Genomic DNA, 115,343 nt, shown 5'->3' with positions numbered 1-115,343 from the left:
CCAGGCGGCGGGGGAAGGCAATTTCGTAGCCGCCGCTCGAAAGGCCCTTTGCGACGCGCTCCGCCGCCTCGCTTGCCGTTAGAAGCGCTGGTTTGCGGAACGGTGTCTTCTCGGTGAGCGGCGTTGCCACAAATCCCGGATTGATGATCTGGCAGCGAATATTGATCTTCTCGAGATCGAAGCGCAGCCCTTCCACCAGATTGTTGAGCGCAGCCTTGGTGGAGCCATAGGCGGCTGCTGAAGGCATGCCAAAAAAGGCAGTAACCGATCCCATGACGGCGATATGCCCGAAGCCGCGCTCGCGCATCCGGTCGGAAACCGGGATGAGGCCGTTCAGCGTGCCGAATACATTGACATCGTAGCTGCGACGGAAGTTCGCGGTTTCCATACGATCACCGCGTACGGGAAGGTAAAGCCCGGCATTGAAGACGGCGAGGGCAATTGGGCCGAGCGTCTTCTCGATGAGGGCTACGGTTTTCTCCATTCCCGCTTCATTCATCACATCGCAGGGAAAGGTGAAAATGCGGCCCTTCAGGTCGCCTGCTTCCTCGGTGATCGAGGCGAGATTGTCTTCCGCCCGAGCGGTTGCCGCCACGGTGTAGCCCTTTCGGGCGAGATCAAGGGCAAGCGCCCGTCCGATACCGGAGCTGGCGCCGGTGATCCAGGCAATTCCATCTTTCGGATCGGCTCGGTAGAGCGCCATCATTCCCCCTTGTCGTCCGGCAGACTTAACCTTCGCCGCAGGAGTTGAAAAGGCGGTGGGGTTCACTTCGCACGGGAAAAGACGTGGGGCCATGGGAAATTCCCCCGGGGCGAAAATGCGCTGGAAACGGGTTGCCTGAAAATTTGCTTGCCGGGCCTGTCTCTTGGAGGCACTGGCTTTGCGCGTTGGAGCCATGTGGCGCAAAATCCCACCTTGCCAGTTCCGGGCGAGCTTCTTACCCTCCGTCAAAATCATATGAGGTCGCCATGAAGAACTCCGTCGTAGATGCCATCGGAAACACGCCGCTGATCCGCCTGAGGCGGGCATCCGAGGAGACGGGATGCGAGATCTTCGGCAAGGCCGAATTCATGAATCCCGGTCAATCGGTGAAGGACCGGGCGGGGCTCTTCATCATTCGCGATGCGGAAAAGCGTGGTCTTCTGCGTCCTGGTGGGGTCATCGTGGAGGGGACGGCAGGCAATACCGGCATCGGGCTGACGCTCGTTGCCAAGGCCCTCGGATACCGTACGGTCATCGTCATCCCCGAAACCCAGAGCCAGGAGAAGAAGGATGCCCTTCGCCTCCTGGGAGCGGAGCTGATCGAAGTGCCGGCTGTGCCTTACAAGAACCCGAACAATTATGTGAAAGTGTCGGGACGACTGGCCGAACAGCTGGCCCGGACCGAACCGAACGGCGCGATCTGGGCCAACCAGTTCGACAATGTCGCCAACCGCAACGGTCATGTGAACACGACGGCAGCCGAAATCTTCGATCAGACGGATGGCAAGGTGGATGGCTTTGTCTCGGCCGTCGGCACGGGAGGCACGCTTGCGGGCGTTGCCGAGGGCTTGCGCAGCCGCACCAGCGGCGTGAAGATCGCTCTTGCCGACCCGATGGGGGCTGCCCTTTACAGCTATTATACGAGCGGCGAGCTCAAATCGGAGGGCAGCTCGATCACCGAAGGCATCGGGCAGGGCCGTATTACCGCCAATCTCGATGGTTTCACGCCTGATTTCTCCTATCAGATACCCGATGAGGAGGCGCTGCCGATCATCTTCGATCTGGTGCAGGAGGAGGGGCTCTGCCTTGGCGGTTCCACCGGCATAAACATTGCGGGCGCCATCCGCCTGGCCCGTGAACTGGGGCCGGGGCACCGCATCGTCACAGTGCTTTGCGACCATGGCACGCGCTATCAGTCGAAGCTCTTCAACCCCGCGTTTCTGCGTGACAAGAGCCTGCCGACACCGGTCTGGCTCGAACAGACGCCGCAGATCGATGTTCCCTTCGAAGAGGTTGCATGATGGGCGACAGGACCGAGGCGCTTTTTCGCGAGGATGCCTATTTACGAGAGGCAGAAGCAACCGTCGCAGGCATCAATGACCGGGGCGGCATAGTGCTTGATCGCACGATCTTCTATGCGACGTCGGGTGGCCAGCCGGGCGATACCGGGCGTCTGATTCGCCCTGACGGTGCTGTCGTGGAAATCGCGGCGACAGTCACCGGTGAGACCAAGGACGAGATCATCCATGTTCCTGCCGCCGGACAGGCGCTGCCGGAAGCCGGTGAGACGGTGCGTCTTGCAATCGACTGGGAGCGGCGGCTGAAACTCATGCGCATGCATACGGCCTGTCATCTCCTGAGCGTGATCTGTTCTTACCCCATTACCGGTGCTTCGGTGGGGGAAGAGGATTCCCGCGTGGATTTCGACCTGCCGGATGCCGGTTTCACAAAGGAAGACGTCACCGCGAAGCTGATGGAGCTGGTGGAAGCCGACCATCCCATTTTCATTCGCTGGATCAGCGAAGAGGAACTCGCGGCCAATCCGGGGCTGGTCAAGTCCAAGAACGTGCGCCCACCGGCAGGAGCCGGCAAAATCCGCCTTGTGTGCATTGGGGACGATGATAGCGTCGACAGTCAGCCCTGCGGCGGCACCCATGTGGCGCGCACCGGCGAGGTGGGAGAGATCCACATCGGGAAGATCGAGAAGAAGGGGCGCGAAAACCGCCGTTTCCGCATTCGTTTCGGGCCCATGCCGGCCGCTTGAGAGGGACCATGAGCGAGACAAGCCGCTTTACCGTTTCCGCCGACTGGCTGGAAAAGCATCTGGGGGAGCCGGGCCTGTGCGTGGTCGATGCTTCCTGGTACCTGCCGGCGCAGGGACGCAATGCGCGCGCTGAATACGAGGCCGGACATATCCCGCGCGCCGTGTTCTTCGATCAGGACGCGGTGGTGGCACCGAATGCGATGCTACCGCATACATTGCCCGATGCGCGCACCTTCGAACGGCATGCAAGCGCAATGGGAATTACGCGGGACGATACGATTGTCGTCTATGACGGGCCGGGCTTCTTTTCGGCGCCGCGCGTATGGTGGATGTTTCGTATCATGGGCGCGCAAAAGGTCTATGTGCTGGAAGGCGGCATCGACGGATGGCGGGCCGAAGGGCGTGCCGTGACCAGCGAACAGACGAGGATCGCAGCAAGCGTCTTCGACGCCAGGCTTGATCGTGATCGCGTGGTCGATCTGGAAAAGATGCGGAGCGTGGTGGCGGACGGCGACATGCAGGTGGCCGACGCCCGCTCGCCAGGGCGCTTTTGTGGCGCAGAGCCGGAGCCGCGGGAGGGTATCCGCTCGGGCCACATGCCGGGTGCGCGCAATGTTCCTGCTTCCATCCTGTCGCGCGATGGAAAGCTTCTGCCGCCGGCGGAACTGCGTGCGGTTTTCGAGAAAGCCGGTGTCGATCTCGGCAAGCCAGTGGTCACGTCCTGTGGGTCCGGGGTAACAGCGGCGGTCATCACGCTCGCCCTGGAAACGCTCGGCCACACCGACAACCGCCTTTACGACGGTTCCTGGACGGAATGGGGCGGACATGCCGATACGCCCGTCGAGAAGGATGTCTGAACAAGCTGAAGATCAGGCAACAAGCTGTTCATCGGCAATTCAGGGCGTGCGAGGAAATATGCCGGCATATTTGTTTTGTCCTGAAAGGAACATTCGATGCTGAACCGCCGTCAGATGCTTGGTGCCGCTATTGCTGCCTGTCTCATGCCAGGCGCGGCCATGGCGCAGTCCTCAATGCCTTCCGCTTCCCAGATCCAGCGCCGGCTGGAAGTGGCGCCTGCCCAGAGGGTCCGCCCGCAGGACCGCGTTACGGTTCAGGAACTCAAGCGCAGGCCTGATTTGCGCCGCCGCGCTCCTTCTATTGATATCCAGGCGATCAATTTCGAGTTCGATTCCGCGGAGGTGCCGCGTTCGCAGTACCGCAAGGTCGCCCAGATTGCCGACGCCTTGAAGCAGCTGCGTCGCCGCCGGCCGGGCACTGTGGTGCTGCTTGAAGGCCACACCGACGCGGTCGGTTCCTTCGGCTATAACCAGCGCCTGTCCGAACAACGCGCCGCCTCGCTCAGGCGAACCCTGGTGCGCCAGTTCGGCGTTCCGGCACGCATGATGGAGACGGTCGGGTATGGCGAGGAGTTTTTGCTCGTGCCGACCCAGAACGAAAACTGGCGTAACCGCCGCGTGACCTTGCGCCGGATCGACGATTTCATTCGTTAGAGCTTTTGCAGTCAGGTGGAATTACCTGACACGCGCATAAATGCGGAAGAACCAAATGTTTGAACGCCGTGCCTCCGAAAGGACGCACGGCGTTTTCGCGTGTCTATCCGGGGAAGACGTTCAGCTTCCTCGGAACGAAAAATGCCCGCCGTTTCCGGCGGGCAAATTCGGGAGGAAAGGGAGGGTGATCCGCTCTATCCTTTTGTTTTTCCCTATTTTTACGGAGGTCAGATGACGCCATCTGACTGCAAAATACGCTAAGCGGCGATGACAGCCTGCGGCTCAGCCATCTCGTAGCCCAGGGCCTCAGCTACGGCGCGGTTGGTGATCCGCCCCTTGTGGACGTTGAGGCCATTGCGCAGATTGGCGTCGTCGATCAGCGCTTTCAGGCCCTGGTCGGCGAGCTGAAGACCGTGATGCAGCGTTGCGTTGTTCAGCGCGTGCGCCGAGGTCACCGGAACCGCGCCTGGCATATTCGCGACGCAATAATGGATGATGCCATCGACCTCATAGGTCGGACCCGAATGGGTCGTGGCGTGGGAGGTCTCGAAACAGCCGCCCTGATCGATGGCAACATCGACCAGGACCGAACCCTGCTTCATGCCGGAGAGCATTTCGCGGGTTACGAGTTTCGGCGCAGCCGCGCCCGGTATAAGCACGGCACCCACCACCACGTCGGCGGAGAAACACTCTTCTTCCAGCGCTTCCACTGTGGAATAGCGGGTATGGATGCGGCCGTTGAAGATGTCGTCGAGCTGGCGCAGACGCGGAATGGAGCGGTCAAGGATCGTAACGTCGGCGCCAAGGCCCACGGCCATTTTGGCTGCGTTGAGGCCCACCACACCGCCGCCGATCACCGTTACCTTGCCGGGAAGAACGCCGGGCACGCCCCCCAGAAGAACGCCGCGGCCACCATTGGCCTTCTGGAGCGCGGTGGCGCCTGCCTGAATGGCAAGGCGGCCGGCCACTTCCGACATGGGGGCAAGGAGAGGCAGGCCGCCGCGCCCGTCCGTGACGGTTTCATAGGCGATGGCAGTCACGCCCGAATCGATCAGGCCGCGCGTCTGGTCAGGATCCGGAGCGAGATGGAGGTAGGTATAGAGAATCTGGCCTTCGCGAAGCTGAACCCACTCGGAGGGCTGGGGCTCCTTGACCTTCACGATCATGTCGGACCTGGCAAAAACCTCGGCTGCGGTCTTCGCGATGCTCGCGCCGGCAGCGCGGTAGGCATTGTCGTCTGCACCGATGCCTGCTCCTGCGCCGGTCTCCACCAGAACGTCGTGGCCATGGGCCACATATTCACGAACAGCGCCGGGGGTAAGGCCGACGCGATATTCATGGTTTTTGATTTCTTTCGGGCAACCGACGCGCATTGTGTTTCTCCTCCGGGGATCGTGTGGCCGTTGATCTGGCATAAGTCATGAGACCACAAAAAGCGCCGAAGGTCCTTGCGAACACATTTGCAGAGTGGGACAAAATTCGATAGTTTTTGCAAATTCACGAAATTTTTCAGGAGGAAATTCGAACAATGGCCCTGGATAGGATTGATATCGCCATTCTGGATGCCCTCCAGCAGGATGGACGCATGTCCAATTCGACCCTGGCCGAAAAGGTCGGTCTGTCGCAATCGGCCTGTTCGCGCCGGCTCGACAATCTCGAAAAGAGTGGCGTGATCAAAGGTTATCATGCCGAGCTTTCCAATGTCGCCCTCGGTCATTCGATGACTGTGATTGTGCACATTTCGCTGTCAGGACAGTTCGAGCGGACCTTGAGCGAGTTCGAAGCGGCGGTGAAACGCTGCCCCAATGTGCTTTCCTGCCATCTCATGTCGGGCGAGTATGATTATATATTGCGGATCGCCGCGAAAGATCTCCAGGATTACGAACGCATCCACAAGGAGTGGCTGACGGGCATGCCCCATGTGATCCGTATCAATTCTGCTTTCGCGCTGCGCGAGGTGATCGATCGTACGGCGGTGGGACTGAGGCCGGATCTCGGTTGAAAGCGGGCGCGGTTGAAAACGTCATCGGACCGTCATCAGATTCTGCTGGAAGTCGGGGCGCAACAGCGTAATCATCCGGTTTTGCCACAGGAGAGACGGCATGGATCACGGGCTTTCAAGCATGTCGAGGCGTTCCTTTCTGACAAAATCGGCCTTTCTGGCGGGATCGGCGGCGGCCGGGTCTCTGGTGCTGATGCACCCTTTTTCGGCAAGAGCTGCCGGTAACCAGGCGCATCTGCGGATCATGGAGACCACCGATCTCCATGTCCATGTGTTCCCCTATGATTATTATGCGGACAAGCCCAACGACACGATGGGGCTTGCCCGAACCGCTTCTATCATCGATGCGATCCGCGCGGAGGCCACGAATTCCATCCTGGTCGACAATGGCGACTTCCTGCAGGGCAACCCGATGGGCGACTATATCGCCTATGAGCGGGGCATGCGGGAAGGGGACATGCATCCGGTCATCAAGGGCATGAATGTGCTCGGTTATGATTGCTCGACGCTGGGGAACCACGAATTCAACTACGGGCTGGATTTCCTGTTCAAGGTTATGTCGGGCGCGAATTTCCCATTTGTCTGCGCCAACCTGACCAAGGGAATGCTGGCGGCAAACGGCCGTGACGACGACCTTTTCCTGAAGCCCTATGTGATCCTCGACCGGAAGGTGAAGGATGGCAGCGGCCAGGAACACCCCTTGCGCATCGGGTTGATCGGTTTCGTGCCGCCGCAGGTCATGAACTGGGATTCAAAGCACCTGGCCGGCAAGGCCATGACGCGCGACATCGTGCGGGCAGCGCAGGCCTGGGTACCGCAAATGAAGGAAGAGGGGGCGGAGCTGATCGTTGCGCTTTCCCATTCGGGCATGGGGCCGATGCAATATGCCGAAAACCTGGAAAACGCCTCGCTGCTTCTGGCCGGCGTGGACGGCATCGACGCGATCGTCACCGGTCACAGCCATCTGGATTTTCCGGGACCGAAATTCGACGGGCTTGAAGGTCTCGACAATGCGAATGGCACCATCAACGGCAAGCCGGGCGTAATGGGCGGTTTCTGGGGCTCGCATCTCGGCCTGATCGACCTTCTTCTGGAACGCGAAGGCAATAGCTGGCGGATCGTGAGCTCCACTTCGCAGGCGCGGCCGATCTTCAAGCGGGTGGAACGCAAGACTGAACCGCTGGTTCAAAGCAAGGCGGAGGTGGAAGATGCCGTCCGCGAAGATCATGAGGCGACGCTCAAATATGTACGCACCGCCGTGGGCAAGACCTCGGCGCCGCTCTATTCCTATTTCGCTCTGGTGGCAGACGATCCGTCGGTCCAGATCGTGAGCCAGGCGCAGACCTGGTACATCACGGATATGCTGAAGGACGGCGAATACAAAGGCCTGCCTGTTCTTTCAGCGGCGGCGCCCTTCAAGGCGGGCGGCCGGGGCGGGCCTGACTATTATACCGATGTCGCTGCCGGCGATGTGGCGATTAAGAATGTCGCCGATCTTTATCTCTATCCCAACACGGTCCAGGCGGTGCTCGTGACCGGGGCTGATGTGAAGGAATGGCTGGAGATGTCGGCGGGCATCTTCAACAAGGTGGAGCCGGGCAAGGCCGACCAGACCCTGCTCGACGCGTCTTTCCCATCCTACAATTTCGATGTGATCGACGGGGTGACATATGCGATCGATCTTTCGCAGCCCGCCAAATATTCACCGAAGGGCGAGCTGCTTCATGCGGATGCAAGCCGCATCGTCGATCTCGCCTTCAACGGCGGCCCCATTGATCCTGCGCAGAAATTTGTGGTGGCCACCAACAATTACCGTGGTGGCGGTGGCGGGAATTTCCCGGGCATCGGGCCGGATAAGGTGATCTTTGCCGCACCGGACACAAATCGCGACGTGATCGTGCGCTACATTGTCGAACAGGGAACCATCAACGCATCGGCGGATGCCAACTGGCGTTTCAAGCCGCTGGCGGGAACGTCGGTACTGTTCGAGACCGGGCCGAAGGCGGCGCGCTTCGCGAAGGATGTGAAAGGCGTCTCCATCGAGCCCGCAGGTGAGGGGCAGGAGGGCTTCGCGCTCTATCGCATCACCCTTTGAGAATGCCATCCCTGACCAAGAGGCCGGATTGAGTGCCCGGCCTTTTTCTTTTGGAAACAATTGAGTATGGAGGATTGCGGATATTTTGAATCTGCGGCGCGACGGTGGGGCGCATTGACATTGCAGGCATCGGGGAGCGATTTGCCGATGCTCATATTCGGAGACTTGCCATGATTCGCCACATCGTTTTCTTCAGCGCCAAGGATAAAACCGATGTCGAGCGCATCGCTGAAAAGCTCGGCAAGCTTGGCGAAATTCCCCATTCCGATTTTTTCGAGATCGGCATCAACACGAAGGTCGACCAGATCGGGACCGAAGTGGATGTAATCGTTTATGGCGAGTTCCGCGACGAGACGGCACTGGCCGCCTACAAGGCGCATCCCACCTACGACGCCTGCACGGCCGAGGTTCGGCCCCTGCGCGAGATGCGCTACGCCGCAGACTTCGTGTCGCGGGCCTGATAGGTATTTCTCACTCTGATTTCAGGGATTTGTAATCCGACAGGGCGTGTTCCCTTGCCGTCGCGTGGTCGACCATGGGTTCGGGATAGGTCTTGCCGAGGGTTATGCCAGCCTTTTTCAAGGCTTCGCCTTTTGCCTTCCAGGGCTTGTGGATGCCCTTGGAGGGGAGGTTTTCGAGTTCCGGCACGTAACGCCGGATATAGTCGCCCCCTGAATCGAATTTCTCGCCCTGGAGTACAGGGTTGAAGATGCGGAAATAGGGAGCGGCATCGGCGCCCGAACCTGCCACCCATTGCCAGTTGGCGGGGTTGCTCGCAGGGTCCGCATCGACCAGCGTGTCCCAGAACCATTGCTCGCCCTCGCGCCAATCCAGTCTCAGATCCTTCACGAGAAAGGACGCGACGATCATGCGGGCGCGGTTGTGCATCCAGCCGGTTTGCCAAAGCTGGCGCATGGCCGCATCGACGACCGGGTAGCCGGTCCTTCCCCGCTGCCATGCTTGTAAGGCGCCATCGTCCCTGTTCCAGGGGAAGGCATCGAAATCGCTGTTGAAGTTCTTCGCTGCGAGCTGCGGATTGTGAAACAGGAGATGCCAGCAGAATTCGCGCCAGCCAAGCTCCTTGCGGAAGGTCTGCAGGTCGCCCGGCGTCAGGTCGTTGCGGTGCTCGAGATGCTGCCAGATCTGATAGGGGGTGATTTCGCCATGGGAAAGATGCGGCGAAAGGCTTGATGTCGCCTCGCTCGCCATTCTGTCACGCAGCGTTTCATAGCCCTTGCCGCCGCCATCGAGAAATGCCTCCAGCCGTTTGTGCGCGCCGGTTTCGCCGGGCGTCCAGGCCTTGCGCAAACCGCCAGCCCAATCCGGTCTGGTTGGCAAAAGCTGCCAGTCATCAAGCCTGTCGCTCTCAACATCGCCCTTGAAGACAGAAAGCTTTTCGGGAGCATCGGCCGGTTCGCGCGGGACAAACCCTTCGGACAAGGTTCGCCAGAAGGGCGTGAAGACGCGATAAAATCCGCCCGAACCGGTCTTGATGCGCCAGGGTTCGTGCAGGAGCTGGCCGGTAAAGCTCTCGGCTGCAATGCCATTCTCCCTGAGCGCCGCTTTCATTTTCTTGTCGGCATGGATTGCGGCTGGCTCGTAGCGTCGGTTCCAGAAGACCGTCGCCGCACCCGTTTCGCGCGCGAGAGCCACCGTCGTTTCCGCCATCCTGCCCCGCCGCAGGACAAGCTCTGCACCCAGATCCGACAGGCGACCCGCAAGGGCGCATAGGGAATGATGAAGCCACCAGCGGCGCGCACCGCCAAGGGGGCGCATGCCTTCGCTTTCCTCATCGAGGATAAAGGCGGCGACGACGGGTCGGCCACAATCCGCTGCTGCAGACAGGGCAAGATTGTCGGCGAGCCTCAGATCGTGACGGAACAGCACGAGTGTCGGCGCATCGTCAGGCGCGGCTTTCGCCGTATCTTTGTCGTTTGTCATGCAGGGGTGCCGGTGTGGGCGTTCAATCGTCGTTGGCGGCGTTGAGTTCCTCGGGGCGCCGGCCTTCGTCGCCATCATCCTGTGGCTGGGCGAAACCTCGTTCGATCAACCAGCTGCGTAAGATGCCTTCTGTGGCCTCTGCGCGCGACTGGCCATGCCCTTCGCTCGCGATGAAGCGGTCAAGGGCGGTGACGATGCCCGATTTCACCGTCAGGATGATCTCCTGTTCGCCGGCGTCGATCTTGTCGCTCATGGTTCCTGCCTTTTTTAAACAGCTTACAGCCGTTGAGTTGCTCGGCAAAGCCGGTGACTTTCAGGCAGGTTCCACCACAGGGGTTAGATCAGCTGCCGTTCGAAAATCCTGCGCCGCATGGCGTAATAGGGAACGGGGCTGCCGGGCGTTAGTTCCGGGTCCTCACGCAGCCTTTTTTCGAGATCATCCAGAATGGTGCGGGTAATGAGCGGAACCTCGGTTTCCTTTGCATCGGCAACGGGAAGCCAGACGAGCTCTTCAAGCTCGTTGGTAGGGCCGCCCTCCGGCAGTTCCAGCGCCACCTGGTCGCGCCAGATGGCGAGGAAACGCGTGTCGAAGCGGCGGATTCGGCCGGGCGGGGTGACTGCACGGGCGATGAAGCGAAGATTGGCAAGGGAAGGCCGGATGCCGTGTTCGGCAAAGCCCTGCCAGTCTTTCGAACTGGTGGAGAAGGGGCTTTTCTCGCCGATCAGCAGGCCAGCCTCCTCATAAGTCTCACGGACCGCCGACATGGCAATGGCGCGGGCACGCGCGGCACTTGCCCGCGCGCCGTTGCCGATCAGTCTCTTTTCCTCGTCGGGATGCAGTCCCTGGGCGACGGGGATACGGGCATCGGCGGCATCCGTGCGGCCTCCGGGGAAAACGAAGCGGCCCGGCATGAATGCATGTTTGCTGTGCCGCCGACCCATCAGAACGCGCACCACGTCGCCAGAACGGTCGAGCAGCATCAGGGTAGCCGAATCGCGCGGGCGCATCGGCTTGCCGCCAAGGGCGAAATCCTTAGCTTCAGCCTTGTCGAGCGCGGCCCTGTCGAGGCCATCCATTCGCGTGGGGGTGTCCGACACGGGCGCTCTCCGGCCTAGAGCTGTTCGGGATGTGTTTCGAAACTATCCGTCTCACCGCCGAAACCGTGCATGTAATATGCCCACTGCAGACCGACGATAGAGCCTTTGATCGGGCCGATCAGGGCCAGTGACATGATCAGCGTGATGGGCACCCAGATCGACAGGTGCACCCAGCCCGGCCAGTCGGTCACCGCTTCCATGCCCATGAATGCGCCGACCACGATGTGGCCGACGATGAAAATAACGAGATAGGCGGGCAGATCGTCGGCGCGATGATGATGCAGTTCTTCACCGCAAACCGCGCAACGATCCTCCACCTTCAGGTAGGAGCGGAAGAGCTTTCCTTCGCCGCAATGGGGGCATCGCCCGAAAAATCCCCGCTTCATGGCCTCATAGGCCGAGCGCGCGGGCTTCTTCTTGACGTTCGCGCCGCCGAAAAGCTGTTCTTCCGCCATTATCGTCTCCTGCGCTGTGACGCACGGTTGCGCGCGCTCTTGCCGCGGTCGCGTCCGCCCTTTGCCTTGTGGAACGACTTCATGGTGCCGGGAAGCCGCTCGGGTTCGCTCAACATTTCAAAGCGCATGGCTCCTGCCAGGGGCGCAACCTCCACCAGCCGCACGGATACCGTATCCCCCAGCTGGAAGCCTTTTCCGCTCCGCTCGCCGATCAGAGCATGCCGAGCCTCGTCGTAGATATAATAATCATCTCCGACCGTGGAAACCGGGATAAAGCCATCGGCGCCGTAATCGGGCAATTGGACAAAAAGACCCGCCCGGGCGACGCCGGAAATGCTGGCCTCGAATTCCTCGCCGATGCGGCTCGACAGGTGTTCGGCGATGAGCCGGTCGACCGTGTCGCGCTCAGCGGCCATGGCCCGGCGCTCCGTCGTCGAGATAAGGGCGGCCACTTCTTCGAGGCGGGCTTCTTCGTCAGGCGTGATGCCGTCCTTGCCGAAACCGAGCGCGGATATGAGTGCCCGGTGTACGATCAGGTCCGCATAGCGGCGGATCGGCGAGGTGAAATGGGCGTAGCGCCGAAGATTGAGACCGAAGTGCCCAAGATTTTCGGGTGCGTAGACGGCCTGGCTCTGCGAGCGCAGCACGACCTCGTTTACCAGCTGCTCGTGCTCGGTGCCACGCACACGGGCAAGAATGGTATTGAACTGGGCGGGGCGAAGCTGGGCGCCGCGGGCAAGCGAAATCTCGAAAGTGCGCAGGAATTCGCGTAGCGCTTCCTGCTTGGCCAGAGAGGGTGCATCGTGCACCCGGTAGACCAGCGGCTGGCGCTTTGCCTCCAGGGTTTCAGCCGCGGCCACATTGGCCTGCACCATGAATTCCTCGATCAGCTTGTGGGCGTCCAGGCGCGGGGGAACGACCACGCGGTCGACCGTACCGTCGTCCTTGAGCAGAATCTTGCGCTCGGGCAGGTCGAGCTCCAGCGGCTGGCGGGCGTTGCGGCCACGTTTCAGCGCCTCATAGGCCGCCCAGAGCGGGCGCAGTACCGGATCGAGCAGCGGGCCGGTCTTGTCGTCGGGCTCGCCGTCGATGGCTGCCTGTGTCTGCTGGTAGGACAGTTTCGCCGCCGAGCGGATCATGACCCGGTGGAAACTGTGGCCGAGCTTGCGACCGTCCGCAGTGAAACGCATGCGCACGGCAAGGGCGGGGCGGGCCTCGCCTTCGCGTAGCGAACACAAATCGTTGGAGATGCGCTCCGGCAGCATCGGCACCACGCGGTCCGGGAAATAGACCGAATTGCCGCGCTTGAGAGCCTCGCGGTCGAGCGCTGAACCCGGCCGCACATAATTCGCCACATCGGCGATGGCGACTGTCGCAATGAAACCGCCGGGGTTCTTTTCGTCGGTGTCCGGTTCGGCCATCACCGCGTCGTCATGATCCTTGGCGTCGGCGGGATCGATGGTAATGAGCGGCAGGTCGCGCCAATCCTCGCGTCCCGACATGTCGGCGGGACGGGCTGCTTCCGCCTCCTCGATAACGCCTGAGGGGAAGATGTAGGGAATTTCATGGGCGTGAATGGCGATCATGGAGACCGCCTTTTCGCTCGACAGGGAGCCGATGACCGACAGGACCTTGCCGTGAGCTGCCCCGTAGCGGCCGACCGAAACGGGCTCGACTTCGACAAGGTCGCCTTCCTCGGCATCCCCGCGGAAGGCGTCGTCGATCACCAGTTTGCGCTGGGTACGCTCTACCGGCTCGATGCGCAAACCGCCGTCCTTCGTCTTGCGCAGCACGCCGAGCACGCTCTGCCGGCGCTTCTCGAACACCTTCATGACCCGGCCCGTATAGGCGGGGCCGCTGTCATTGTCCGTAGGGAAGACGCGTGCCAGAACGCGGTCGCCAATGCCTGCGGCGCGGCCTGTCTTCTGGGCCCTGATCTCGACCAGGGGCAGGGGGCCGGCGCCCTCGTCCTGATCGTCGCGTTCGGCAGGCCGGGCGATAAGGGCGCCGCCCGCATCCCGCGAAAAGATATCGAGAACCACGACATGCGGCAGTGCGCCGGGTTTCATCAGGCGCTTGCGGCTCTTTTTCAGGAGCCCTTCATCCTGTAGTTCGCGCAGGATGTCCTTCAGCCACACACGGTCGCCGCCCTTGAGATTAAACGCCTTCGCTATGTCGCGCTTGGCCGTGCGATCGGGATTGTCGGTGATGAAACGCAAAACCTCTTCCCTGCTTGGCAGGTGAGGGTTTGTGGAACCTTTCGCGCCGGACTGTTTGGCGGAGCGGGGGGATTTGCTGCCGGATATCCTGCGCGCCAAGGCGTTATTCCTTTTTCTTGGTCGCGGTTTTCTTGCTTGCCGTTTTCGCGGCAGCCGTCTTCTTCGCTGGCGCCTTCTTGGCCGCAGGCTTCTTCGCCGTCTTGCCGCCCTTGCCAGCCTTGGCCGCGATCAGTTCCAACGCCTCGTCGAGCGTGATCTGCATCGGGTCCTTGCCCTTCGGCAATGTGGCGTTGACCTTGCCGTAGTTGACATAGGGGCCGTAGCGGCCGTCGCGCACGGTGACCTTGCCGCCATCGGGATGATCACCGAGTTCCTTGAGGGCGGCAGGTGCGGCGCGTCCACGCCCGGCTGCGCCGCGAGATTTCTTTTCCGCGATCACGGTGACGGCCCGGTTGAGACCGATGGAGAAGACATCTTCCACCGATTCCAGATTGGCATAACCGCCGTCATGCAGCAGGAAGGGACCGTAGCGGCCGATCCCCGCAGAAATCATCTTGCCGCTTTCGGGATGCTTGCCAATGTCACGCGGCAGGGCGAGAAGAGCGAGCGCCTTCTCAAGATCGATGCTGGCAGGCGCCCAGCCCTTGGGCAGGCTGGCGCGCTTGGCCTCCTTGCCTTCGCCACGCTGCACATAAGGGCCGAAGCGACCCGAGCGCAGGGTGATCTCTTCCTCGGTGTGCGGGTCCTTGCCCAGCACCTTGTCGCCGTCGGCGCCGTTTTCCCCATCCTCGCCATTGCCTTCGCCGAACTGGCGTGTGTAGCCGCATTCGGGATAGTTGGAGCAGCCGACAAACGCGCCGTGGCGACCGAGCTTCAGCGAAAGCTGGCCAGAGCCGCATCGCGGGCAGGCGCGCGGATCACCACCGTCCTCGCGGGCGGGGAAGACCAGAGGCGCGAGTTCGTCATTGAGCGCATTCAAAACATCCGTGACGCGCAATTCCTTGGTGCCATCGACATGGCTGGAAAAGTCGGTCCAGAAATCGCGCAGCACTTCCTTCCAGGAAAGCTGCCCGTCCGAAATCTTGTCGAGCTTCTCTTCCAGGTCCGCCGTGAAATCGTATTCCACATAGCGTTCGAAGAAATTTTCGAGGAAGGCGGTAACGAGACGACCCTTCGCCTGAGGGATCAGGCGGCGCTTGTCGATGGTTACGTAGTCGCGGTCCTCAAGCGTCTTCAGCGTTGCCGCATAGGTGGAGGGACGGCCTATGCCGAGCTCTTCCATCTTCTTGATGAGGGAGGCTTCCGAATAGCGCGGCGGCGGCTCGGTGGAGTGCTGGGTCGCGTCGATCTCGCGGCAGGCTTGCGTTTCGCCTTCGCGGATTTCGGGTAGGCGGCGGCTTTCCTCGTCGTCGCTGTTTTCTTCTTCCTTGTCGACACCATAGGCGGCAAGGAAGCCCTCGAAACGGATAACGGAGCCGATCGCCCGCAGATTGGCCTTGCGGTCGCCATTGACAGCTTCGATCTCGACCGTGGTGCGTTCGATCTCTGCGGCTTCCATCTGACTGGCGATGGCGCGTTTCCAGATCATCTCATAAAGACGAGCCTGGTCGGCATCGAGATATTTGCGCATTGCGGCAGGCGTGCGCGAGAAATCCGTCGGGCGGATCGCTTCGTGCGCTTCCTGTGCATTCTTGGCCTTTGCCGAATAGAAGCGAGGCTTTTCGGGCAGGAACTTGTCGCCGAATTCTTTGCCGATGGCCGCACGGGCCTGATCCAGCGCTTCCGGGGCCATCTGGACGCCATCGGTACGCATATAGGTGATGAGACCGGCCGTCTCGCCGCCAATGTCGATGCCCTCATAAAGGCGCTGGGCGATCTGCATGGTGCGGCTGGCGCCGAAACTGAGGCGCGAGGAAGCGGCCTGCTGCAATGTCGAGGTGGTGAAGGGCGGGGCGGGATTACGCCGCGTCGGCTTGGCCTCGACGGAGAGGGCGCGGAAACTGGCACCCTGAAGCATCGCCTTGATGCCGTCGGCCTGTTCCTTGTTCTTGATATCGAGTTTCTGGAGCTTCTTGCCGTCGAGCGCGGTCAGGCGGGCCTCGAACAGATCGTCGCGCGGCGTCGCTAGCTTTGCGGCGATCTGCCAATATTCCTCGCGCACGAAGCGCTCGATCTCGGCTTCGCGGTCGCAGACAAGGCGCAGCGCCACCGACTGCACGCGCCCGGCAGAGCGGGCACCCGGCAATTTGCGCCAAAGAACCGGCGAAAGCGTGAAGCCCACCAGATAGTCGAGCGCACGGCGGGCAAGATAGGCATCGACAAGCGGCACGTCGACATCGCGCGGGTGCGCCATCGCGTCGAGCACGGCTTTCTTGGTGATGGCGTTGAAGACGACGCGGCGGACGGATTTATCCTTCAGGGCTTTCTTCTGCCGCAACACTTCCAGAACATGCCAGGAAATGGCCTCGCCTTCGCGATCCGGGTCGGTTGCCAGAAACAGGGTATCGGCATCCTTCACCGCCTTGGTGATATCGCTCAACCGTTTTGAGGAAGCGCTGTCGACAGCCCAGGACATCGCGAAGTCTTCGTCGGGAAGAACCGAGCCATCCTTGGCCGGAAGATCGCGCACATGGCCGAACGAGGCCAGAACCTTATAGTTCGAGCCCAGATATTTGTTGATGGTTTTCGCCTTGGCGGGCGACTCGACGATGACGAGATCCATAAGCTTTAAAATGTCCCAGCGGTCTTTGCGGATTGCCCGATGCCGCGATGTTTGACGAATCCAGCCTCGTCAAATGGCTGTGCTTTCCCGTGCGGTCAAGGGGGCGGGGGGAAATTCACCTTGCGGAAGGCGAGGGGCGAACAGTTTTTCGTTTATGGTAAAATTTTCGTTTATTTGTTTATAATGCTGTGTATACTTCTATTGGGTCCTTAATGGAGACTACTGGGGAACAGGCAACAGGCTGGGGTTTACCGCGCGCTGAAGGGAGTGCCGGCGGATGGGCGAGCATTATGGCAGGAGGCGGATCGAGACGCTTGATTATCTTCAGGCCATGCTCGGTCAATTGCGAACGATGGCGCTTGCCGAGAGGTGCGACATGCTCGCCTATATGATCGAGATGGCTTATCTCGAGGCAAGCGACATCATTCGCGGTCAAAGGCCGTTTCAGCTGGACGAGGAGCGGCTGGCCTCAGAGGTCGGCAACAAGGGAAACCGTGCCTCCTGAGTGACGTTCCAGCCGTCCGGCAAGATCGAGTTCGAGAAGAACGGTGAACACCTGGGCCGGATGCAGTCCCGTGTGGCGGATCAGTTCGTCCACGCCGACGGGAGCGGGCCCGAGCGCCTCGATGATCCTGTCGCGGTCGCTGTCGCTTGGCGGCGGAGCCGCGGTGTAAATTTCCGGCTCCTCCAGGCGCTCGATTCCAGGTAGCGGTGCACCGATGAGCGGCGCGATTTCCATCAGCACATCCGCCGTTTCCGTTACCAGGGTGACACCCTGCTTCAGTAGCTGATTTGTGCCGGCTGCGCGTGGATCGAGCGGCGATCCGGGTACGGCGAAAACGAGCCTGCCCATATCGGCGGCAAGCCTTGCACTGATGAGCGAGCCCGAGCGATGTGCCGCCTCCACGACGATCAGGCCATAGGAGAGCCCCGCCACGATCCGGTTGCGACGGGGGAAATCGCGCGCGCGGGGCGACCAGCCGAAGGGCATTTCGCTCAAAACAACTCCCTTTTGAACGATTTCCGCATAGAGCGCATCGTTCTCCGGTGGGTAGGGACGGTCGAGTCCTCCGGCCAGAACGGCTATGGTGCCGTTGTTGAGAGAAGCCTTGTGGGCAGCCGCATCGATGCCGCGCGCCAGACCGGAGGCCACGGCATAGCCGGCCTCACCCAATTCGCGCGCCAGTGTCTGCGCCATTTTGATGCCGGCGAGCGAAGCGTTGCGTGCGCCGACGATGGCGATGGTCGGACGTTGGGCTATGTCCGGCCGCCCCTTCACGGCGATCAGGGGCGGAGGTTGCTCCATGCGTCGCATGAGCGGCGGATAAGCCGGTTCTCCCACGGCGATGAACTCGGCGCCGAAACGCGCGGCGAGGGTGATCTCGCGTTCGGCATCGTCGGAAGATGCAACGACGATGCGTTTACGCGCGCCGCCGCGGGCTGCAAGTTCCGGCAGCATTTCGAGCGCGGCTTCTGCCGAACCGAAACGGTTTATCAGTTCGCGGAATGTGGCTGGGCCGACATTTTCGCTGCGCAGAAGCCGTAGCCAGGCGAGGCGCTGACGGTCGTTCAACCGCCGCTCGCCGGGCAGGGGCCCTGTCACCCCTTGCTCCCGATGCGGGTTTCGGTGCCTGCCAGAAGCCGCGCTATATTGGCGCGATGCTTGATGAAGACGATGATGCTCAACAGAATGAACAGTTCAGCCGTCTGCACATAGCCCAGATAATAGAGGCCGATCGGGACGACCACCGCGGCCACGAGCGCCGAAAGCGATGAGTAGCGGGTGATGAAGGCAACGGCCAGCCAAACGGCTGCGAAGATCAGGGCGCCGGGCCAGGAAAGCCCGATCAGGATGCCGAGATAGGTCGCGACACCCTTGCCCCCCTTGAAGCCAAGCCAGACCGGAAAGAGATGGCCGAGAAACGCGCCAAGACCGGCAGCGATCGCCTGATCGGGCCCGTATAGCCCGGCAATCAGCACGGCTGCGGTTCCTTTCAGCGCGTCCAGCAAAAGGGTGAGGGCTGCAAGTTTCTTGTTGCCGGTGCGCAGCACATTGGTGGCGCCAATATTACCCGATCCGATCTTGCGCACATCGCCAAGACCTGCGGTGCGCGTTATCAGGAGACCGAAGGGGATCGACCCCAGAAGATATCCGAAAATCAGCGCGGCGATGAGATAGGGCAGCGCAAGCTGCCAACTGATCGGATCCGGCATATGGCTGTCCTCGCTCCCCGCGTGTCAGGCGGTAAATACTTTGCGGCCCGCAACCATGGTTTGCAAGACCCGACCCTGCATGCGTGCGCCTTCGAAACATGTGTTTTTCGATAGCGAGCGAATGTCGGCCTCCCGCACCAGCCACGGAGCGTCAAGATCCACCAGGACCAGATCGGCAGGGGCGCCGGGCTTCAGCGTGCCGCCGGGAAGGCCGAGCAGGCGAGCCGGGGCCGTGGAGAGGCATTCGACCAGCCGCAGCAGCGGCACGTCACCATTGTGATAGAGACGCAGGCTCGCCGAAAGAAGGGTTTCAAGCCCGATGGCACCGGCTTCAGCCTCTGCAAACGGCAGGCGTTTTGTATCGACGTCCTGCGGATCGTGCGACGAGATGATGATGTCGATGGCGCCGGTGCGGATCGCCTCCACCATCGCCAGCCGGTCTTCCTCGGCGCGCAGAGGCGGCGACAGGCGGAAGAAGGTGCGGTAATCGCCGATATCGTTCTCGTTCAGCGCCAGGTGATTGATCGAGACGCCGGCACTGACGTTGACGCCCTCATTCTTGGCGCGCGCCATCGCTTCGGCGGACATGGCGGTGGAGATTTTTGCAGCGTGATAGCGCCCGCGCGTCAGACGCGCCAGCATCAGGTCGCGCATCAGCGGGATGGCTTCCGCCTCGCGCGGAATGCCGGCAAGGCCGAGCCAGCTCGCAAACAGGCCCTCATTCATGACGCCGGACGAGGCCAGTTCGGGATCCTGCGTTTCATGGGCAATGACAATATCGAGATCGCGCGCATAAGTGAGGGCACGCCGCATGGTGAGCGGGCTTGCAATCGTTTTGTGGCCCTCCGTCAGCATGACGGCGCCGGCCTCCTTGAGCAGTCCGAACTCGCACAGTTCCCGTCCGGCAAATCCCTTGGTGATCGCAGCGGAGGGAAAGACATTGATGCTCGCAGTCTCGCGTGCGGTGCGCAGAACGAACTCCACCAGCGCGACATCGTCGATCACCGGGTTGGTGTCGGGCATCATCACGATGGAGGTCACGCCGCCGGCGGCAGCCGCCCGGCTTGCCGATGCAATCGTTTCTCGGTGTTCCGCTCCCGGTTCTCCGATGAACACGCGGGCATCGATCAGTCCCGGCAGAACCGCGTGGCCAAGGCAATCGACAATTTCGGCCTCTTCAGGCGCTCCCTGGTTGGCGGCATCGGTGCCCGAAGCAAGAATTCGGCCGTCTTTAACGATGACAGTGCCGTTTTCATCCAGGCCGCGCGAGGGATCGACGATGCGCGCATTGGTGTAGACGACAGCGCTCATGCCGGTTCTCCCCCGATGGTTTCTCCCTCGGCATTGCGACGCGGATCGAGCAGAGCCTCCATCACCGCCATGCGAACGGCCACGCCCATCTCCACCTGTTCCTGGATCAGGCTTTGCGGGCCATCGGCGATCTCGGAGGCAATCTCCACGCCGCGATTCATCGGGCCGGGATGCATGACGAGCACGTCGTCCCTTGCGATCTTCAGCTTCTCAGCGTCGAGGCCATAGAGGCGGAAATATTCGCGCACCGAAGGCACGAGGGACCCTGCCATGCGCTCGCGCTGAAGGCGCAGCATCATGACGATATCGGCACCCTTCAGCCCTTCTTCCATGCGCGTGAAGACTTCCACGCCCATCTGGTCGATACCCGAAGGCAGAAGCGTGGATGGGGCCACGACACGGACGCTGGCGCCGAGCGCGTTCAAGAGCACGATGTTGGACCGGGCGACGCGCGAATGCAGAATGTCGCCGCAGATCGCCACGGTGAGCCCGCCGATGCGGCCCTTGGCGCGGCGAATGGTGAGGGCGTCGAGCAGGGCCTGGGTCGGGTGTTCATGGGCGCCGTCTCCCGCATTGACGACAGAACAGGAGACCTTTTGCGCCAGAAGAGCCGCTGCACCCGCCGCCGAATGGCGGATCACCAGAATGTCCGGCCGCATGGCGTTGAGCGTGATCGCGGTGTCGAGAAGTGTTTCGCCCTTCTTCGTGGAAGAGGAGGCGACCGACATGTTCATCACATCGGCCCCGAGACGCTTTCCGGCAAGCTCGAAGGAAGATTGCGTGCGGGTCGAGGCTTCGTAGAAAAGATTGATCTGTGTGCGACCGCGCAGCGTGGCGGTCTTCTTTTCCTTCTGCCGCGATATGGCGACGGCAGCGTCGGCGCGGTCAAGAAGGGTTTCGATGTCCAAGGGCGAAAGGCCCTTGATGCCAAGCAGGTGGCGGTGCGGGAAAAGCGGAAAGGGCGCGTTTGTCATAGCAAGTCGCTGCTATAGGCCCGGCCAGGGCAGGCCGCAAGAGCGCATTCGCGACAGGCGTATTCATCCCCTGAAATTCACTGGATTTTCTTCTTTATGGATTGGCAACGCATGGCTTGGCACTATGGCAGCGGAAGCAACGTCGATTCGCGACGCTTTCAGCCATGTGGCCCCGGATCGAGTAATAGAGTGAAGCCGTGACGCACGAAGTGATCAATCAGCCGCCGCCTCTTGCCGGAACCAATGCCTGGCGCAGCGATCCGTTGCTGATGCAGGCGGGCGACCGCTTCTCGGAGCCGGTGCGCAAGGAAATGGAATCGCTCGGGCGATTTGTGCGCACGCAGGAAGCCCTCGATCTGGCACGGCTTGCCAACACCGAGACGCCGCAGCTGAAGACCCATGACCGCTACGGACGGCGGGCGGATTTTGTGGAGTATCATCCGGCTTATCACGCGCTGATGCGCCGTTCGGTGGCCAACGGGCTTCATTCCTCGATCTGGGAAAACACCGAAACCGAAAGCGGGATGCGCCATCAGGTGCGCGCTGCACGGTTCTTCCTCACCGCGCAGCTTGAAAGCGGTCATCTTTGCCCGCTGACGATGACGAGCGCTTCGCTTGCAGCACTCATGTCCGATAGCCCGATGTTCCGGCGTTGGGCGCCACGGGTGGCGGTTCGCAAGTACGATCATTCCAGCAAGCCGGTGGCCCAGAAGACGGGCATCACCATCGGCATGGGCATGACCGAAAAGCAGGGCGGTACCGATGTGCGGGCCAACACGACGCGGGCTGAACGCGTCGAGGGCAGCATTTACCGGATCACCGGCCACAAATGGTTCATGTCCGCGCCCATGTCGGACGCTTTTCTGCTTCTGGCGCAGACCGAGGAGGGGCTTTCCTGTTTCCTCGTTCCAAGGCTTCTGGAGGACGAGCGCCACAATGGAATGCAGTTCCAGCGCCTGAAGGACAAGCTCGGCAATCGCTCCAATGCTTCTTCGGAAGTCGAATTGCATGGAACCATGGGGGAGCTTGTGGGCGAACCCGGCTCGGGCGTTCGCACCATCATGGACATGGTCACCCTGACGCGGCTCGATTGCGCGCTGGGCTCCGTCGGTCTCATGCGGGCAAGTCTTGCGGAAGCCGTGCACCATGCGCGTTACCGGCAGGTTTTCGGGAAGTCGCTTTTCGATCAGCCGCTCATGCTGCGCGTCCTTGCCGACATGGCGCTCGATGTGGCGGCTGCTACAGCGCTTTCCCTGCGGCTTGCCCGTGCCTTCGACGAGGCGGCCGACAGCCGGGCAGAGGCCGCTTTTGCTCGTGTCATGACGCCGGTCGTCAAATACTGGGTCTGCAAGCTTGGGCCTGCCATCACCTATGAGGCGATGGAATGTCTCGGCGGGAACGGCTATGTCGAGGAAGCGCCGATGGCACGCTACTATCGCGAAGCCCCGGTCAATGCGATCTGGGAAGGTTCTGGCAATGTCATGGCGCTCGACGTGCTGCGCGTGCTCGGGCGCAATTCCAGCCTCTTCAACGACGTCCTTGGCCTGATCGGCAACGATCTTGGCGAAAAGGGCAATGCAACGCTGGAGGTCCTGGCGGCTGCGGCGCGCGTGTGCGAGAGCGACGAAGGTTCCGCACGCATTCTCACCGAGCAGCTGGCGCTGGCCGCTGCTGCCGGCGAATTGCGGCGCATGGGGGCAGGGCGTGTTGCCGATGCCTTCATTGAAACCCGGCTGGCCGGTCAATGGCGCAGCACCTATGGCATGCTCGATGCACGCCATGATGCGGCGGCCATACTGGATGTGCTCTATCCCGAAGCGACCTGACCGACCACCATCATCACGAGCGGTATCGTGAAGAAGGCGAGGATGGTCTGCATGGTCACGGTCGACGCGTAAAGCGGCGCGTCGCCGCCGATCTGACGCGCCAGCAGATAACCGTTCATGGCTGTCGGCACGGCCGCGCAAAGCGCCAGGTAGTTGAGGGCAGGTCCCGAAATGCCGAAAGCGACCGACACGCCGATCAGGAGAACCGGGAAGGCGATCAGCTTCATCAGAACGGCGATCCAGAGCGCAGCATTCGCGCTGACGAGGTCGCCCGGTCGCAAGCCTGCGCCGATCACCAGAAGGCCCATGCCGAGGGCGGCTCTGCCCACGAGATCCAGCGTCATGGAAAGGGGCGGATAAAGCCCGATGGGCAGGAAGCGGTAGAGCACGGCAACGATGCCCGAGACGATCAAAGGGTTTTTCGCCATGGCCATGAAAACCTTGGACCAGGAGGCGCCCTGGTCGGCAAAGCGCGTGACGATGAACACGCAGGCGATGTTCACCGGCACCATGATGACCGCCATGACAAGTGCCACGACGGCGCTGCCTTCGGGCGGGAACATGTTCTGGGCGACGGCCAGCGCCATGAAGCCGTTCCAGCGTATCGCGGTCTGGAACACCGAAGAATACTGGCTATGGCGGATGATGCCGGTGTTTTTCAGAAGCGGCCAGAGGGCGAGGAGCAAACCGATCATCAGGGCGAGCGCGATGGCAATCGCGCTCAGCATCGTATCGAGCGCGAGGCCTGAGAAATCGGCGTTGACGATGGTGGTGAACTGGAGGGCCGGGTAGAGGAACCAGAAACAGAGCTGTTCCAGACCGGGCCAGGCCTCATCGCGGATGACGGGTGTCCTGCGCAGGACATTGCCTGCGACGATCAGCAGAAAGATCGGGATGATGTTCTCGAAAATGACAAGCATTGCAGGAACCGTATGGGAAGGGCTCCTTTTGGGTAGAACCCGGCGACCTGTCTGTAAAGGTCAGAAGCCCTTATAACGGTTTTGAAAATTAACCTTAACAATTGGTAAGCGTTGCAGCGCGAATTGGGCCGGTCCACTTTAGGCGGCAGGAGATTCCCGATGCGCCGCTTTCTCACCGTACTCTTGTCATTCTACTGGATCGCCTTCTTCTCGCTTGCCGCGTGGGCCGGATTGCTGTCAGGCGCGCTGCCATCCGTGAACGGAGGGATTTTGAACATGGCCGGTGGATTTGCTCCCGTGATCGCCAATTCGCTGATTGCGGTGCTGTTCCTGTGGACAGCGCTTTCGGCGGCGCTTGATGGAGCGGAAAGCGGCCAGCAAACCGAAGAGATCGCGCGGCTTGCCTGTGCCGGCGGTGTGGGGCTGATGTTCATGTCGTTCCTGAATGGGGCGACGATGAGTTCTACGATGCTGCCGGGGCCTGGGGAAACCAGTGTTCTCCTGGCGCTTCTCGTCAGCTACGTGGTGATCCGCATCGAGCGGCGGGAGGCGCCGCAGCGCGAAGACAAGCTGGCGGTAGCGACACCGGTTTCCATCGCGCGGCTCAATGCGCTCGGTGCAGCCCATGGCTCGCTTCTCGATCGCATTCCCATGCCGAGCGTGACAGCCTCGGTCATTCCTTTTGACGATATGAAGGGCAACTGATGCGCTATCTCCTGCTCTTCTGGGCTTTGCCTCTCGGTCTTTTCTGGGGTTGGTACTGGGTTTCCTACCACGATCTCAACCTTGGTTTCGCGTTTCTCAGCAGGCAGGCAAACGACCTCGTCTTCGGGATTTACGGGAATGTTCTGGGCATTGATCCGGCAACCATTCCGGGCCTCGTGGGACGCGCGACGGTGTTCGATTCCTTCCTGCTTTTCGGTATTCTTGCCTTCCGGCGGCGCAAGGCCATCCTTGCATGGTTGCGTGAGCGGAAAGAGGCGCATCAGGCGGCAGGAAGCGAGAAACCTGCCGCGTCGGCCTGAAATTCCAGAGACTGATTTTTATTTTCCGGCTTCCAGATGCCGGCGTTTCTTCAGTGATTGGTTCAAGTCCGGTGCGGCGTTGACCAGTGCGCGGGCTGCTTCGGTCCTTGGCGCGTCGAGCACCGCATGTGTCGGCCCACGCTCCATGATCTGCCCCTCATGCATAACCATGACTTCGTCGGTGATGGCGCGCGCGACCGTCAGATCGTGGGTGATGAAGAGATAGGTGAGGCCCAGCCGGTGGTTCAAATCGGCAAACAGGTCGAGGACCTGTGCGCGGATGGAAACGTCGAGGGCTGAAACCGGCTCGTCCGCCACAATCAGCTTCGGACGGGTGATGATGGCGCGCGCGATGGAAATGCGCTGGCGCTGGCCGCCTGAGAATTCATGTGGGAATTTCTCCATGTCGGCGGGGGAGAGGCCGACAAGATGCAGCGCTTCGGCCACACGCTCGCGGCGATTTTGCGCGGACGGCTTCTCATCGAGAAGATGCAGCGGCTCCGCCACCAGGCGCTCCACCCGGTGGCGCGGATTGAAGGAACCGTAGGGATCCTGAAACACGACCTGCATGTCGCGTCGCGCATGGCGCAGTTCCCTTTGGCTCTTGCCAGCAAGATTTTCACCGGCGAGGCGTATTTCACCGGCTGTGGGAGTGTCCAGCGCGAGGATCATGCGGGCCAATGTCGATTTTCCGCAGCCCGAACGGCCGACCAGCGCCACTGCGTGGCCCGTATCCAGGGAGAAACTCACATCGTCTACCGCGCGAAAAGGTTTTGCGCGGGAGAAAAGGCCTTTTCGTGCGCCGGGATAATCCTTGACGATGTTGCTCACTTCCAGAAGGCGGGTCGGCTCGGTGTTGGGGGATGCCGGCGTGTGCGGCCTTGCGGGAACGTGAGTGGAGGCTTCCGCGAGCCGGCGCGTATAGGGATGACGCTGTTCGGTGAGCACTGACGCCGTCGGTCCGCTCTCCATCACCTCGCCGTGCCTCAGGATTGTCACACGGTCGGCCATATCGGCGACCACCGCCAGATCGTGGGAGATCAACAAGAGGCCCATGCGGTTCTCGACAACCAGCTCGCGCAGCAATTCGAGAATCTGCGCCTGCAGAACCACGTCCAGCGCCGTGGTAGGCTCGTCGGCGATCAGGAGCTTGGGGTTCAGAGCGCAGGCGATTGCGATGACGACACGCTGACGCTGGCCGCCCGAAAGCTGGTGCGGAAAGCGCGAAAGGGGAAATTTCGCTTCGGGCAATCCAACGCGGTCGAGCATGGCGCGGGCGCGGTCTTCCGCGTTGGCGCGGCTCGCGCCCGTATGCCAGCGAATGCCTTCGGCCACCTGTTCGCCGATCGTCTTGACCGGATTGAGCGCGGTCATGGGCTCCTGGAACACCATGCCGAGATCGTCGCCGCGCAGGCGGCACATGGCTTCTTCAGGCGCCTTCAGAATATCGATGCCGTTGAAGGTGACCTGTCCCCGCGCGCGTGCTGCTTCCGGCAGAAGTTGCATCACCGTAAGCGCGGTCATAGACTTTCCCGAACCGGATTCTCCCACCAGGCCAAGGACCTCGCCGGGCTCGATGGTGAGGTCGACATCCTTCAGGATCGGAGTGCCGGCAATGTCGAGCGACAGGTTTTCAATCGATAAGAGGCTCATCTTTCGCGCCTCAGCCGCGGGTCCAGCAGATCGCGCAGACCATCGCCCAGAAGGTTGAGGCCGAGCACCGTCACGACAATCGCCAGACCGGGAAAGAGGGCCAGATGCGGCGCGACGATCATGCGGGTCTGTGCCTCGAAGAGCATGCGCCCCCAGGAGGGCATGGGCGGTTGCGCGCCGAGACCGAGATAGGAAAGGCCGGCTTCGGCGAGGATACCGAGCGCGAACTGGATGGTCCCTTGCACGAGAAGGAGGGCCACGATGTTCGGCAGGATGTGCTCGACGCTGATGAGGAACTTGCCCTTGCCGGCGGCGCGTGCCGCCAGAATGAATTCGCGCGGCCATACGGACAGGGCGCCGGCACGCGCGACCCGCGCGAAGACCGGTACGTTGAAAATGCCTATGGCAATGATCGCGTTGACGGCGCCGGGACCGAAGATGGCGGTGATCATGATCGCCGATAACAGGGCCGGAAAGGCGAAGACCAGATCGTTGAAGCGCATCAGCACCTCGTCGACGAGGCCGCCACGCGCGGCCGCCCAGCAGCCGAGCGGCACGCCGACACCCATGCCGATCCCCACCGCAACGATGGCGACGGCAATGGAATTGCGCGCGCCGATCATGATCATGGACAGGATGTCGCGCCCCAGATGATCGGTTCCGAAGGGATGGGCCAGCGACAGGCCCTGAAGCTTGTCGGCGACGGTCAGGACGGTGATGTCGTAGGGCGTCCACAGGAAGGACAGAAGCGCCATGGCGGCGATCAGGAGCGTGATGCACGAACCGATGGCGAAGGAACGGTCGGTGAGCGCGGTTTTGAGGAAATGCGGCTCGTCCGGGTTCTCATGCAGCGTTGGATCGATGCTCATTGGCGTGTCCTCAAACGCGGATCGACGATGGCGTAGCCGATATCGACCAGGATGTTGACGAGGACGACACTGGCGACCAGAAGCATGACGACGCCTTCCACCACGATCAGATCGCGCTGAGTGATGGCCTGAAATACAAGGCGGCCGAGGCCGGGAAGATAGAAGACGTTCTCGATGATGATGGTGCCGGCGAGGAGGAACGCGAACTGCAGGCCGAGAATGGTGAGGACGGGTATCAGCGCATTGCGCAATGCGTGGTGCCAGAGCACCACCCGGCGTGGCATGCCCTTGGCGCGGGCCGTGCGGATATAGTCCTCGCCCAGAACTTCCAGCATGGCGGATCGGGTGACACGGGCAAGGATCGCGGCCTGTGGCAAGGCAAGTGCTATGGCGGGTAGGATCAATGCCTTGACGCCCGGCCAAAGACCGGCGTTCCAGCCGGGAAAGCCGCCGGCCGGCACAAGCCGCAGCCAGACGGCGAACAGATAGATGAGAAGGAGCGCGAACCAGAAATTTGGAATGGCCACGCCCACCTGTGCCACGCCCATGCTGATCGTGTCGGCGGGGCGACCGCGCCGGGAGGCAGCGAAAATGCCGACGGGCAGGGCGATCACCGTCGACAGGACCAGCGAAAGCAGCGCGAGCGGCAATGAGACGGCGGCACGTTCGCCGATCAGTTCGATAACCGGCGAGGAATAGGTGTAGGAGCGCCCGAAATCGCCGACGATCATGCCCGACGCCCAGTCCAGATAACGCATCAGCAGTGGCTGGTTAAGGCCCATCTGCTCGCGCAGGGTGGCGAGTGCCTCCGGTTCGGCGTTCATTCCCAGCATAATGAGAGCAGGGTCGCCTGGCACCACCTCGAGAACCGCGAACACCACCATCGAGGCCACGACGAGCGTTGCGAGGCCTATGAGAAGACGCTTTGCGAGATAGGCGGTCACAGGCAGGGCTCCGCCCGGCATTGGAGGCGGCGGCCCATCAGGGCCGCTCGCTTGCCGGGCACGGGCCTAATCGGTCCATTTCACCTCGGTCAGGTCGTTCGCCTGAATGGGGGAATTTTCCCACAGACCTTGGAGCTTCGCGTCCCACACGCCGATCTTGGGAAGCTGGAACAGGAAGCCGTTGACGGCGTCTTCCGCGATGATCTTCTGCGCAGTCTTATAAAGATCGGCACGCCGTTCCGGGTCCGAGGTCACATCCAGCGTGTTGATGACTTCCTTGAAGGCCGGGTTGGAATAGTTGAAGTAGTAATCGTCACGGGCGTAGATGTTGATGTCGTTCGGCTCGGTGTGCGAGACGATGCTCAGATCGTAATCCTTGTTCTTGAACACCTGTTCAAGCCATTGGGCCCATTCGACCGGGATGATCTGCAGGTCGATGCCGATCTGGCGCAATTGCGAAGCCACCACTTCGCCGCCCTGGCGGGCATAGGGCGGGGGCGGCAGTTTCAGCGTCGCCTTGAAGCCGTCCGGGTAACCCGCTTCGGCAAGCAGCTCCTTGGCGTTGGCCGGGTCGTAGGGATAGGTGCCCGTCAGGTCCACATAGGCGGAGTTTGCCGGCGAGAAATGCGAGCCGATCTCGGGGGCTTCACTGTATCCGGCGCCGGCAATGATTTCGGGCCGGTTGAGCGCGTGGGCAATCGCCTGGCGCACCTTCAGATTGTTGAAGGGTTCCTTGCCGTTGTTCATGGCGAGGATGGTCTCACCCTCCGTTGCGCCGATCTTGACGACAAAGCGCGGGTCGCTCTCGATCTGTGAAAGAGCGTCCCCGACGGGCATTTGCGGGAACGCCTGGACGTCGCCCGATAAGAGGGCGGGGATTGCTGCGGCGGCGTCCGGAACGATGCGGAATTCCGCCTTCTCCAGCGCCACCGGATCGCCCCAGTAGTCGGGATTGCGCACCAGGCGAACCGCCGAGCCCTTGGCCCAGCTGTCGAATTTGAAGGGGCCGGTGCCGATGGGCTTTTCCTTGTTGCCGTCGGCGGATTCAGGCGCGACGATCACGGCATCGCCCCAGCCCATATTGTAGAGGAAGGCGCCCTGCGGTGTCTTGAGGGTGACCTTAACCGTCTGTGGATCGACTGCTTCGACCGTATCGATGGCGGCGAAGAGCTGCTTCTGGGCGTTGGTCGAATCCTCGGCGCGTGCGCGGTCGAGCGTGAATTTCACGTCCTCGGCGTCGAAATCCGTACCGTCATGAAACTTGACGCCCGTATGGAGTTTGAACGTATAGACCTTGCCGTCTTCCGAAACGTCCCAGCTCTCAGCCAGCGAGGGCTCCACCGCGCCATTGCGGCCGACACGGGTCAGGCCCTGGAAGAGATTGGCATAGACGATCTCATCGATCGCGGCAGCCGCACTGGCTGTCGGATCAAGGTGGGGCGGTTCGAGAACGACGCCCACGACGAGATCGGTGCGTGCGGCGAGCGCCGCGGTGCCCGCTGCCAATAACAGCGCAGCGCCACCGATGATGGACTTGATCGTTTTCATGTTTCTCTCCCGGGAAGCCTCCGAATTGCGGAGGATTGAAGCGCGATTTCGCGCGCGAGTAAATCGTCTGGACACGCCTGTCCTCAACCTGGAGCGCGCGCGCCCCGCAGAAGCACGTCGAGGCTCATGGCCATGACGGTGGCCGACTGCACCATGTCCTCGATGCCGACCCATTCGTCGGGCTGGTGGGCAAGGTCGAGTATGCCTGGACCATAGGCCACGCAATCGTGCAGATGGCCGATGCGCGAAATATGCTTCTGGTCATAGGTTCCCGGCGAAATGACATATTCCGGCTCCTTGCCGAACACTTCGCGGATACCAGCCGCGATGGCGCTCGGTACGGGAGCGTCGCGCTCGGTCATCAAGGGAAGAACCTCCATGAGGTCTCGAATGGCGTAATCGAATTTGGGCCGTTCCCGCTTCAGCTTTTCGAGGATCGATATGACCTCGCCCTTCACTTCGGCGATGTTTTCCTCGATCAGGAAGCGGCGGTCGAGCACGAGGCGGCAGGAATCGGCGACGTTCGGCGCAGGAAGTCCGGGAAAGAAATCTTCCGTCTGCCCACCATGAACCGAGTTCAGGTTGAGGGTGGAACGGCGCGCGCCCTCCGGAACGACGGGCATGCGTGTCTCCTTGCGGTCGAGGGCGGGGAACAGCTCCTCCTCGAAAGCATGCAGCACCGCTCCCATGTGGCGGATCGCCGAATCGCCGAGAAACGGCATGGCTCCATGTGCAATCGCACCATGAGTCTCGATCTCAGCCCACCAGACGCCGCGGTGGCCAAGGCAGATACGGTCCTTGTTGAGCGGCTCGGGGATAATCACGTGATCGACGCGCGGTTTCGAGAAGAAGCCCTCGCGGGCAAGATATGCGACGCCACCGAAGCCGCCCGATTCTTCGTCCGCGGTGCCGGAAATCTCGATCGCGCCGGGAAAATCGGGATAGACGGCCATGAAAGCCTCGGCCGCGACGATGGAAGCCGCAAGACCGCCCTTCATGTCGCAGGCGCCGCGCCCATAGACGCGCCCGTCTCGGACCTTGCCGGCGAAGGGATCCACGCTCCACCCGTCGCCGGCCTCCACCACGTCGATATGTGAATTGAAATGCACGGTCACGCCCGGCGCGCGCCCTTCGCGGCGGGCGATGACATTGGTGCGCGGATAGCGGTCGCTGTCTCCCGGCGCTCCTTCGCCGCGCACATACCGGATGGCAAAGCCGCTGCGGGCAAGACGGCGGCCGATATACTCGGCACAGGGTGTGTAAGCCTCTCCCGGCGGATTGACCGTCGGGAAACGGATCAGGTCGGTTGTCAGGGCAACCAGGTCATCGGTGCGGCCGCGAACGGCAAGGGCGAGCTGTTCGTTCATGGCGGCAGTAGAGCTTTCCCCGAGGGGCTTTGCAAGGCGGTCTACACGCGATTGTGACAGGAGCCTGCTTGCGCGCTCAGCGCGAATGGGAGCATCTATAGGTGTATTTTAAAGTTTGTAACCATTTCAAAATAGAATGTGATTTCGCAAAGGATGAAAGAGGGAAAAACTGGGGGCGGATATGAAGAGCTTCTTCTATGCTTTGGCAGTGTCCGGGCTTATTTTGGTCGGGGGTGCCGCTGAAGGTCTTGCGGCCAATCTCGTGGCCCGCGTGAGCCTTTCCAAACAGGAAATGACGGTTACGCAAGGGGGGCGTGTGCTCCACCGCTGGCGGGTGTCCACTGCGCGCAAGGGCTATGTGACGCCGCGCGGGCAATGGAAACCCAAACGCATGCACAAGATGTGGCATTCGCGCAAATACGACATGTCGCCGATGCCTTACTCGATCTTCTATCATGGTGGTTATGCGATCCATGGCACCAATGCCGTCTCGCGTCTTGGGCGACCCGCTTCGCACGGCTGCGTGCGCCTTCATACGGCGAACGCCGCACGGCTCTATTCCCTGGTTCAAAGAGCGGGACCGGGAAATACGCGCATCGTCGTTACGGATTGACGTGAAGCAAACCGTATTGCGGCAGGAACAACCTGCCGACATGGTGCCTACATGGCCCAGCGCTTGTGGAACCACATCCACTGGCCTGGGTCTTCGCGTACCCACCGCTCGACCGTGTCATTGAGAAGCTGGGCGCTGGCCGCAATATCGATGACGCCGTCCTTGTCGCGCGGCAGGCTGACCTTGTCTTCCACCACGAGCCGGTAGCGGCCGCCGGGAAGTCGGATGCAGCGGGCAGGGTAGACGTCGCAATCATATTGCCGTGCAAGCTTGGGCAGAAGCGGGTTGGTCAGGCATTCCCTCCCGAAGAAGCGCGTGCGCACGCCCTTCTGGAATTTCTGATCCACCAGAACGCCTATATTGCCGCCTTCGTCGAGAACACGGGCAAGCTGTAGTGCCGCGCCGGCCTGAGAGGGCACAAGGCCGCCCATGGCGCTCTGCCGGGTCTTGAGGATGTAGTCCGCAACATAGGTGTTGTTCGGCGGTCGGAAGAGCGATGTCGCGGCAAGCCCGAATTTGGCGGCGGCAATCGGCAGAAACTCGAAATTTCCGAGGTGACCGGTGAAGAAGATATGCGGCTTGCCGGCTTCCTCGCGCAGCTTGACGAAGACATCGATGCCGTTGACCTCAACGCGGCCCGGCGTTTCGGCTTCCGGATCGAAATCGAAGAGCTTGTCGAGAAAAACATATTCGACTGCGAGGCGGGCCATGTTGCCCCACATGTCGAGGGCGATGGCCTCGATTTCTTCCGCGCTCTTTTCGGGATAGGCGTGACGGAGATTGTCGAGCGCCAGCCGGTGGCGGCCGACAAACGGCCCAAGGCGCCGGGCGATGCGGTCGGCGAGATTGAGAGCACGCTCGGGCGGCAGCATGCGCAGCAGCGTGAGGACGGCGATGATGAGCTTGGCCGTCAGCCAGTACTCGACCTTTTTCAGCCTTTTGCCGAGGAGAAAGAGAAAGCGCTTCATCCCTGGTGTCAGTCGACCCGCAGGATGATCTTGCCGAAGACGTCGCGGCCTTCCATGCGTTCGAGCGCCACGCCGATGTCGTCGAAGCCGACCTCGGTGTCGATGACCGGGGAGACGATGCCGGCGGCCATCTTCTGCATGGCGTCCGCCATGTTCTCCATGCGGCAGCCGAAGGAGCCGAACAGCTTGAGCTGTTGCTGGAAGAGCTGCATCAGGTTCATGCTGGTGGAGACGCCGGAGGTTGAACCGCAGGTGACGAGACGTCCGCCGCGCTTCAACGAAAGCAGCGAGCCTGCCCAGGTGTCGGCGCCCACATGTTCGAAGACCACGTCGACGCCGCGCTTCTTCGTGATCTTTCGTACCACGCCCTCGAAACGGTCCTCGCGGTAGTTGATCACGTGATCGGCGCCGAGCGCCTTGGCCTTCTCGATCTTGTCGTTCGAGCCCACCGTGGTGATGACGGTGCAGCCCATGCGCTTGGCAAGCTGGATGGCCGCGCTGCCGATGCCCGAACCGCCGGCCTGAACCAGAATCGTCTCGCCCGGCTCAAGCTTTGCATTGTCGAACAGCATGTGCTCGACCGTCCCGAAGGTAACCGGCGCAACGGCCGCACCGACCGCATCGACGCCGGGAGGAGCCGGCACCAGAAGGCGTGCCGGCAGGTTGATCTTCTCCTGCGCGAAGCCATCGAGGTGAAAGCCATGAACGCCGGAGACATGTTCGCACAGGTTATCGCGGCCTTCACGGCAGGGGCGGCAAAGCCCGCAGGTGCGCGCGCCATAGATGGAAACGAGCTGGCCGGGCAGGAGATTGCCGACACCCGGACCGACCGCTTCCACCACGCCGGAAGCTTCCGCACCCACCACGAGTGGCATCTTGCGCTTGGCAAACGCCATGCCGCGCCAACCCCAGACATCGATATGGTTCAGAGCGACCGCGCTGATCTTCAGCGTCACTTCGCCCTGGCCAGGGGCCGGAGGCGGCGGGAGGTCGACGGTTTCGAGCTTGCGATCCGCGACGAGTTGCAATGCGCGCATGAAATCTTCCGCTGGTTCCTGCCGTCCGGAAGGCGTTCGCAAGGCCATGCGTCCAGACGGGCGCCAAAGCGACGCTTATCTTGTTGTCCTTTGCCGCGCTTTGCGGCGCTTGGGAGCGATGTCCCGATTGCGAAGTGCTCTAGACCGGTTCACGCGCCATGACAAGGCAGGTGTTCTGGCCTCCGAACCCGAAGGAGTTGGACAGGACGGTCGAGACCTGTGCTTCGCGCTTGCGGTTGGGCACCACATCAAGCTCGATGGCCGGGTCCGGCGTGTCGTAGTTGATGGTCGGGGGAATGACGCCCTCTCGCATGGTCATCAGCGAGAACACGGCCTCCACGGCGCCGGCCGCCGAAAGAGTGTGACCGATCATAGACTTGTTGGAGGAGATCGGCAGGTTCTTGATACGCTCGCCGAAGACGGTGGACAGCGAGAGATGCTCCATCTTGTCGTTCTCAGGCGTCGAGGTGCCGTGAGCGTTGACATATTCCACCTCGTCCTCCGACATGCCCGCATCCGAGAGTGCGGCACGGACAGCACCGATGGCCGGCGAGCCGTCCGGCTTGGAACGGGTCCGATGGAAGTCGTCTGCCTTTTCACCGCAGCCGCGCATGATGCCGAGGATTTCGGCACCGCGCGCCCTGGCGCTTTCGAGCGATTCGAGCACCAGCGCGCCCGCGCCCTCTGCCAGCACAAAGCCACTTCGGTCCTTGGAGAAGGGACGCGAGGCCTTTTCAGGGAACTCGTTTTGCGTGGTCAGCGCCGAAAGGAGCGAGAAGCGGATCAGCGCCTCCGCGGTGGCCGATCCATCGGCGCCGATTGCCAGCGCGCGGTCGCATTCGCCACGGCGGATCGCCTCGATGCCGAGCTGGATGGCGGTGGCCCCGGAAGCACAGGCGGTCGAAAGCGTGATCGGAAGGCCGCGCGTGCCGAACGTCTCGGCCAGCCGGTCGGCGATGGTGGCGAACTGGCTTTCTTCGAAGAACTCGAGAGCGTGGGCGGTGCGTGCCGCCTCGATCAGGTCCTTGTTGCCGTGATGCTTCTGCGCGCCGGCATAGAGGGAAAGCCGGTGATGCCAGTCAAGTTCGACCGGCGGGGCTGCAAGGAAAAGCGGTCCGGCAAAATCGCTGTCGGGAAAGCCCGACTGGCCGACGGCTTCCGCCGCTGCCAGATGGGCGAGCTCGAAGGTGAGGGCGCTTGCGCCGCGATTGCTGGCCGGCAGGAAATCCACGGTTCCGGCGATTGTCGTCGCCAGATGATCGACGGGGAAACGCGTGATGGGGTGAATGCCAGAGCGGCCGCTGATGAGTGCGTTCCAGTTGTCTTCGCGGCCCTGGCCGAGCGACGTCACCACGCCCATGCCGGTAACGGCAACCACGGGCCTTCCAAAACTATCGGTCGTTTTCACCTGATCGCTCTCTTTCTTGCCGGGAAACCGAGATGGAAACCGGGGTCAGGCCCTGGTAACCACTCCCATTCCCTCAAAGCAATGATAGCCCACCGCTGTTGCCAGAACCGCCTCCGGCTTGCCATCAAAGGCGGCTTCCTTTTCCGGGTCGAAGGCCGGAAACGCCTTGCCGTGGTGCACGGCCAGTGCAGCCAGTGCCACCGCGAAGGGAAATTGCGCTTCCTTCAGATGACCCGTGAGTGAAGAGAAAGCGCGCGGAACGATATTACCTTTGGCGGCCATCGCTTCGGCTTCAGCCACGGTCGCTTCATGGGCGCCCGAAGCACCTGAAATCGACATCAAGGGTCCTTCGGGAAGAGACAGCGCCTCAAGCATTGCCGAAAGGTCGCCGGCAAGAGGCGCGGCCTTGCGACGGCTGCGGCGGGAGACCACCGGGCCTATCGCCGCATAGGCCTCGCGGCCGCGTCTTTCGGCATGCTCACGCGATTCCAGAACCAGGAAGGCAGCACCCGAGCCTGTAATGACGCCGCCGCCCTGCGCGCCTTCGCGCTGCCAGACGGGCTTCCAATTCTCGCGATGCAGGAAGCCGGCGAGCTCATAGGCCAGGAGCATGTCGGAATGCTCGGTCTGGAAGGCGGCACCAACCAGAAGATGCGAGGACTGACCAGACCGGATGCGCGCGGCTGCCGTCTCTATCGCTGAAACGCCCGCACCTTCCTCGCCCATGAAGGTGCGGGACGAACCGGTCACCTTGTGGACGATGGAGATGTTGCCGGCGAGCAGGTTCGAAAGCTGGGCCAGAAAGAGTGTCGGGCGCAGTTCGGTGGTCAGCTTCTCGTTGAGGAGAACGTCATGGTCGTTTCGCGACAGGGAGGCGTTGAGGATTGCTTCGTCCACGGTCTCGTCGCGCTCGCCGCCACCGGCGGCGACCACCATGTCCATGGAGGAGCACAGCGCCTCGTCATCCTTCAAGCCGGCATCGTCGAGCGCCAGACCTGCCGCATAGGTGCCCAAGCGTTGCCAGGTTTCCATCTGACGCTGATCACCGCGCCGCGGAATCTGCTGGCTCCAGTCGATCTCGGGCAGCGGATGGATCGTGTAGGGCGCAAAGCGCTCGGGATCCACGACAGGGGCGGGCTTTGCCGCCGTCAGGGCCTTCCAGTGCGCATCCACCCCTTCGCCAAGCGAGGAGACGATGCCCATGCCGGTGATGACAACGTCGCGCGGGCTCATTCCATCCTCTCAAGACATGCTTCTAGATACTGCTTTGCCGAAAAACGGGCAATAAACCGGTGATCAGGCGGCCTTGGCGGCGACCAGCTCGTCGATCTTGGCGCACAGGTTCTTCATGACGAAATACTCTTCCGTCGAAACCTTGCCGTCATTGACTTCCTGGGTCCACTTCTCGAGCGGAACTTTGATACCGAATTCCTTGTCGATGGCGAATACGATGTCGAGGAAGTCCAGGCTGTCGATGCCCAGGTCGTCGATCGTGTGGCTCTCCGGCGTAATCTTGTCGCGATCGATCTCGCTCGTTTCGGCGATGATGTCGGCAACCTTGTCGAATGTCGTCACTGCGTGGCCCTCGGTCTGGGGAGATTCTTATTCATGAGATTGATCGTGGGGTCTCTAATCGGTTTTTGCCGGCAGGAAAAGGGTATTCCTTGCGCACTTAACCAGCGATCAGTTGAATGTGATGCGTGCTGCGGCGTGGAGGTTGTCGCCTCCTCGTGACAAAATAATGGCCTCTCCCTCGCGGGCTCGTCCGCCGATCAGGGCGTCGATGATCTCAAGATGCGTGACCATGACGAGATTGCCCGATCCGGTGAAGTTTGCGATTCGCTCCAGAATTTCGGCTTTCTGCGCTGCAAGTGCGGCTTCGTCCGGCGCTATGTCAAGCGCGGCGAAAATCTCCGTCTCATCGGCCCCGAAGGCCAGAACCGCCGTGTCGCGGGCGCGGCAATAGCGACTCGTCAGGACACGTTCGATGGGGGCTGCGCGGGCCTGAAAAAGTGCGCCGATGCGCCTTGCCTGCTGGCGCCCCCGGTCGGATAGATTGCGTTGCGTGCCGCATTTCTCGATATCGAAATTGGCCGGATCGCCGTTGCCGGGCGCGTTTGCGTGACGCATCAGAACAACCTGACCGCCATTGCGCAGAAGGGCCCAACCGGCTTCTGTCGCTTGCGCGGCAAGGGGAAAGGCAAACAACGCCATGGCGAGGACAATGCGAAACATAAGGCAATTCCTGTAGAAGTATCGCCTACCATATAGGGATAGAGACCTCTCATGAAAGGTGCCTGGCGCCACGCAGTATGCCGCAGTGCCGCAAGTCTGTGCGCAAATACCGGTAACGGGCTTCATTTGCCTGACGATTGATTATAAGTCAGAGCCATGTCGCCTCTCGTCGAAACCGTCGCCTTCGTCTTCGGACTTGTTGCCTTTGGCTATGCTTCGGGATGGGGCGGGCTTCTCAAGGATGATGTCGGTGATGCACTGTCGGCCTTTGCCGTGTCGGTCGCGGTGCCGCTTCTTCTCTTTCGTACCATGGCCAGCGCCGATTTCGCCCACGGAGCGCCTTGGGCACTGTGGATCACCTATTTTACGGCTGTCGGCGTTGCCTGGATCGCCGGGCAATTCACCATCACGCGCGTTTTCGGGCGCGATGAGCGGGCCGGCGTCGTGGCCGGTCTTTCGACGAGTTTCTCCAATCTTGTCCTGCTCGGCATTCCCTTCATGCTTGGAATCTTCGGCCAGCAGGGCTTCGAGACGCTGTCGCTGATTATTTCCATCCATCTGCCGATCATGATGGGTCTGTCGATCCTGCTGTTTGCTCTTCTGGGACGCAACTCCGGCGGCGGTTTGTTCGGCGTGGTGCGGGAGTTCCTGACCAGTCTTCTGTCGAACCCGCTCATCATTGGCATCATTGCCGGACTTCTCTGGCGCGCTTCCGGTCTTGAAATGCCGGCGCTGGGGACGCGCTTCGTGGATGCGCTTGCGAATGTGGCCGGAACGGTGGCCTTGTTCGCCATGGGGCTTGGCCTGCGCAAGTTCGGCATTTCAGGCGATGTGCGTCCGGCGATGACCATTGCTGCGCTGAAACTTTTTCTGATGCCGGCAGTTGCCCTCGCAATGGCCAAGCTCATCGGGCTGCCCTTTGCCAGTGCGCAGATCGCCGTGGCCGCGGCTTCGCTGCCTTCCGGCGTCAACCCATATCTCATCGCCTCGCGCTTCGGCACAGGGCAGGGGCTGGCCAGCAACTCGATGACCATTGCGACGCTCGCGGCGGTCCTGACCACGGCGTTCTGGCTTTCGGTGGTCGGCTGGGCCTATCAATAGGTCCAGACAGTCCCTAGCGCCTTTGCCCAAAACCGGGATTGGTGCGCGGCGACCGGAGGAACGGGATGCCCGGAGGGCAGGCATCCGGCTGAATCAATTGCGCGGTTGACGCGCCAACAGAAGGGAGAAGGACATGCTCCAGAAAACAAGCCATTTCTTGCGCGAGGCAAACTACATCAATGGCGAATGGGTCGGCGCTGACTCAGGCAAGACCGTCGATGTGAACAATCCCGCAACGGGACTGAAGATCGGAACCGTGCCGCGTTGCGGCGCGTCCGAGACCAGGCGCGCCATCGAGGCGGCGGAAGCAGCGTTCCACTCCTGGAAGAAAACCTCTGCCGATCATCGCGCCAAGATGCTGCGCAAGCTGCACGACGCGATCATGGACAATCAGGACGCGCTGGCCGAACTGCTCGTCATGGAACAGGGCAAGCCCTTCGCCGAAGCCAAGGGCGAGGTCGGCATGTCGGCAGCCTATGTGCTCTGGTATGCGGAGGAGGGGCGCCGGATCTACGGCGACATCGTGCCTTCGCCCTGGGCGGACCGGCGCATTCTCGTGACAAAGGAGCCGGTCGGCGTCATTGGCGCAGTCACGCCGTGGAACTTCCCGTCGTCCATGCTGGCCCGCAAGATCGGTCCGGCGCTCGCCTCCGGCTGTACGGCTGTCGCCAAGCCCGCTTCGCAGACGCCCTATTCGGGGCTTGCCTGGGGCGTGCTCTGCGAGGATGTGGGCTTCCCGAAGGGCGTGGTGAACATCGTTACGGGAGCGGCTTCGGAGATCGGCGACGAACTGTGCCTCAATCCGCTGGTTCGCAAGATCACCTTTACCGGTTCGACGGAAGTCGGCAAGGCGCTGATCGAGAAGACGGCGGGAACGGTGAAGAAGGTGTCGATGGAGCTTGGCGGCAACGCGCCGTTCCTCGTTTTCGACGATGCCGATCTCGACCGCGCGGTCGAGGGCGCCATGGCCGCAAAATATCGCAATTCCGGGCAGACCTGCGTGTGCACCAACCGCTTCTTCGTGCAGGCGGGCATCTATGACAGGTTCGTCGAGAAGCTCGCGGCGGCGGCCGACAAGCTGAAAGTCGGACCGGGCCTTGACGAGGGAACCCAGCAGGGGCCGCTGATCGACGATAAGGCGGTCGAGAAAGTCAAGGAACTGATCGCCGATGCCGAAGACAAGGGCGGCAAGATTGCCGCTGGTGGCGCGACACATGCTCTTGGCGGCACGTTCTTCCAGCCGACCGTCATTTCCGGCGCCACCCCCGATATGCGCTTCATGCAGGAAGAGATTTTCGGGCCCGTGGCCCCGGTCTTCAAGTTCGAGACGGAAGAGGATGCAATCCGGCTCGCCAACGATACGGTTTTCGGCCTTGCCTGTTATTTCTACACCGGCGATCTGGGCCGTGCCTTCCGGGTCATGGAAGGACTGAAATACGGTCTCGTAGGTGTGAACGAAGGCGTGATCACGACTGTCGAAGCGCCTTTCGGCGGGTTGAAGGAATCGGGCCTCGGCAAGGAAGGCGGGCATCAGGGCATCGAGGATTATCTCGACACCAAATATGTCTGCATCGGCGGGCTCGGCCTGTAACCGGAATTTCGGATCTTTGGAAAAAGCCGGCCCTGCGCCGGCTTTTTTCGTTTTGGGGAGCCGTCTTCATTGTGCAGCCGCAGCATTCCTATGGCCGGGCTGATGCGCCTGCGCTACAAGAAGTCACGACAAGGAGGGACGGAATGACAACGCAGAAACGAAGCGGCGGCAAAGGCCTCGTCCTTGCCGTGATCGGGCTTTTGGTTGCCGCGCTTGCGGTCTATGCGGGTTACAGGCTCTTTGCGCCACCGCCGGCCACGGTCGACATGACCTATAACACGGTCAGTTCCGACGGGCTTTATCAGGTGATGTTCGAGACCGACACGCTGCCCATTCCGCTCAACGAAACGCATTCCTGGGTGCTGATCGTGACGACGCCCGAGGGGGAACCGGTGAACGATGCGGAAATCGGTATTGACGGCGGCATGCCCGCTCATGGGCATGGTCTGCCGACAGAACCGAAGGTGACTGAGGGCCTGGGCGAAGGGCGCTATCAGGTGGAAGGCATGCGTTTCAACATGGGCGGCCACTGGGAAATCCGGGTCGGTATCAATGCGGCGCAGGGAACGGACGAGGCAACCTTCAATCTCGATCTGTAGGGCAGGCGGCGCGATGAGGGCATTGCTTCGCGGGCTCCGGTTCCGGCGGCCGATCCGCTCCAGTCTCGCCGTGGCTTTTCTCGCAGTGCTTTGTGCCTGCGGTTCGGAGGACTTCAGCGAAGCGGAAAAGAAGGCGATCGGGTCGCTTTCCCTCGATGCCTTGAGCGACCTACCGCTGGATGAGGGCAACCGGTATTCGGGCAATCGGGCGGCGGCGGCCTTTGGCGCAGTGCTTTTCAATGACGAGGGCCTGAGTGGGGCCGGCACTGTCAGCTGCGCCACCTGCCACAAGGCCGAACGTCAGTTTCAGGACGACCTTCCGCGGGGTGTGGGTGTTGCCGAGACCGACCGGCGCACCATGCCGCTTGCCGGTGTTGCCTTTAGCCCTTGGCAATTCTGGGATGGGCGGCGTGACAGCCTTTGGGCGCAGGCGCTGGTGCCGCTCGAGGATGCACGCGAGCATGCGGGAAATCGCACGGCCTATGCCCGCTATGTGAAAGCCCGCCACGGCGAAGCCTATGAAGCGCTGTTCGGCCCGCTGCCGGCGCTCGATCATCTGCCTTCGAATGCGAGCCCGAGAGGGGACGCGGCCGAACGGGCGGCCTGGGAGCGGATGACATTGCGGGAGCGCGATGCGGTCAACCGGGTCTTTGCCAATATCGGCAAGGCGCTTGCAGCTTTCGAGGAAACGCTGACGCCGCGCGAAGCACGGTTTGACCGGTTCGCGAAAGCCGTCATGGAAGGGCGCGAACCGGAAGAGGACGCTGTTTTCTCTGCGCTCGAGCGGGAAGGTTTGCGGCTCTTCATCGGCAAGGCGAATTGTCTGGAGTGCCACAACGGTCCCCGCTTCACCGACGATCATTTCCACAATACCGGCGTTCCACCAGTGCCTGGCCTCGCGGAAGACCGCGGAAGGGCTGCTGTTCTGGATGAGGTGCAGGACGATCCATTCAACTGCCTTGGACCCTATGGCGATGCGGCGCCCGATGCGTGTTCCGCCCTGCGCTTCATGCAGAAGGATGCAGCCCTGTTCGAGCGCGCATACAAGACACCGTCCTTGCGCGGTGTCGCCAACCGGCCACCTTATATGCATGCGGGGCAGTTCGACAGGCTGGAGGTTGTGATCGACCATTATAGCAACGCGCCTGCCGCCGTTTCCGGCACGAGCGAGATCCGCGGTGTGGTCTTCACCGAGCGCGGGCGTAAGGCGTTGATCGCCTTCCTGAAGACGCTGGACGGGGAACCTTAAGGGCGCGCGTGAAGAGGCTTGTTATATCTTCTTTCGGGTATCTGAGTGTGCGCGGTACTGTTGCCACCGGAGTGCTCGACCTTGTTTGGTGAGCGGATACAAGCTGGCGGCGAGACGCTTCAGTGATCCTTCACGGTCTCCATGCTGACGAAGGTGGAAGTGCGGGCGACATGGGGCAGGGCGGAAATCTTCTCGCCAAGCACCTTGCGGTAAGTGGCGATGTCGCGCGTGCGCACTTTCAGAAGATAGTCGAAGCCTGCCGCCGTCATGTGGCATTGCTCGATCTCCGGAACGCCGAGCACGGCCTTGTTGAAGGCCGCGAGCGCGGAGGATCGTGTGTCGGACAATTCCACCTGCACGAAGGCGATATGCCCTTCGCCGATGCGCGCCCGGTCGATGATGGCGGCATAACCGCGAATGAACCCTTCCTTCTCAAGCCGGCGCAGCCGCGCCTGCACGGGTGTCTTGGACAGGCCGACCTGGCGAGCCAGTTCGGCTATGGAAAGCCGTCCATCCTGGGTCAGGGCGTTCAGGATATTGCGATCGATCCTGTCTATTCGTTCTGTCGACATGCTCTTTTATAGTCTGATTGGGATTTATCGATGGCTATCATGGTTTCATGCGTCTGCAAAGCACCTGCAAATGGCCCAAAAAGCCATAATAGCTGTGTTATGGTGCTTCAAATCCGGTTGTTTGCCGGTGCGCAAAGCCATTTTTGTCGAGGACATCATGTCGAAGAATGCGACTGCATCGCTGAGAAGCGAGATTCGTGCCCATTACCTGGCTGACGAAGGGGACGTTTTGAAGCGGCTCATCGTTCAGGCGGGGCTTTCCGACGAGGATCGGCGGAAGATCTCGACCGATGCCGCGGGGCTGGTGAATGCGGTCCGTTCATCCTCCGACACGCATTTGATGGAGGCGTTTCTGTCCGAATACGGGCTGTCGACGCGCGAGGGCGTAGCGCTGATGTGCCTTGCCGAAGCGCTTCTGCGCGTGCCGGATGCGGAGACCATGGACGATCTGATCCGTGACAAGATCGCCCCGCATGACTGGTCCGCGCATTCGGGCGAATCCGCCTCGATCTTCGTGAATGCCTCTACCTGGGCGCTGATGTTGACCGGTCGCGTGCTCGATGACGAGGGTGAGGGCGTGGAGGCGACCTTGCGCGGGCTGGTGCGGCGGCTCGGCGAACCGGTGATCCGCAAGGCGGTGTCGAAGGCCATGCGCGAGATGGGAGAGCAGTTCGTGCTCGGGCGCACCATTGACGAGGCCATGAAGCGCGGCCAGTCCATGGTGTCGAAGGGATATTCCTATTCCTTCGACATGCTGGGCGAGGCCGCCCGCACGGAAGCCGACGCATTGCGCTATCACAAGGCGTATGCGGACGCTATCGCTGCATTGAAGCGGGGCGCCAATCGCGACGATATCCGGGCCAATCCAGGCATTTCGGTCAAGCTCTCAGCGCTTCACCCGCGTTATGAGGAGGCCCAGAAGGAGACGATGCTGCCGGTTATGATCGAGCGGCTGACGAGCCTTGCCATCGCCGCACGCGATGCCCGCATGGGTTTGAATGTCGACGCGGAGGAAGCCGACCGGCTTGATCTTTCGCTCGACGTGATCGAGGCGGTTCTGGCCGATCCGCAACTCGAGGGCTGGGATGGTTTTGGCGTGGTGGTGCAGGCCTATGGGCTGCGCGCTTCCTTCGTTCTGGACTGGCTCTACGATCTGGCCACCCGCCTTGACCGGCGCATCATGGTGCGTCTTGTGAAAGGTGCCTACTGGGATACCGAGATCAAGCGCGGGCAGGTGATGGGGCTTTCCGGCTTCCCGGTCTTCACGCGCAAGGTCAATACGGATGTGAGCTATATTGCCAATGCCCGCAAGCTGCTTGGCATGACAGACCGCATCTACCCGCAATTTGCCACGCATAATGCGCACACGGCAGCCGCCATCCTTGCCATGGCGCCGGATCGCGGTGACTTCGAGTTCCAGCGTCTGCACGGCATGGGCGAGGCCTTGCACGAGGTGGTGCGCAAGCGCGAAGGAACGCGCTGCCGTATCTATGCCCCGGTCGGTGCGCATCAGGACCTGCTTGCCTATCTGGTGCGCCGTCTGCTCGAAAACGGAGCCAACTCCTCCTTCGTGCATCAGATCGTCGACACCGATGTCAGCGCGGAAACGATTGCGGCAGATCCCTTCGCGGCGGCAGAGGCAGAGCGCTCCGCCTTCAACACCGCGATCCAGCGGCCGAGCGAGATTTTCGGCGAGGGTCGCGTGAATTCCAAGGGCTGGGATATTACGGACCCCATAACATTCGCTGAACTGGAAAAGGCCCGCACGCCCTTTGCCGCTCCACATAAGTGGACGGCGGGGCCAGCGACGCGTGCCAAGGGCAAGGGAGAAAGCCACGATGTTTTCAACCCTGCCGATCTTTCCGAGGTCGTCGGCACCGTGACGGATGCGACCGCCAAGCAGGTGGACGAAGCCGTGGGGCTCGCCCTCAAGGCGCAACCCGCATGGGCCGCGACCCCTGCAGCGGAACGGGGTGCCATTCTGCGCCGCATTGCTGACCTCTATGAGGCGCATGCGGCGGAGTTCTTCGCCCTTGCCACCCGCGAGGCGGGCAAGACGCTGCTCGACGGCATCGCCGAGGTGCGCGAGGCAGTCGATTTCCTGCGCTATTACGCCAAGGAAGCGCCGCAGGCCGAAAAAGGCACCGATGCGCGCGGTGTCATAGTCTGCATCTCGCCTTGGAATTTCCCGCTTGCCATTTTCACGGGACAGATCGCTGCCGGGCTCGCCACGGGCAATGCCGTCGTTGCGAAGCCGGCCGAAAACACGTCGCTCATTGCCGCCCGTGCGGTGGAGTTGATGCATGAAGGCGGCATTCCGCAGGATGTGATCCAGCTTCTGACGGGGAGTGGTTCCAAGATCGGCGGACCTCTGACGGCGGATCCGCGCATCGCGGGCGTGTGCTTCACCGGTTCGACGGAAGTTGCCCGCCTTATCGAGCGCCAGCTCGCCGCCAACGCTGGGCCCGACGCCATGCTGATTGCGGAGACGGGTGGTCTCAACGCAATGATCGTCGATTCCACGGCTCTGCCTGAACAGGCGGTGCGCGACATTGTCGCTTCCGCCTTCCAGAGCGCTGGCCAGCGCTGCTCGGCCCTGCGGATGCTGTATGTCCAGAAGGATGTGGAAGGCCGTATCGTCGAAATGCTCGAAGGCGCGATGAAGGCTCTCAAGCTCGGCAATCCATGGCAGATTTCCACCGATGTCGGCCCCGTTATCGACGATGAGGCGCTGCAATCCATTTCCACCTATAGCGAGGAACTGTCGGGGCAGGGCCGGCTGATCGCGGCGCTTGAAGCTCCTGCCGGCGGGCGCCATGTCGCGCCGGCGGCCTTCCGCGTGTCGGGCATCGGTGAACTGGAGCGGGAAGTGTTCGGTCCGATCCTGCATGTGGCCACTTTCGAGGCCGATGCCATCGATAAGGTCATTTCGGACGTGAATGCAAAGGGTTATGGCCTTACCTTCGGGCTGCACACCCGTATCGATGCCCGCGCCCAGCACGTGATCGACCGCGTCCACGCAGGCAATATCTACGTCAACCGCAATCAGATCGGCGCCGTGGTTGGTTCGCAGCCCTTCGGCGGCGAGGGGCTTTCGGGCACCGGGCCGAAAGCGGGCGGCCCGCACTATCTGCGCCGCTTCCGGCGCCTCGCGGCCCCTGCCGAATCTGTGGAAACAAGCGGCAATGCGGTGGAGGGTGCAGCGCTTCTACGCCTCATGCCGGCTCTCGATCCGGCGTGGTCGGCTTCGGGCGACCGGTTTGCGGTGCTGCGAAAACTGCTGCGCGGCAAAGGTGCCGACGCGATGGCTGCTGCTGCCGCACTCGATCAGGGGCCGGTTGACCTGCCAGGGCCAACGGGAGAGGCGAACACGCTCATGCTGACGCCCCGTGGCCGCGTTCTTTGCCTTGGCGCCAGCGAGGATGCGCTGCTTGCCCAGGCGATCCAGGCACTTGCAACAGGCAATGCCGTTCTTGCCGTTCATCCTGCCGCCTCGCGCGTTTTGAAGCCGCTCACCGGCCAGGGGCTTCCCCTGTCTGCTGTTGACGGAACCGTATCGCCCGAAGCGCTCAGCACAGTACCCGATATCGATCTCGTTGCCGCTTCCGGCGTGGAGAGCTGGTTGAAGGCATTGAGGGGAGCTCTTGCCGGCCGGAAAGGGGCTATCGTTCCGTTGGTTACGGAAGCGCTTTATCCGGCAGCCTATGCGCATGAGAGGGCGATTTGCGTGGATACGACCGCTGCTGGCGGTAATGCAAGCCTGCTTGCCGCCGTCTGAGCTGATCGAAGCCAGAGAGTTCGACAACGCGCCCGGAGGGCGAACCGGATTTGAGGCAGGATTGAAGGAAAGAAGGGCGAGCCTGGCGGCTTGCCCTTTTGTTTATCGCGTTGAGAAATCGATGGGCACGGTAAAGGGCCAGGAGGCCCGGCCCGCGCCATCTGGAATTGGAGGGAAGGGAGCGGCGCGGCGAACCGTTTCGAGCGCAGCGCGATCCAGAATTGACGAGCCAGAACTGCGGCTGACGCGCAGGCCGCTTACTCCGCCATTGCTGGTGACGGTGAAGCTGACGCGCACCTGGCCGCGCAGCCTCTCGCGCTTGGCTTCGCTTGGATAGCGGCGCGCACGACGCAGCTTGGCGACAACCTTGCCCGGATAGTTCGAAACACGCGCATTGCCGGCCTGTGAGGCTCGCGCCGATTGGCGTCCGCCATTTGAGACGGCACCCTTGGCTCCGCCATTGGCTGTGCCGCGGCGAGCGTCCTGACGATCATTGCCTTGCGAACCGGCCGAGCGCTTCCTGGGCGGTTCCTTGCGTGCCACCTGCTTCGGCTTCTCCACCTCTTTCCGCTCAACGCGTTTCGGAGGCGTATAGGCAGGACGGCGCGTGGGAACCGGTACCTCGACCATCGCGGTGACCTGTTCCACCTCTTCGACCGGTTCAACGACGTCATCGGTGACCGGCGCGATCTCGGTTTCGACCGTCTCCATCTCCGTTTCGACGGTCTCGGGCACGATAGCTTCTTCGACCGGCGCTTCCGGTGTCACCTCTGTTGCCGTTTCGGGCACCACCTCGTTCGGGGCTTCCTCGGCAACGGGGTCGATCTCATCGGCGATTTCTCCAGCGGCCATCATGTCGGAGAAGGCGTCGCCGGCAATGGAAATCTCTGTTTCGCCGCCGCCGGCGATCTGAACATCGTCGGGACGGGTCATGATATAGCCGCCCGCACCGGCGTGGAGCGTCAGGGAGGCGACGAGTGCCGCCGCCCATTTGAAAGGCTTTCTGTTCATTCTGCTGCACGTTCCGTCACGATGCTGATCCTGCTCGCACCGGCAGCCTTCAATGCGCCGACGATATCGACAAGGCGGGCAGCTGGCAGGTTCCGGTCTGCGGCGACAGTGATCTCAAGGTCCTGTGCCTCTGCGGCATCGTTGCGTTTTGCCGCCACGAAGCCAGCTGCATCCACCTTTTCACCGTTGGCGCGCATTTCGCCGGTTTCCGTCACGAACAACGAGCCCGGCGGTTCGGAACGTTCCGCGTCGGCCGTGGTGATCAGGTCCACCTCATTATCGAGCGGGGGTGTCAGCGTTCCGGCCACAAGGAAGAAGATCAGCATCAGGAAGACGATGTTGATCAGTGCAATGGTGCTTTCGCGCTGGCGGGTGGGACGGGGACGGGCAAGACGCAGCATGGGTCACCTCGTGATCGAAAGGGTAAGGCTCGTGTCTCTGCGAATGCGTTCGACGGCGCTGACCAGAGCCTGGGATGTCAGTTCGCCTCTTACGAGGAGAACCGCCGTTTCGGCACCGGAATCGCCAAGACGCAGCAATTCTGCGACGGCGGCGTCCTCATCCAGCGTCTGGCCATTGATGCGCCAGCCATCCTCGCCGTCCAGGCGAATGAGGATGTCAGGCGTCTTGCCGCTGACGCTGGCCGATGCCGGCCCGCCCGAGACCTCAACCCTGGCAAAACGCGTGAAGGTCGAGGAGAGCATGAAGAACAGAAGCAGCAGAAAGATCACGTCGATCAGCGACGTGAGCGACAATGGGCGCCTGCGGAAGGGGGCGTGTGCCTCAATGCGCATGGCTTGCAGCACCTGCACGCAAGGCGACCGGCGCGACGCGCTGGACATTCGAAGGCTGCTGTTCTGCGCCTTCCAGCGAGGCATGGGACAGGACAGCGCTGGTCATGGTCTCGATCGCCACGCGTTCATTGTCGAGGCGGGTTTCGAACCATGTGAGCACCAGAGAGACCGGCATGGCAACGGCGAGGCCGCAGGCCGTCGTCAGGAGGGCGACCCAGATACCGCCCGCCAGAATGGAGGGGTCTACCGCATTGCCGGCAGCCTGCAATTTCTGGAAGGCGTCGATCATGCCGAGCACCGTGCCGAACAGACCGAGCAGCGGAGCAACCTGGGCAATGGCGTCAAGCGCGCGGAAACCACGCTGCAGATCATGCAGGCGGCCGAGGGCGAGGCGGCTTATCTCATCTTCGACTGCGCTCTTCTCCGCCTTGCCGGAAGCGGTTAGGCGCATCGTGGTCGCAAGAGCTTCCTCGACGGGGGAGCGGGCGTTGGAAAGCATCGCGCGCGCCTCGCTCTGGTCGTGGTGGAACCAGGCATGCAGCGCCCGGTTCGAGCGACCATGCCTGCCGACGCGCTCACGCTGGAACTGCACGAATTTGAGCAGGATCAGGGCGAGGGCGAAAACGGAAAGCAGCAGGATGATCGCCACCACGGGGCCGCCGAGCCGGAGGAAAGAACCGATGGTGGTGACGAATTCGTCAATCATGATGGAAGTCCTGTGGAAACACGCGGTGATCGCAAGCGGCTTGAAGCCTTGGGTGATTGGAAACGGGTTGTGCCTTGCGCCTTATTTGCCGAAGGCGACGCTGCTGCGGGTTGTCGGGTTGAGCCGGGCGATGCAGGCGCCTGCTTCGATCCCGTCGCCATCGCAGGCGGATGCGTCATTGACCAGAACGCGGCCGATTGCGCCGCATTTGGCATCGGCAAGGTCAAAGCGGCGTACCTTGGTCTTGGCGGCGGGCAGTTCCTGGAAGTCGAGCACCATGAGCCGCTCCACCATGCCTTCCTTGTCGAACAGGGCGATCTCATAGGCTGCCTTGCCGATGTCGTGCCCCAGTCCGTTTTCCACCACGAAGGCGATGCGGCAGCCCTTGTCGCTGTCCTGCAGCGCGTTGAGCTCGAGGTTGATTGTCCCGGGCTTTGCATCTTCTGCGCTGGCGCTGGAAACGGACGCGCAGAAGGTTGCCGCCGCCAGCGCAAGGCTGGCGACGGTATTGCTGCGGGGGCAGGGTAATCGAGATGGCATTCTATCCTCCGAAACGCACGGTTGCGGCGAGTTTGACGGTCAAGCCGGGCTGCCCGTAGACCCCATCGGAGGTATCGACGATGGGCAGCACGTATTTCTTGTCGAACAGGTTGTCGACGCGCAAATCGAACCTGAGGTTCTCGTTGGGCTGGTAGTTCGCATACAGATTGACCAGCGTGTAATCGTCGGCATAGAGGGAGCCCTTGGGCGCCTTGTTGAATTGCACTTCGCCTCCGACCGTCAGACGCCGGTCGAGGAAGCGCATGCCGCCGTCAAGCGTGACGCTTGCCGAGGGGATGGTCGTGAGATCGGAACGCACACCGTCCCGGTCGATCTGATGACCGTTGATCAGGTTGATGCCGAGACCCGCGAAATACCGCCCCGCATCATACCTGCCTTCCAACTCGAAGCCCTTGATCTTTGCCGCATAGACATTCTGGTATTGCGCGCACATGGTGTGCCCGAGTGCGGCGCACTCGCTTCCCGGAAGGGCCGGGAAGGTCGGGATCGTAATGTAATCCTTGATATCGTTATAGAAATAAGCCGCTTTCAGGCGCAGCGAATCCTCGCTGTCAAAAAGCCCGTTGGCGGAATAGTTGACGCCGGCCTCCCAGGTGCGGCCTGTTTCAGGTTTCAGATCGGGGTTGGGCAGGAATGCGAAGCTGAATCCGGGGAAGGAATGACCGCCAGTAATATAGGCCTCGGAGGTGTTCGGCGCGCGATAGCCTTCCGAATAGGAACCGTAGACCTGCAGGCCCGAAAGCGCACCTTCCTTGAAGGGGGAAACGCCGACGCTGATGCGCGGCGAAAGACGGTCGCCGGAACTCTCATCGGATGCCTTGAGCTTGTAGGAATCGTAACGCAGCCCAGCCACGACCTCGAGCCAGTCATAGGTCATCTTGTCCTGGACATAGGCGCCCCAGACGCTGCGCGTGCCGGTCGGATTATAGCTGTCGGCACCGCCGCTCGACGACTTCGACTTGAAATCATCATACACCCAGTCCCCGCCCACGGTCAGTTCGTGGGCGATAAGGCCGGTATCGAAATAGGAGGTGTTCCAGATGTCGAAACTGGTGGTGCGCAGATCGTATCCGGATTCAGCGCCCGAATCCCACTGAGCCAGATCGAGAAGATTGACCGCGCCCTTGACGTTGAGGTTCAGCCATTTCTCCTCATCGTCAGAAATCTTGAACTCACCGGTCAAGGCGTTGCTGTCGAGGCGATAGTCGCGGGTGGCGGTGGAAGACCATTCGTCGCGCGATCCGGTCCAGCCCAGCGTCAGTTCGCTGTTTTCGCTTGGCTTGATCGTGCCTTTCAGGTGACCGCTCAGGACGTCGAAGGCGGAATTGTCGATGCGCGTGCCGTCGCCATCCTTGTAGTCGCCATAGTCGCGCCACACGACATTGCCGATGATGGAGGCCATTTCATTGAAGCGATAGGCCCCGGTCGCGCTGGTCGTCCAGCCGGAGCCGTTGGATTCGTAACGCCCGGTGACCGAGAGCGCATAGTTTTCGTCTTCCCGCAGGAAGTCTTCGGCCTTCTTGGTCTCGAAATAGACCACGCCGCCGATGGCGCCCGAACCGTAGGTGTTGGCACTCGGTCCGCGGATCACGTCAACCTGCTTGATGAGGTCGGGGTCGAGCCAGAACATGCGCGACACTTCGTGGCCGGCCTTGTGGAAATTCTGCCGGGCACCGTCGACAATGACGGCAACACGCCCGGCATCCTGTAGGCCGCGAATATTGATGTTGCTGACGGAGGGGCGACCGTCCGAATAAACCTTGATGCCAGGGACACCGAAAAAGATGTCGTTGGAGGTGGTGGCCATGCGGCGCTCCAGCTCCTCTCCGCTGATCTGGCTCACCGATGCGAGTGTCTCAAGCGCGGTTTCGCCGGTGCGGCTGACGATCGTTATGCGATCGAGGAGCGTGGGTGTTTCGCCGGAGGCCTTTTCCTGCACTTGCTCGGCCTGGGCGTTCTCTTCCTGGGCGAGGGCCGGCGCCATTGTCGCCGGCGCGAGAACTGCCAGCGCAGTTCCGTAAACAAGAAGCGCTTTACGCTGCTTCATATGCATCAACATTGAAAATTCCCCAATAGCTACAAATGAAACCGGCCGACTGGCGCTGGCTTGTCGGCTTCCTCCGGACACGAGAATTTTTTCTTGAGAATTCCACTCCGGTATTGCAGTGGCTATAAAATATGATAAGGAAAGTCAAGAAACTCAATTGCGAAATGCACCGGCAAGCCGGACGTCGTGAGCGAAGCGAAAAGGAGGGCTCTTCATGAAGACCTATTTGTCCATCGACCCGACGGGGCAGACTGATATGCGCCAATGGAATGCGGCACGTAACGGGCTTGTTCCCGACCGCACCGTTTCGAGCGTTGATCTGTTTGAAGGGCGCAAGGAGATCGGGATCGAGCACCATGGTGCCTATTACCGTCTCAAGATCACGCGCCAGGGCAAGCTGATCCTGAACAAGTAGCCTGACAATCGGACGGAAATATCTCATGAATATTCAAGCCATCCGCGCGCCTGAAGGCATCCGGCGCGCCCGTAGCGAGAACCCGAAGATGCGGGAACGTGATCTCGCGATACACCTGGGTATATCGGAAGCAGAGCTTCTGGCTGCCCATATCGGGCAGGGCGTCACGCGCATCAGCGCAACGGTGGCAGATGTGCTTCCATCGCTTGAGATGCTGGGTGAGGTCATGGCGCTGACACGCAATGAAAGCGTGGTCCATGAAAAAACCGGTGTTTATGAGAGCGCCAAAACGACGGTCGGCCCTCAGCATGCGCTGATCCTGGGGGGCGATATCGACCTGCGCATTTTCCCTTCCCGTTGGGCTTATGGTTTCGCGGTCGAGAAAACGGACGATGAAGGGGGCGTGCGCCGGAGCCTCCAGTTCTTCGACGCTGCCGGAGACGCGGTTCACAAGATTCATCTGCGTCCGAAATCGGATGTTGCTGCCTATGAGGCGCTGGTTGGCGAGTTGCGGCTTGACGATCAGTCCTCGGCCATCACCGTCAGCGGCGAGAAGATCCGCGAAGAAGTGGTCGACGATGACCTGCCGGCAGCCGACGTTCTGCGTGAACGCTGGAGCGCCATGACAGACGTTCATCAACTGTTCAATATCCTGCGCAAATTGAAACTGACCAGGCATCAGGCCGTGCATCTGATCGGCGAGGACTATGCCTGGCGGCTCGACAATGACGCGCTTACCGCGATGCTCTATCAGGCGGTGCGCGACGAGGTGCCGATCATGTGCTTCGTGGGCAGCAGCGGTTGCATCCAGATTCACACGGGCACCATTCACACTGTGAAGCCCATGGGGCCCTGGATCAATGTGCTCGACCCTGGGTTCAATCTCCATCTGCGCACCGATCATGTGCATGAGCTCTGGGCCGTGCGCAAACCGGTGACGGAGGGGCATGTCACCTCCATCGAAGCCTATGGGGCCGACGGTCAGCTCATCACCCAGTTCTTCGGCCAGCGCCATGAGGGGCAGGACGAGCGCCCCGACTGGCGGATCATGGTGGAACGTCTTCAGCGTTTGCCCGCTTCCAAGGTTGCATAGGAGCGCGATCGATGCAGGTCTTCAGGAAACCGGCGCGGGCAATGCGATTGAACGCGATTGCGGCGGCTTGTCTTCTTTCGTCTGCGCTTTTGGCCCCGGCTTCGGCTGACGAGGTCGAGACCTTCCGGGATTCCTCCCGGATCGTGTCCGTGGGCGGCGCGCTCACCGAGATCGTCTACGGTCTTGGTGAGGAAGGGCGTCTGGTGGCGCGCGATACGACGAGCACCTATCCGGAGTCCGTGAGGGAAATTCAGGATGTGGGCTATATGCGCGCATTGTCTCCGGAAGGGGTTTTGTCGGTCAATCCGACGGCGATCATCGCAGCCGAAGGCAGCGGTCCCGAAACGACGATGAGCGTTCTCGAAAAGGCCGATGTGGACATGGTCGTTGTCCCCGAGGGCTACAGCCGTGAGGGAATCCTGCGCAAAATCCGTGTCATCGGCACAGCGTTGGGTGTCGAGGAGAAGGCCCAGACGCTTGCCGCTAAGGTCGATTCCGATCTCCGTGCCGCAGAGAAGGCCGCCAGGGAGCAAACAGGGGAAAAGCGGGTTCTTTTTATCCTGAGCATGCAGGGTGGCCGGGTTTTGGCTGCGGGCGGGCACACCGCTGCCGACGGCATCATCCAGATGGCCGGCGCGATCAACGCGGTCGAGGGCTATTCCGGCTACAAGCAGATGACCGATGAGGCCATTGCCGAGGCCGCCCCCGATGTGATCTTGATGATGAAGCGCGGCGAGGGACCTGAAAGAGGTGAAGACCAGGTGTTCGCTCATCCCGCGATATCCGGCACGCCTGCGGGCCGGAACCGCGCCTTGATCACCATGGACGGTTCTTATCTGCTGGGTTTCGGGCCGCGCACGGCTTCTGCCATTCGCGACCTGTCTGCCCGGCTGCATGACGTGAAAGCTGCGACGGACTGAATGGCCTTACAAGGACAGGCGAGCCAGGCACGCGCCGAGCGATGGACACCCGCCGAGGGAGACCGCTCGTCGCGGGCGCGTTTTGCCATCGGAGCGCTATTTCTTCTCTATGTTCTGGTTTGCCTGACGAGCCTTGGTGCGGGGGCTTCGGACATGACCCTGCGCGACGTGCTTCGCGCGCTGATCAGTTTCGGCTCCGATGAGGCCGTTTCGGCGCGGGATCGGATCATTTTGTTCGACATCCGCCTGCCGCGAGTCGTGCTCGGAAGCCTGATCGGTGCTTCGCTGGCGGTGTCCGGCGCGGTCATGCAGGGGCTCTTTCGCAATCCTCTCGCCGATCCGGGCATTGTGGGCGTGGCATCGGGAGCAGGGCTCGCCGCGATTGTGGTGATCGTTCTTGGCGGGACGTCGGCGCTTGGACCCTTCGTTGGCGTGCTTGGCAGTTTTTCACTGCCGCTTGCAGCCTTCTTCGGAGGGCTCGTTACAACGCTTCTTCTTTACAGGGTCGCCACACGCGCAGGCAGAACCTCAATTGCGACCATGCTTTTGGCCGGTATCGCCCTGGGGGCGATGGCCGGGGCCTTTTCGGGAGTGCTGATTTATATCGCCGATGACCAGCAGCTTCGCGATCTCACTTTCTGGGGCTTGGGTTCTCTGGCGGGGGCGACCTGGAGCAAGGTCTTCTCGGCGGGGCCCGTTATCGTTGCTGCGCTTTGTGCCGCGCCGTTTCTCGCGCGCGGCCTTGATGCGATGGTGCTGGGGGAAGCAACGGCAAACCATCTGGGCATACGGGTGCAGCATGTGAAGAATGCGGCCATCGTTGCCGTGGCCGCTGCAACCGGAGCGTCTGTCGCGGTTGCGGGCAGCATCGGCTTCGTGGGGATTGTTGTGCCACATCTCCTGCGGCTGACCATCGGCCCCGAGCACCGATATCTCCTGCCGGCGGCGGCACTTCTCGGCGCATGTCTCCTGCTGCTGGCGGATGTGATCAGCCGTCTGGTCGTCGCACCTGCGGAGCTTCCCATAGGTATCGTCACTGCGGCAATCGGTGCTCCATTCTTCCTCTGGATTCTGCTTCGGCAGCGCGGTTTTCTGGATATGTGATGTCGATAGATGTTCGCAACCTCGGTGTTTCCATAGGGCGCAAAGCCATTTTGTCGGATGTGAGCCTCACCGCGCACCCTGGGACCCTGACGGCGATCGTCGGTCCCAACGGCTCGGGCAAAACCACATTTCTGAAGGCCGTGTCGGGCGATCTGGCCCATTCGGGGGAGATTCGGCTGAACGGGATGGCGCTTGCCGAAATGAAGCCATGGCAGGCTGCCGTTCACAGGGCGGTGCTGCCGCAGGCAACCTCGCTTTCCTTTCCCTACACGGTGCGTGAGATCGTGAAGCTGGGCTTGATGAGCGGGCGGTCGGGAGCGGGCGAACGAGAGCTTGCCCGTTTGCCCGAGCAGGCGCTTGCGCGCGTTGATCTCGATGGTTTCGCAGGGCGCTTCTACCAGGAGCTTTCAGGCGGCGAACAGCAGCGTGTCCAGCTTGCGCGGGTTCTGTGCCAGGTCTGGCGTCCGGTTCTCGATGGCGTTGCGCGCTTTCTGCTATTGGATGAGCCAGTTTCAAGCCTGGACATTAAGCATCAGCTGACGATCATGGAAATTGCCCGGGATTTCGTGGCGGCCGGCGGCGGGGTGATCGCTATATTGCACGATCTCAATCTCACGGCGCGCTATGCCGACCAGGTTGCGATGATGCATCGCGGCCGGCTCGCTGCCTGTGGCAGCGTTGAAGACGTGCTTACCGACGATCTGATTTCAGACGTTTTTGAATGCCGGATCAGGATGAGTACCCCGCCACCTGCCGGTGCTCCGTTCGTCCTGCCGCAGATGGCGGAACTCTGAGCGATATGACGCAGACTGAAATGCGGGACAGGACTTGCGGGAAAGGCCTTCTGGCTGGATAGCGCTCGCCTGGGCCGTTCAGCGGCGTTCAGAGATGCGTCATCTCAGTTCTTCCGCAAGCATGCGTGAAGGTCAGGTGCTCCCACCTGACCGAATAATTCCCTAGATCGGTTCAGGGTTTCCGTGAAACGGTGAATCTATCTCTTTGTTTTTCTGCACACGTCAGGTGATTCCACCTGACTGCAAAATGCTCTAGCCGGCAGCGGCGCGGACAGGCAGTTCGTCGATGCGCAACAGATGGCGCATGTCAGGTTTGGAATCGACCAGATCCTGGATTGTGTAGCTGCCGAGAACCTCGAAGAAGGCGTTGAGAGCCTTGCGAAGCGCCTCGTTCAGGCCGCAGCTGTCGACGAGCGGACAGTCCGAGCCGTCTCCCTCGAAACATTCAGCCATGGCGAAATTGTCTTCGGTCACCCGCACGACGTCGAAAAGCGTGATGGCGGAGGCTTCCTTGGCAAGCCGGACACCGCCATGACGTCCACGAACGGTCTCAACGAAACCGTGTTCGACGAGGGGCTGCAGAATCTTGAACAGGAAGAGATCGGAAAGCGTGTAGGCTTCGGCGATATCGGAGATGCGGCTTAAACGGCCCTGATTGGCCGCACAGTACATCAGGATCCGGATGGCATAATTGGTCTGTCTCGTCAGGCGCATAACGGTCCTCTTGCATAGCGTTCCTGCAATATGGACCATCGTTTAGAATAATTCCAGAGAGTAACGAAAAAATACATGATTTTTATGATCAACTTTTTATGAGAACATTGATGTGTGGTCTATCGCAGCCTTGCTATGCCGCAGGATTGTGGCGCCGAACAGGGTATTGGTGGTTTTTCCGCGACGGACCCGGGAAGAACGGGTCTTTGCGCTGCGTTGCGGAAGGAATCTTGCCATTCTTGTTGCGATGCACAATACTCCGCGCATTGGGGAGCCAAGAACAAGCCCGAAGGGCACAACCCGATTTCTCTTGAAATTGCATATGTGCCGGGCCGGAAACCCGGTGCCGTGCCGTGGTTTCGGAAAGGCAACCCAATGAATGCACATGTTCTCGCGGACACGCTCGGTGATGCGCCGACCGTTTCCGACTGGGTGAGCGTTGATCAGAAGATGATCGACAGTTTCGCCGATTGCACCAATGATCATCAATGGATTCATGTCGACAGGGCGCGGGCGCGCGATGAAGGCCCGTTTGGCAGCACCGTGGCGCATGGTTTCCTGACCTTATCGCTGCTTTCGAGCCTTTCCTATGATTGCGGCGCCTGGCCGGAGCGGCTTGGCACGATCATCAATTATGGACTCGACCGCCTGCGCCGGGCAGCCGTGTCCGGCTGCGCGCGAAGCTGAAGGATATCGAGGAAAAGGCTCCCGGCCGCCTTCTGGTGCGCCATCACAGCGAAGTGGAGATCGAGGGCGAGGAGACGCCGGCCCTTGTGGCCGAAACGGTTATCCTCCTCATCCTTGACGAGGCCAAGGCCTGAAGGTTTCTATTCGGCGTCGGGCTGGTTTGCCGGCGCAGCATCGATGAAAGGCTGAAGCTTCATGCAGGCCTCGTTGATGCGCGTTATCGCTGGATAGGGCGTCATGTCGACGTCGAACCGTCGATTGTTGGCGACCTGGGCAACGAGGCAGATGTCTGCCATGCCCGGTGTTTCTCCATGACAGAAGGTCCCGGTATCGGGGCTCTGCGACAACAGCGCTTCGAGCGGCCCGAACGTGGCCGCCACCCAATGGCGGAACCATGAGGCGACTTCCGCGTCGTCGGCATGGTAGCGCTGGCGCAAGGCCCCGAGCACGCGCAGATTGTTGACCGGATGAATCTCGCAGGCGATCATCTGTGAAAGCATACGCACGCGTGCGCGGCCATGCGGGTCGGCCGGCAGCAATCGCGGCTCCGGCACCATCTCTTCCAGAAACTCCATGATCGCCATGGATTGGGCGATCATGGTGCCGTCGCTCCAGACCAGAGCCGGAACGAGCCCCTGGGGATTGACGGCAAGATAGGCCGGCGAGTTTTGTTCGCCGTGGCGCAAATGGTGCGCCACGTAGCGATAGGGGAGGCCTTTCATGGCGAGCGCGATGCGCACGCGATAGGAGGTCGAGGAGCGGAAGTAATTGTGCAGGACAATCTCGCTCATCGGATTCAGCCCTCTGCGATGTCGATCGAGATTTCGCCTACACCCTCGACACCGCCCGTCATGCGGTCGCCGCGCAGGACGGCCCCGACGCCGGCTGGCGTTCCCGTGTAGATAAGATCGCCCGGCTTGAGCTCCACCGCGCGGCTGCAGATGGCAATCACGTCGGCGACGGGCCAGATCAGTTCATCCAGGTCGCCTTCCTGACGGGTTTCGTCGTTGACCGCGAGCCAGACACGCCCTTTCTGCGGATGGCCGCTTCTGGCGACCGGCATGATCGGCGCGCAGGGAGCGGAGCGGTCGAATGCCTTGCCCCAATCCCAGGGCTGGCCCTTCTTCTTGGCGGCGCCCTGCAGGTCGCGGCGAGTCAGATCGATGCCGACCGCATATCCGAAAACATGGTCCAGCGCGTTCTCGACGGGGATGTCGCTGCCGCCCTTGCCGATGGCCACGACGAGCTCGATCTCGTGATGCAGGTCTTCGGTCAAAGAGGGATAGGGGATGGTCGAGCCGCTATCGACGACAGCATCTGCGGGTTTGGAGAAGAAGAATGGCGGTTCGCGATCCGGGTCCTGTCCCATCTCGCGAGCGTGCGCCGCATAATTGCGACCGACGCAGAAAATGCGGCGAACGGGAAAGCGTTCTTCGCTGTCGAGGATGGCGACGGAGGGTGGGGCAGGTGGCGCAAAGGCAAAGTCGGTCATGTGGTTCTCCCGGATATGCGTTCAGGAGACATGGCCGAATTGCGCGCTTCCGGCAAGCCCGTTGCGCAGGTCGGCGACGGGCGGGGGCCACAGGGGCAATTTTCCAGCCTTGTTCAGGTGGTATGCGGCGCTGCCTCGAGGGGCTGCGCCGCATGTCGATGTCAGTCGGGATCGGCACCCTCGGCAATCGGCTCGTCCGCGAGCTTCGGCCGAAGGTAACGGCCGACGATGAGCGGCAGCACGAAGCCGATGATGGCAAAGGACCAGAGCGCGATGGCGAGCCAGGAATCGAACAGCATCGTCCAGTCGCCATTGTGAATGGTCATGGCGCGGCGCAGGTTCTTTTCCATTTGATCGCCGAGCAGGACGCCCAGAATGATCGGCACCAGCGGCACGTCCAGCTTGCGCAAAACCCAGCCGATGACGCCGAACGCGACCATCACCACCAGGTCGAAGGTAGAGCCGGAAATACCGTAAATGCCGACGAAGGAGATCATTGCCACGGCCGGCATGAGGTAGCGGGTGGGCACCAGAAGCACGCGTACGAACAGCGATACAAGTGGCAGGTTCATGGCCAGAAGCATGAGATTGCCGATGAACAACGCAGCAATCAGGCCCCAAACGACATCCGGGTTCTGCTGGAAGAGCAGGGGGCCAGGCGTGATGTTGAGCGCCAGAAGCATGGCCAGAAGCACGGCTGTGGTGCCCGAACCCGGCACGCCGAGCGCCAGCATGGGCACCAGCGCGCCGCCGGCGGCGGCGTTGTTGCCGGCTTCGGGGGCGGCAACGCCGCGCGGGTCGCCCTTGCCAAAGGTTCCGTTGCGGTCTGAAAGGCGCTTTTCGAATGTATAAGAGATGAAGGAGCCGAGTGAAGCGCCGGCTCCCGGCAACACACCTGCGATGAAGCCCAGGATGGTCGAACGCCCCATGGCAGGAAGCGTCGCACGCACCATCTTCCAGGGAGGAACGACCCGACCGACCTTCATCGACCGATCGCTGCCGTTCCCGCCGGCCCGGTGCTCCAGAAAGATGAACACTTCCGACAGGGCGAACAGGCCGACGATCGCAACCAGGAAGTCGATGCCGTCATAGAGATGGACTTCGCCGAAGGAAAAACGCGGCACGCCCGTCTGCCCGTCGACGCCGATGGTGGAGATGCCAAGGCCCAGAGCGGCGGCGAAGGCTGCCTTCGCCTGGTTTCTGCTCGCTATGCCGCCAAGTGTTGCAAAGGCCAGCACGAAGAGCGCGAAATACTCGGCCGGACCGAACAAAAGAGCGACCTTGACCAGCTGCGGTGCCAGAAACACGAGGCCCCAGGTGGCGAAGAAGGCGCCGACGAAGGAGGCAAGCCCGGAGATCGCCAGCGCTTCGCCGGCCTGACCGGCACGCGCCATGGGATAGCCGTCGAGCGTCGTCATCAGAGCCGGTTCGTCGCCCGGAATGTTGAGCAGGATCGAGGATATGCGTCCGCCATACATGGCGCCGTAGTAAACGCTCGTCAGCAGGATCAGCGCCGGCGTTGCCGGCAGGCCGAGCGTGAAGGCGAGCGGAATCAAGATCGCGACGCCGTTGGACGGGCCTAAGCCCGGAAGCGCTCCGATGATGGTTCCGAGAAAGCAGCCGACAAGCGCCAGCATCAGGTTCTGGAAGGTGAGCGCGACGGCAAAGCCGTCGGCCAGGGAAGCCAGAGTGTCCATAACGCGCCTCCGCTCAGAAACCCCAGGGGCCGCGCGCCAGCGACAACCCGAGGACAAGATGGAAAATCACATAGATGCCGACCGCAATCGCAACGCCCGCAATGGCTGCGGAAACGGGCCGTGCGCCAAGGCGCCAGGATAGATATGCGGCGGCAACCGTCGTGCAGGCGACGAAACCGTAATCCTTCAGGAACATCGCGTAGGCGATCATGACCGCGGCGGCGATGCCGATCTCGAAAAGACGCGAGAAGGCGGGCCATTCCGGTTCGGTGTCAGGTTTCCAAAGAACCACTGCGCTCGCAATCGCCAGCACAACGCCGATTATGTAGGGAAAGGCGCGCGGCCCGAACGGATCTGAAATGAAGCTGAGTTCGATCACGCTTGCCTGCCAAAGATAGAAGCCGGCAAGCAGGAGACCGAAAACGCCAAAGATGCGGTCGCTCATCTGGGACCCCGTTTTCTAGCGCACAGGCCCGAAAACCAATCGCGGTTTTCGTCGGGCGCGGTGTGCGGATCAGATAGCTATCGGCGGCCATTCCGCGTCCCAAGGACGTGTGGCGCCGTGGTGTTTTCGCTTGATGCAATTCGGGCCTGTGGGATGTCCCCGCAGGCCCGATTAAAATCCGCTCGCGTTACTTCACGATGCCGATCTGCTTTGAAAGCTCGGTGATGGAAGCGATGGATTCCTTCACGAAAGCCTGGAACTGGTCGCCCTGAAGATCGAGCGGGGCGAGACCGTTTGCGGCCATGATGCCCTTCCACTCGTCGGACGCGTAGACCTTGCCGACGGCATCGACCCAGTATTTGTAGGCTTCGTCGGACATGCCGCCGGGGGCGTAGAAACCGCGCCAGTTCGCGCCGATCACGTCGATGCCCTGTTCCTTAGCGGTCGGGAAGGAAGAAAAGTCGCCTTCCAGGCGCTCAGGTGCCAGAACGGCAATCACCTTGATGTCGCCGGAATCCACGAAGCCCTTCGCTTCGGAGGCGTCGCCCGTGAATGCCTGGACGGACCCTGCAAGAAGCTGCGTTACCGCTTCGCCGCCACCGTCGAAGGCGACATATTTGACCTGACGGACATCTTCCACGCCAGCCTTGTTCGCGGCGATCAGAACCTTGAGGTGATCCCAGCCGCCGACCGCAGAGCCGCCCGCCACCGATACGGAGGTCGGGTCCTTCTTGATCATGTCCATCAGTTCAGGAAGCGTGTTGATGGAGGAATTCTTGGCGACTGCAATGATGCCGTAGTCGGCTCCAACGGAACCGATCCAGCGCACCTGGTCCATGGTGTTGCCCGGGAAGGCGCCTTGAGCGAGGCGGGTCGCGGTGGCCGAGGAGGCCGCGACGATGAGGCTGTTGTCATCGTTGCGTTTGCTGACCACTTCGGCGTAGGCGACGCCACCGCCGCCGCCCGCGACATTCGACACCTGCATGGAGCCGGGGACGATTTTCAGGTCCTGAAGGGCCTTGCCGACCTGACGGCAGGTGAAATCCCAACCGCCGCCGGGAGCGGCCGGCGCGATGCACTCGGTCTTGCCCGGATCGAAGGCAAAGGCGGACAGGCTGGATGCAAGGGTGAACGCGGCCGCAAGGCCGATCAGCTTTTTCATGAGATTTCCTCCACTCGAGCGACCCTGCCGCAAAGAGAACAGGATCCTCCTCCGATGTTCATTCTACCGCATTTCCTTTCGTGGCGCCTCTCCCACGAGGCGCGCAAGCGCTGCGGCAGCCATGGACTTGTTCTCCTGGCAATGCGAAGCCTATAGGTTAAGCCTGTCAACAAGCTGTCAGAATGCGGGCCGCATGCATTTTTTGATCGTCGAGGATACGCGGGACGTTGCCGAAGCCATCGAAAGGCGGCTGGAAAAGGCTGGGCATGTGAGCGATCGGGCCGAAACGCTGGAGGACGCCTGGCACTTTGCAAGCATGAGCCGGCATGATCTGATCATTCTCGACATCAACCTGCCGGATGGGTCGGGCATCGCGTTTCTGCGGCGCCTGCGGGGAGACGGCAACCGCGTTCCCGTTCTCGTTCTGACGGCGCGGCTTGCCGTCAATGACAAGATCGACGCGCTCGATCTTGGTGCCGACGATTATATGGTCAAACCCTTCGACCTGGGTGAATTGGAAGCGCGCATCAGGGCTATCGTGCGCCGCCGCAGCGGCGAGGCGGATCGTACGCTTTCGGCTGGGCGGCTGGTCTTCGACATGGCGGCGCGCAGCGTTACGATCGATGGCGTCGTCTGCGAGTTGACGCGCCGCGAACAGACGCTTCTTGAGATATTCCTGACCAACCGCGGTCGCGTCCTGGACAAGGAAGACCTGCTTGTGCGGCTTTTCGGCCATGATGGCGAAAAGAACCCCAATGCGGTGGAACTCTATGTCGGACGCCTGCGCCGCAAGATCGAGGGTTCCGGCCTTGAAATCCGAACGCTGAGGGGGCTTGGCTATCAGGCGGTCGTCGCGGGAGCCGATGTCTGATGCAGGTCCGGACCGAAGGCGTGCTTCCCAATCGTGGCCTTTCGGTCACCTACCGTCTGGCGATTGCACTCACGCTCGTACTGACGCTGGCGGTGGCTGCAACGATCTTCGCGGCTTATGGTTATGGCCGGCGCGCTGCCAACGAAGCCTTCGACCGGCTTCTGCAAGGGGCGGCGCTTCAGATCGCGGAACGCATTTTCGTGGTGGAAGGCGAGATCCGCGTCGATATCCCCGTCTCGGCCTTCGAACTGCTTTCGCTCGCGGAAAATGAGCGTGTCTTCTACCGCGTCGCGCGCCCGGGCGGGGAGACACTGACGGGCTATGACAACTTTCCCCTGCCTGCCGAGGGACGTTCCATCCCGGCGTCCGGCCTTGCCTATGAAACCGCGTTCGGGGGCGAAATGGTGCGGGCGCTCGTCATGCCGCGTCATCTGTCGGAACGGGCGGTGACCGGCGACATCTACGTGGTGGTGGCTCACACGATGGGCAGCCGGGATCAGCTGGCGCGCAGCGTCGCCACACAGGCGGTGACCGTCATAGCTGGGGCGGGGCTAGCCATTCTGGTGCTCGCCCTCATTGCCATGCGCTACGCAATGCGCCCTCTGGAGCGTATCCAGAACGCGATCCTTGAGCGCGATCCCCTTGATTTGTCTCCGTTTTCCATGCGCGCGCCGGATGAAGTCTCTGCCCTGGTCGCAGCCATAAACCGCTTCATGGGCCGGCTCGACCGGAGGGTGCGGGCAATGCAGGACTATGTCGCAGACTCCGCGCACCAGATTCGCACTTCGATCACAGCGCTGCGTGCGCATAGCGAACTTGCGCTGGAGGAGGACGATCCTGAGCGGCTCAAGGCATTGCACCGGCGAATCCGCAGCCGTGCCATCGGGTTGAATCGCCTTACCGATCAGTTGTTGAGCCATGCCCTCGTGACGCATCGGGCCGATACGGCGCCGCTGGAGCGGCTCGATCTGCGCCGCGTAGCCATCGATGCGGAGCGGGAGTTCGGGCAGATCGCTGGCACTGGGCGCATGCGGGTCAAGCTCGATCTGGCCGAGGAACCCGTTGCGGTTGCCGGCGATGCCTTCAGCCTTCGTGAAGCGATCAAGAACCTTCTCAACAATGCTGTCGCGCATGGCAAGGCGCCAGTGGGATTGACGGTGCGCAGCGAACCGCAGGGCCGTGCCTGCGTCTGGGTGAACGACCGCGGCAGCGGGCTTCCCATCGCCGATGCGTCTGACATCGGCCAGCGCTTTGCCATCAATCCAAACAAGCCAGAAAGCGCCGGACTGGGGTTGGCGATCGTGCGGGAGGTTGCGGAGTTTCACCAGGGTCGCATCCGCATCGAGCGCGCCGACGGTCATTTTGCCATTGGACTTGATCTGCCGGCACTGAAACCAGAAAGCGAAGAAGAATGAATCGCTTGATCTTCCTTGCTGGAGTCTTCCTTTCACTGTCGCTTGCGGCCCCAAGCTTCGCTGAAGACACGGTTTTTCCGGCTCGTGGAAGCAAGGCCGAGACGCTTGTGATCGGCAGCGTTACGGATATCGATTTCATCGAGGGGCTGATCAAGGCTTTCCAAACGGCCAATCCGTCGACGGAAGTCGTCTATCGCCAGATGACGAGCCTTGACCTTTATGCGGCCGCCGCTGAAGCATGCACGAAAGGGACCTTCTTCGCCGACACCGTGATCTCGTCTGCAATCCCCGAGCAGGTCAGACTTGTGAATGACGGTTGCTCGCAGCCGTTCCGTTTTTCCTTGCCTGCAGACCTTCCGGATTGGGCTTCCTGGCGCAATGAGCTGGTCGGGCTCACCTTCGAACCGGCCGTGATCGTTTATGACCGCCAGGGGTTGAACCCGGCCGATGTGCCGCGCAATCGTTTCGAACTTGTCGATCTCCTGCGCCAGACCGAGCGTTTCAGGGGGCGGATCGGCACCTATGACATCGAGGATTCGGGCGTCGGTTACATCTTCGCCTTCGAAGATGCAGCACAGGCCTCGACCTGGGGGCGTCTTCTGGAGAGCCTGGGGCAAAATCGGGCCCAGCTATTCTGCTGCAGCTCGGACGTTATCGACGGCGTGGCCTCGGGGCGCCTGGTGCTGGGCTACAATGTCCTTGGCTCCTATGCGCTTGCGCGGCAGGCAGCCGATCCCCGGATCGGCATCATTTTTCCCTCGGACTACACGCTGGCACTGTCGCGGGCGGCCTATGTGTCGCGCGATGCGCATAATGTCCGGGCTGCCAATGCGCTGATTGCACTTGCGCTGTCGGATACCGGCCAACGCATACTTTCAGGCGATTCCAAGCTCTATTCCTCGCGCAACGGACCGGAAATGCTGGCGCGGGCCGATGCCGTTTCGGGTGGCGTCACGGGTGCAGCCGCCTTCAGGCCCATAGCCTTGTCTCCGGCCCTGCTCGTCGGTCTCGATCAAGCCAAGCGCAAGGCGTTTCTTGACCAATGGCGCAAATCCTTTCAGGCCGGCAAGGACGATTGAGCGTCTTCCTATTCGGCCTGAAAAATTGCTTTCCCCATGCGGAATTGCTTTCGCCGCATCCTTGGCTAATCATGCGGCAAGGCATGGGAGGATGCGGGAAGAAATGGCTACCGGACAGGCAGCAAGACGGCCACGCGATGTGACGGCCGACCCGGAGTTCGGCCCGTGGCTGGCGCAGGCATCGATTCTTGTGATCGACGACGAGCCGGGCATGCGCAATTTCCTCGTGCGCACGCTTGGCCCGCGCTGCAAGCAGCTCGACGAGGCCGCAGATACGGAAGAGGCTTCGCGCAAGCTGGATCGCCATCACTATGATGTCGTGATCCTGGACAATATCATGCCCGGCAAGAATGGCGTCGATTGGCTTGCCGAACAGCGTGCCATCGGTTTTTTCTCCAACGCCATCCTCATGACCGCCTATGCTGATCTTGAAACGGCGATCCAGGCGTTACGGGCGGGCGCTATCGATTTCATCCTCAAACCGTTCCGCTCGAACCAACTTCTCAACGCCGTTGCGCGTTGTCTCGACCAGATGCGGTTGCAGCGCGAAAATTACGTTCTGCGTTATGAACTGAAATCCACCTCTGACCACGTGCTCTTACGGGACAAGCTGATCGGCCATTCGAAAGCGATCAGCGATGTCCGTGAGGCGATTGCGCGGGTGGCGCCGCTGCCCACGTCTGTCCTTCTGACCGGGCAGTCGGGAACCGGCAAGGAGGTGGCCGCGCGTTCGCTCCATTCGCTTTCGGATCGTGCGGACAAACCCTTCGTGCCTGTCAATTGCGCGGCCATTCCGCCCGACATGATCGAAACGGAACTTTTCGGGCATCTGAAGGGGGCGTTTACCGGCGCGGAATCCGGCCGGGAGGGGCTGTTTCTGCATGCGCAGAACGGAACACTCTTTCTCGATGAAATCGGGGAATTGCCGCTTGCCACGCAAAGCAAGCTTTTAAGGGTGCTCGAAGACCGGCGCATACGTCCCGTTGGTTCGGAGCGCGAGATTCCTGTCGACCTGCGTTTCATATTCGCGACCAATGCCGAACTGGAAAAGCTTGTGGAGGCGGGACGTTTCCGTGCCGACCTCTTCTTCCGCATCAATGTCATGCAAATCCATCTGCCGCCGTTGAAGGACCGGGGAGACGACGTTCGGGAGCTCGCCGAACTGTTCATGCATAAGCTCTCCCAGCAGCTGGGCATGCCAGAAGTGCCAATGGAGGGCGGGGTGCATAAGGCATTTGCCCGCTACGACTGGCCGGGCAATGTGCGCGAATTGCGCAATCTGGTGGAGCGCTCGTTGATCCTTGGCCGTTTCCCCGATGATTTCGGTGGCCGTGTCGGGGCAGTTGACGTGGCGAACGGTCTCAGCCTGGCCGACGTGGAGCGGCATCATATTCTGAGTGTTCTGAGAGGGGTGGGCGGCGACAAGGATGCGGCTGCGCTGCAACTCGGCATCTCTCGAAAAACCATCGACCGCAAATGCGCGGCCTGGAATGTCTGATGGGCCTGTTCATGCATCGGGCCGGGGACAGGGCCGTTCTGTCCGGTTCCGCCTTCTGGCAATCGCGCTGTTGCCCACGCTTGTCATTCTGCCGTTGCTTCTGGGGATGGCGGTCTATCGCTGGAACGCCAAGTTCGATGCCGCACTGACTTCGAAGGTCAATGGCGACCTCACGATTGCGCATCAGTATTTTGCCAGGATTCTGGAGAACACGGGCGAACAACTGGTGGCGCTCGGCCAGTCGGCGCGTTTCAGGGACGTGGTTGGCCAGCCGCAGGTCCTGTCTGCCGTTCTGGAGGAAAACAGGGCGCGGCTGGAACTCGATTTTCTCTATCTGGTGACGGCGGAGGGGACCCTGCAGGCTGCCGCTCCGGCACCTGCGGGCAATCCGAGGCAGGATTGGCCCATCGTCGTTCACGCCCTGGAGGGCGAGGCGTCCACCGGGGTCGACATCTTTTCGGGTACGGATCTTGAAGCGATCTCTCCCGATATCGCAGGCCGTGCCGAGCTCGAGCTTGTGCCCACCACGAATGCGGTTCCAACCGACAGGAACACGGAAACGCGTGGCATGGTGGTGCATTCGGCAAGCCCCGTTCAGCTTGCGGATGGGCGTTCGGCGGCACTGGTTGGGGGTATTCTCCTGAACCGGAACCTCGTGTTCATCGATACGATCAACGATCTGGTCTACCGGGAGGCGAGTCTGCCCGAAGGCAGCCAGGGGACGGCAACCCTTTTTCTGGAGGATGTGCGCATCAGCACCAATGTGCGCCTCTTCGAAGGACGGCGTGCGCTTGGAACACGGGTTTCGGCGGCGGTGCGGTCTGCTGTACTGGGTGAAGGTCGCGTCTGGCTCGACAGTGCCTTTGTCGTCAACGACTGGTACATCTCAGCCTATGAGCCGATCAGCGACAGTACGGGGCAGCGGGTGGGGATGCTTTACGTGGGTTTCCTTGAAGCTCCGTTCACGCAGGCCAAATACACGACGCTTTTGACCATCGCGGCAGCTTTCCTCGCCATAACCGCGCTCAGTGTTCCGATTTTCCTGCGCTGGGCACGCTCCATCTTTCAGCCGCTCGAACGCATGGCAGGCACGATCTCCCAGGTGGAAGGGGGGGACCTTGGCGCGCGGACGGGAATTCTGGGAGTGGATGACGAGATCGGCCGTGTCGCGCAACATCTCGACCATCTCCTGGAGCTCCTGCAGGAGCGCGACCGCCAATTGCGTGCCTGGAACGAAGATCTCAACACGCGCGTCGAAGAGCGGACGCGGGAGCTGAAGCTTGCCAATCGGCAACTCGAAGCGACGACCAAGCAATTGATCATGTCGGAAAAACTGGCGGCAATTGGTGAAATTACCGCCGGCGTGGCGCATGAAATCAACAATCCCATAGCCGTCATGCAAGGCAATCTGGAAGTTGTCCGGCAGGTAATGGGCGAACGCGCCGATGATGCGAAGACCGAGTTCCGATTACTGGACGAGCAGATCCACCGCATCAGCCAGATCGTCACCAAGCTTCTGCAATTTGCCAAGCCTGAGGAATATGCGGGGTTCGTCGAACGGCACGCACCCGCGCAGGTCATTTCGGACACGCTTCCGCTGGTGCAGCATCTTCTCAACAAGACGGGCATTGCCGTCGAGCGCGACGACCGGGCGGAGCGGCTGGTGCTCATGAACCGGACGGAACTGCAGCAGGTGCTGGTGAACCTCATCGTCAATGCGGTTCATGCCATGCCCGACGGGGGAACGCTCACGCTCAAGACGAGCGACAGCGACCGGGATGAGCGGGCAGGGCTTCTGCTCGAAGTGGCCGATACCGGCGTGGGGATGAGCCCAGACCTTCTTGCCAAGGTGTTCGATCCCTTCTTCACCACGAAGCGGCGGGAAGGAACAGGCCTCGGCCTCTCCATCAGCCAGACACTGATCAGCCGGCAAGGCGGCAAGATTTCCGCCGTCAGCGAACCAGGAAAGGGCACGGTGTTTTCCGTCTGGTTGCCGGAAGCAAGCTGAGACAGGTTCGCGGGGACATTTTGTCCTCTGCCTTCGGACAAAATGTCCATAGCCGCTTGCTCTCATCCGATAAGCAATTGAAATCGTTGGTCCGCGATCTTGGCATGCGCATTGCTTGGAACAATGCGCAATGCAAGAGGAGGACCATCATTCTTGCGGGTTGACGGCACGCCTGAAGGCGTCGGACGCGGCTGGAGGAAGCCGCTGAAAGCCCGCTGCCCCTGATCACTTAACCAGCTGGACGGCCGCCACGGGGGTGTGGCGGAAGGAGGAGGAAATTCATGTCCGCAGCAAGTGAAGCTTTATCCGGCGTACCGGCCGGAGGAATTCTCGACCGGGAGCGCATTATTGCACGTCCCGGGTTCAATCGCTGGCTCGTTCCGCCGGCGGCCCTTGCCATCCATCTGTGCATCGGCATGGCCTATGGGTTCAGCGTTTTCTGGCTGCCATTGTCGCAGGCGGTCGGTGTCAGCGAGCGGGTGGTCTGCCAGGATATGACGCTCGTTTCGGCCCTGTTCACGACGAGTTGCGACTGGCGCGTTTCCGATCTCGGCTGGATTTACACGCTGTTTTTCGTGCTCCTCGGCTCGGCTGCCGCAATCTGGGGCGGCTGGCTGGAGCGTGCGGGACCGCGCAAGGCGGGGGTTGTGGCGGCGATCTGCTGGTGCGGCGGCATCGCGATTGCAGCGCTCGGCGTGATGATCCATCAGCTCTGGCTGATGTGGCTCGGCGCTGGCGTGATTGGCGGCATCGGGCTCGGTCTTGGCTATATCTCGCCCGTATCGACGCTCATCAAATGGTTTCCCGACCGACGCGGCATGGCGACGGGCATGGCCATCATGGGCTTTGGCGGCGGTGCGATGATCGGCGCTCCGCTGGCGGACATGCTGATGAACAGCTTCAAGACCGCCGATTCGGTCGGTGTGTGGCAGACTTTCCTCGTCATGGCGGTCATATATTTCGTCTTCATGATGGGCGGCGCTTTCGGCTATCGCATTCCGCCGGCAGGCTGGCGCCCGGATGGCTGGGCACCACCGGCCCAGAACACGAAGTCGATGATCACGGCGCGCCACGTTCATCTGCGCGACGCACACAAGACCAAGCAGTTCTGGTTGATCTGGGCGGTGCTTACCCTCAATGTCTCGGCCGGCATCGGCGTCATCGGCATGGCCTCGCCGATGCTTCAGGAGATTTTCGGCGGCCGCCTTATCGGCATGCCGGAACTGAGTTTCGGACAACTGGACGCCTCGCAGAAAACGGCAATCGCGGCCATTGCGGCAGGTTTTGCCGGACTGTTGTCGCTTTTCAATATCGGCGGCCGGTTCTTCTGGGCCTCGCTTTCAGACAAGATCGGCCGCAAGAACACCTATTACGCGTTCTTCCTGATCGGCATCGTGCTCTATGCATTGGCGCCGTCGGCAGCGCATATGGGCAGCCAGCTTCTGTTCGTGCTGATGTTCTGCATCATTTTGTCCATGTATGGCGGCGGATTTGCCACCATCCCAGCCTATCTTGCGGATATTTTCGGAACCCAGTTCGTGGGCGCTATTCATGGCCGGCTGCTGACGGCCTGGGCGACGGCAGGGATTATCGGTCCTGTGGTGGTGAACTATATCCGCGAGGCCCAGCTCAACGCCGGTATTCCGCGCGAACAGGTCTACGACTTCACCATGTATATTCTGGCAGGCATGCTTCTGCTCGGGTTGATCTGCAACATGCTCGTCAAGCCGCTGCCCGAGAAATGGTATATGTCGGATGAGGAAGTCGCCAAGCTGCAGGCCAAAAGTGCGACCGATGCTTCCGTTCCCACCGGCTCCTTCGGCATCGGCAAAGGCGGCTTCGACGGGAAGGCGCTTGCAGCGTGGGCCGTCGTCGGGATTCCTATCCTGTGGGGTATCTGGATCACGATGCAGAAGACGGCTGCTCTGTTCTGAGCCGGTGTCTCTCTGAAACCGCCCCATGGCCGTTCGCGGCCATGGGAACAATGATGATCAAAGAATTCGGTTGAAGAATTCGGTTGAAGAATTCCTGGGATTTGACGAAAGTCGTACTTATCTTGTTTCATTCCAGCCGGTAAGGAACCGGTCAGATGGCTGAAACGGTTTTTGTGCGGGCCAGCGCACATCGCATCTAGTGCCATGGGTGGATGGCGCTCTAGCGGTTTCGCACATATTGCCCTCCGGTTTAGCCCCACCGGAGGGCTTTTTTATAATCCTTGCATAATTGCATTCGGGAAAGCTGATGCCGTTCGGACCAACCAGGGCTTGTAGGGCAGGCGGGCTGCGTCTATCTCCGTTGCGGATTGCACAGGCGGAGCGACATGGCGGAAGAACACATCATCATCATTGGTGCCGGTCACGGCGGTGTTCAGGCGGCTGCGAGCCTTCGTGAGGAGGGTTTTACGGGGAGGCTGACACTGATTTCGGCCGATCCTGAATTGCCCTATCACAAACCGCCATTGTCGAAGGCCTTTCTCAAGGCGCCCGATGCCGAGCCGCAAATATTGAAGGCGGAAGCATTTTACGCAAACCAGGACATTGAACTGCGCCTTGGTATCAGTGCCAGCGGTGTCGATGTTCAGAATCGCAAGATCATGCTGGACGGTGGAGCCGAACTTTCCTGGACAAGATTGTTGATTGCGACCGGTGCGCGTCCGCGCGTTCTGAACGTGCCTGGAAGCGACTTGCAGGGCGTGTTCAGCCTGCGCGACTGTGCCGATGCCCGCCGGCTGAGGGAGGGAACCGCCGAAGCGCAGGCGGTAACGGTGATCGGAGGTGGTTTCATCGGCCTCGAAGTGGCGGCCACAATGGCGCTGGCGGGCAAGACGGTAACAGTCGTGGAGGCTGCGGATCGTTTGCTCGGGCGTGCGGTTTCGCCGCGTGTGGCGGGTTTCATGCGCTCCTATCATGAAGGGCTCGGCATAAGGGTGCTCACGGGAACCGGCATTGGAGAAATCGTGGGAACAGGCGGTCGAGTGAACGCCGTGGTCACGGAAACGGGCGAACAAATTGCAAGCGATGCCGTGCTTGTCGGCATCGGTGCCTTGCCTGACACTGCGCTTGCCGAGGCAGCGGGGCTCACCTGTGACAACGGGATTCACGTCGATGCATCGTGTCGGACAAGCGCGGCCGATATCTATGCCATCGGTGATTGCGTTTCGTTCCCTCACAAGGCGTCCGGTCGCCGTCTCCGGCTGGAATCCGTTCAAAACGCCACGGACCAGGCGCGCATCGCCGCCAAGGCCATGACGGGACACCACGCGGAATTCGACGCCGTGGCGTGGTTCTGGTCGGATCAGGGGGATCGCAAGCTGCAGATGGCCGGGCTTGCCTTCGATGTCGATCGTGAGGTTGTGACAGGCGACGAGGCCGGCGGCGCGTTTGCGGTATTCCTGTTTTCCGGCGCACGCCTCGTGGCCGTAGAGACGGTCAACAGGCCGGGTGAGCATATGCTTGCGCGCCGCATGCTTGCGGCCGGGTTCTCCCCGACCGAAGAGGAAATCGCGGCCGGGCCGGCGGCGATGAAGGCCGCTCTTGAGCGGCTTACGGCGGCGGGCTGAGGCAAGGTTGGCCGGCAAGCATGTTGCAAGCGCCTGCCGGTGATGGCAAAACCCGGCCTTTGCAGCCTATCGGAACATCGGCATTCATGAATGCGTAAGCGCCCAGATACGAAAGGCAAGACCTTCGCAGTCGCTCCCATGATCGACTGGACGGATCGCCATTGCCGTTTTTTCCATCGGCAATTGTCGAAGCGGGCGGTTCTTTACACGGAAATGATCGTTGCCGATGCCGCAATCCATGGCGACCGGCAACGGCTTCTGGGGTTCGATGAATGCGAACATCCCGTTGTGTTGCAGCTTGGTGGCTCCGATCCGGCAAAGCTTGCACAGGCAGCCGCTATCGGCGCCGATTATGGTTATGACGAAATCAACCTGAATGTGGGCTGCCCTTCCGACCGCGTTCAGTCGGGCACGTTCGGGGCGTGCCTTATGAAGATGCCGGAACATGTCGGCGCGCTGGTTGCCGCCATGAAGACAGGTGTTGATCTGCCGGTGACGGTCAAATGCCGCATCGGCGTGGACGACCAAGATCCGGAGGAGGCGCTCGACGGGCTCGCCGAGGCCGTCTGGAAGGCGGGGGCCGACGCCTTGTGGGTTCATGCGCGAAAGGCATGGCTGCAGGGGCTGAGCCCGAAGGAAAATCGCGATATTCCGCCACTCGACTATGACCGGGTTTATCGTCTCAAGCAGAAAAATCCTGATCGCTTTATCGGTATCAATGGCGGCATCAGCACGATTTCAGAGGCGCGCGATCATATGGAGCAGGTGGATGGCGTCATGCTGGGACGAGCAGCGTACCAGACGCCCGCTCTGCTTGGGGACGTCGATGCACTTATGGAAGGGGGCGAGCCTCGCTCCATCGATTATGACGGGCTGATCGGGACCATGGCTGATTATGCGGGCCGCCACATAGCCGAAGGCGGAAGGCTTTCGCATGTCACGCGGCATATGGTCGGTCTTTTCCACGGTTTTGCCGGAGCGCGGCGTTATCGCCAAATTCTATCCAGCGATGCAACGCGAAAGGATGCAGGGCCGGAAGTGCTTCTCGCCGCCTTTGCCGAAGTGGATTTGGCATCCTCGCTGGATGCGGCCTGATTTGCTCTTCAAAGACCTAACGCTCGACTGATTTCGGGCTCTGCGTCGCGCCACTGGTCGAGCATTGTGATGCCATCGGGCAAGGGCGGCATGAGCGCGCGCATCGAGGTGTCCGCCATCAGGTGGAAGAGATGGGCATCGTGCACGGTCTCTCTCGCCGAAACGAGATTGTAGGGCATGTCATCGATGAAGGCGACGGGGCGCGGGTGGTTGCCGCGCAAGGCCTTGATCGCGGGACCTTTGGCCCGCTCGGTCGTCAGAAGCGGATAATCGAGTTCGAAACGATCAAGCAGTTTGCGCCGTGTCGCCCAATGGCGGTGAGGCATGGCCGTAAGAAGCACGACCTCGGCGGCCCTGGCGATATTCGCAATGGTTTCAGCCGCATCTTCGGCCGGTTCCTGCCATTCGTCCTGGACGACAAAGAAGTCGTCCACGAGTTGGTGCACGACTTCCTTTGGCGCACGCTCACCTGTTGCCCGGTCGAACACATTGCCGTTGAGCGCGAAGGAATCGAACCGTAATTCGTAGCCGCGCGACTGCAGGTAACGCGGAAACGGCCGGATGAATTCCAGAATGACGTCGTCCACATCCAGAACCAGAAGCGGAAGATCGCTTGCTGCGAGTTCTGCAATCTGCCTTGCGGTTTCCGGATCGTCGCTCATCGATGCCTCATCGGTTCTACTGCCGGGAATTCACGGCTGTATGTCATAGGCAGCGGTACCGCCCGGAAGAGCCAAGGGTGCCGCTGCAATGGTTGCAGGCGATATGCCGCTTGCTTGCGAAAAGCGCAACAGTGTCGGCTCATGAGCCAGGATGAAGCCGAGAACGCCTGCCAGGAAACCCGGTTCGGCGGCAGCCTGGCGGATTTGCGATGCTTCGATGCCGGTCAGGCTCAGAAAGCGTGGCAAAAGCTCCGGTTCGCCCGCAATGAAGGCCAGTGCGTTGATGGCGATCTGTTCGGCTTCGGCTTTTTGCATGGCTATTCTCCGGGGCGAATGGTGTGGGAGAGGGCTTCAAACGGGGGAGAGGCTGCATCCTCAACAGAAACTGCGCTTGAACCCTTCAATTCAAAGACGATAATTACCGATTCATAAATCAGATTGCGCGAGTATCGCGTCAGAATCTGTGCTTTCGGGGTGTGCCTGGACAGATCAGCGGTGATTTTGTTCGGTCGCGAGGGACAGTGGGACGGGTTTAATGTCGAAGAAGGTCATGATTGTCGAGGACAATGAGCTCAATATGAAGCTCTTCCGCGATCTCATCGAAGCCAGCGGCTATGAAACCGTTCGCACCCGTGACGGGCTTCACGCGCTCGATCTTGCCCGCGAACATCGACCCGACCTGATTCTGATGGATATCCAGTTGCCGGAGGTCTCGGGCCTCGAGGTGACGAAATGGCTGAAACAGGATGACGATCTTCACACGATTCCAGTCATCGCCGTGACGGCCTTTGCAATGAAGGGCGACGAGGAACGCATCCGGCAAGGGGGATGCGAAGCCTATATCTCGAAGCCCATCTCGGTGCCGAATTTCATCGAGACGATCAAATCCTATCTCGGAGACGCCTGATGAGCGGACGGCGTCTCGACGGCCAGAAGGGGCAAGGCCATGACTGCGCGCATTCTCGTCGTTGACGACGTACCGTCGAACGTCAAACTTCTCGAAGCACGGCTTCTGGCGGAATATTTCGAAGTGGCCACGGCCATGGGCGGCGAGGAAGCCCTGGCGATCTGCGCCCGGGGCAATATCGATGTGGTCGTTCTCGACGTGATGATGCCCGACCTTGATGGTTTCGAGGTGTGCCGCCGGCTCAAGGCCGATCCGAAGACGCAACACATTCCCGTGGTTCTTGTCACCGCGCTCGACAAGACGTCCGACCGTATTATGGGACTTGAGGCCGGCGCGGACGATTTCCTGAGCAAGCCTGTGAACGAACTGCAGCTTATTAGCCGCGTGCGCAGCCTGGTGCGCCTGAAAACGCTCAGCGATGAATTGCGGCTGCGGACAGCAGCCTCGGACAACTCCGGTTTTGAACATTTTCTCGGTCGTCGCGCGAGCGAGCGGCTGGAAATGCAGCGCATTCTGCTTATCGATGAAGACAGCCAGTCTTCGGCTCGCATCCGCAACATGCTGGCGGGCAGCTTTGAAATCGAAGTCGAGGATGACCCGCAGGCCGGCTTCTTCCGTGCAGCGGAGGGCGGTTACGAATGCATCATCGTGTCGACGGCGTTTTCGAATTACGATCCATTGCGGCTATGCTCGCAACTGCGTGCGCTCGACCGCACGCGCCTCGTTCCGATCGTCCTGATTGCCGACGCGGACGACGAGGAGCGGGTTTCACGCGCGCTCGAAATGGCGGTGAACGATTATGTGGTGCGCGAGGTCGATCCGCAGGAGCTTATCGTGCGCCTGCGCACCCAATTGCGCCGCAAACGCTATAATGACCTGCTGCGCGCCAGTGTGACCGAAAGCATCGAACTCGCGGTTACGGACCCTCTGACAGGGCTGCACAATCGGCGCTTCCTCGAAAGCCATCTGCAAACCCTGTTTGATCGGGCGGCGACGCGGGGCAAGCCCTTGTCGATCATGATGATGGATATTGATGCCTTCAAGCAGATCAATGATTGCTGGGGTCACGACGGCGGAGACGATGTGCTGCGCGAATTCGCCGACCGGCTTCGCCGCAACATTCGCGGAAACGATCTTATCTGCCGTTATGGTGGCGAGGAATTCGTGATTGTCATGCCGGATACCGACCTTGCAGTGGCTGAACATGTCGCCGAGCGCGTGCGGGCCCATATTGCGGCAGAGCCGTTTGTGGTCAATGGCGGCATCGATGCGATCCCTGTCACGGCCAGCGTCGGTGTTGCCGAGCTCAAAGCGGGACAGGAAAGCGCCGGCGATCTGATGAAGCGTGCCGATCTTGCACTTTACGAAGCCAAGATGGGTGGCCGCAACCGAGTGGTTGCCCAGGCCGCTTGATGGTGTAGCCGCCAACAGCCGGCTCATTGCTTCGTCGAAGCAGAACAGTTCAATGAAATGTGATGAGGCCATCACAAGAAGCTGGCTTGAGTGCAAGCAAGCCTGTTCCATATTTACCTTAATACTAGGCGGGTCGTCCAAATGGTTAAGTAAGTGTTGATTTTCGTCAGCGCTTGCGCGAGTCTCACTGTGGGGACGGGGTAGGGCATGTGCGGGTTTCTTGGCAAACCCGCTTTCACCTCGTCTGAAATTCGAGATACCCCATGATGCTCAGGTCCGCCGCATCTCCTGGGTCCGTGGGGTCGGTCGGTCGGCGCTGGTGAATAGTGGCCTCCTCGTACCGCTGCCAGATTGCCGACCGACCCCCAAATTTCCGATCCCTCAATTCCCATCCATGCTGCAGGCAACAAAAAACGCCGCTCTGAGGCGGCGTTTCGGTAAGCGCGGGGGGAAAGATCCTACTTGATCTTGGTTTCCCGAAACTCGACGTGCTTCTTCGCAACCGGGTCGTATTTGCGCTTGGTCATCTTTTCGGTCATCGTACGGCTGTTCTTCTTCGCGACGTAGAAGAAACCGGTATCGGCCGTCGACTGGAGCTTGATCTTGATGGTCGTGGCCTTGGCCATGTCTGTCGTCCGTTCCTGATGATTTTGGTGGCTGCGCGAGCGAAGGAATCCTTAAGCCTGCGCGAAAAGTCTGGCGGACACATAAAGGGAACCCCCGGAAAGTCAAGCCTGTTCCCTCCTTGAAACCGGATTGCGATGCCTCCCGGCCATGAAAGCTGCAGACATTCTGGGGAGAACGCGCCTTGACCTTCCAGCTACTGGAAGGCCTATATCGTTGGCGTCGCCGATAGATTTGAGTTCCGGAACGGCCTGCGAGGACCGAAAGACATGGAAAACCATAATCAGCACCATCATGATTCCTCTCATGGACAGGCTCAGGGAGAGAAAATCGTGCGAGATCCGGTTTGCGGCATGACTGTCGATCCGAACGCCGACAAACCGACAGTGGATCATGAAGGCAGGCGATATCATTTTTGCAGCGCCTCATGCCGCGACAAGTTTCTGGCCCATCCAGAAAATTACCTGACGGCGAAGGATCCGGTCTGCGGAATGATGGTGGAGCGCGCGACGGCGCGCCACATGCACAAGCATGAGGGCGAGCGATTTTATTTCTGCTCTTCGGGTTGCGCCGACAAGTTCTCTTCCAACCCGCAAGCCTATCTGGATGACAGGCCGAAGCCTGCACCGGTGCCGAAGGGCACCAAATATACGTGTCCGATGCATCCGGAAATCGTTCGGGACGAGCCTGGCGATTGTCCGAAATGCGGCATGGCGCTCGAGCCTATGGGGGTTCCCACGGGAGAGGAAGGGCCAAATCCCGAGCTTGTCGATTTCACACGCCGGTTCTGGGTCAGCACCCTGCTTGCCGTGCCGGTCTTCATCATCGCGATGTCGCCCATGGTGGGACTGCCTGTGCGTGACTGGATTGGCGAGAAACTGGCCGTCTGGATCGAGTTCCTTTTGGCAAGTCCGGTGGTGTTGTGGGCGGCCTGGCCTTTTTTCAAACGCGGCTGGCAATCCATCGTCAACCGCAGCCCCAATATGTGGACGCTGATCGCCATCGGTGTCGGGGCGGCATATCTCTATTCCGTCGCAGCGACGCTTTTCCCAGCGGCTTTTCCTGCCTCCTTCCATACCCATGCGGGTACGGTGCCCGTTTATTTCGAAGCGGCTGCGGTGATCGTCGCGCTCGTTTTCCTGGGGCAGGTTCTCGAGCTCAAGGCGCGCGAACGTACGGGTTCAGCCATTCGGGCGCTGCTTGATCTATCGCCGAAAACGGCCCGGCGTATTGCCTCCGATGGCTCGGAGAAGGACGTTTCGCTGGACGAAGTGCGGGTCGGAGACCGGTTGCGGATTCGTCCGGGCGAATCCGTTCCCGTCGACGGGACGGTCGAGGAAGGGCGCTCATCCGTCGATGAATCGATGATTACCGGCGAACCGGTTCCGGTCGAAAAGGGGAATGGCGATCCGGTGACCGGCGGCACGCTCAATCGCAACGGGACGCTCGTGATGCTGGCGGAGCGCGTGGGAAGCGAGACCATGCTTTCGCGGATCGTGGAGATGGTGGCGAGCGCGCAGCGCTCCCGAGCGCCGATCCAGGGCATGGCTGATCGCGTGTCGGGCTGGTTCGTGCCCGCGGTGGTGCTGGTTGCGATCATAGCGTTCGTGGTCTGGTCCATCTTCGGCCCACAACCGAGCATGGTCTATGCAATCGTTTCGGCAGTTTCCGTGCTGATCATTGCCTGTCCGTGTGCGCTCGGCCTTGCCACGCCCATGTCGATCATGACGGCGACCGGCCGCGGTGCGCAGGCGGGTGTGCTTATCCGCGATGCCGAGGCGCTGGAGCGCTTTGCCGGTGTCGACACGCTGATCGTGGACAAGACCGGCACGCTTACGGAAGGCCGTCCGCGCCTTTCCGATGTGGTTGTCGGCGAGGAGGTGACGCGCGAACGGCTGCTGACGCTTGCGGCAAGCCTTGAACGCGGCTCGGAGCACCCCCTTGCAGAAGCGATTGTCGAGGGGGCGGAGGCCGAGGGACTGACGCTCGCCGATGTCTCGGATTTTGACGCGGTGACGGGCAAGGGGGTCTCGGGCACGGTTTCGGGCACAAGGGTGAAACTTGGCAATGCGGCCATGATGAAGGATGCCGGTATTGATACTTCCGGTTTCGCAAGCGAGGCCGAAGCTCTCCAGAGTGAGGGCAAGACGGCTATGTTCGTGGTGTTCGACGGTGTTTTGTCGGGCATTATGGCAGTCGCGGATCCGGTCAAGGAAAATGCCGCCTCGGCCATCCGCGCCCTGCACGAGAACGGCTTGAAGATCATCATGGCAACGGGCGATAACCGCCGCACCGCTGAGGCCGTTGCCCGCAAGCTTGGTATCGATGCGGTGAGAGCTGATGTTCTGCCTGAAGACAAGAAGGCGCTCGTGGAGGAGTTGCGCGCGAAGGGCGCCAAGGTTGCCATGGCCGGCGATGGTGTGAATGACGCGCCTGCACTTGCTGCCGCCGATGTCGGAATAGCGATGGGGACGGGGGCTGATGTGGCCATGCAAAGCGCCGGCATTACGCTCGTGAAAGGCGATCTCGGCGGGATTGTGCGGGCGCGCAGACTGGCGCACGCCACGCTTTCCAACATCAAGCAGAACCTGTTTCTGGCCTTCGTCTACAACTCGCTCGGCGTTCCCATAGCGGCGGGTATTCTCTATCCGGTTTTCGGTGTTCTCCTGTCGCCGATGATCGCGGCTGCGGCCATGAGTCTGTCTTCAGTGTCGGTGATCGGGAATGCGCTGCGGCTGCGGAGCATCAGGATTTGAGTGGAAAATACCTTGAGGGTACGAAAAGGGCTGCCTGGGTTGCCTCTCTACCTTCACTTGCTCAAGAGGTGGCCCGGGTAGAGGTGCCATCGTCAGTTTGACCGGTCCGTGGCGGATTGCGGCCTGAGCGTGCAGGAGATCGGAAATGCCCGGAATGTTGAACACGGTCTATCCGACACCATGGCCGCTGGCGGCACGGGCTTGAAAGGGGCTGCTGGCGGTCTGCCCTGCGGCGCGGTCGGCGATCACCCTGCCAGGACTGTTGGCGACCAAGAGCGCGTCAGGAATGATCTCGCTATCAGGTGAGATCATTCCTGACGCGATGCTAATTCGAGAATAACCCCAATAATGCCTAGGCTTGGTCCAGCATCCACTTCAGACGATGCATTTTTGGTCAGGGTTCGAACGAGCTCATCCTTTAGAATTTTTGAGGGTGAAATTTTTCTTATTTTTAAATAATTAAAATACATTCTAAGATTATCATTATTTTACTATAGTGTAATTTAATATTAATATAAAGAGTATTTTTTATTTTATTTTGTTATGAGGATCCAATGAGATTTTTTGCATCCTTTTTTAAGGCTGACACCTATTGCGCGAGCTTCTGTTCGCTCGAGACCTGGAAAGGCACTTCGTCCGCATATTTAACGGCCTGCAGAGCTGCTTGTTGGGCGCAATTTGCGTTTCCCCCCCGAGTCTCTGGTCAGTCGCGGAGGGGCAAACCTTCCAGGCAAAAATTCATGTCCTTCGAGCGCGTGGCGACTTCGGAAGTTGCGCGCGTCTTCGCCGTGGCGCTGGCTTCTTTTCTTGTCTTCTTGATGATTTTGTTTGGGCAGACACAAGAGGTTCGAGCGCAATATGTAGCGCCAACCTCACCGTGTACGTTCGGCCCAAATGTTACTCCGCCAGGCTGGCAAATCGTGAAGAATACCCCGGATTGCTCTACCCTGGAAAGGTGGGGATGGGGTTCCTACCCATTTGTGGATGGTCCGTTACCTCCCCTTCCAACAGGCGATCCCACATTTACAAGCATGTATGGAGCCTCTCCCACAGATTATGAAGCTATCAAGACGACGATTACAGGTCTCACACCCGGAAGAACCTATAATATCCCTTTCTACTCGATTTCGAGAGGTGGGGCAGGCTCCTATTTTTCTAGAGCGTGTGCTGGATTGACTATGAATATTGACAGTCGACCGGAAGAGAATATACGCATTACAAGTGACAGTTGGAACCACAAGGTTTTTACATTTACGGCGACAGCGTCGGCTCATGATCTTACGGTAAAAGCCTGGTGGGAATCCGGTTCTGCTTGTCTGTCGAATTTTGCGCTGGGCGTGTCTTTGATTCAGGTGGTCAAAACGGCTTCCCTGGGCGGGAATAAAGCCGGAGACACCGCCACCTTCACCATGACGGTGCAGAATAGCGGCACAGAAACGCTGACCGACGTCTCGATCAGCGAAGATTTTCTTGAGCGTTCGGATGGGACAGCCCTCTCGCTCACATCGGGGCCGACATTCGTTTCCAATAGCGGTGCTTCACCCCAGGGCACGTTGGTGCCGGACGAAACGGCGACATTCACGGCCACATATAATCTGACCCAAGCCGATGTGGATGCAGGCGGCATCAGCAATCAGGCTGTCGGCGTGGGAACCTCGCCCACCGTTGGAGAGGTGAGCGCCTATTCCCGTGCAAGTGCAGGTGCCCAGGATGCACCGACCGTTGTTACCATTCCGCGCGATCCCAAGATTTCGCTGTCGAAGCGTGGTGTTGTGGCGGATACGAACAGCAATGGCATCACGGATGCCGGGGACACGATAAACTATACGTTTACCATCACGAACACGGGCAATGTGGCGCTGTCGAACATCACGGTGACGGATCCCGGCGCCACCCTTGTGGGCAATCCGATAGCGAGCCTTGCGCCGGATGCCAGCGATGCGACGACAATCTCGGGCAGCCGTGTGTTGACGCAGGCCGATATCGATGCGGGAGAGGTTCAGAACACCGCTTCGGTGTCGGGGACGAGTCCTGGGGGGGTAATCGTTTCGGACGGCGCGAATGACACGCTGACGATTGAAGCGGTGCATCGGCTTCATCTCGAGAAGAATGGCGTCCACATCGACGCGAACGGCAACGATGCGTTCGATCCTGGGGAGACCATCGAATATACCTTCACGCTGACCAATATGGGTAACGTGGCGATCAGCAATATCGTGCTGACGGATCCGACCGCCACGGTCGTCACGGGGCAGATCGCCAGCCTTGCCCCCGGCGCTACCGACACCAGCAGCCTGACGGCGACCTATCCGCTGACCCAGGAGGATGTGAATGCGGGCAAGGTGGAGAACACCGCGCAGGTGAACGGGAAGGGGCCGACCGGCGTCGATGTCAGCGATGATGCGACGACGATGGTGACCGGCAACGGCATTGAGAAGATCAGCCTCCAGAAGTCGGGGGACCTTGTCGACGCGAATGGCAATGGCGTTGCGGATGCGGGCGAGACGATCTCTTATTCGTTCGTGGTGACGAACACGGGCAATGTGACGCTGTCGAACATCACGGTCAGCGACCCGTTTGCGCCGGTTTCGGGCGGGCCGCTTGCCACGCTTGCGCCAAACGATAGCGACAGTTCGACCTTCAGCGCCTCCTATCCGCTGACCCAGGCGGATATCGATGCGGGCCGACTCGAGAACACGGCAACAGCGCTTGCGCGCTCGCCTGCGGGCAACGACATTCACGACGAAGGCGAGACCACGATCATGCTTCCGGCCAGCGAGAAAGTCTCGCTGACCAAGACTGCCACCTACAGGGATACGAATGGCAATGGCGTTGCCGATATAGGCGATCATATCGACTACGCGTTCACCGTTGAGAATGCGTGGTGACGAACACGGGCAATGTGACCTTGTCGAACCTCACGGTCAGCGATCCGCTCGTTTCGGTTTCGGGCGGGCCGCTTGCCACGCTCGCGCCGGGCGCCAGCGACAGTTCGACCTTCAGCGCCTCCTATCCCTTGACCCAGGCGGATATCGATGCCGGCGTGGTGCTGAACGAGGCGAGCGTGTCGGGGAGCGGGCCGGATGGAACGTCGCTCAGCGCCTCCTCCGGCGATGTGTCGGTGACCATCGAACGCAAGCCGGAGGCGGAGTTCATCAAGAGCGCCATGCTGAACGACGCGAACGGCAATGGCCTGGCCGATGCCGGAGAAACGATCAGCTACAGCTTTACGGCACGGAACACGGGCAATGTGACGCTGACGGACCTCACGGTCAGCGATGCCAAGGTCACGGTTTCGGGCGGGCCGCTTGCCAGCCTCGAACCGGGCAACAGCGACAGCACCACTTTCACCGCGGTCTACAGCATCACGCAGGCGGATGTGGATGCGGGCAAGGTCGAGAACACGGCGCTCCTGAAGGCAAAGGGGCCCGGCGGCGAGGATCTGGAATGGCCCTCGCGGCCTCCCGAGGGCACGGGGCCGACCATTGTCGAATTCGAACGCAAGGCGGATATCGTTCTGGAACTGACGGCGGTTCTCGTGGACGGCAACGGCAATGGCATTGCGGATGCCGGCGAGAGCGTCAGCTACCGTTTCATCGTCAGGAATGTGGGCAATGCCACGCTGAGCGATGTTTCGATCGCCTCGCTCTCGGTGCTGGAGGATGGCGGCGCCTCAGGCGCGCGCACGGTCACGGTCTCGGGCGGCCCGCTCGCTTCGCTTGCGCCGGGGGGCGAGGATACAGGTACGTTCACGGCAAGCTATGTCCTGACCCAGGCCGACATCGATGCGGGGGGGATCGCCGGGACGGCGAGGGCGGTGGGCAAAGGGTCCGGCGGCGAGGAAGTCTCCGTCCTGTCGGACGATCCGAGCGATACGAGCAATGAGGACAGTGACGGCGACGGAAAGCCTGATGACCCGACGCGGACGCCACTCGAGCAGAAGGCGCTTCTGGGGATCGAGAAGTCCGGGGCGTTCCAGTGGTCCCCCAACGAGGTTCTGGAGGCGGGGGACACGATCCTCTATACCTTCGAGATCGTGAACGAAGGCAATGTCTCGCTGAGCGGCGTGGTGCCCGAGGATGACGGGCCGAACTTCGGCGGGAAAGCGGCGACGGGCCGTCTCTCGGCCTATATGCCGGCTGAGGCGAGCCTTGCCCCTGGGGAGCGCCAGACCTTCACTGCGACCTATGTCTTGAGCGATGCGGACATCGCCAATGCCAGGAATATCGAGGATGCGGTGAAGAACACGGCGCGCGCGCAAGGTCAGGGACCGAAGGGCGCGGCGGGCTCGTCCGAGGCGTCGGCGGTGCTGAACCTGCCGGGCTTCGTCATCTCCAAGATGACGCCGCTGTCGGAGGTGCGGCGTGGCGGGCGGGTACCCTATGTGATCCGGGTCCGCTCGCTGGGTATTCCGGAAGAGACGAAGGTCACGGTGCTCGACCAGATTCCACAGGGCTTCAGCTTTGTTCCCGGCAGCGCGACGCTGCGCGGAGCGCCGGTGACGGCAAGGATCGACGGTCGGCGGCTTGCGTTCGAGAACGTGTCGCTTCAGCCCGAGGAGGCTGTCGAGATCGGGCTCGTTCTGACGGTAACGGCCAGTGCCAAGCCTGGCGAATATATCAACCGGGCCTGGCTGGAGAACGATGCGGGAACCGTGCTCTCGTCTGTTGCCACCGCTATGGTCGAGGTCGTGATCGAGGCGGTGTTCGACTGTGGCGACATTCTTGGCAAGGTGTTCGACGACAGGAACCGCAATGGCTATCAGGATGCGGGCGAGCCTGGCCTGGCAGGCGTGCGGGTGGCGGCTGTGAAAGGCCTGCTGGTGACCTCGGACCAGCATGGGCGCTTCCATGTGGCCTGTGCTGAGCTTCCCGACCAGCGGATCGGCACGAACTACATCCTCAAGCTCGATCCACGGTCGCTGCCTTCGGGGTATCGCATCACGACGGAGAACCCGCGGGTTGTTCGCCTGACGGCGGGCAAGGTGTCGGAGTTCTCGTTCGGCGCCTCGATCGGGCGTGTGGTGCGGCTGGACCTGACGGACGACGCGTTCGAACGCGGCATGGTTGAACTTCGGCCGGAATGGCTTTCCGGCCTGAACCAGCTCATCGCGGTGCTCGACCAGGAGCCATCGGTCCTGCGGCTGAGCTATTACGGCGCCGATGGCCGCAGCCGGCTCGCCGCGCGCAGGCTGAGGACCGTAAGCAAGGCGATCTCGGAAGAGTGGCTGAGCATTGGTGGCCGCTACAGGCTCGACATCGAGACCAGGTCCGAGACCGGAAGCCCAGCGAGAGCAGGCAAGACGCCGGGCTACAAGTGATCGCGTCCGGAGAAAAGCAGCCGGCAGGTTTGTGCCGGCTGCTAACGGTAATAATACATGCCGATAACTGACGGTGTGGGACTGCCATTGTACTGTTTCGCCTGCGCGGGACATCTGTTCTTCCACATTCAGTACCAGCACTCTGCCCGATAAGGGTCTTAACCACCGCCTGATATGCGATGGGATTCACAACATGCCTATTGGGGTAGACACTCGAAATGCAATCAATGCAGTGAGGAGCGCCTGATGGAAAATGAGACAGCCCCGCATGATGATACCATTTCCGGTCGCGCTGATGATCCTTGCGTCAGGCGGAACGGCTGAAGCGCAGGTTCAGAGAAAAGCTTTCTCAACCTTGGTTTCGATCCGCTGTCTTTCTCGTGTGCTCTGATCCGCGCAAACTGGATCGCTTTTGGTTAGATTTTTCCGCTTAGGTTTCTCTGGCTGGAATGGAACGGAGAGCGATAAGGCATCGAAGTTTTCGGACGCGCAGAAGGCGTTCATTCTGAAGCAGGGCGATGACGGCGTGTCCGTGGCAGAGATCTGCCGCAAGGCCGGGATCAGCCAGGCGACCTATTTCAACTGGAAGAGGAAGTATGCTGGACTGTTGCCAGATGAGATGCGTCGGCTGAAGAAGACCGTCGCTGACCTGACGGTTGATCGCGAGATGCTGCAGGACGTCATTCGCCGAAAGCTCTGAGGCCTGCCCGGAAGCGCAAGCTGGTCGACGGGATGCTGGTGGACTGGGGGATATCGATCAGACGGGCCTGCAAGGCATTGAAGTTCGATACCTTCCACCTACCACTACAAGTCCTGTCGCACCGGTCAGGCCTCGCTCGAACGAAGGATCAAGGAGATTTGCGAGACGCAGGTTCGCTACGGCTACCGGCGTGTCCACGTGCTGTTGCGTCGTGAGGGATGGACGATCAACATGAAGAAGACCCGTAGGATTTACAGTGAGTTGGGACTACAGCTCAGGAACAAGTACCCCAAGCGACGGGTCAAGGCCAAGCTCAGGGAGGATCGCCAGGAGGTCATCGGACCGAACGATGTGTGGGCCATGGATTTTGTCCATGACCAGCTCGCGACCAGCAAGAAGCTCCGTGTCCTGACCATTGTCGACACGCATTCCCGCTATTGCCCAGCGGTCGATCCGCGCTTCTCCTATCGCGGCGAGAATGTCGTCCAGACGCTCGAGCGAGTATGTGGCCGTATCGGCTATCCCAAGACGATCAAGGTCGATAATGGCAGCGAGTTCATCTCCCGGGACCTCGATCTGTGGGCCTATGCGAACGACGTCACCTCGACTTCTCACGGCCGGGCAAGCCTACGGACAACGGCTTCATCGAAGTCTTCAACAGCAAGCTGCGGGCCGAGTGTTTGAACGCACACTGGTTCCTGAGTCTTGCGGATGCCCGCGAAAAGTTGGAGGATTGGCGTAGATACTACAACGAGGTTCGGCCTCACTCGGCGATCGGATACAACGTCCCGATCGCATTACAAAATCCCGGTGGCGAAGCCACCCCGTCACCGTGAAGAAAGCCGGGAAACTCCAGCCTTCAGAGCTCCAAAGTTCGGGATCAGAGCACTAGGAACGGGCCAGTGCCGGCGGTTGCTATCGCCTCGATATCGAGGCGAGGGTCGAAACCAGTGTTCAAACAAGAAGCAGATAGAAACCAGCCTGTGGGTGCGTTTCTTCCAGAGTTTGGGAGCTGGCCTTTCGTGTCACTCCCAACAGTAACAATACCTCCCGGAAACTGGCGGAGAGGGCTTTATCTATCCCAGTGTTTGCTGATGTGTCGTCGCTTCTGCGGGGGCAATTAGAATCGATTACTCGAACGAGGATATTATGCTCTACCTGCCTCAGATATTACCATCGAATTCAGAAACTCATCGTTGCAAATTGTTGGCAGGTACGCGTGATCTGGAGTCTGTTTCAACTTCTCTCAGGGAAGTGGGTCCTTTCCGGCGGTACGTGACCTCAATGTTGGTGCTGATGGTATGCGGCATTGCTGCGGCAATGATTGAGACGGGGCCAGCGTTCGCACAGCAGGGAATTGGAATTCAAGGTGAAGCCATCAGCGGTTTGATCGGCATCGATAAAAACGGAACGGGTTCCACAGCATGCCCCGCCGGCCAGTTCCTCGTCGGCGTTACCCATTCGGACATCGTCAGCGGAACCACGACCGCGATTGGCATGACCGGTAGAGTCGATCTATCATGCGCGTCTATTACCACAGATGGCACGGCGGTAACGCTGGGCGTACCATCCGCTGTCAGTGGCCGCGCATATGCAAATTCAGGCACCCCGCAAACCGCGACATGCCCGGCTGGCGAAATCGCCTTCTATTTTTATGGACGGGATCGGATATCTAATGCGGGCGGTGACCGCTGGGCGAGCCAGGTGGGCATCGCATGTCGTCCCGTCATGCTTGCAGCCGGAGACTGGATTCAACTCGATTCGTCAGTGCCGGTGGTTCGACGTGACGCCGGCAATGTTGAAAACAATGGCACGCACACCTCCCGCGGCCCCTTCTGCGGCTCACAGGACGTCACCTATGGCTATGCCATCCAGCTGGGCGGCGTGGGGTATGACGGCATCAAGGCCCGATGCGCTAATTTCTCCCAGGCGCGCCATTCCGCCCATTTGACCTTCGACAATTTCGCTTGGGACCAATCGATCGGTGGCACAGGCTGGCTCGTGGATCTGACCCGAAACAGCACGGCCATGACCGAGGGCGTCGGAAAATTGCCTTATGCGAGCGTTTCCGCCAACGATGCTGCCGAATTTCAGGAAATGTATGAACTCTATGTCCACAATGGTGCTGACTACGGTGCCACTGCAGGGCAGCGCCCAAGCGGAATTGACACGAACACCTATGTGGAACTGGGGTCCTGCGCGCAGGGCCAGACATTGGCACTACGTCAGGACAACACCTGTACGTTGACGGTTGCCGGCCGGCCGGATATCGCCGTGACCATGACGCCGCCGGCGACTTTCACGGGCTATGCCGAGCCGCAGACTCTCACCATGACGGCGACGAATTACGGACCTGGAGCAACCGGAAGTGACGGTTATACCCTGGTCGCCACGCTTCCCGCGGGTTGGTCGGTCGACGGCACATTGCCGGCCGATTGCGCGGTGAGCGGACAGCTCGTCACCTGCGCGCTCGATCCGTCACCGCTTGCCGCTGCGGCAAGTCCCGGCGCTTCCGGTGGCACGAAAAGCTTCGACATTCCGGTGGCCGTGGATTATCCGACCGCGGGCGGAACGCACGATTTCAGCGTGGCTTTGGGACGCTCCGTTCCCGATGGAGACGGCAATCCTGCCAATGTCGACTATGACACCTCGAACGACAGCGTCACAAGCAGTTTTGATTTTCAGCCTACTCCGGCAGCGGTGGCTGAGCCGAACAAGACGGTAACGGATGCCAATGGCAATGGAATTGCCGAGCCCGGCGAACAGCTGACCTACACGATTACCTTGACGAATAATGGAAGTACCGATGCTACGAATTACGGTGTAACCGATAATCTCGATCCGAACACCACCCATCAGAGTTCCGACAATGGCGGAAGCCATGCGGGGGGATCGCCCGGTGGCACCGTCACCTGGTCGAACTTGACAGTTCCAGCGCAGGTCGGATCGACGCCGGGTACCCTCGTGCTGACGACGATTGTCACGGTCGTCGATCCACTGCCTCCCGGAGCCAGGATTTCGAACGGGGCCTATCAGACGGGTACGACACCGCCGGATTGTTCAGCGAACCCGCCGCCATCGAGCTGCGCCGTTCTGGCGATAGCCGCAAGTCTCCAACTTCAGAAAACCGCAACGCTGAACGACGCCAACGGTAACGGACAGCCAGATGTGGGCGAAAGCATCGACTACGCCTTCACCGTCGCCAATACCGGCGGCCTCAACATCGACAACATCACCCTGACCGATCCAAATGTTCCGATTTCCGGCGGAGCGATTTCGCTTGCTCCGGGGGACAGCAATTCGAGTGCTTTCTCTGCCGTACATGTTCTGGCTGCCGAGGATATCGATGCCGGGCGATTTGAGAACCAGGCCAGCGCGCAAGGCACGGCTTCAGACGGTACGGCTGTGACGGATTTGTCCGACGACCCATCCGACTCGACCGATGTCGATGCGAACGGCGATGGAGAACCCGATGACGTCACCGTCGTGACGCTCGTGCGCAATCCCTCCTATGACTTCATCAAGGAAGGGGTTCTTGATGATGCCAATGGCAATGGGCAGGCGGATGCCGGGGAGGTGATCAATTATACGTTCACGGTCGAGAATACCGGCAACGTGACGCTGACCGATGTGACGGTGACGGATTCCAAGGCGACCGTATCGGGCAGCCCCATCCCGACATTGGCCGCGGGCGCGGTAGACGACACCTCGGTGACGGGCACCTATGTGGTCACCGAGGCGGACCTGGCCTCGGGCAGCGTGGACAATGTCGCCTCGGCGACGGCGAAGGATCCGCAGGGCAACGACATCTCGAAGCAGTCGCGTCCGAGGGATGGCGCGGAAGGCGATTCGACGAGCCTGGAGACCCCGATGGATGCCAGCTATGACTTCGTCAAGGAAGCAGCGCATGACGATGCTAATGGCAACGGGCTGATCGATGCCGGCGAGGTCATGAACTATACGTTCACGGTCACGAACACGGGCAATGTGTCCCTGACCGATGTGGTGGTCACGGATTCGCGGGCGACAGTCTCGGGCAGCCCGCTCGCCGGACCGTTGGCGCCCGGAGCCGTCGATACCACGAGCGTGACCGGCACTTACACGGTCACCCAGGCCGATATCGATGCGGGCGATCTCGACAATGTCGCCTCGGCGACGGCCAAGGACCCGAATGGCGATGATGTTTCCAGACAATCGCGTCCGCCGGACGGCACGGAAGGCGATCCGACCAGGCCACCTGGTGGGGTGCAGAAGGTGTCCGACTACGATTTCGTCAAGGATGCCGCGCATGATGATGCCAACGGCAATGGGTTGATGGATGCGGGCGAGATCATCAACTACACCTTCACCGTTACGAACACCGGCAACACCACACTGACGGATGTGACAGTGACGGATGACCGGGCGACGGTCTCCGGCAGCCCGATCCCGACGCTTGCGCCGGGGACGGTGGACAACACATCGGTGACGGGCGTCTACACGATCACGCAGGCCGACATCGATGCCGGCAAGATCGAGAATGTGGCCTCGGCCACAGCCAAGGATCCAGATGGCAACGATGTCTCGAAGCAGTCCGCTCCTCCGGGCGGCAATCCTGGCGACCCTTCCGGATTTCCCGAAGTTGAAACGGTCTCCGATTACGACTTCGTCAAGGAAGCGACGCATGACGATGCCAATGGCAATGGCCGCGTCGACGTGAATGAGACGATCAACTACGTCTTCACGGTGGAGAACACTGGTAATACGACATTGACGGATGTGGTGGTGACGGATTCGAAAGCCACTGTCTCCGGCAGCCCGATCCCGACGCTTGCGCCGGGGGCAGTGGATGCCACATCGGTAACGGGCGTCTATACGGTGACGCAGGCTGATATCGACAGCGGCAATGTGGAGAACACAGCGACTGCGACTGCGAAGGATCCGAAGGGTAACGACATCACGCAGACCTCGCGTCCGCCGGGCGGCAATCCCGGTGAATCGACGGACTTCCCGGTCGAGGGCAAGGGTGAGTTCGACCTCGTCAAGGATGTAACGCTGAACGATGCGAACGGAAATGGGTTTGCGGATGCGGGGGAGACGTTGTCCTATGCGTTCACGGTTACGAACACGGGCAATGTGAGCCTGACGGACATCGTTGTGACGGATTCGAAGGCGACGGTTTCGGGGAGCCCGATCGCCGGCCCGCTTGCACCGGGGGATAGCGATACGAGCGCAACCGGTAGCTACACGATCCAGCAGGCCGATGTGGACAGCGGCTCGTTCGAGAACACGGCGAGCGCTGTAGCAAAGGACCCCAAGGGCGAGGATGTGACGGCCGTTTCGCGTCCGCCGGACGGGGCGCCCGGCGATACGACGGTCATTACCTTCGAGGCCAATCCTTCGGTTAAGCTCGAACTGGTGGATACGCTTGTCGACTTGGATGGCGATGGGTTCCCGGAACCGGGCGAGACCGTTACCTACGCATTCCGCATCATCAATACGGGCAATGTGACGCTGTCAGGCTTGTCGATTGCGAGCCTGGATGTAAGCTCCGTGGATATCGTGGTGCCGGCCGATATCACTCCATTGGCTGCCGTTCCTGTTTCAGGGGGGCCTATTTCCAGCCTTTTGCCCGGTGCCGAAGACACGGGAACGTTCACGGCGAGCCACCCGCTGACGGCGGCCGACATCGAGGACGGGCGTATCGACGCGACGGCCCTTGTTACGGGGAGCGCGCCGAACGGGGACCCGGTGAGCGACATCTCCAACGACCCTGACAGCAGCGGGACTGTGGGAGGCGAAGGGCAGTCCGACAACCCGACGGTGACGCTTCTGCCGCAGAAGCTGTCTCTGGCTCTTGAGAAGAGCGGGGCCTACCAGGGGGCTCCCGGCCGCTTCGCGGAGGCCGGGGACACGATCCTCTATACCTTCACCGTGACGAATGACGGCAATGTGCCGGCGAGCGATGTGAAACCGGCGGATCCGGGCCCGACCTTCAACGGCAAACCGGCCACCGGTGCATTGTCGGCCTTCTCGCCGGCCAGCGCCAATCTCGATCCCGGCCAGAGCCAGGACTTCACGGCCAGCTATACGCTGAGCGATGCGGATGTGGCCAATGCACAGAATGTGGAGGATGGGATCGTCAACAAGGCGACAGCGGAAGGGACGGGCCTGAAGGGCCGCAAGGCCCAGGCACCCGAGGCGATGGCCATTGTGAACCTGCCCGGCTTCGCGATCACCAAGATGACGCCCTTGTCGGAAGTGCGGCGCGGCGGGCGGGTGCCGTACACGATCCGGGTGAAGCCGCTGGGGCTTTCCGGCTCGATGGTGACGAACATCGTGGACCAGACGCCGGTGGGGTTTGCCTATGTGTCGGGGACGGCAACGCTTGACGGCAATCCCGCGACACCGAAGGTGGAGGGCCGGCGTCTGGTGTTCGAGAATGTGACCCTGCAGAACGAACAGGCGGTGGAGATCGGCCTTACGCTGGCGGTGACGGCAGCGGCCAAGCCGGACGAATATGTGAACCGGGCGTGGGTGGAGGATCTGACGGGCAATGTGATCTCGTTCATTGCAAGAGCAGTGGTGGAGGTGGTTGTCGAGGCGGTGTTCGACTGCGGCGACATCCTGGGCAAGGTGTTCGACGACAAGAACCGCAACGGCTACCAGGATGCGGGCGAGCCGGGACTTCCCGGCGTGCGGGTTGCGACGGTGAAGGGCCTGCTCGTGACCTCCGACCAGCATGGGCGCTTCCATGTGGCCTGTGCTGAGCTTCCCGACCAGCGGATCGGCACGAACTACATCCTGAAGCTCGATCCGCGGTCTCTTCCTTCCGGGTATCGCATAACGACGGAGAACCCGCGGGTTGTTCGCCTGACGGCGGGCAAGGCGTCGGAGTTCTCGTTCGGCGCCTCGATCGGGCGTGTGGTGCGGCTGGACCTGACGGACGAGGCGTTCGATCGCGGCATGATCGAGCTCAGGCCGGAATGGCGGGAGCGTGTGAGCCGGCTCATCACGGTGCTCGACCAGGAGCCATCGGTTCTGCGGCTGAGCTATTACGGTGCCGACAGCCGCAGCAAGCTCGTGGCCCGCAGGCTGAAGGCCGTGCGCAAGCTCATAGCCGACGAATGGCGCAACGTCGGCGGTCGCTATCGCCTGGAAATTGAGACGAGGGCAGAGACAGGGGCACCCGCAAGTACGCTGTCGGGACCGGTCTATAAATAACGCCTCGTGAATGTGCATGTGCAAATGCCCCGATCCACCGGATCGGGGCATTTTGCGTTTCAGTCGCGCAGGATGAGGCGGTCGCCGCGCAGGTCGAAACCGGAAAGCGTGTCGATGAAGCTCATGCCCAGAAGGCTGCGTCCGAGCTGGCCGGGCTGGGCGATATAGACGGTCAAATCTCGCCGGACGATGGCGCCAATCTCCAGCGTGTCTATGCGGGCGCGGGCAACCAGCGCGTTTCCGTTGGCGGTGGAAACCGGAATGTGAAAGGCAAGTCCGTCCGTTTTAACGCCAATCGCTTCTGTGTCGCTGAAGGTAAGAACGATGCCGCTCGCGCCGGTGTCGACCAGCATGCGCACGGGTTTTCCGTCGATTTGCGCCCTGACTTCGAAGTGGCCGCCTGGAGCACGTTCGAGGAGGACATGTGCCGAGCCGTTTTCGCTGCCAAGCGAGATGGGGCTTCCAGGGACGAGGCCAGCTGATACCCGGTGGGCGACGTCCTGCAGTTCGTAACGGTACTGATAGACCGCAACCAGCGCCAGAAGCAGAAAACTCCAGAAGGCAATCGAACGGGCTGCTTCGCGAAGCCGGATGCCGCCGCCGAAGACACCGAGAAGCAGAACGCCACCCCAAAGGGAGAGATAAAGCGCTCCGGCAAAAACATTGTTCTCGATCCCCAGAATGGAGCCGGCATCATTGTTCGCGATGAGCAGGATGAGACCCGCGCCGAGAATTGCCATCAATATCCAGAAAAGCCGCATGATCACTCGCGCCTTGTCGCTGGACGTCGCGGGTGATCCCCATGCCCGGCATTGCCGAGCCGTTGAAGCCTTGCGGGGAGCTTTTCCATGACGGCATCCCGTTCGGAAGGCGCCATGGCGACCCATCCGGCAATCTCGGCGCCGGTTCGTCCGCAGCCGACGCAGAAGCTCGTCACGGGATCGAGCGAACAGACCAGAATGCAAGGGGATCGGATTTCTGCCATCCACTTTCACATGGGACATTCGGAGGGCGTGCGCAAGGCTGAGGCGTTGATCGCTGCACATGAAAACAGTGCGTTGCGCCGGGCATGCGCGTCACGGTGGCCATTGCATGAGGCGGCGGGGGCGGTTATGCCGTCGCAGGATTTCAATCGGATGGACTTTCATGAGCGTTTCCGGAATGCCCTTTGACGATGTGCGCGACCTGTTACGGGAACTGAAAGCTCCCGACCGTACTGACAGCGTTCGCATGGCCGAAGCCTTTGCGCGTGCAGGTTACGGCGGAAACGGTCTTGGGCGCATGAAGGATCTGGCGCTGTGGCTCGCTGCAACACGCGGGCGCGTGCCGCCGATGGTCGGCAAGGCGGGTATCGCCCTTTACGCCTCGACGCATGGGTTCTATTTACCCGGTGCCGACCCGCTGGCCGCCCAGAGAGCGCGGGTGGATAGTGTTGCCGCGGGAGCTGCGGCGGTGTCGCATCTTTGCGTCGCGAACGATCTTGCTCTCAACGTGTTCGACCTGGCGCTGGACCTGCCTTCGGGCGATATCACCGTAGAGGATGCGCTCGATGAGCGCGCCTGCGCGGCTACCATCGCCTTCGGCATGGAAGCGACTGCTGAACGCGGGGATCTTCTGTGTGTCGGAGCGGTCGGTGAACAGAGCAAGGTTGCCGCCCTTGCGGTTCTGTGCGCCCTGCATGGTGAAAAGGCAGAAGCGCTCGGCTCGGACGCTGCCAAGATCGTGCAGGCGGCGCTGCAGAGCCATGACGGCCATCTCGATGATCCACTCGAAGTTCTGCGGCGGCTTGGCGGTCGCGATATCGCTGCACTTACCGGGGCCATACTGGCGGCTCGGGCGCAGCAGATTCCTGTCGTCCTTGAGGGCCTTGCAGCGCTCGCTGCTGCTGCCGTTCTGCACAAGATGTCGGCGGGGTCCATCACGCATTGTATGCTGGCGGGAGCCGGAAGCTCGGCGGAAGCGCAGGCCGCGTCGCGCCTGGGGCTTGCATCGGTCATCGATCTCGGAATCGCCGAAGGCGAGGGATGCGCTTCTGCGATGGCTGCCGGGGTGCTGAAATCCGCGGCAATTCTTGCCGGTGGCGCTGCTGAGATCGCCCGGCGCGTGAGCTAGCATATCTTACTGCCGTGCGTCCTTTTGGTCGCACGGCTCTCCATCTTCTTGCTTGCTGCATTGAAACGCGTGCGGCAACTTTTCCAGAAAGTCAGATTCTGCCTGCCGCAGCGCTTTTGCGCTCCTGCGGGATTGCCGGCAGTTCTTCCATCACGCGGCTGCGCGGGAAGGCGACTATAGCCTCCGTGCCGGCGCGCAGCTTCGATTTCAGTTCGAAGACGCCGCCATGGAGGTCTGTCAGGCCCTGGACGATGGGCAGACCCAGTCCCGTGCCCTGTTCGGCGCTTTTGATGGCGATGGCACCCTGACCAAACGCGGCCAGAACAACAGGCAGTTCATCCTCGGCTATCCCGGGACCATTGTCCTTGATGGCGACATATTGCCCGCCGCCCGCGGTCCAACCGACGCGAATGCTTATTTCACCGCCACTCGGTGTGAATTTTACCGCATTTGACAACAGATTGAGGGCGATCTGGCGAATGGCACGTTCGTCGGCGAAAAGCCGCAGAAGCGTCGGTTCCACCTGCAGGCTGAGGCGGATGTTCTTTGCTTGCGTCTTGAGTTCGATCAGACGACAGCTTTCCTCGATCACATCGCCCAGCATCAAGGGTTCTTCGTTGAGCTGATATCTGCCGGCTTCGATGCGCGACAGGTCGAGGATTTCGTTGATCAGTTCCAGAAGATGCTTGCCGGAGGCGTGAATGTCCTTGGCATAGTCACGGTAGGTCGGGTTTGCGAGAGGTCCGAGAACCTCGCCGGCCATCACCTCGGAAAATCCTAGAATGGCGTTGAGTGGGGTGCGCAATTCATGGCTCATGGAGGCCAGGAAACGGGATTTGGCAAGATTTGCTTCCTCGGCGCGCCGGCGCGCCTCGTCAGAGAGGGCCTTGGCCGTTTCGAGTTCGCCGATAAGGCCGTCCTTCTCGCGCTCGAAGGCCAGAAGTGTCAGTGCCGAACGGGCGCGCTGTTGCGCCACATAGGCGAAGAAGGGCAGCGAGATCGACACAAGGATCGCCATAGCGATCTGGGCGGGATCGTGCTGGCTGGCGGCGCGGAATGCGAAGATGCAGACCGGCAGCGCAAATGCGGCCACGAGGGCGCCGCCAAGCGAAGCGCTGATCATGGCTGTGCCGGCGAGTACGGCGAGAAGCACCACAGCCTGGAACACGGGCAACTGGGTCGCACCGCATTCGGTGCATCCCAGAAAGGCGAAATAGGCCCATCCGAGCCCGCTGACAAAATGCGCCAGGAAGAAGCCGCGCCGGGTGCGTTCTGCCTCGATTTCATTGCGGGAGAGGCGGTCCGTCCGGCGCGCCATCAGGTAGAGCGGCGCGTAAAGAAGTGTTGTTGCGAGTGCCCAGCCGGGCGCTTCGGCACCGGCGCCAATGGCAAATCCCGCGAGGCAAAGCACGATGACGAGAAGTGGGAGAGCGACCGCATTTTTCAGCACGGAGCGCGCATGCAACTGCAGCATGTCGCGATTGAAATCGGGAGTGCCCGCCTTTTCGGACAGGCGGTCGCGTGTGAGGCGCACTGTCCGGTCCACATTGCTGTTGCGATGCGGCCGGGTGCGGTCCACAATAAATTTGTCGGCCGTTCTTGAAGGTTCCGGCGTCATCGCCCCAAATCACGTTCACGCTGTTCGCCGCCACGCTATCGCGGAATGATTAAGAGACCCTTCTGTTGACGAAACGCCGCCGCCGTTATCCGCGCAAGCGCAGCCCATGGTGGCGTCTTTCGGATGTGCTGACCACCGTGATCCTGATCGGCGTGCTTGTGCTGGCGGTGGACAGGTTTCAACGTCAGGCAGAAGTCAGCCTTTCGGGCGCGGTCACGGTCAATGATGGCGACACGCTTACTCTTTCGGGCGAGCGCATCCGTTTGAAGGGGCTTGATGCGCCGGAATACTCGCAGACATGCAGCAGGAACGGCGTGGCCTATTCCTGCGGCCGTGAGGCACGTTCTATGCTGCAGAGGCTGGTGTCATCGGGCAAGGTGGTGTGCGAGGGATATGAACGTGACCGCTACGAACGTCTTCTGGCGCGTTGCTCGGTGAACGGCAAGGATATCGGCGCTGCGCTCGTGGAGGCGGGCGGGGCTGTTGCCTATGGCGATTACGATCGCGAGGAAGCCATGGCTCGGCGGGCGCGCAAGGGAATCTGGGATGGCACATTCGATGCGCCACGTGACTGGCGTGCAAGACATGGTGGGCCAGCCGACGAAACAAGGGAGGCGGGGCTGCTGCAGCGCCTGCGGGAGTTTTTTCGAGGCCTGATCAAGAGCTGGAGTGAGGAGACGACATGAAGCTTTTCGATGGTGGGCGTGCACCCAATCCGCGCCGGGTGCGCATCTTTCTAGCCGAGAAGGGGATCGAGGTCCCGATCGAGCCGGTCGACATGGGCGAGATGGGGCATCGCTCCAATGCCATGACGAGCCGCAATCCTCTGCAACGGTTGCCGGTTTTGGAGCTGAATGACGGAACGATTCTCACGGAAACCGTGGCGATCTGCCGTTATTTCGAGATGCTCCATCCACAGCCCCCTCTCATGGGTACAGGTGCGCTCGGAAGCGCTCTCGTTGAGATGTGGCAACGGCGTATGGAGTTTCATCTTTTCCTCCCTGTTGCCCAGGTTTTCCGGCATCTGCACCCTGCGATGAAAGAATGGGAGGTGCCGCAGGTTGCCGAATGGGGAGAGGCGAACCGGCCCAAGGTGATGGAATTTCTCAAATTCCTGGATGGACATCTGGCCGACAAGCCATTCATCGCCGGTGAGGATTACACGATTGCCGATATCACCGGGCTCGTCAGCATCGATTTCATGAAGCCCGCAAAGCTCACCCTTCCGGAAGGACTCGATAATGTGGCGCGCTGGTATCACACGGTTGCGGGGCGACCGAGCGCTAAGGCTTGATCGAAGACGGCGATGAACGAAACCTTCGAGGAGCTGCTCCACCGAATCAGGGCTTGCCGCATTTGCGTGGAAGAGCCCATCGCTGCGCCTTTGCCGCATGAGCCTCGTCCCGTGGTGGTGGGATCGCACAGGGCGCGGGTGTTGATTGCAGGGCAAGCACCTGGAACACGCGTGCACGCGTCCGGCATTCCCTTTGACGATCGCTCGGGGGACCGGTTGCGCGATTGGCTGCAGGTCGACCGGGAGGTCTTCTACGATCCTGACCATTTCGCCATTGCACCGATGGGATTCTGTTTTCCAGGCCTCGATGCAAAGGGTGGAGATCTTCCCCCGCGCCGCGAATGTGCACCCGCCTGGCGCCACACCTTGTTGGAGCACATGCCGCAGATCGAGCTTGTGCTGGTGATCGGACAATATGCGCAAGCCTGGCATCTGGGTACGGACCGGCACGCGAGACTGACCGATACGGTGCACGACTGGCGGCGATTCTTCGAGCGGGACGCGAGGCCACGTGTCCTGCCTCTGCCGCACCCTTCCTGGCGCAATACCGGCTGGCTGAAAAAGAATCCCTGGTTCGAGGCTGATCTGCTCCCTGTGCTGAGGGAGCAAATTCGGCGGTATGTTGGGCCGAAATAGGGAATTATCAACCTTCATTTCAGTTTTTGTGGCAAAATCTTTCTTGTTTAAGCGCCTTATGATGGCCATGTTAGGAAAGTATTTTCCTCGGAGACCGTGATGGACCGCCTCGACCGCAAGATTTTGCGCCTGCTGCAAGAAAATTCGACCCTTGCCGTTGCCGACATTGCAAAAAAAGTCGGGCTTTCAACGACGCCTTGCTGGCGGCGCATCCAGAAGCTTGAGGAAGAAGGGGTCATCCGCCGCCGGGTGGCGATCCTCGATCCCGAGAAGATCAACGCCAAGGTGAACGTGTTCGTCTCGATCCGCACGAACATGCACAGCCATGAGTGGCTGAAGCGCTTCTCGGAGGTGATCCAGCAGTTTCCCGAGGTGGTCGAGTTCTATCGCATGAGCGGCGATGTGGATTATCTGCTGCGCGTGGTGGTGCCCGACATCGCTGCCTATGATGCGTTTTACAAGAAGCTCATCGGCAAGATCGAAATCCGCGATGTCTCCTCGACATTTGCCATGGAGCAGATCAAGAACACGACCGAATTACCGCTCGACTATCTCGTGCTCGACAAGGAAAGTGGAGCAAGCGCTTCAGCTTGAACGTCCGCTTCAGGCCAGGATACCTGCCGGTCATATCCCAAGCGAAGGATGCCGGCGCCGTGCCTCATGGGAGATGCACGGCGCGGCGGCAGGGTGGACAGCGTCTTCTGCCTGCGTATCCGGTTCCTATTCGGCTTCGAGCCGGGCGAGGAGTGAGGAAGTATCCCAGCGTCCGCCGCCCATCTTCTGCACGTCCTTGTAGAACTGATCGACGAGGGCGGTGACCGGCAGGCTTGCGCCGTTGCGGTCAGCTTCGGCAAGACAGATGCCCAGGTCCTTGCGCATCCAGTCCACCGCGAAGCCGAAATCATATTTGCTCTGCTTCATCGTCTTGTGGCGGTTTTCCATCTGCCAGGAGCCGGCAGCCCCCTTGGAAATGACGTCGACGACCTTTTCGATGTCCAGACCCGCCTTGCGCCCGAAGTGGAGCCCTTCCGAAAGACCCTGCACGAGACCCGCAATGCAGATCTGGTTGATCATCTTGGTCAGCTGGCCGGCGCCGGCAGGTCCCATGAGACCAACCATGCGCGCATAGGCTTCGATGACGGGGCTTGCCTTGTCGAAGATGGCCTGGTCACCGCCGCACATGACCGTCAGGACACCGTTCTCCGCACCGGCCTGCCCGCCGGAGACGGGGGCGTCGAGGAAATGGATGCCGCGTTTTGTGGCCTCCGCATCGAGTTCACGGGTGACCTCGGCCGACGCCGTGGTGTTGTCGATGAAGACCGCACCCTTCTTCATGCTCTGGAAGGCTCCGTCGGGGCCAAGGGTGACGGACCGCAGGTCCTCGTCATTGCCCACGCAGGCGAAGACGAAGTCCTTGCCGCTTGCTGCCTCCTTAGGCGTCGCAGCCGCGCCGCCGCCATGTTCGCTTACCCATTTGTCGGCTTTGGCGGATGTGCGATTATAGACCGTTACGGAATGCCCGCCCTTGTGTTTCAGATGGGCGGCCATCGGGTATCCCATGACGCCAAGTCCGATGAATGCTACGTCAGCCATGCCTTGAAATTCTCCCTGAATGCTATGCTCGGCATCTGGCGCCCCGTCAGCGCTTCAGATGCCGTGTGATGCGCTTCTCGATCAGGTCGATGAGATTGCGCAATAGTTCGACGAGGGCAAGATAGATCAGCGCGGCCCAGATGTAAGTCTGGAAATCGAACGTCTGGGAATAAGCGCGGCGGGTTTCGCCCATAAGGTCGAAAACGGTGATGATGGCAACGATCGCGGATCCCTTGATCATGAGGATGACTTCGTTGCCATAGGGCCTCAAGGCCACGATCATGGCCTGTGGAATGATGATCTTGCGGATGGCCAGAAGCTTCGGAATGCCGAGCGCCGAGGCGGCTTCCCATTGGCCGCGCCCCACACTCCCTATGGCGCCGCGCAATATCTCCGCCTGATAGGCGGCGGTGTTGAGCGTGAAGGCGAAGAGCGCGCAATTCCAGGCATCGCGGAAAAAACTCCACAGACCGATTGCCTGGAGTTCGGGGCGGAAGGACCCGAGGCCGTAATAGATCAGGAAGGTCTGCGCCAGGAGCGGCGTTCCGCGGAAGAAGTAGACATAGGCGTAGGCGAGGGCGGAGAGGAACCTGTTTTCCGACATGCGCCCATAGGCAATAGGGATCGACAGAAGCGCGCCGAAAATCACTGACAGGACCACAAGCTGAATGGTGATCCAAAGGCCGGACATATAGCGCGGGGCATAGCGCTCGAAGAGCGTCGGATTCCAGGATTCCACCATGAAGGCCGCAACGGCGAGCGCAAGTGCTGCCCAGATGCACAGAAGCACGACGCCGAGGGTGCGTTGATGCGTCCACGGAGCCTTTTGAACCGGCGGGCGTTCGGCGGGGGTAAGAGAGCCAGGCGCAGCCGTCATCGCACCGCTCCCGCGCGTTCAGCCCGGCGTTCGATGGCGGCTATGGCAATCGACGAGAGCATGGCGAGCGCCAGATAGATGAGACAGGCAAGGCCAAAAAACAGAAACGCTTCCTTCGTCACGCGAGCGGCAACCTGGCTCTGCCGCAACACATCCGCGATGCCGATCACCGATACGAGCGCGGTGTCCTTGATCAGGATGAGCCAGAGATTGGAAAGGCCGGGCAGGGCGAGACGCAGGAGTTGCGGGGCGATGACCAGCCGCATTGTCTGGCTCGAAGAAAGACCTACCGCATACCCTCCCTCATACTGGCCACTGGGAATGGCGCGGAATGCGGCAAGGAAGACCTCGCTTGCGTAGGAGGAGAAGACAGCGCCAAGCGCCACCATTCCCGCAACGAACGCGTTGATTTCTATGCTGGCGGCCGGGTCGAAAAAATGGATGAGCTTCTGAAGGCCGATCTGCGCGCCGTAAAAGACGAGAAAGAGTGTCAGAAGTTCGGGAAGCCCGCGGAAGATGGTTGTGTAGATATTGGCGGCAAGCCGGAGGAACCGATCCGGCGAACGCTTTCCCAAGGCAACGAGAAAACCGAGTGCAAGGCCGACAGGCAGCGTTGCCAAGGCGAGCGAGACAGTGATGACGACGCCGGCCGCGATATTGTCGCCCCAGCCCTCGGGGCCGAAGCTCAAGAGGGTGAATACCCTTTCCATATGCCGATTTTCCCCCTACCGGCTTTGCCCGCTTCTGTGGCGGGATAATTGTGCGGGCGGCAATCGTTTGTTGCGCCGCCCGCCTCGAAGGCAATCATAAATGCCGAAGCTTAGTCGCCATAAACATCAAACGAAAAGTGCTTCTCGTTGATTTCTTTGTATTTTCCATTTTCACGAATGGCCTTGATTGCGGCGTTCAGCTTCTCGCGCAGGTCATTGTCGCCCTTGCGGACGGCAATGCCGATGCCAGGTCCGTAAATTTCCTCGATCGGGGTCAGCGTGCCCGCGATCTTGCAGCAGGCGCCGTCATCCGTCTTCAGGAATTCGTCAAGCACCACCACGTCGTCGATGACGGCATCGAGGCGCCCGTTGATGATGTCGAGCTTGTATTCTTCCGACGTCGGGTAGAGCTTCACGTCGCTGTCGGTGAAGGTCTTTTCCGCATAGGTGGAGTGGGTTGTCGAACCCTGCGCGCCGATTGTCTTGCCGGCCAGATCTTCCTTCGTCACGCCCTTGATGTCGCTGTCCTTGGGCACCACGATGGCGGGCGGGGTGTTGTAGTATTTGTCGGTGAAATCCACTTCCTTCTTGCGATCCTCATTGATCGACATGGAAGCGATGATCGCATCGAATTTTCCGGCCTGGAGTGCGGGAATGATGCCGTCCCAGTCCTGGGTGACGAATTCGCACTCCGCCTTCATCTCCTCGCAGAGCGCCCGGGCGATGTCGATGTCGAAGCCTTCAAGCTTGCCATCCGATGTCAGGTTGTTGAAAGGCGGGTAGGCGCCTTCGGTGCCGATCTTTACTTTCATGCCCTGCGCATTGGCAGCGCCCAGGGTGAAGGCAAGAAACGCGGCCGGGAGGGCAAGTGCGACACGTCTTGAAATACGCATTCGGGTTCCTCTCTGTTATGTTTTCCGTTTGCCGATCAGGCGGCTACGGATTTTGAACCCGGATATTCCCATCGTTTCACGCGAGATTGCAACTGCAAAGCTGCTTCGCGCAGTAGTCGCTCATCCTGTAGAACTCGTCAGGCCTGTATTGCGCAGGATAAAATCCGCGATTGCCCGAACGTCATCTATATCGAAACGCGGCAGGCCCTGCGTTTCCGTCTCGTGATCGCTGGCAATTGCTGCGATTGCCGGATCTTTATCGGCAAGCGGGGCCGTGTCTTTCGCTCCCAGGCGCCGGCATTCGATCTTCGGATGAGATTCACGCTTGAAACCTTCGATCAGGACGAGGTCACACGGGGAAAGACGGGCAAGCATTTCATCGAGAGACGGTTCTGCATTCTCGCCCAGTTCGTGCATCAGGGCCCAGCGGCGGCCTGAGACGATGGCAACCTCCGAAGCACCGGCCGCGCGATGACGGAATGAATCCGTGCCCTCCCGGTCGATATCGAAGTCGTGATGGGCATGTTTGAGTGTCGCAATGCGCAGGCCACGGCCCACCAATTCGCCCACGAGGCGCTCTGTCAGTGTGGTTTTTCCTGAGTTCTTCCAGCCGACAATGCCGTACACGGCTTTCGCGTTCATTCCTGCTTTCCCGCTTGTTCGCCTTTCAGAGGCCCCGTTTCGGCAGCGCCGCGTGCTGCTGCCAGGTCCTCTGGCGTATTGATGTTGAAGAAGGGGTCAAAGCCGGCGCTGAAGGCAAAGTCCGCGATTGCGGCTCCATGCTTTTCAATCGCATAGGCTGTGACGCGGCGCGGCTGGCCTGAAGAAATATGAGCTGCGAGATCGTCAGCCAGCCCGGTGGGCCACAACCCGAATGTCGGATGAGGGCGGCCGCCGGATCCCGCCAAAACGATGCGTTCCTCGTTGTCTCCGGCAGTTTCGAGGAAGCTGCGAACGAGGTCTTCGGGGAAGAACGGGGTGTCGGCGGCAACGGTGACGACCCGCCTGAAGTGTATTTTATGCGCTGCGGCCCAGCGCATTGCGGCCAGAATGCCCCCTAGCGGGCCCACCTGTTCAGGCAGGGGGTCTGCGACGATGTCGAGGGCAAGCGGCGAAAAGCGGGAGGGATCGCCGTTCGCGTTCAGCGCCAATGCGGTCACCTGCGGCTCCAGCCGCCCGATCACGCGTTCAAGCAGGGTCGAGTGACCGATGGTGAGCATTCCCTTGTCTGCGCCACCCATCCGGCTGGCGCGGCCGCCGGCCAGAATCACTCCGGCGATGGGGCTTAGCATCTCTTCCTCATCGATCAGATTTCGCCTCTTTGGCGGGCAACATGCATCACGTAGAGCGATGCGACAATGCCGAGCGCCGACGCAGTGAGCATGATCCAGATCAGCGGGTAGGGGCCGGAAACGGGTGTCAGCATCAGGCCCGCGAGCACGGAAAGTGCCGCGCCCCCGCCGATCTGCAACGCACCGCCAAGGCCGGAGGCTGAACCGGCCAGATGCGGCCGGACACTGACAATGCCTGCATTCGCGTTCGGCAGGGTCATGCCGTTTCCCATGCCAAGCAGGAGGGATGGCCCGAACAGAGACAACGGATGCATACAGCCCATGGAGAACAGAAACAGCGACAGAAGCAGTCCGGACGAAGCGATGACATTGCCGGCGAGCATCATCCTATTGAGCCCGATCTGGCGGGAAAAACGGCCTGACGAGAAGTTGCCGATCATGTAGCCGATCGAGATGAGAATGAAATAGGTGCCGTATTGGGATGGGGTCAGGTGGAGGATCTGTGTCGCGACATATGGCCCGCCGCCTAAAAAGGCGAAGAAGGCGCCCGATGCGAATGCGGCCGTTGCCGTGTATCCCCAGAAACGGCGGGCGCGGAAAAGCTCCGGATAGCTCTTGAGCTGCGCGAGCATGCTCGATGTAGGTTGATGGTTGGTCTCGCCGAGGTTGAGATAGACAACGACGATCGAGAAAATCCCGAAGGCAAGCGCCAGATAGAATGTTGCCTGCCAGCCATAGAATTCATCCAGGAAGCCGCCGATAAAGGGGCCGATCATCGGGACCAGGGTCATGCCCATGGTCACATAGCCGATACGGCTGGCGGCACTGTCGGCATCCACCGTGTCGCGAATGATGGCGCGCGAAAGCACCATGCCTGCGGCAGAAAACGCCTGCAGAACCCGGCAGATGAGGAAAAGGATGATATCGGTGGTGAAGATCGCGGCGAAAGTGCTGAGGATGAAGATCACGAAACATACAAGCATCACCGGCCGGCGTCCAAACCTGTCGGAGGCAGGGCCTATGAAAAGCTGCAGCAAGGCCGTTGCGGCCAGATAAAGCGAAACCGCCAGCTGCACGAGGGCATAGTCGGTTTGGAAATAGGCCGCCATGCCCGGCAGCGACGGCAGGAAAATGTTCATCGACAATGAACCGGTGGCCGTGGCGATGACCAATGTCAGAATATGCGGCGGTTTCGCCGGTGCTTGCGGCAGCAAGGCCATTCTCCTCCCCGAATGGTTTTCCGACAATGCTGAAATGCGGTTGCCGGACCTGGTGTTTCCGGCGCTATTTCTCCTCCGGTGCGAGCTCGGGCGCGGTGCTTGCGGCGACCGGGCGGTTCTTGTCGACGATCCTTTCGCGATAAAGCGTGTAAAGGCCCGAACAAACGACGATGCACGCCCCAACGAGCATTGCGATATCAGGCCGTTCGCCGAAAATGACGAAGCCGAGCATCATGGCCCACAGCAGCGATGTGTAGCGGAAAGGGGCGATGAACGAGAGATCGCCAAGACGCAGGGCCATGACGATGAACTGGTATCCCACCACGATGAATGAACCGGCCAGAATGAGGAGGATCAGGGAATAGCCATCGATTGGCGACCAGCCGCCCGTGGGCGCGATCAGGGCGCCGCCAGCCATCGACACGAAGGCTGCGGTGACCATCGAGATCATGTGTGTGGGGATGTTGGAGGGCACGAGCCGGGTGACGATATCGCGCATCGCGCTGAAAGCCACCACGCCGAGACCAAAGAGCGAATACAGATTGAAGCTCTCGGCACCCGGCCTGATAATGATCAGAATGCCGATGAAGCCCACGATGATGGCGCTCCAGCGGCGCCAACCGACCGGCTCGGCCAGAAAGAGCGCCGCTCCCATGGTGACCGCAAGCGGCTGGACCTGAAGAACGGCTGCGAGGCTGGAAATCGGTGTGTGGCTGATGGCGATCAGAAAGCAGACATTGCCGCCAATCTCGCCAATCACGCGCAGCATCATCATGGGATGGGCTAGCGCCCGCAGATTGAGGTTGGCAAAGGCTCCGAAGCGCCAGGCAATCAGAGCGAGCAGGGCCGTTGCGATCACACCGCGCAAAAACATGATCTGGCCGAGATTCATGTCTGCGGTCAGCAGTTTTGTCATGGCGTCGTTGCAGGTGAACCCGGCCATCGACACGGCCAGGAAAAGCGCACCCCGCAAATTCGATGAAACGGCCAACGGAACCTCGAGCCCAGATGCCGGCAGCCGAAAGACCTGCTGCCCCGCCATGGCGGAAGAATTGGAACAGTGCGATCAGCGAGGCGATATGCTCCCGGAATCGGCCAACGCTAGGTCGCCCTGACCCTTTTGGCAATCGGCTATATCCAGAAACTGTATCGTTAAAGAAGGAGAGGTCCGACCCTCAACCTCCGGTCACGCTCATATGGCGGGAGACGGAGGGCCGCCTCGTGCGGCGGTCGATGACGAAATCGTGCCCCTTCGGCTTGCGCCCGATGGCTTCGTCGATTGCCGAAGACAGGAGTTCATTGCCTTCCGAGGCCCGCAACGCCTCGCGGAGGTCCGCCGCATCGTCCTGCCCAAGGCACATATAGAGCGTGCCGGTGCAGGTGATGCGTACCCGATTGCAGCTCTCGCAGAAATTATGGGTCATCGGTGTGATGAAGCCAAGGCGTCCGCCGGTTTCTGCGACTTCCACGTAGCGCGCCGGGCCACCGGTCTTGAACGGGATATCGGTAAGCGTGAAGTCGTGCTCGAGGCTTGCGCGCAGAAGCGACAGGGGCAGGTATTGGTCTGTCCGGTCGGCGTCGATCTCGCCCATAGGCATGGTTTCGATCACCGTCATGTCCATTCCGCGCCCATGCGCCCAGCGCATCATTTCGGGAATTTCCTGCTCGTTGAAACCCTTCAATGCGACGGTGTTGATCTTCACGTGCAGGCCCGCAGCCTCCGCGGCCTCAATGCCGCGCATCACCTTGTCGAGCTTGCCCCAGCGGGTGATCGCCTGGAATTTTTCCGGATCGAGCGTGTCGATGGAGACGTTTATGCGCCGCACGCCGCAATCGGCCAGTTCGCCGGCGAAACGCTCGAGCTGGGAGCCGTTGCTGGTCAACGTCAGTTCCTCAAGCGCACCGGAGCGGATGTGCCGGGAGAGCTGGCGGATCAGATGCATGATGTTCTTGCGCACAAGCGGCTCACCGCCTGTCAGGCGCAGGCGGCGCACACCCTTCTCGATAAAGACGGAGCAAAGACGATCCAGTTCCTCAAGGCTCAGCAGGTCGCGCTTGGGCAGGAAGGTCATGTCTTCTGCCATGCAATAGACGCAACGGAAGTCGCAACGATCCGTCACCGAAACGCGCAGATAGTCGATCGTACGACCAAAGGGGTCGATCATGCTGCTTTGCGGCAGGTTTATGGGCTGTGTCTTCGAAGCTTGCATGTCCGCTTGCTGTTGTCCGAAATGATCCTGAGAATGTGTTTCTTCTGTCGCGGCAATTCAAGCGCAAGCTAACACTCGTCATGGGGAGAGAGCAATTGTGCCAGGAGAAATGCGTTGATGTCCGGTTTGCCTGATTTGGAAAATCATCTAATGCGGGGCAGGAAAGGCGGTGAAACATGAAACCACCAAGGGAATTACGCGTCTCCAGCGACCGTTCTGATATGATCGTCTCCTTTCCGGAACAGGAGCCGGTCGCTCTTTCGGCGGAATTCTTGCGGGTGGTTTCTCCCTCCGCCGAGGTTCAGGGCCATTCGCCTGACCAGCGCATCACCGTGCCGGGCAAACGGCGCGTGACCATTGCCCGTGTCGAGCCGGTGGGAAATTACGCGGTGCGGATCGTGTTTTCCGACGGCCATCAGAGCGGCATCTACACCTGGGTTTATCTTCATGAACTTGTCACGAAGAAGGACGAGAAGTGGCAGGGCTATCTCGATGAGTTGAAGGAAAAGGGATTGAGCCGTGGCGACTGAGGAACCTCAGCATATCATTGAAACCGTTGCGGCACTGGAAGCGCTTTATGGGACTCCGGGGGAAACCTCGCTGGTGAAGGTAACCGAGCGCATCATCCCCGAATATGCCGCGCTGATCACCGCATCGCCCTTCGTCGCGCTGGCGACGGTCGGACCGGAAGGAATCGATTGCTCGCCGCGTGGCGATCAACCGGGTTTCGTACGGATTCACGACGAGCGCACCTTGATGATTCCGGATCGACGCGGCAACAACCGGGTGGATTCTCTGCGCAATATCGTGCGCGATGGCCGGGTTGCTCTCCTGTTTCTCATTCCGGGGTCAGGAACCACCCTGCGGGTAAACGGACGGGCAAGACTTTCGGTGGACCCGGCACTTTGTGAAAGCTTTGCCGTGGAGGACAAGGCACCGCGTTCGGTGATCGTGATCGGCGTCGAAGAAGTCTATTTCCAATGCGCGCGTGCCATCGTCCGCTCGCAGCTCTGGAACGGCGAAAGACATGTGAACCCGTCGGAATTGCCGAGCCCCGGTGCCATTTTGCAGGCGACCAGCAAGGCGCGGATCGATGGCGCAGCCTATGACGAAGAGTGGCCGGAACGGGCGTGCAAATCGCTCTGGTAGCAAGGGCAGCCCAGTGCGCCGTGCGTCTTTCCGGGCGCGCAAAGAACTCTCAATCTTCTTTTTCTCAGCATTTATGCGGGCGTCAGACGCTGCCACCCGACTGCAAAATGCTTCAGCGGTGAACGAGAATGTTCACCAGCTTGCCGAAGGGGTCGCGTGTGTAGAAGCGACGGACGCCCCAGGGTTCGTCCGCCGGCCCGTATTCGATGGGCAGTCCTGCCTGACGGACCCGGGCCAGCGTTTCCTCGAGGTCGTCGACCTCAATGGATAAATCCGGCACGGGCGTGCCGGAGCCGCCTTCCGTGGCAAAGCTGATCTGCACGCTCATGCGCTGCTCCGAGCCGAATGTCGTTATCCAGCCGTGATCCATCTGGATGTCGAGACCGAGCACGTCGCCGTAAAACCGGCGGGCGGCTGCGATGTCGCCCACCTGGAAATTGGAAACGATGCGCTTGACGGTCATGCCGGGGCCTTTCCTGTCATCCTTCCCTTTTTAGATTGGGGAGGAAGACCGTCAAGAGGCCGAGCATCGGCAGAAAGGCGCAGACGCGATAGACAAACTCGATGCCCTTGTGGTCGGCGATGATGCCGAGCACGGCCGCACCGAGCCCGCCCAGGCCAAAGGCAAAGCCGAAGAACATGCCGGCCACCATGCCCACGCGCCCGGGCAGGAGTTCCTGCGCAAAGACCACGATCTGCGGGAATGCGGAAGCCAGAATGAGGCCGATGATGACGGTCAGGATCGGCGTCCAGAACAGGTTTGCATAGGGGAGAGCCAGGGTGAAAGGCAACACGCCGAGAATCGAGAACCAAATCACCGTCTTGGAGCCGATGCGGTCACCGATAATTCCGCCGAGAACGGTGCCGGCGGCGACCGAACCGAGAAACACGAAGAGCAGGATTTGCGACTGCTGCACCGAGACGCCGAACTTCTCGATCAGGAAGAAGGTGTAGTAGCTGGAGATGCCTGCCATGTAGATGTGCTTGGCAAAAACCAGCGAAATCAGGACGGCAATGGACAAGGCCACCCTGCCGCGCGGCAAGGTGAGTTCCTTGGAAACCTTGCGGCGCGAGGCGGTACGGGCGCTGTAGCGGCTGTACCACGCGCCCACGCGCCATAATATGATCATGCCGATGAGTGCGGCGAGCGAGAACCAGCCGACGCTACCCTGCCCACGCGGTACGACGATGAAAGCGGCCAGGAGCGGGCCGATGGCGGTGCCGGCATTGCCGCCGACCTGGAAGATCGCCTGGGCGAGTCCATAGCGGCCGCCCGAGGCGAGGCGGGCCACGCGCGACGATTCGGGATGGAAGATCGCAGAGCCGAAGCCGATGAACATCGCGCCCACCACCAGGAACGGATAGTTGCCTGCAGTCGCCAGGAGAAGCAGGCCCACGAAGGTGGAGCCCATGCCCACCGAGAGCGAATAGGGCATTGGCCGCTTGTCGGCGGCGAGACCGATCGCCGGCTGAAGAAGAGAGGCCGTGACCTGAAACGCCATGGTGAGGAGGCCGATCTGCCAGAAGTCCAGCGCATAGTCGCGCTTGAGCATCGGATAGATAGCGGCCAGCATGGACTGCATGATGTCGTTCAGCATGTGGCAGAAGCTGACGGCGAGAAGGACGGCGAAGGTCGTCTTCTCGGTCTGCATCGGTACCTGGTTTGCTGTCGTATCGGTCACGGGACTGCTCCGTAAAAAACGCGGTGCGGCAGGCTGCCGCGGCTGGGCGCGGTTATACTCGGGTTGCGTGTGACCTTCTTCAGTGATTTGGTCTAGTTTTTTTGCAAGTGGGCCAGACGATGAAAGAGCTGGGACAGGACGGCTCAATGCAGTCCGTCAGAAAGCGTGTTGAACTGGATGAGCGCCGCCGTTCCTGGCTCGAGGAAGCGGATGGCGAAATCGTGGTCTGGCAAAGCGCGTATCCCGACGGGTTTCGAGTGGCACTGCATCGGCACAGCCGTGCGCAGCTTCTATATGCCCGTTCGGGTGTGGTTCTGGTGCAGACGGCCATTGGCCACTGGATGGTGCCGGCGGGCCATGCGATCTGGATTCCGGCTGGCGTCGATCATGCCGTGGATATGCTGAGCGGTGTGTTGATGCACTCGGCATATGTCTTGCCTGGCGCCATCGAAGGCCTGCCGGAAACGCTGCGGGTAGTTGCCATGACCAACCTCATGCGCAGCCTTCTGGCCGAAGCGGTGCCGCTTCCCTATGAGGCCCGGCCGACGGGGCGGGCAGGGCTGCTGCATGGCCTGATACTGCATGAAATTCCGCGGCTTTCGGAGATGCCGCTCGGTTTGCCGTTTCCGACCGACGAGCGCATGGCGCGCCTGTGCAGGAATTTTCTCGAAGCGCCGACAAGCCGCGTGACCATCAATGAATGGGCGCAAGATCTGGGCATGAGCCGGCGCACCTTCACCCGGCGGTTTCAACAGGAAACGGGCGTCAGCCTTTCCCTCTGGCGCCAGCAGGCAAGTCTTTTTGCAGCCTTGCCGCGCCTGACCGAAGGGCAGCCCGTCACCAATGTCGCGCTCGATCTCGGTTATGAGAGCGTTGCGGCGTTCACCACCATGTTCAAGCGCATGCTCGGAGCTTCGCCGCGGGCCTATCTGCAGGCAGCCGACATCAGTCTTCCGCAAGGACCTCGCTGATCCGCCGCATCTGCTCGCCCATGGCCTCGCAGGCCTCGGGCGTCGATTGCGCCATGACGCGGTCGATCAGCCGGGTGTAGACCTCCAGCGCTTCCATAAGGCGTGCCTCGCCTTCCGGCGTGAGGTGAAGCCGCAGGATGCGCTTGTCGGAAGCATCGTTCTCTCGGCGAACGAGCCCCTGCGCTTCAAGCTGCGGCAGCAGCATGGTGATGTTGGAGCGTCCAACCAGAAGCCGCCGGGCGAGATCGTGCTGCGACTGACCCGGATGACGGTAGAGGTTCATCAACATGTCAAGCTGGGCAATCTTCAGGCCAAGGGGTTCAAGGCCTTTTCCGAGTGCGCGCACGATGGCTTTTTCGGCGCGGGCAACGGCGATCCAGGTGCGGAAGCGCGGATTGTCCCAGGGCAGGTTTGCGGCGAGCTCTTGCTTCTTGTTCATGTTTGAACTAATTTTGTTCATCCTTGAACATTCTGGATTGCTGATTCTGGATAGCGGACATGGCCAACCTCGGAATGCGTTTCATAAGAAGCTTTTTTGGCATAATTGAACACATTGCGCCAAGCCTTGGCGGGCGGATTGCCTTTCGCCTGTTCTGCCGCACTCCGGATCCGGAGCGTGTTTCGGAAAAGGAAAAGCGGCTTCTTGCGCGCTCCATTCCGTTCATGAAGGGAGCGCGCCGGCACGATCTGATCACGCGCTATGGCCGTTTTACGGCTTTTGAATTCACCAATTGGGATACGCGGCGGGATGGGCCGACGGTGCTTGTTCTACACGGGTGGCGCTCCCGAACCGAGCACATGCGCACCATTGTCGAGGCACTTTTGCAGCGTGGCTTCCGCGTTGTTGCACTCGATCTGCCGGGAAGCGGGGTGTCTGCGGGGCGTACGCTCAATCTCGCCAGCGCCGTCGCTGCGGTGCGCGAAACGGCGGATTGGCTGGGGCCGTTCGATGCCGCTGTGGGGCATTCCTTCGGAGGAGCCATCGCACTCAACGCGGCAGCCGGCGCCGTGCGTGGCGTCCGTCCGGTCTTTTTCCGCAGGCTGGTGATGATCGGTTCGCCCAATGCGCTGCCCGATCTCTTTACGGCCTTTGGACGCCATATCGGCCTTGGCCGGCGCTCGCAACATGCGCTCGAGGCCCGCGTCGAGGAGATCGCAGGGCACCCACTATCGAGCTTCGTCGCGGCGCATCAGCTGCGCGAAATGTCGGTCTCTACGCTAATCGTGCATGCGCCGGACGACAAGGAAGTGCCATTTGCCGATGCGGTCGAGATGGCGGGGGCCGGAGACCACGTCACATTGGTAAAAGCCTCAGGGCTCGGTCACAGGCGCATTCTTGGCGATTCGGCCGTTGCAGCTCTGGTTGCCGGCTTTTGTGCGGAGGGAAGCGCCACGCACGCCCTCCCGACGCGGGTCGCGGCTTAACCGGGCGTTTACCAAGCCTCGATTGCTTTGGTTAATCGCAACAATTTTACCAATCGGCTGACGACTGACCGTTCGCTAGCTGTTATCCTTCAATAACATTGCGGGTTGCAGATCTTCTGGGGATTCGTGCCTGCCCGCTCCCGGGGGTGGTCCGGTTGCGGCCTTGCCGGCCGTCACTTCCGTGCATTCATCGTGTCAGTTACCCGGACGGGGAGAGGAATGAGCTTTAGATTGTTCCATAAGGCGGGTTTTGCCTGCGCGACAGCAGCATTTCTTGCAGGGGGCGTCTCAGACGTTCGCGCAGAATATCTCTTCGATATGCTGTTCGGAGGCCGCGCCAACCGCGGGCGCGTGGAGCAGCAGCGCCCGCCGCAGCCGGTACAGGAGCCGGTGCGCCGCAAACCCGTCTCCGTGCCCAAGGTGGCGGCGCCATCCTACTATAATTATCAGCCGCAGGGCCTGGTGCGGGTCGATTTTGCGCGACTTGCGGCGAGCATTGCGAAAGAGGCCGCCACGCAGGTAGCGGCAGAGCCTGACGGAAAGGCCGAAACTGCCGTCGACACCGACACCAGCTTGCAGAACGAAGCGAATGCGGTTGCGCAGGCGGAACCTGAAAAGAGCGCGTTCTCTGTTGCTCTGGCTGGGCTTGAAGGTTTCGACCTCTATACGGAGAAAGAGATCGCCGAGGCGCTTGTCGCCCATTACGAAGCACATCCCGATTTCGTCTGGGTTTCCGATGATAGCGTGAACGAGAGGGCCAGGAGCGCGTTGCGCGCGCTTGGGGAAGCGGAGAGCTACGGTCTGTCGGAAGCCGATTATCGGGTCTCGGTTCCAGCGCTTTCCGAACCGGGAATGGATGAAGCGGAGCGCGCAAAGCAGCTTATCCGTTTCGAGATGGCGCTTTCGGCGCGTGCGCTGCGTTACGCGCATGATGCCCATTCGGGACGCGTCGACCCGAACAAGCTGTCGGGTTATCATGATTTTCCCGAGAAACCGATGAACCTCACCCAGAGCCTCGGGTTCATGGCCAATATGTCGGAGCCGGGACGCTATCTGGAAGGGCAGCACCCGCGCAATGAAGAGTATCGCGCATTACGCGCCGAGCTTGAAACGCTGCGCGCTGCCGCCGAAAAGGAGATTGTCGTCGATCCGAAGACCTTTGTTCGGCCGGGCGGCACGCATTCAGAATTCCCGAAACTTCTCAAGATCATCGAGCGGGACGGTAATGAGGCTTTCCTCGCGACCTATGGCGAGCTCTTGAAGGCGCATCAGGGCAGCGATGTCTATGCGCAGGAGCTGGTGCCTGCCGTCAAGGCGGCGCAGGAACGCCACAATCTCAAGCCCGACGGTGTCATTGGGCCTCGCACAGTGAGCGCTATTGCGGGTGAATCCAAGGCTGCCCGCATCGACAAGGTGCTCTTTGCGCTGGAACGGCTGCGCTGGCATCCCTCCGACCTGGGCACCACGCATGTGATGATCAATGTGGCCGCCTATGAGGTGGATTACATCGAAGACGGTAAGCCGAAGCTTTCGATGCGCACGGTCGTCGGCTCGCGATCCAATCAGACGAGTTTCTTTTACGACAAGCTCGAGACGGTGGAGTTCAATCCCTATTGGGGCGTGCCGCGCTCCATTCTGGTGAACGAGATGCTGCCCAAGCTCATGCGTGATCCGAGCTATCTGGACCGCAACGGCTATGAGGTCGTGAACAATCGCGGACAGAAGGTCTCATCGACAACGGTTGCCTGGGGCTCCTACGGGGGCAAGGTGCCGGTCAGCGTGCGCCAGAAGCCGGGGCCCTCGAATTCGCTTGGCGAATTGAAGATCCTGTTCCCGAACAAACACGCGATCTACATGCATGATACGCCTGCAAAGAGCCTGTTCAGCCGCGATACGCGTGCTTTCAGCCATGGCTGTGTGCGGCTTGCCGATCCGCGGGCGATGGCCGCTGCTGTTCTTGGAACCTCGGTCGACGATGTCGCCAAGAACATTAACAGCGGCGACAGGAGCCGGCCGACGCGGCGCAAGATCGATCGGGATATTCCCGTCTATGTGGGGTATTTCACCGCCTGGCCAGAAGCCGGCTCCAGCAAGGTTGTCTATCATGGCGATGTCTATGGGCGCGATGAGCGGCTTAAGATCGCGCTGGACAAGGTGTCGGACCTGCGGGCTCCAAGCAGCTGATCTTTTGCTCTCTCTCCATGCTCGCGCATTGACGGAGATTTCGGTCGTAGCCTCCTGATCAGTAAATGTTTTTGTGAACCGTCTTGCCTTCGGCAGGGCGGTTCACCCGTTTTTCAGGGATCAGCTGCGCCAG

General features: G+C 60.9%; 103 protein-coding genes and 1 pseudogene (2 of these 104 only partly in view). 48 read left to right on the top strand and 56 right to left on the bottom strand.

Annotated features, from left to right (window positions below; translation table 11 throughout):
- A protein-coding gene (locus NA8A_RS03935) for an SDR family NAD(P)-dependent oxidoreductase (RefSeq protein WP_040671783.1) crosses the window boundary here: on the bottom strand, positions 1–703 show its 5' portion. The gene continues 125 nt to the left of window position 1, outside the view; the window shows 703 of its 828 coding nt (coding positions 1–703); the start codon lies at positions 701–703; its stop codon lies off the left edge, out of view.
- 266 nt (positions 704–969) lie between these two features.
- Here NA8A_RS03935 and NA8A_RS03930 point away from each other — a divergent pair, with 266 nt between their 5' ends.
- From NA8A_RS03930 to NA8A_RS03915, 4 genes are all read left to right on the top strand, one after another.
- Entirely contained in the window at positions 970–2,004 is a 1,035-nt protein-coding gene (locus tag NA8A_RS03930) for a cysteine synthase A (RefSeq protein WP_009756056.1), read from the top strand.
- Positions 2,004–2,747 (top strand): alanyl-tRNA editing protein, encoded by a 744-nt coding sequence (locus NA8A_RS03925; protein ID WP_009756055.1) that lies wholly within the window; start codon positions 2,004–2,006, stop codon positions 2,745–2,747. Before NA8A_RS03930 ends, NA8A_RS03925 begins: the two co-directional genes overlap by 1 nt.
- Positions 2,748–2,755: 8 nt before the next feature.
- Positions 2,756–3,604 (top strand): 3-mercaptopyruvate sulfurtransferase, encoded by an 849-nt coding sequence (sseA, locus tag NA8A_RS03920; protein ID WP_009756054.1) that lies wholly within the window; start codon positions 2,756–2,758, stop codon positions 3,602–3,604.
- A gap of 96 nt (positions 3,605–3,700) precedes the next feature.
- Complete coding sequence (locus NA8A_RS03915; RefSeq protein ID WP_009756053.1) at positions 3,701–4,258, top strand: OmpA family protein; 558 nt, start codon at positions 3,701–3,703, stop codon at positions 4,256–4,258.
- A 257-nt stretch (positions 4,259–4,515) separates the two neighbouring features.
- On the opposite strand, the gene ald is transcribed toward NA8A_RS03915, so the two are convergent.
- Positions 4,516–5,631, bottom strand: a complete 1,116-nt coding sequence (gene ald, locus NA8A_RS03905) for an alanine dehydrogenase (protein ID WP_009756052.1) — start codon at positions 5,629–5,631, stop codon at positions 4,516–4,518.
- A gap of 155 nt (positions 5,632–5,786) precedes the next feature.
- Here ald and NA8A_RS03900 point away from each other — a divergent pair, with 155 nt between their 5' ends.
- The 3 genes from NA8A_RS03900 (at position 5,787) to NA8A_RS03890 (ending at position 8,816) form a co-directional block, all read left to right on the top strand.
- A complete protein-coding gene (locus NA8A_RS03900) occupies positions 5,787–6,260 on the top strand; it encodes an Lrp/AsnC family transcriptional regulator (RefSeq protein WP_009756051.1) in 474 nt (157 codons plus the stop codon).
- 100 nt (positions 6,261–6,360) lie between these two features.
- On the top strand, positions 6,361–8,355 hold the full coding sequence (locus tag NA8A_RS03895) for a bifunctional 2',3'-cyclic-nucleotide 2'-phosphodiesterase/3'-nucleotidase (RefSeq protein ID WP_009756050.1): 1,995 nt from the start codon (positions 6,361–6,363) through the stop codon (positions 8,353–8,355).
- A 170-nt stretch (positions 8,356–8,525) separates the two neighbouring features.
- Positions 8,526–8,816, top strand: coding sequence for a Dabb family protein (locus NA8A_RS03890; RefSeq protein WP_009756049.1), 291 nt, complete (start codon positions 8,526–8,528; stop codon positions 8,814–8,816).
- Positions 8,817–8,826: 10 nt separating this feature from the next.
- On the opposite strand, the gene NA8A_RS03885 is transcribed toward NA8A_RS03890, so the two are convergent.
- The 6 genes from NA8A_RS03885 to topA all read right to left on the bottom strand — a co-directional run bounded on the left by NA8A_RS03885 (position 8,827) and on the right by topA (position 16,790).
- Entirely contained in the window at positions 8,827–10,296 is a 1,470-nt protein-coding gene (locus NA8A_RS03885) for a cryptochrome/photolyase family protein (RefSeq protein WP_009756048.1), read from the bottom strand.
- A 22-nt stretch (positions 10,297–10,318) separates the two neighbouring features.
- Complete coding sequence (locus NA8A_RS03880) at positions 10,319–10,549, bottom strand: hypothetical protein (protein ID WP_009756047.1); 231 nt, start codon at positions 10,547–10,549, stop codon at positions 10,319–10,321.
- Positions 10,550–10,632: 83 nt separating this feature from the next.
- Positions 10,633–11,373, bottom strand: a complete 741-nt coding sequence (locus NA8A_RS03875; protein WP_009756046.1) for an NUDIX hydrolase — start codon at positions 11,371–11,373, stop codon at positions 10,633–10,635.
- A gap of 35 nt (positions 11,374–11,408) precedes the next feature.
- Complete coding sequence (locus NA8A_RS03870; RefSeq protein ID WP_009756045.1) at positions 11,409–11,849, bottom strand: DUF983 domain-containing protein; 441 nt, start codon at positions 11,847–11,849, stop codon at positions 11,409–11,411.
- Positions 11,849–14,167: a ribonuclease R gene (rnr, locus tag NA8A_RS03865; protein WP_040671697.1), complete on the bottom strand. Its 2,319-nt coding sequence runs from the start codon at positions 14,165–14,167 to the stop codon at positions 11,849–11,851. Before rnr ends, NA8A_RS03870 begins: the two co-directional genes overlap by 1 nt.
- 4 nt (positions 14,168–14,171) lie before the next feature.
- The gene (gene topA, locus NA8A_RS03860) at positions 14,172–16,790 is read right to left on the bottom strand and encodes a type I DNA topoisomerase (protein WP_009756043.1); all 2,619 of its coding nucleotides are present in this window, start codon (positions 16,788–16,790) and stop codon (positions 14,172–14,174) included.
- A gap of 277 nt (positions 16,791–17,067) precedes the next feature.
- Between topA and NA8A_RS03855 the strand changes: the two genes are divergently transcribed.
- A complete protein-coding gene (locus NA8A_RS03855) occupies positions 17,068–17,295 on the top strand; it encodes a hypothetical protein (RefSeq protein ID WP_009756042.1) in 228 nt (75 codons plus the stop codon).
- On the opposite strand, the gene dprA is transcribed toward NA8A_RS03855, so the two are convergent.
- Genes dprA through NA8A_RS03835 form a run of 4 tightly spaced genes read right to left on the bottom strand, consistent with a single transcriptional unit; the run spans position 17,260 to position 21,289 of the window.
- Positions 17,260–18,393 (bottom strand): DNA-processing protein DprA, encoded by a 1,134-nt coding sequence (gene dprA, locus NA8A_RS03850; protein ID WP_009756041.1) that lies wholly within the window; start codon positions 18,391–18,393, stop codon positions 17,260–17,262. The genes NA8A_RS03855 and dprA overlap by 36 nt on opposite strands.
- A complete protein-coding gene (gene plsY, locus NA8A_RS03845) occupies positions 18,390–19,004 on the bottom strand; it encodes a glycerol-3-phosphate 1-O-acyltransferase PlsY (protein ID WP_009756040.1) in 615 nt (204 codons plus the stop codon). The genes dprA and plsY overlap by 4 nt, the downstream gene beginning before the upstream one ends.
- A gap of 24 nt (positions 19,005–19,028) precedes the next feature.
- On the bottom strand, positions 19,029–20,315 hold the full coding sequence (locus tag NA8A_RS03840) for a dihydroorotase (RefSeq protein WP_009756039.1): 1,287 nt from the start codon (positions 20,313–20,315) through the stop codon (positions 19,029–19,031).
- Positions 20,312–21,289 (bottom strand): aspartate carbamoyltransferase catalytic subunit, encoded by a 978-nt coding sequence (locus NA8A_RS03835; protein ID WP_009756038.1) that lies wholly within the window; start codon positions 21,287–21,289, stop codon positions 20,312–20,314. Before NA8A_RS03835 ends, NA8A_RS03840 begins: the two co-directional genes overlap by 4 nt.
- A gap of 197 nt (positions 21,290–21,486) precedes the next feature.
- On the opposite strand from NA8A_RS03835, the gene NA8A_RS03830 reads away from it, so the two are divergent.
- A complete protein-coding gene (locus NA8A_RS03830; protein ID WP_009756037.1) occupies positions 21,487–23,115 on the top strand; it encodes an acyl-CoA dehydrogenase family protein in 1,629 nt (542 codons plus the stop codon).
- Here the strand turns inward: NA8A_RS03830 and NA8A_RS03825 are convergent.
- On the bottom strand, positions 23,097–24,035 hold the full coding sequence (locus NA8A_RS03825; RefSeq protein ID WP_009756036.1) for an AEC family transporter: 939 nt from the start codon (positions 24,033–24,035) through the stop codon (positions 23,097–23,099). The two genes, NA8A_RS03830 and NA8A_RS03825, sit on opposite strands and share 19 nt — an antisense overlap.
- Before the next feature lie 159 nt (positions 24,036–24,194).
- Between NA8A_RS03825 and NA8A_RS03820 the strand changes: the two genes are divergently transcribed.
- Together NA8A_RS03820 and NA8A_RS03815 are read left to right on the top strand one after the other, a co-directional pair.
- Positions 24,195–24,740: a hypothetical protein gene (locus NA8A_RS03820; protein WP_009756035.1), complete on the top strand. Its 546-nt coding sequence runs from the start codon at positions 24,195–24,197 to the stop codon at positions 24,738–24,740.
- Positions 24,740–25,060 (top strand): DUF6105 family protein, encoded by a 321-nt coding sequence (locus NA8A_RS03815; RefSeq protein WP_009756034.1) that lies wholly within the window; start codon positions 24,740–24,742, stop codon positions 25,058–25,060. Before NA8A_RS03820 ends, NA8A_RS03815 begins: the two co-directional genes overlap by 1 nt.
- Positions 25,061–25,078: 18 nt before the next feature.
- Here NA8A_RS03815 and NA8A_RS03810 read toward each other — a convergent pair whose 3' ends face one another.
- The 5 genes from NA8A_RS03810 to NA8A_RS03790 form a co-directional block, all read right to left on the bottom strand.
- Positions 25,079–26,713, bottom strand: a complete 1,635-nt coding sequence (locus tag NA8A_RS03810; protein WP_009756033.1) for an ABC transporter ATP-binding protein — start codon at positions 26,711–26,713, stop codon at positions 25,079–25,081.
- The gene (locus NA8A_RS03805) at positions 26,710–27,582 is read right to left on the bottom strand and encodes an ABC transporter permease (RefSeq protein WP_009756032.1); all 873 of its coding nucleotides are present in this window, start codon (positions 27,580–27,582) and stop codon (positions 26,710–26,712) included. The genes NA8A_RS03810 and NA8A_RS03805 overlap by 4 nt, the downstream gene beginning before the upstream one ends.
- The gene (locus NA8A_RS03800) at positions 27,579–28,526 is read right to left on the bottom strand and encodes an ABC transporter permease (protein ID WP_009756031.1); all 948 of its coding nucleotides are present in this window, start codon (positions 28,524–28,526) and stop codon (positions 27,579–27,581) included. Before NA8A_RS03800 ends, NA8A_RS03805 begins: the two co-directional genes overlap by 4 nt.
- 66 nt (positions 28,527–28,592) lie before the next feature.
- The gene (locus NA8A_RS03795) at positions 28,593–30,074 is read right to left on the bottom strand and encodes an ABC transporter substrate-binding protein (protein ID WP_009756030.1); all 1,482 of its coding nucleotides are present in this window, start codon (positions 30,072–30,074) and stop codon (positions 28,593–28,595) included.
- Between the two features lie 83 nt (positions 30,075–30,157).
- Positions 30,158–31,441, bottom strand: coding sequence for an acetylornithine deacetylase/succinyl-diaminopimelate desuccinylase family protein (locus tag NA8A_RS03790; RefSeq protein WP_009756029.1), 1,284 nt, complete (start codon positions 31,439–31,441; stop codon positions 30,158–30,160).
- 181 nt (positions 31,442–31,622) lie between these two features.
- On the opposite strand from NA8A_RS03790, the gene NA8A_RS03785 reads away from it, so the two are divergent.
- Positions 31,623–32,054: a L,D-transpeptidase gene (locus NA8A_RS03785; protein WP_009756028.1), complete on the top strand. Its 432-nt coding sequence runs from the start codon at positions 31,623–31,625 to the stop codon at positions 32,052–32,054.
- A 47-nt stretch (positions 32,055–32,101) separates the two neighbouring features.
- On the opposite strand, the gene NA8A_RS03780 is transcribed toward NA8A_RS03785, so the two are convergent.
- From NA8A_RS03780 to NA8A_RS03755, 6 genes are all read right to left on the bottom strand, one after another.
- The gene (locus NA8A_RS03780; protein WP_009756027.1) at positions 32,102–33,022 is read right to left on the bottom strand and encodes a lipid A biosynthesis lauroyl acyltransferase; all 921 of its coding nucleotides are present in this window, start codon (positions 33,020–33,022) and stop codon (positions 32,102–32,104) included.
- Positions 33,023–33,030: 8 nt separating this feature from the next.
- Positions 33,031–34,059 carry a zinc-binding dehydrogenase gene (locus tag NA8A_RS03775; protein ID WP_009756026.1) on the bottom strand — a complete coding sequence of 343 codons (1,029 nt, stop codon included), beginning with the start codon at positions 34,057–34,059 and terminating at the stop codon, positions 33,031–33,033.
- 139 nt (positions 34,060–34,198) lie between these two features.
- Positions 34,199–35,419 carry a beta-ketoacyl-ACP synthase gene (locus tag NA8A_RS03770; RefSeq protein WP_009756025.1) on the bottom strand — a complete coding sequence of 407 codons (1,221 nt, stop codon included), beginning with the start codon at positions 35,417–35,419 and terminating at the stop codon, positions 34,199–34,201.
- Between the two features lie 93 nt (positions 35,420–35,512).
- On the bottom strand, positions 35,513–36,700 hold the full coding sequence (locus tag NA8A_RS03765; RefSeq protein ID WP_009756024.1) for a beta-ketoacyl-ACP synthase: 1,188 nt from the start codon (positions 36,698–36,700) through the stop codon (positions 35,513–35,515).
- Positions 36,701–36,763: 63 nt separating this feature from the next.
- Complete coding sequence (locus NA8A_RS03760; RefSeq protein WP_009756023.1) at positions 36,764–37,042, bottom strand: acyl carrier protein; 279 nt, start codon at positions 37,040–37,042, stop codon at positions 36,764–36,766.
- A gap of 108 nt (positions 37,043–37,150) precedes the next feature.
- Positions 37,151–37,702 (bottom strand): histidine phosphatase family protein, encoded by a 552-nt coding sequence (locus tag NA8A_RS03755; RefSeq protein WP_009756022.1) that lies wholly within the window; start codon positions 37,700–37,702, stop codon positions 37,151–37,153.
- A 156-nt stretch (positions 37,703–37,858) separates the two neighbouring features.
- Here NA8A_RS03755 and NA8A_RS03750 point away from each other — a divergent pair, with 156 nt between their 5' ends.
- From NA8A_RS03750 to NA8A_RS03735, 4 genes are all read left to right on the top strand, one after another.
- Positions 37,859–38,803: an AEC family transporter gene (locus NA8A_RS03750; RefSeq protein WP_009756021.1), complete on the top strand. Its 945-nt coding sequence runs from the start codon at positions 37,859–37,861 to the stop codon at positions 38,801–38,803.
- A 133-nt stretch (positions 38,804–38,936) separates the two neighbouring features.
- Positions 38,937–40,394 (top strand): NAD-dependent succinate-semialdehyde dehydrogenase, encoded by a 1,458-nt coding sequence (locus NA8A_RS03745; protein ID WP_009756020.1) that lies wholly within the window; start codon positions 38,937–38,939, stop codon positions 40,392–40,394.
- Positions 40,395–40,537: 143 nt separating this feature from the next.
- Positions 40,538–40,993 carry a FixH family protein gene (locus NA8A_RS03740; protein WP_009756019.1) on the top strand — a complete coding sequence of 152 codons (456 nt, stop codon included), beginning with the start codon at positions 40,538–40,540 and terminating at the stop codon, positions 40,991–40,993.
- A 13-nt stretch (positions 40,994–41,006) separates the two neighbouring features.
- The gene (locus NA8A_RS03735) at positions 41,007–42,242 is read left to right on the top strand and encodes a cytochrome-c peroxidase (protein ID WP_009756018.1); all 1,236 of its coding nucleotides are present in this window, start codon (positions 41,007–41,009) and stop codon (positions 42,240–42,242) included.
- 119 nt (positions 42,243–42,361) lie between these two features.
- Here NA8A_RS03735 and NA8A_RS03730 read toward each other — a convergent pair whose 3' ends face one another.
- Positions 42,362–42,814: an Lrp/AsnC family transcriptional regulator gene (locus NA8A_RS03730; RefSeq protein WP_009756017.1), complete on the bottom strand. Its 453-nt coding sequence runs from the start codon at positions 42,812–42,814 to the stop codon at positions 42,362–42,364.
- A gap of 157 nt (positions 42,815–42,971) precedes the next feature.
- On the opposite strand from NA8A_RS03730, the gene putA reads away from it, so the two are divergent.
- Positions 42,972–46,592, top strand: a complete 3,621-nt coding sequence (putA, locus tag NA8A_RS03725; protein ID WP_040671776.1) for a bifunctional proline dehydrogenase/L-glutamate gamma-semialdehyde dehydrogenase PutA — start codon at positions 42,972–42,974, stop codon at positions 46,590–46,592.
- Positions 46,593–46,694: 102 nt separating this feature from the next.
- On the opposite strand, the gene tolA is transcribed toward putA, so the two are convergent.
- The 6 genes from tolA to NA8A_RS03695 form a co-directional block, all read right to left on the bottom strand.
- Complete coding sequence (tolA, locus tag NA8A_RS03720; RefSeq protein ID WP_009756015.1) at positions 46,695–47,603, bottom strand: cell envelope integrity protein TolA; 909 nt, start codon at positions 47,601–47,603, stop codon at positions 46,695–46,697.
- Positions 47,600–48,004 carry an ExbD/TolR family protein gene (locus NA8A_RS03715; protein WP_009756014.1) on the bottom strand — a complete coding sequence of 135 codons (405 nt, stop codon included), beginning with the start codon at positions 48,002–48,004 and terminating at the stop codon, positions 47,600–47,602. The genes tolA and NA8A_RS03715 overlap by 4 nt, the downstream gene beginning before the upstream one ends.
- A 3-nt stretch (positions 48,005–48,007) precedes the next feature.
- Positions 48,008–48,397 carry a biopolymer transporter ExbD gene (locus NA8A_RS03710; protein ID WP_009756013.1) on the bottom strand — a complete coding sequence of 130 codons (390 nt, stop codon included), beginning with the start codon at positions 48,395–48,397 and terminating at the stop codon, positions 48,008–48,010.
- Entirely contained in the window at positions 48,387–49,103 is a 717-nt protein-coding gene (locus NA8A_RS03705; protein WP_009756012.1) for a MotA/TolQ/ExbB proton channel family protein, read from the bottom strand. Before NA8A_RS03705 ends, NA8A_RS03710 begins: the two co-directional genes overlap by 11 nt.
- Before the next feature lie 81 nt (positions 49,104–49,184).
- The gene (locus NA8A_RS03700; RefSeq protein ID WP_009756011.1) at positions 49,185–49,643 is read right to left on the bottom strand and encodes a hypothetical protein; all 459 of its coding nucleotides are present in this window, start codon (positions 49,641–49,643) and stop codon (positions 49,185–49,187) included.
- Between the two features lies 1 nt (position 49,644).
- Entirely contained in the window at positions 49,645–51,723 is a 2,079-nt protein-coding gene (locus tag NA8A_RS03695; protein WP_009756010.1) for a TonB-dependent receptor domain-containing protein, read from the bottom strand.
- A gap of 244 nt (positions 51,724–51,967) precedes the next feature.
- Between NA8A_RS03695 and hemP the strand changes: the two genes are divergently transcribed.
- The 5 genes from hemP to NA8A_RS03670 are packed head-to-tail and all read left to right on the top strand — an operon-like array spanning position 51,968 to position 56,037.
- Entirely contained in the window at positions 51,968–52,126 is a 159-nt protein-coding gene (hemP, locus tag NA8A_RS03690) for a hemin uptake protein HemP (RefSeq protein WP_051017951.1), read from the top strand.
- Positions 52,127–52,151: 25 nt separating this feature from the next.
- Positions 52,152–53,219 (top strand): hemin-degrading factor, encoded by a 1,068-nt coding sequence (locus tag NA8A_RS03685; protein WP_009756008.1) that lies wholly within the window; start codon positions 52,152–52,154, stop codon positions 53,217–53,219.
- 11 nt (positions 53,220–53,230) lie between these two features.
- Positions 53,231–54,139 (top strand): heme/hemin ABC transporter substrate-binding protein, encoded by a 909-nt coding sequence (locus tag NA8A_RS03680; protein WP_009756007.1) that lies wholly within the window; start codon positions 53,231–53,233, stop codon positions 54,137–54,139.
- Positions 54,140–55,243 carry a FecCD family ABC transporter permease gene (locus NA8A_RS03675; protein WP_009756006.1) on the top strand — a complete coding sequence of 368 codons (1,104 nt, stop codon included), beginning with the start codon at positions 54,140–54,142 and terminating at the stop codon, positions 55,241–55,243.
- Complete coding sequence (locus NA8A_RS03670; RefSeq protein WP_009756005.1) at positions 55,243–56,037, top strand: heme ABC transporter ATP-binding protein; 795 nt, start codon at positions 55,243–55,245, stop codon at positions 56,035–56,037. Before NA8A_RS03675 ends, NA8A_RS03670 begins: the two co-directional genes overlap by 1 nt.
- A gap of 252 nt (positions 56,038–56,289) precedes the next feature.
- Here the strand turns inward: NA8A_RS03670 and rirA are convergent, their stop codons facing one another.
- Positions 56,290–56,751, bottom strand: coding sequence for an iron-responsive transcriptional regulator RirA (gene rirA, locus NA8A_RS03665; protein ID WP_009756004.1), 462 nt, complete (start codon positions 56,749–56,751; stop codon positions 56,290–56,292).
- 375 nt (positions 56,752–57,126) lie between these two features.
- On the opposite strand from rirA, the gene NA8A_RS25420 reads away from it, so the two are divergent.
- Complete coding sequence (locus tag NA8A_RS25420; protein WP_009756003.1) at positions 57,127–57,438, top strand: MaoC/PaaZ C-terminal domain-containing protein; 312 nt, start codon at positions 57,127–57,129, stop codon at positions 57,436–57,438.
- Positions 57,439–57,578: 140 nt separating this feature from the next.
- On the opposite strand, the gene maiA is transcribed toward NA8A_RS25420, so the two are convergent.
- From maiA to NA8A_RS03635, 5 genes are all read right to left on the bottom strand, one after another.
- Positions 57,579–58,229 (bottom strand): maleylacetoacetate isomerase, encoded by a 651-nt coding sequence (maiA, locus tag NA8A_RS03655; protein WP_009756002.1) that lies wholly within the window; start codon positions 58,227–58,229, stop codon positions 57,579–57,581.
- Positions 58,230–58,234: 5 nt separating this feature from the next.
- Positions 58,235–58,930, bottom strand: coding sequence for a fumarylacetoacetate hydrolase family protein (locus tag NA8A_RS03650; RefSeq protein WP_009756001.1), 696 nt, complete (start codon positions 58,928–58,930; stop codon positions 58,235–58,237).
- A gap of 161 nt (positions 58,931–59,091) precedes the next feature.
- Complete coding sequence (locus NA8A_RS03645) at positions 59,092–60,627, bottom strand: tripartite tricarboxylate transporter permease (protein ID WP_009756000.1); 1,536 nt, start codon at positions 60,625–60,627, stop codon at positions 59,092–59,094.
- Positions 60,628–60,640: 13 nt separating this feature from the next.
- Positions 60,641–61,072 carry a tripartite tricarboxylate transporter TctB family protein gene (locus NA8A_RS03640; RefSeq protein ID WP_009755999.1) on the bottom strand — a complete coding sequence of 144 codons (432 nt, stop codon included), beginning with the start codon at positions 61,070–61,072 and terminating at the stop codon, positions 60,641–60,643.
- Between the two features lie 187 nt (positions 61,073–61,259).
- Positions 61,260–62,234 carry a Bug family tripartite tricarboxylate transporter substrate binding protein gene (locus NA8A_RS03635; protein ID WP_009755998.1) on the bottom strand — a complete coding sequence of 325 codons (975 nt, stop codon included), beginning with the start codon at positions 62,232–62,234 and terminating at the stop codon, positions 61,260–61,262.
- Positions 62,235–62,427: 193 nt separating this feature from the next.
- Here NA8A_RS03635 and NA8A_RS03630 point away from each other — a divergent pair, with 193 nt between their 5' ends.
- From NA8A_RS03630 to dusA, 8 genes are all read left to right on the top strand, one after another.
- A complete protein-coding gene (locus NA8A_RS03630; protein ID WP_009755997.1) occupies positions 62,428–63,105 on the top strand; it encodes a response regulator transcription factor in 678 nt (225 codons plus the stop codon).
- Positions 63,105–64,520, top strand: coding sequence for a sensor histidine kinase (locus NA8A_RS03625; RefSeq protein ID WP_009755996.1), 1,416 nt, complete (start codon positions 63,105–63,107; stop codon positions 64,518–64,520). The genes NA8A_RS03630 and NA8A_RS03625 overlap by 1 nt, the downstream gene beginning before the upstream one ends.
- The gene (locus tag NA8A_RS03620; protein WP_009755995.1) at positions 64,517–65,599 is read left to right on the top strand and encodes an ABC transporter substrate-binding protein; all 1,083 of its coding nucleotides are present in this window, start codon (positions 64,517–64,519) and stop codon (positions 65,597–65,599) included. The genes NA8A_RS03625 and NA8A_RS03620 overlap by 4 nt, the downstream gene beginning before the upstream one ends.
- Positions 65,600–65,702: 103 nt before the next feature.
- On the top strand, positions 65,703–67,097 hold the full coding sequence (locus NA8A_RS03615) for a sigma-54-dependent transcriptional regulator (RefSeq protein ID WP_009755994.1): 1,395 nt from the start codon (positions 65,703–65,705) through the stop codon (positions 67,095–67,097).
- Positions 67,090–69,105, top strand: coding sequence for a sensor histidine kinase (locus NA8A_RS03610; protein WP_009755993.1), 2,016 nt, complete (start codon positions 67,090–67,092; stop codon positions 69,103–69,105). The genes NA8A_RS03615 and NA8A_RS03610 overlap by 8 nt, the downstream gene beginning before the upstream one ends.
- A 281-nt stretch (positions 69,106–69,386) precedes the next feature.
- Positions 69,387–71,039, top strand: a complete 1,653-nt coding sequence (locus NA8A_RS03605) for an OFA family MFS transporter (RefSeq protein ID WP_009755992.1) — start codon at positions 69,387–69,389, stop codon at positions 71,037–71,039.
- Positions 71,040–71,425: 386 nt separating this feature from the next.
- Positions 71,426–72,664 carry an NAD(P)/FAD-dependent oxidoreductase gene (locus tag NA8A_RS03600; protein ID WP_009755991.1) on the top strand — a complete coding sequence of 413 codons (1,239 nt, stop codon included), beginning with the start codon at positions 71,426–71,428 and terminating at the stop codon, positions 72,662–72,664.
- Positions 72,665–72,754: 90 nt separating this feature from the next.
- Positions 72,755–73,759, top strand: coding sequence for a tRNA dihydrouridine(20/20a) synthase DusA (gene dusA / locus NA8A_RS03595; RefSeq protein WP_009755990.1), 1,005 nt, complete (start codon positions 72,755–72,757; stop codon positions 73,757–73,759).
- Between the two features lie 8 nt (positions 73,760–73,767).
- Here dusA and NA8A_RS03590 read toward each other — a convergent pair whose 3' ends face one another.
- Positions 73,768–74,421: a hypothetical protein gene (locus NA8A_RS03590; protein WP_009755989.1), complete on the bottom strand. Its 654-nt coding sequence runs from the start codon at positions 74,419–74,421 to the stop codon at positions 73,768–73,770.
- Positions 74,422–74,451: 30 nt separating this feature from the next.
- A complete protein-coding gene (locus NA8A_RS03585) occupies positions 74,452–74,736 on the bottom strand; it encodes a DUF3572 domain-containing protein (protein ID WP_009755988.1) in 285 nt (94 codons plus the stop codon).
- Between the two features lie 220 nt (positions 74,737–74,956).
- On the opposite strand from NA8A_RS03585, the gene NA8A_RS03580 reads away from it, so the two are divergent.
- Both NA8A_RS03580 and NA8A_RS03575 read left to right on the top strand, forming a co-directional pair.
- Positions 74,957–75,328, top strand: a complete 372-nt coding sequence (locus tag NA8A_RS03580; RefSeq protein ID WP_009755987.1) for a response regulator — start codon at positions 74,957–74,959, stop codon at positions 75,326–75,328.
- A gap of 39 nt (positions 75,329–75,367) precedes the next feature.
- Positions 75,368–76,741: a PleD family two-component system response regulator gene (locus NA8A_RS03575; protein WP_009755986.1), complete on the top strand. Its 1,374-nt coding sequence runs from the start codon at positions 75,368–75,370 to the stop codon at positions 76,739–76,741.
- A gap of 458 nt (positions 76,742–77,199) precedes the next feature.
- Here NA8A_RS03575 and rpmG read toward each other — a convergent pair whose 3' ends face one another.
- Complete coding sequence (gene rpmG / locus NA8A_RS03570; protein ID WP_009755985.1) at positions 77,200–77,367, bottom strand: 50S ribosomal protein L33; 168 nt, start codon at positions 77,365–77,367, stop codon at positions 77,200–77,202.
- A gap of 267 nt (positions 77,368–77,634) precedes the next feature.
- Here rpmG and NA8A_RS03565 point away from each other — a divergent pair, with 267 nt between their 5' ends.
- The 5 genes and pseudogenes from NA8A_RS03565 (at position 77,635) to NA8A_RS03540 (ending at position 93,344) form a co-directional block, all read left to right on the top strand.
- Positions 77,635–80,121: a heavy metal translocating P-type ATPase gene (locus NA8A_RS03565; RefSeq protein WP_009755984.1), complete on the top strand. Its 2,487-nt coding sequence runs from the start codon at positions 77,635–77,637 to the stop codon at positions 80,119–80,121.
- Positions 80,122–81,458: 1,337 nt separating this feature from the next.
- Complete coding sequence (locus tag NA8A_RS24575; protein ID WP_192813821.1) at positions 81,459–83,009, top strand: DUF7507 domain-containing protein; 1,551 nt, start codon at positions 81,459–81,461, stop codon at positions 83,007–83,009.
- Positions 83,003–85,441, top strand: coding sequence for a DUF7507 domain-containing protein (locus tag NA8A_RS03555; protein WP_040671695.1), 2,439 nt, complete (start codon positions 83,003–83,005; stop codon positions 85,439–85,441). The genes NA8A_RS24575 and NA8A_RS03555 overlap by 7 nt, the downstream gene beginning before the upstream one ends.
- 412 nt (positions 85,442–85,853) lie before the next feature.
- Positions 85,854–86,977 (top strand): annotated as a pseudogene (locus tag NA8A_RS03545) (IS3 family transposase).
- A gap of 448 nt (positions 86,978–87,425) precedes the next feature.
- A complete protein-coding gene (locus NA8A_RS03540) occupies positions 87,426–93,344 on the top strand; it encodes a DUF7507 domain-containing protein (protein ID WP_009755982.1) in 5,919 nt (1,972 codons plus the stop codon).
- A 59-nt stretch (positions 93,345–93,403) separates the two neighbouring features.
- Here the strand turns inward: NA8A_RS03540 and NA8A_RS03535 are convergent, their stop codons facing one another.
- Positions 93,404–94,105, bottom strand: a complete 702-nt coding sequence (locus NA8A_RS03535) for a retropepsin-like aspartic protease family protein (protein ID WP_143087894.1) — start codon at positions 94,103–94,105, stop codon at positions 93,404–93,406.
- Positions 94,106–94,107: 2 nt separating this feature from the next.
- A complete protein-coding gene (locus NA8A_RS03530) occupies positions 94,108–94,329 on the bottom strand; it encodes a DUF1289 domain-containing protein (RefSeq protein ID WP_009755980.1) in 222 nt (73 codons plus the stop codon).
- Between the two features lie 161 nt (positions 94,330–94,490).
- Between NA8A_RS03530 and NA8A_RS03525 the strand changes: the two genes are divergently transcribed.
- Positions 94,491–95,456, top strand: a complete 966-nt coding sequence (locus NA8A_RS03525) for a nicotinate-nucleotide--dimethylbenzimidazole phosphoribosyltransferase (RefSeq protein ID WP_040671694.1) — start codon at positions 94,491–94,493, stop codon at positions 95,454–95,456.
- 91 nt (positions 95,457–95,547) lie between these two features.
- Here the strand turns inward: NA8A_RS03525 and NA8A_RS03520 are convergent, their stop codons facing one another.
- The gene (locus tag NA8A_RS03520) at positions 95,548–97,074 is read right to left on the bottom strand and encodes a sensor histidine kinase (RefSeq protein WP_009755978.1); all 1,527 of its coding nucleotides are present in this window, start codon (positions 97,072–97,074) and stop codon (positions 95,548–95,550) included.
- 65 nt (positions 97,075–97,139) lie between these two features.
- Here NA8A_RS03520 and NA8A_RS03515 point away from each other — a divergent pair, with 65 nt between their 5' ends.
- The 4 genes from NA8A_RS03515 (at position 97,140) to NA8A_RS03500 (ending at position 99,598) form a co-directional block, all read left to right on the top strand.
- Positions 97,140–97,760 (top strand): thermonuclease family protein, encoded by a 621-nt coding sequence (locus NA8A_RS03515; RefSeq protein ID WP_009755977.1) that lies wholly within the window; start codon positions 97,140–97,142, stop codon positions 97,758–97,760.
- On the top strand, positions 97,757–98,368 hold the full coding sequence (locus NA8A_RS03510) for a glutathione S-transferase (protein WP_009755976.1): 612 nt from the start codon (positions 97,757–97,759) through the stop codon (positions 98,366–98,368). Before NA8A_RS03515 ends, NA8A_RS03510 begins: the two co-directional genes overlap by 4 nt.
- A 12-nt stretch (positions 98,369–98,380) precedes the next feature.
- Positions 98,381–99,004, top strand: a complete 624-nt coding sequence (locus NA8A_RS03505) for a uracil-DNA glycosylase family protein (RefSeq protein WP_009755975.1) — start codon at positions 98,381–98,383, stop codon at positions 99,002–99,004.
- Between the two features lie 99 nt (positions 99,005–99,103).
- A complete protein-coding gene (locus tag NA8A_RS03500; protein WP_009755974.1) occupies positions 99,104–99,598 on the top strand; it encodes an Lrp/AsnC family transcriptional regulator in 495 nt (164 codons plus the stop codon).
- A gap of 126 nt (positions 99,599–99,724) precedes the next feature.
- Here NA8A_RS03500 and NA8A_RS03495 read toward each other — a convergent pair whose 3' ends face one another.
- From NA8A_RS03495 to moaA, 9 genes are all read right to left on the bottom strand, one after another.
- Positions 99,725–100,597, bottom strand: coding sequence for an NAD(P)-dependent oxidoreductase (locus tag NA8A_RS03495; RefSeq protein ID WP_009755973.1), 873 nt, complete (start codon positions 100,595–100,597; stop codon positions 99,725–99,727).
- A 46-nt stretch (positions 100,598–100,643) separates the two neighbouring features.
- Complete coding sequence (locus NA8A_RS03490; RefSeq protein WP_009755972.1) at positions 100,644–101,474, bottom strand: ABC transporter permease; 831 nt, start codon at positions 101,472–101,474, stop codon at positions 100,644–100,646.
- A complete protein-coding gene (locus tag NA8A_RS03485) occupies positions 101,471–102,184 on the bottom strand; it encodes an ABC transporter permease (protein ID WP_009755971.1) in 714 nt (237 codons plus the stop codon). The genes NA8A_RS03490 and NA8A_RS03485 overlap by 4 nt, the downstream gene beginning before the upstream one ends.
- Positions 102,185–102,294: 110 nt before the next feature.
- A complete protein-coding gene (locus tag NA8A_RS03480) occupies positions 102,295–103,077 on the bottom strand; it encodes an ABC transporter substrate-binding protein (RefSeq protein ID WP_009755970.1) in 783 nt (260 codons plus the stop codon).
- 120 nt (positions 103,078–103,197) lie between these two features.
- Positions 103,198–103,719, bottom strand: a complete 522-nt coding sequence (gene mobB, locus NA8A_RS03475) for a molybdopterin-guanine dinucleotide biosynthesis protein B (protein ID WP_009755969.1) — start codon at positions 103,717–103,719, stop codon at positions 103,198–103,200.
- Positions 103,716–104,369: a molybdenum cofactor guanylyltransferase MobA gene (gene mobA, locus NA8A_RS03470; RefSeq protein ID WP_009755968.1), complete on the bottom strand. Its 654-nt coding sequence runs from the start codon at positions 104,367–104,369 to the stop codon at positions 103,716–103,718. Before mobA ends, mobB begins: the two co-directional genes overlap by 4 nt.
- 14 nt (positions 104,370–104,383) lie before the next feature.
- Positions 104,384–105,589: a multidrug effflux MFS transporter gene (locus NA8A_RS03465; RefSeq protein ID WP_009755967.1), complete on the bottom strand. Its 1,206-nt coding sequence runs from the start codon at positions 105,587–105,589 to the stop codon at positions 104,384–104,386.
- Between the two features lie 64 nt (positions 105,590–105,653).
- The gene (locus tag NA8A_RS03460) at positions 105,654–106,580 is read right to left on the bottom strand and encodes a DMT family transporter (protein WP_040671767.1); all 927 of its coding nucleotides are present in this window, start codon (positions 106,578–106,580) and stop codon (positions 105,654–105,656) included.
- Positions 106,581–106,764: 184 nt separating this feature from the next.
- A complete protein-coding gene (moaA, locus tag NA8A_RS03455) occupies positions 106,765–107,799 on the bottom strand; it encodes a GTP 3',8-cyclase MoaA (RefSeq protein WP_009755965.1) in 1,035 nt (344 codons plus the stop codon).
- Between the two features lie 176 nt (positions 107,800–107,975).
- On the opposite strand from moaA, the gene NA8A_RS03450 reads away from it, so the two are divergent.
- Positions 107,976–108,329, top strand: a complete 354-nt coding sequence (locus NA8A_RS03450) for a gamma-butyrobetaine hydroxylase family protein (RefSeq protein WP_009755964.1) — start codon at positions 107,976–107,978, stop codon at positions 108,327–108,329.
- Complete coding sequence (locus NA8A_RS03445; protein WP_009755963.1) at positions 108,319–108,948, top strand: pyridoxamine 5'-phosphate oxidase family protein; 630 nt, start codon at positions 108,319–108,321, stop codon at positions 108,946–108,948. The genes NA8A_RS03450 and NA8A_RS03445 overlap by 11 nt, the downstream gene beginning before the upstream one ends.
- A 112-nt stretch (positions 108,949–109,060) precedes the next feature.
- Here the strand turns inward: NA8A_RS03445 and NA8A_RS03440 are convergent, their stop codons facing one another.
- Both NA8A_RS03440 and NA8A_RS03435 read right to left on the bottom strand, forming a co-directional pair.
- A complete protein-coding gene (locus NA8A_RS03440) occupies positions 109,061–109,411 on the bottom strand; it encodes a VOC family protein (protein ID WP_009755962.1) in 351 nt (116 codons plus the stop codon).
- A gap of 16 nt (positions 109,412–109,427) precedes the next feature.
- Positions 109,428–110,600, bottom strand: a complete 1,173-nt coding sequence (locus tag NA8A_RS03435; protein WP_040671693.1) for an MFS transporter — start codon at positions 110,598–110,600, stop codon at positions 109,428–109,430.
- Positions 110,601–110,776: 176 nt separating this feature from the next.
- Between NA8A_RS03435 and NA8A_RS03430 the strand changes: the two genes are divergently transcribed.
- Positions 110,777–111,601: an AraC family transcriptional regulator gene (locus tag NA8A_RS03430; protein ID WP_009755960.1), complete on the top strand. Its 825-nt coding sequence runs from the start codon at positions 110,777–110,779 to the stop codon at positions 111,599–111,601.
- Here the strand turns inward: NA8A_RS03430 and NA8A_RS03425 are convergent.
- A complete protein-coding gene (locus NA8A_RS03425) occupies positions 111,576–112,040 on the bottom strand; it encodes a MarR family winged helix-turn-helix transcriptional regulator (protein ID WP_009755959.1) in 465 nt (154 codons plus the stop codon). The genes NA8A_RS03430 and NA8A_RS03425 overlap by 26 nt on opposite strands.
- A gap of 59 nt (positions 112,041–112,099) precedes the next feature.
- Between NA8A_RS03425 and NA8A_RS03420 the strand changes: the two genes are divergently transcribed.
- Together NA8A_RS03420 and NA8A_RS03415 are read left to right on the top strand one after the other, a co-directional pair.
- On the top strand, positions 112,100–113,026 hold the full coding sequence (locus NA8A_RS03420) for an alpha/beta fold hydrolase (protein ID WP_009755958.1): 927 nt from the start codon (positions 112,100–112,102) through the stop codon (positions 113,024–113,026).
- Between the two features lie 219 nt (positions 113,027–113,245).
- A complete protein-coding gene (locus NA8A_RS03415) occupies positions 113,246–115,210 on the top strand; it encodes a L,D-transpeptidase family protein (protein ID WP_040671691.1) in 1,965 nt (654 codons plus the stop codon).
- Between the two features lie 120 nt (positions 115,211–115,330).
- Here NA8A_RS03415 and NA8A_RS03410 read toward each other — a convergent pair whose 3' ends face one another.
- Positions 115,331–115,343: the 3' end of a TrkH family potassium uptake protein gene (locus tag NA8A_RS03410; RefSeq protein ID WP_009755956.1), read on the bottom strand. Its footprint extends 1,448 nt past the window's final position; only the last 13 of its 1,461 coding nucleotides appear in the window; the start codon falls outside the window, past its right edge; it ends in the stop codon at positions 115,331–115,333.

It is taken from the genome of Nitratireductor indicus C115 (genome assembly GCF_000300515.1).
GTDB classification, from domain to species: Bacteria; Pseudomonadota; Alphaproteobacteria; order Rhizobiales; family Rhizobiaceae; genus Nitratireductor; species Nitratireductor indicus.
Note: the sequence above shows the minus strand (reverse complement) of the source record. Positions and strands in the feature narration are given on the sequence as shown.

Coding starts and splice junctions, on each gene's coding strand:
- NA8A_RS03580 (WP_009755987.1), top strand. CDS start 74,957: ATGTCGAAGAAGGTCATGATTGTCGAGGACAATGAGCTCAATATGAAG.
- NA8A_RS03835 (WP_009756038.1), bottom strand. CDS start 21,289: ATGACAAACGCGCCCTTTCCGCTTTTCCCGCACCGCCACCTGCTTGGC.
- NA8A_RS03530 (WP_009755980.1), bottom strand. CDS start 94,329: ATGGCAGAAATCCGATCCCCTTGCATTCTGGTCTGTTCGCTCGATCCC.
- NA8A_RS03610 (WP_009755993.1), top strand. CDS start 67,090: ATGTCTGATGGGCCTGTTCATGCATCGGGCCGGGGACAGGGCCGTTCT.
- NA8A_RS03615 (WP_009755994.1), top strand. CDS start 65,703: ATGGCTACCGGACAGGCAGCAAGACGGCCACGCGATGTGACGGCCGAC.
- NA8A_RS03925 (WP_009756055.1), top strand. CDS start 2,004: ATGGGCGACAGGACCGAGGCGCTTTTTCGCGAGGATGCCTATTTACGA.
- dusA (WP_009755990.1), top strand. CDS start 72,755: ATGCGTAAGCGCCCAGATACGAAAGGCAAGACCTTCGCAGTCGCTCCC.
- NA8A_RS03875 (WP_009756046.1), bottom strand. CDS start 11,373: ATGGATGGCCTCGACAGGGCCGCGCTCGACAAGGCTGAAGCTAAGGAT.
- NA8A_RS03465 (WP_009755967.1), bottom strand. CDS start 105,589: ATGGCCTTGCTGCCGCAAGCACCGGCGAAACCGCCGCATATTCTGACA.
- tolA (WP_009756015.1), bottom strand. CDS start 47,603: ATGAACAGAAAGCCTTTCAAATGGGCGGCGGCACTCGTCGCCTCCCTG.
- topA (WP_009756043.1), bottom strand. CDS start 16,790: ATGGATCTCGTCATCGTCGAGTCGCCCGCCAAGGCGAAAACCATCAAC.
- NA8A_RS03415 (WP_040671691.1), top strand. CDS start 113,246: ATGAGCTTTAGATTGTTCCATAAGGCGGGTTTTGCCTGCGCGACAGCA.
- NA8A_RS03890 (WP_009756049.1), top strand. CDS start 8,526: ATGATTCGCCACATCGTTTTCTTCAGCGCCAAGGATAAAACCGATGTC.
- NA8A_RS03490 (WP_009755972.1), bottom strand. CDS start 101,474: ATGACGGCTGCGCCTGGCTCTCTTACCCCCGCCGAACGCCCGCCGGTT.
- NA8A_RS03575 (WP_009755986.1), top strand. CDS start 75,368: ATGACTGCGCGCATTCTCGTCGTTGACGACGTACCGTCGAACGTCAAA.
- NA8A_RS03915 (WP_009756053.1), top strand. CDS start 3,701: ATGCTGAACCGCCGTCAGATGCTTGGTGCCGCTATTGCTGCCTGTCTC.
- NA8A_RS03840 (WP_009756039.1), bottom strand. CDS start 20,315: ATGAGCGCTGTCGTCTACACCAATGCGCGCATCGTCGATCCCTCGCGC.
- NA8A_RS03685 (WP_009756008.1), top strand. CDS start 52,152: ATGAATATTCAAGCCATCCGCGCGCCTGAAGGCATCCGGCGCGCCCGT.
- NA8A_RS03450 (WP_009755964.1), top strand. CDS start 107,976: ATGAAACCACCAAGGGAATTACGCGTCTCCAGCGACCGTTCTGATATG.
- NA8A_RS25420 (WP_009756003.1), top strand. CDS start 57,127: ATGAATGCACATGTTCTCGCGGACACGCTCGGTGATGCGCCGACCGTT.
- NA8A_RS03885 (WP_009756048.1), bottom strand. CDS start 10,296: ATGACAAACGACAAAGATACGGCGAAAGCCGCGCCTGACGATGCGCCG.
- NA8A_RS03735 (WP_009756018.1), top strand. CDS start 41,007: ATGAGGGCATTGCTTCGCGGGCTCCGGTTCCGGCGGCCGATCCGCTCC.
- NA8A_RS03440 (WP_009755962.1), bottom strand. CDS start 109,411: ATGACCGTCAAGCGCATCGTTTCCAATTTCCAGGTGGGCGACATCGCA.
- NA8A_RS03855 (WP_009756042.1), top strand. CDS start 17,068: ATGGGCGAGCATTATGGCAGGAGGCGGATCGAGACGCTTGATTATCTT.
- NA8A_RS03825 (WP_009756036.1), bottom strand. CDS start 24,035: ATGCTTGTCATTTTCGAGAACATCATCCCGATCTTTCTGCTGATCGTC.
- NA8A_RS03715 (WP_009756014.1), bottom strand. CDS start 48,004: ATGCTGCGTCTTGCCCGTCCCCGTCCCACCCGCCAGCGCGAAAGCACC.
- NA8A_RS03430 (WP_009755960.1), top strand. CDS start 110,777: ATGCAGTCCGTCAGAAAGCGTGTTGAACTGGATGAGCGCCGCCGTTCC.
- NA8A_RS03700 (WP_009756011.1), bottom strand. CDS start 49,643: ATGCCATCTCGATTACCCTGCCCCCGCAGCAATACCGTCGCCAGCCTT.
- NA8A_RS03755 (WP_009756022.1), bottom strand. CDS start 37,702: ATGTTTCGCATTGTCCTCGCCATGGCGTTGTTTGCCTTTCCCCTTGCC.
- mobA (WP_009755968.1), bottom strand. CDS start 104,369: ATGCTAAGCCCCATCGCCGGAGTGATTCTGGCCGGCGGCCGCGCCAGC.
- NA8A_RS03870 (WP_009756045.1), bottom strand. CDS start 11,849: ATGGCGGAAGAACAGCTTTTCGGCGGCGCGAACGTCAAGAAGAAGCCC.
- NA8A_RS03510 (WP_009755976.1), top strand. CDS start 97,757: ATGAAGCTTTTCGATGGTGGGCGTGCACCCAATCCGCGCCGGGTGCGC.
- NA8A_RS03930 (WP_009756056.1), top strand. CDS start 970: ATGAAGAACTCCGTCGTAGATGCCATCGGAAACACGCCGCTGATCCGC.
- hemP (WP_051017951.1), top strand. CDS start 51,968: ATGCGCCAATGGAATGCGGCACGTAACGGGCTTGTTCCCGACCGCACC.
- NA8A_RS03635 (WP_009755998.1), bottom strand. CDS start 62,234: ATGAAAAAGCTGATCGGCCTTGCGGCCGCGTTCACCCTTGCATCCAGC.
- NA8A_RS03770 (WP_009756025.1), bottom strand. CDS start 35,419: ATGGGCGTGGTGACGTCGCTCGGCCAGGGCCGCGAAGACAACTGGAAC.
- NA8A_RS03625 (WP_009755996.1), top strand. CDS start 63,105: ATGCAGGTCCGGACCGAAGGCGTGCTTCCCAATCGTGGCCTTTCGGTC.
- NA8A_RS03730 (WP_009756017.1), bottom strand. CDS start 42,814: ATGTCGACAGAACGAATAGACAGGATCGATCGCAATATCCTGAACGCC.
- NA8A_RS03820 (WP_009756035.1), top strand. CDS start 24,195: ATGCGCCGCTTTCTCACCGTACTCTTGTCATTCTACTGGATCGCCTTC.
- NA8A_RS03590 (WP_009755989.1), bottom strand. CDS start 74,421: ATGAGCGACGATCCGGAAACCGCAAGGCAGATTGCAGAACTCGCAGCA.
- NA8A_RS03605 (WP_009755992.1), top strand. CDS start 69,387: ATGTCCGCAGCAAGTGAAGCTTTATCCGGCGTACCGGCCGGAGGAATT.
- maiA (WP_009756002.1), bottom strand. CDS start 58,229: ATGAGCGAGATTGTCCTGCACAATTACTTCCGCTCCTCGACCTCCTAT.
- NA8A_RS03710 (WP_009756013.1), bottom strand. CDS start 48,397: ATGCGCATTGAGGCACACGCCCCCTTCCGCAGGCGCCCATTGTCGCTC.
- NA8A_RS03425 (WP_009755959.1), bottom strand. CDS start 112,040: ATGAACAAGAAGCAAGAGCTCGCCGCAAACCTGCCCTGGGACAATCCG.
- NA8A_RS03810 (WP_009756033.1), bottom strand. CDS start 26,713: ATGAGCCTCTTATCGATTGAAAACCTGTCGCTCGACATTGCCGGCACT.
- NA8A_RS03785 (WP_009756028.1), top strand. CDS start 31,623: ATGAAGAGCTTCTTCTATGCTTTGGCAGTGTCCGGGCTTATTTTGGTC.
- NA8A_RS03705 (WP_009756012.1), bottom strand. CDS start 49,103: ATGATTGACGAATTCGTCACCACCATCGGTTCTTTCCTCCGGCTCGGC.
- NA8A_RS03600 (WP_009755991.1), top strand. CDS start 71,426: ATGGCGGAAGAACACATCATCATCATTGGTGCCGGTCACGGCGGTGTT.
- NA8A_RS03695 (WP_009756010.1), bottom strand. CDS start 51,723: ATGTTGATGCATATGAAGCAGCGTAAAGCGCTTCTTGTTTACGGAACT.
- NA8A_RS03650 (WP_009756001.1), bottom strand. CDS start 58,930: ATGACCGACTTTGCCTTTGCGCCACCTGCCCCACCCTCCGTCGCCATC.
- NA8A_RS03640 (WP_009755999.1), bottom strand. CDS start 61,072: ATGAGCGACCGCATCTTTGGCGTTTTCGGTCTCCTGCTTGCCGGCTTC.
- NA8A_RS03420 (WP_009755958.1), top strand. CDS start 112,100: ATGGCCAACCTCGGAATGCGTTTCATAAGAAGCTTTTTTGGCATAATT.
- NA8A_RS03780 (WP_009756027.1), bottom strand. CDS start 33,022: ATGAAGCGCTTTCTCTTTCTCCTCGGCAAAAGGCTGAAAAAGGTCGAG.
- NA8A_RS03900 (WP_009756051.1), top strand. CDS start 5,787: ATGGCCCTGGATAGGATTGATATCGCCATTCTGGATGCCCTCCAGCAG.
- NA8A_RS03495 (WP_009755973.1), bottom strand. CDS start 100,597: ATGGCTGACGTAGCATTCATCGGACTTGGCGTCATGGGATACCCGATG.
- NA8A_RS03645 (WP_009756000.1), bottom strand. CDS start 60,627: ATGGACACTCTGGCTTCCCTGGCCGACGGCTTTGCCGTCGCGCTCACC.
- plsY (WP_009756040.1), bottom strand. CDS start 19,004: ATGCCGGATCCGATCAGTTGGCAGCTTGCGCTGCCCTATCTCATCGCC.
- NA8A_RS03805 (WP_009756032.1), bottom strand. CDS start 27,582: ATGAGCATCGATCCAACGCTGCATGAGAACCCGGACGAGCCGCATTTC.
- NA8A_RS03565 (WP_009755984.1), top strand. CDS start 77,635: ATGGAAAACCATAATCAGCACCATCATGATTCCTCTCATGGACAGGCT.
- NA8A_RS03745 (WP_009756020.1), top strand. CDS start 38,937: ATGCTCCAGAAAACAAGCCATTTCTTGCGCGAGGCAAACTACATCAAT.
- sseA (WP_009756054.1), top strand. CDS start 2,756: ATGAGCGAGACAAGCCGCTTTACCGTTTCCGCCGACTGGCTGGAAAAG.
- ald (WP_009756052.1), bottom strand. CDS start 5,631: ATGCGCGTCGGTTGCCCGAAAGAAATCAAAAACCATGAATATCGCGTC.
- NA8A_RS03500 (WP_009755974.1), top strand. CDS start 99,104: ATGGACCGCCTCGACCGCAAGATTTTGCGCCTGCTGCAAGAAAATTCG.
- NA8A_RS03815 (WP_009756034.1), top strand. CDS start 24,740: ATGCGCTATCTCCTGCTCTTCTGGGCTTTGCCTCTCGGTCTTTTCTGG.
- NA8A_RS03485 (WP_009755971.1), bottom strand. CDS start 102,184: ATGGAAAGGGTATTCACCCTCTTGAGCTTCGGCCCCGAGGGCTGGGGC.
- NA8A_RS03795 (WP_009756030.1), bottom strand. CDS start 30,074: ATGAAAACGATCAAGTCCATCATCGGTGGCGCTGCGCTGTTATTGGCA.
- NA8A_RS03775 (WP_009756026.1), bottom strand. CDS start 34,059: ATGCGCGCATTGCAACTCGTCGCGGATCGCAAGCTCGAAACCGTCGAC.
- NA8A_RS03675 (WP_009756006.1), top strand. CDS start 54,140: ATGGCCTTACAAGGACAGGCGAGCCAGGCACGCGCCGAGCGATGGACA.
- NA8A_RS03480 (WP_009755970.1), bottom strand. CDS start 103,077: ATGCGTATTTCAAGACGTGTCGCACTTGCCCTCCCGGCCGCGTTTCTT.
- NA8A_RS03670 (WP_009756005.1), top strand. CDS start 55,243: ATGTCGATAGATGTTCGCAACCTCGGTGTTTCCATAGGGCGCAAAGCC.
- NA8A_RS03540 (WP_009755982.1), top strand. CDS start 87,426: ATGTTGGTGCTGATGGTATGCGGCATTGCTGCGGCAATGATTGAGACG.
- NA8A_RS03505 (WP_009755975.1), top strand. CDS start 98,381: ATGAACGAAACCTTCGAGGAGCTGCTCCACCGAATCAGGGCTTGCCGC.
- NA8A_RS03750 (WP_009756021.1), top strand. CDS start 37,859: ATGTCGCCTCTCGTCGAAACCGTCGCCTTCGTCTTCGGACTTGTTGCC.
- mobB (WP_009755969.1), bottom strand. CDS start 103,719: ATGAACGCGAAAGCCGTGTACGGCATTGTCGGCTGGAAGAACTCAGGA.
- NA8A_RS03765 (WP_009756024.1), bottom strand. CDS start 36,700: ATGAGCCCGCGCGACGTTGTCATCACCGGCATGGGCATCGTCTCCTCG.
- moaA (WP_009755965.1), bottom strand. CDS start 107,799: ATGCAAGCTTCGAAGACACAGCCCATAAACCTGCCGCAAAGCAGCATG.
- NA8A_RS03880 (WP_009756047.1), bottom strand. CDS start 10,549: ATGAGCGACAAGATCGACGCCGGCGAACAGGAGATCATCCTGACGGTG.
- NA8A_RS03740 (WP_009756019.1), top strand. CDS start 40,538: ATGACAACGCAGAAACGAAGCGGCGGCAAAGGCCTCGTCCTTGCCGTG.
- NA8A_RS03520 (WP_009755978.1), bottom strand. CDS start 97,074: ATGACGCCGGAACCTTCAAGAACGGCCGACAAATTTATTGTGGACCGC.
- NA8A_RS03435 (WP_040671693.1), bottom strand. CDS start 110,600: ATGCAGACCGAGAAGACGACCTTCGCCGTCCTTCTCGCCGTCAGCTTC.
- NA8A_RS03790 (WP_009756029.1), bottom strand. CDS start 31,441: ATGAACGAACAGCTCGCCCTTGCCGTTCGCGGCCGCACCGATGACCTG.
- NA8A_RS03630 (WP_009755997.1), top strand. CDS start 62,428: ATGCATTTTTTGATCGTCGAGGATACGCGGGACGTTGCCGAAGCCATC.
- NA8A_RS03525 (WP_040671694.1), top strand. CDS start 94,491: ATGAGCGTTTCCGGAATGCCCTTTGACGATGTGCGCGACCTGTTACGG.
- rpmG (WP_009755985.1), bottom strand. CDS start 77,367: ATGGCCAAGGCCACGACCATCAAGATCAAGCTCCAGTCGACGGCCGAT.
- rirA (WP_009756004.1), bottom strand. CDS start 56,751: ATGCGCCTGACGAGACAGACCAATTATGCCATCCGGATCCTGATGTAC.
- NA8A_RS03895 (WP_009756050.1), top strand. CDS start 6,361: ATGGATCACGGGCTTTCAAGCATGTCGAGGCGTTCCTTTCTGACAAAA.
- NA8A_RS03535 (WP_143087894.1), bottom strand. CDS start 94,105: ATGCGGCTTTTCTGGATATTGATGGCAATTCTCGGCGCGGGTCTCATC.
- NA8A_RS03620 (WP_009755995.1), top strand. CDS start 64,517: ATGAATCGCTTGATCTTCCTTGCTGGAGTCTTCCTTTCACTGTCGCTT.
- putA (WP_040671776.1), top strand. CDS start 42,972: ATGTCGAAGAATGCGACTGCATCGCTGAGAAGCGAGATTCGTGCCCAT.
- NA8A_RS03585 (WP_009755988.1), bottom strand. CDS start 74,736: ATGCAAAAAGCCGAAGCCGAACAGATCGCCATCAACGCACTGGCCTTC.
- NA8A_RS03680 (WP_009756007.1), top strand. CDS start 53,231: ATGCAGGTCTTCAGGAAACCGGCGCGGGCAATGCGATTGAACGCGATT.